We start from the raw sequence: 115,343 nt of genomic DNA on the forward strand, positions 1-115,343 counted from the left end.
TTTCGCGAGCGTTATCGCGTGCCGACGCAATCCTGCGTGCTGACCCACGTCACCAACACCATCGCGGCGATCGAGAAAGGCGCGCCCGTCGACCTGGTGTTCCAGTCGATCGCGGGCACCGAGCAGGCCAACGCGAGCTTCGGCATCTCGCTGGCGCTGCTCGACGAGGCGCACCAGGCGGCGCGCTCGCTCAAGCGCGGCACCGTCGGCGACAACCTGATGTACTTCGAGACCGGCCAGGGCAGCGCGCTGTCGGCCAACGCGCATCACGGCGTCGACCAGCAGACCTGCGAGGTGCGCGCCTACGCGGTGGCGCGCAAGTTCCGGCCGTTCCTGGTCAACACGGTGGTGGGCTTCATCGGCCCCGAATACCTGTACGACGGCAAGCAGATCATTCGCGCCGGGCTGGAGGATCACTTCTGCGGCAAGCTGCTCGGCGTGCCGATGGGCTGCGACATCTGCTACACGAACCACGCCGAAGCCGACCAGGACGATATGGATACCTTATTGACGCTGCTCGGCGCGGCCGGCATCAATTTCATCATGGGCATTCCGGGCGCGGACGACGTGATGCTGAACTACCAGAGCACCTCGTTCCACGATGCGTTGTACGTGCGCGAGGTGCTGGGCCTGCGCCGCGCGCCCGAGTTCGAGGAATGGCTGGAGACGATGGAGATCGCCGATGCGAAGGGCGTGCTGTTGCCGGCTTCGACACGCACGCCGCTGCTGACGGGCGCGGATGACTGGATGGGGATCGGCGCATGAGCGACGCCGTCGAGAAGAACCCGTGGGGCGGGCTCAAGTCGTTTACGAACGCGCGCATCGCGCTCGGCCGCGCGGGCAGCAGCCTGCCGACCGAGCCGCTGCTGGCCTTCAACCTGTCGCACGCACAGGCGCGCGACGCCGTGCATCAGCCGCTCGATGCCGACGCGCTGCGCGGCGAGTTGGAGGCGGCCGGTTACGCGACGCTCGCGGCCGACAGCGCCGCGCCCGATCGTCAGCACTACTTGCGGCGTCCCGATCTCGGCAGGCGGCTGTCCGACGCGAGCCGCGAGGCGCTGGCGGCGGCGGGCCGCGAGGTGGCGGCCGCGCCCGACCTGGTGTTCGTGATCGGCGACGGCCTGTCGGCGCTCGCGGCCGCGAAACAGGCGCTGCCGCTGATCGAGGCGGTGCGCGGCCGGCTCGATGCCGACGGCTGGTCGCTCGGCCCGGTGGTGGTGGCGCGCCAGGCGCGCGTCGCGCTCGGCGACGAGATCGGTGAATTGTTGCGCGCGCAACTGGTGGCGATGCTGATCGGCGAGCGGCCCGGCCTCAGTTCGCCGGACAGCCTCGGCGTGTATCTCACCTATGCGCCGAAGGTCGGTTGCCACGACGCGCAGCGCAACTGCATCTCGAACGTGCGGCCCGAAGGGCTGCCGCACGCGGCCGCTGCGCACAAGCTGCACTATCTGCTGACGCACGCGCGCCGGCTGCAACTGACCGGCGTGGGCCTCAAGGACGACAGCGACGCGTTGCTGCCCGGCAATGCTTCGGATGCCGAACGTCTTGGCGGCCAACCCGCCGACGCGCCATGAAAAAACCGCCGGCGATCGCTCGCCGGCGGTGCTCGCATGCAGCACGGAAAACTCAGAAGAACCCGAGCGGCTTCTCGCTATAGCTGACCAGCAGGTTCTTGGTCTGCTGATAGTGGTCGAGCATCATCTTGTGCGTTTCGCGGCCGATGCCCGATTGCTTGTAGCCGCCGAACGCCGCATGCGCCGGGTAGGCGTGATAGCAGTTGGTCCACACGCGGCCGGCCTGGATCGCGCGGCCGAAGCGGTAGGCGCGCGTGCCGTCGCGGGTCCACACGCCGGCGCCGAGGCCGTACAACGTGTCGTTGGCGATCTCCAGCGCTTCCTCCTCGTTCTTGAACGTGGTGACCGACAGCACCGGCCCGAAGATCTCCTCCTGGAAGATCCGCATCTTGTTGTGGCCGCGGAACACCGTCGGCTTGACGTAGTAGCCGCTCGCCAGCTCGCCCGTCAGCGTGTTGCGCTCGCCGCCCGTCAGGCACTCGGCGCCCTCCTGGCGGCCGATGTCGATGTAGGACAGGATCTTTTCCATCTGCTCGGCCGAGGCCTGCGCGCCGATCATCGTCTGCGCGTCGAGCGGGTGGCCCTGGCGGATCTTCTCGACGCGCTTCACGGCGCGCTCGATGAAGCGCTCGTACACGCTTTCCTCGACCAGTGCGCGCGACGGGCAGGTGCACACCTCGCCCTGGTTCAGCGCGAACATCGCGAAGCCTTCGAGCGCCTTGTCGAAGTAGCCGTCGTCGCGGTCCATCACGTCGGCGAAGAAGATGTTCGGGCTCTTGCCGCCCAGCTCCAGCGTGACCGGAATCAGATTCGCACTCGCGTACTGCATGATCAGGCGGCCCGTGGTGGTCTCGCCGGTGAACGCGATCTTGGCGATGCGCTTGCTCGACGCCAGCGGCTTGCCGGCCTCCAGCCCGAAGCCGTTGACGATGTTGAGCACGCCCGGCGGCAGCAGGTCCTGCACGAGTTCGGCCCACACCAGGATCGAGGCGGGCGTCTGCTCGGCCGGCTTGAGCACCACGCAGTTGCCGGCCGCCAGCGCCGGCGCGAGCTTCCAGGCGGCCATCAGGATCGGGAAGTTCCACGGGATGATCTGGCCGACCACGCCGAGCGGCTCGTGGAAGTGGTACGCGACCAGGTCGCCGCCGATATCGGCGATCGAGCCTTCCTGCGCGCGCAGGCAGCCCGCGAAATAGCGGAAGTGGTCGATCGCCAGCGGGATGTCGGCGGCCGTGGTTTCGCGCAGCGGCTTGCCGTTGTCGATCGTCTCGGCCACCGCCAGCCGCGCCAGGTTCTGCTCCATGCGATCGGCGATGCGCAGCAGCACGGCGGCGCGGTCCGCCGCGGGCGTCGCGCCCCAGCCGGCCTTGGCCGCGTGGGCGGCGTCGAGCGCCAATTCGATATCGGCTTCCTGCGAGCGCGGGATGGCCGTGAACGGCTGGCCGGTGACGGGCGAGATGTTGTCGAAATACTGGCCTGCGACGGGGGGCACCCATTCGCCGCCGATGAAGTTTCCATACTGCTTGCGATACGGAAATTCGATGTTCAGATGCTGCATCTCGGCGTGGTTCATCTGTCGCTCCTCGCATGTCGGAATTAGGAAACGTCGCCGCGCACGTGCGGCGGGGCCTGTGAAATACGCCAAAAGCGTGCCAGTGCGCCGCGCGGCGGTGCGTGCCGGGCGCGTCGCGGTGCGAGGCGCGGCCAGCCGGGGCGCGGCGGCGGGCCGGTCCGCGTGTGCGGTGCTCGGGCAATGGCAGGTGCGCAGAACTGGCACGCCGCCGCGTGGCGCGCTGTGCCTTCGTGGCACAGCCGCGCGCGAGGCCGGGCAACGCGGGCCTGACGGACTTTCGGCACGGGATTTGCATATTTGTCGTGTCGATGAAAGCCGGGACCGAAAAAGGGGCAGGGACGATGAATGCTCGGGGCGGGATCGAAACCGTGAAGGACGCCGAAGTTTTGGCCGGTGACAGGGCGGCCGCCGACGCGCGGGCCGAGGCCACCGCGGAAGACACACGCCGCAGCGCGGCCGGCACGGAAGCGCCGGCGGGCCGCGCCGTGGTCAGCGTCGCGCACGACGCCGACGAGCAGGCGCGCAACCTGATCGGCTGGCGCCAGACCTACGACCAGCTCGCGGCCGGGCGCTTCGCCGGCACGCTGACCGAGCTGCCGCTCGACACCATGAAGCTGTTTAGCGAAACCACCAGCCACGCGCTTCGGCAGGGTTGCGAGGTGCGCGGCGACGCGTACTGGTTCGGCATTCCGGCCAGGCCCGACGGCAGCGCGCGGATCGACGCGCGGCCGATCGCGGCCGACGGTTTCGCCTGCCGGCCCGGCAACGTCGAATTCGAACTGCTGACGCCGGCCGCGTTCTCGATCTACGGCGTGGTGGTGCGCGGCGAGGTGCTGCGCCGTTACGCCGAGCATGTCGAGCACGTCGGCCTCGACGCGCGGCTGCGGCAGCCGGTGGTGCAGCCCGGCGAGGCGCGGCTCGCACGGCTGCGTGCGCTGCTGGCCGCGCGTTTCGACGATGCGGTCGCGCCGCGCGCGGTGTTGTCCGAGTGCGAGCGTCACGATTTGCAGGCGGCGGTGCTGGCGGCCTTGTTCGACGTGTGCGCGGGGCCGGACGCCGACGACGAGGCCGATGGCCTGCATCCGCAGCGCCGCCGCCGCATCGTCGCGCTGGCGCGCGACTACATGCTCGCGCATCGCAGCCGGCCGATCGGCGTGCCCGAACTGTGCGAGCAGCTTCATGTGAGCCGCCGCACCTTGCAGAACTGCTTCCAGGATGTGCTCGGCATGGCGCCTGCCACGTACCTGCGCGCGCTGCGCCTGAACGGCGCGCGGCGCGACTTGTGCGGCCGCGCTGCCGGCTCGGTGCAGGACGTGGCCGCCGCGTGGGGTTTTTGGCATTTGAGCCAGTTCGCGACCGATTACCGTCGCATGTTCGGGATGCGGCCGTCGGAGGCGTTGAAGGAGGCGTTCGGGGTTGCCGTGGCGGAAGCGGTGAACTGACCTGAGCCAGTTCGCGACCGATTACCGTCGCATGTTCGGGATGCGGCCGTCGGAGGCGCTGAGAAATACGTCGGTGAACTGACTAAGCATTGCCGTCACGCGCCAACGGCCAAGCCAGCGCATCCCAATCGAGCGAGCGATAGGCGTCATCCACCGCGGCAATATCGTCCGCATCGTCGCTCGCATGCCGGTCGTGCAGCGCGGGCGGCACCGGCACCACCACCGGCCGGCAATGCGGATAGTCGCGCACGCGCAATTCGGGCGCGATGCTCGTGAAGCAGGCCAGCGTCGGCACGTCGAAGCCGTCGGCCACGTGGATCGCCGACGAATCGGCGCCGATCAGCACCGCCGCGCCGCGCACCCACGCCAGATAGGCGGCGGTATCGGGCGACAGCGCGCGCACGTCCACATACGCCCGATGATCGACCGGCCCGAAGCCGAGTACTGGCAGCCCGTAACGCTGCGCGATGCGTTCGACGAGCGCCGCGCGCCGCGCGGGCGGGATGCTGCGCAGCGGCGTGCTGGCGTCGGCGCAGAACAGCGCGTAGCGGCGCGTGTGCCATGGCGTGGGCAGCGCGGGCAAGGCGAGCCGCGCGAGCCAGCGGTTGCGCTTGGCTTCCGCCGGGATTGCTGCTGGTTCGGCGCCGAGCGCATCGAGGAAGTAGTCGATCATCGGCAGCGCCGCGAACGCTGGCCGGTAGAGCTGGTTGCCGACGTCGATCCTTGTGTCGGCGATCGGCAGCGCGTCGAGCGCAACCGGCAGCGTGCGGATCTCGGCCACGGCGTCGCCATGCGAGGCGGGGCGGCCAGCCAGCGCGTCGAGTTGCGCGACATGGGCCGCGAGCCGCGCGGGCCGGTACAGCACGAAGCGCAGCGCCGGATGCGCGCCGCGCAGGGCGTCGAGCGCCGTGAGGCCGATGATCGAATCGCCGAGCGCGACGCCCATCCCGTTGATCACGCGCACTGTCTTGCAGCGCGCGTAGTCGAGCCGGAACGGCTGCTCGGCCGCGTTGAGGATGCCCGCGCCGGCCGCGCTCGCCGTGGCCGCGATCACGCCCGCTGGCACCGCACCGGCCATCTCGAGATCGTACGGGGCGACGAGCATGCGCTCCGGCGTCAGCAGCGTACCCGGGTGCCGCAAGGCCGCATGCGCATCGAGGGCATCGAGGCCGGTGGGGCCGTCGCTCTCCACGCCTTGTATCGCAGCCCCGGTTGCCGGAGGCAGGGCCACGCTCACGCTGAATTACCCGGCTCGCCGCGCAGCTTGCGGCCCTGTTCGCGCACCTGCGCGAGCGTCGCAGACGGCGTGCTCGCCTCCTGCGGCACGCGGATCTCGATCAGCGCCGGCAAGTTCGCGGCCAGCGCACGTTCGAGCGCCGGTGCGAATTCCGCCGTGGCGAGCACCGTTTCGCCATGCGCGCCGAACGCGCGTGCATAGGCGGCGAAATCGGGGTTGGTCAGGCCGGTGCCGTGCACGCGCCCCGGGTAATGGCGTTCCTGATGCATGCGGATCGTGCCGAAATGCTGGTTGTTGACCACGATCACCACCACGTTCAGGCCGTACTGCATGGCCGTGGCGAGTTCGTGGCCGGCCATCATGAAGCAGCCGTCGCCGGCCAGCGCCACGGCAACCCGTTGCGGATACAAGGATTTCGCCGCCAGCGCGGCCGGCACGCCGTAACCCATCGCGCCGTTGGTCGGCGCCAGTTGCGAGCGGAACGCGCGATACGGGTAATGACGATGCAGCCAGGTGGCGTAGTTGCCCGCCCCGTTGCTGACGATCGCGTCGTGCGGCAACCGCTCGCGCAACTGCTGCATGATCTCGCCCAACTGCACGTCGCCCGGCATCGGCAGCGGCGCGCGCCACGCGTCGTAGGCCGCGTGCGCGTCGGCCGCGCTGCCGGCCCACGGCAGCACCTCGGGCGGCGCGAGCGCGGCCAGCCGCGCGGCGATTTCGGGCATCCCCGAGACGATCGGCAGATCCGCCGCATATACCCGGCCCAGTTCCTCCGCGCCCTGATGCACGTGGATCAGCGCCTGCCGGGTCTTGGGGATGTCGAGCAGCGTGTAGCCGCCGGTGGTGGCCTCGCCGAGCCGCGGGCCGATCGCGAGCAGCAGGTCCGCCTCGCGAATGCGCCTGCCGAGCGCCGGATTGATGCCGAGCCCGACGTCGCCCGCGTAGAGCGGATGCGCGTTGTCGAACGTGTCTTGATAGCGGAACGCGCAGGCTACCGGCAGTTGCCAGGCTTCGGCGAAGCGGCGCAGGTCGGCGCAGGCGTCGCGCGTCCAGCCGCTGCCGCCGACGATCGCGAGCGGCCGTTCGGCGCGCGCGAGCCGCTCGCGCAACTCCGCCACCTGCGCATCGGACGGCGACGCCGCGATCCGCTTCGCGGCCGGCAGCACCGGCTGCGGCGCGCACGGATCGGACAGCAGATCCTCCGGCAGCGCGAGCACCACCGGGCCGGGCCGCCCCGCGGTGGCGACATGGAACGCCTGGCTCAGGTATTCGGGGATGCGGCGCGCGTCGTCGATCTGCGCGACCCACTTCGCCATCTCGCCGAACATGCGGCGGTAATCGATTTCCTGGAACGCCTCGCGATCGAGATGCTCGCGCGCGCACTGGCCGACGAACAGGATCATCGGCGTGGAATCCTGGAACGCGGTGTGCACGCCGATCGACGCATGCGCCGCGCCCGGGCCGCGCGTGACGAACGCGATGCCGGGCCGGCCCGTGAGCTTGCCGGTGGCCTCGGCCATGTTCGCGGCGGCGGCTTCGTGGCGGCAGACGAGGGTGGCGATGCGGGCGGTTTCGTCGCCGAGTGCGTCGAGCACGGCGAGGAAGCTTTCGCCGGGCACGCAGAACACGCGCTCGACATGGTTGGCCAGCAAGGCGTCGACGAGCAGTCGCGCGCCGTTGACGCTGGCCGGGGCGGCGGAATCCGGGGTGGACGGCATGGGCTGCGGGCTCCCTCTCGGTGGCGAGGGGGATAGCTTACGCCGGATAGGAACCACGCGGGAGTAACGAAAAACGCGGGCGCGGCGGCGGTGCGCCGCGCCGTCACGGCTCACGGCCGGCTCAACACTCGACGATATTGACCGCCAGCCCGCCGCGCGAGGTTTCCTTGTACTTGGTCTTCATGTCGGCGCCGGTTTCGCGCATCGTCTTGATCACCGAATCGAGCGACACGTAATGGCTGCCGTCGCCGCGCAGCGCCATGCGCGCTGCGTTGACGGCCTTCACCGACGCCATCGCGTTGCGCTCGATGCACGGAATCTGCACCATCCCGCCGACCGGGTCGCAGGTCAGCCCGAGGTTGTGCTCCATGCCGATCTCGGCGGCGTTCTCGACCTGGCGCGGCGTGCCGCCCATCACGGCGGCCAGCGCGCCGGCCGCCATCGAGCAGGCCACGCCCACTTCGCCCTGGCAGCCCACCTCGGCGCCCGAGATCGACGCGTTGAGCTTGTAGAGGATGCCGATCGCGGCGGCCGTCATCAGGAAGTCGATCACGCCCTGTTCGCTCGCGCCAGGCACGAAGCGCGCGTAGTAGTGCAGCACCGCCGGGATGATGCCGGCCGCGCCGTTGGTGGGCGCGGTGACTACGCGCCCGCCGGCGGCGTTCTCCTCGTTGACGGCGATCGCGTAGAGGTTGATCCAGTCGACCATCGACAGCGGATCGCGCAGCGCCTGCTCGGGGTTGCCGCTCAGCGTGCGATAGAGCTGCGGCGCGCGGCGCTTGACCTGGAACGGCCCCGGCAGCGTGCCCTCGGCATCGGGGTTGCCGATCCCGCAGCCGCGCGACACGCACGACTGCATCACGTCCCAGATCTTCAACAGGCCGCTGCGGGTGGTGGCCTCGTCGTTCCAGGCGCGTTCGTTGTCCCACATCAGTTGCGCGATCGACTTGCCGGTGGAGGCGGTCAGCGCCAGCAGCTCGGCGCCGGAGCTGAACGGGTAGGGCATCTGGTCGGCCGCGTTCAGCACCTTGGTGTTCGCCGCGCCGGCCGTCACCACGAAGCCGCCGCCGACCGACAGGTAGGTGGTTTCGCGCAGCGCCTCGCCGGCCGCGTCGCGCGCGCGCAGCGTCATCGCGTTCGGATGCTCGGGCAGCGCCTGGCGGTAGAAGCCGATCTGCTCCTTGATCGAGAACGGCACCGGATGGCGGCCCAGCAGCGACAGCGATTTGCTGTCGCGCACGGCGGCCAGCCGCGCATCGATGGTGTCGGGATCGACCGTGTCGGGCGCGTCGCCCATCAGGCCGAGCATCACGCCGCGATCGGTGCCGTGGCCCTTGCCGGTCGCGCCGAGCGAGCCGTACAGGTCGACGCGCACGGTGGCCGTGCGTTCGAGCAGCGCGTCGCGCTCCAGCCCCTGGACGAACATCAGCGCGGCGCGCATCGGTCCGACCGTATGCGAGCTGGACGGGCCTATCCCGATTTTGAAGAGATCGAACACGCTGACTGCCATTTGGGGAGTTCCTGTATGCGGAGCGGGTGAATTAACGCGCCGGCAACGGCAGGCACGCGGCCAGCCACGCGGGCGGCTGCGGCGACAGCGATTGCGCGACGCTGTTGTAGCGGCCGTCGAGACGGGCCGCGAGGTGGAACAGTTCGGTGGCGTTCTTCGGCGCCCACGGCCCCGAGTAGCCGGGCAGGCCGGCTTCGCGGCGCTTGGCGTCGAACGGCACGGTGGAGTTGACGAATTCTTCGTGGGTCTTCTCGCCGCGCGCGTACGGCACCAACCAGTCGAGCGCGGCCTTCAGCGTCGCGCCGTTCGCGCCGCGCTCGCCGAGCCAGTTGCGGTTGAAGCGGCGCGCGGCCAGCGCGGCCGTGACGAGCGGCTGCAGGTCGTAGACGGTGTAGTGGAGCGCGTCGCGCTCCTCGAAATCGATGGTGGTGCCGTCGGGCTTGATGTTGTCGGCCAGATGCTCGACGAACAGGCGCTGCGCGGCGTTCATCATCTTGCGGTCGCCGAGCGTGAACGCGGCCAGCGCGATCAGCTTGATCCGGTGGCTCTGCCAGTTGTTGCGCCACACGCCCGTGAGCGGGCGCGGCTGCGCCTCGACCTGCGCGACGTAGCCGGCGCCGAGCTTGGCGATGAAGGCCGAGGCGGCGTTGCGCGTTTTCACGGGCAGCGTGCTCGCCGTCATGTCGTACGCAATGATCAGGCTTTCGAAACGGGTTTCGTCGATCGGATTGAAATCCGGCTCGTAGGTGGTGACCCAGGCGAGCAGGAAACGGTTCACGAACGCGAGGTAGGCCGGCTTGTTGGTGACGCGCCAGGCCAGCGCCGCGTCGCGCATGCGCTCCATGTCGTCGAGCGCGGCCTCGCTTTGATCGCGGATGCCTTCATGCGGCAGCAGCCCCTCGGTATGGAGGTGCTGCATCGCGTTCGGCGCGTCGTTCAGGTGCGCGTCGACGCCGCGGACGAGCGCCTGGATGCCGGGTTCGGCGGAAGTCGATTCGTTGCTCTGCAGCGCGGGCGCGGCGCAGAAATTCATGGCCGCCCGAGCGGGCGACGCGCCGACCGAAGCGGCGAACGCGACGCAGGCCGCGACGGCCGGTGCGAACGCCCGCCAGCGAGGCCGCGCGGCGGCGGCCCTCACGCGATTGACGGCCGTGTTGTCCGGTAACACCTTGCGCACCATGCGGAACTCCTCGTTTGGCTGGATGGCGGTGTGTGATGGTAGCCGGACTTGGTAACGAACGCGACGGCGCGCCGCTGCGCCCGCCGGCCCGAGGGCGGTGGCAGGTGCGGCGGCGCGGCGCATGGCGGGCGGCGAGAGAAGCGTCAGGCGTTGGCTCGTTCGCTCAGGCGTAGTCGGACATCGGCACGCAGGCGCAGAACAGGTTCCGGTCGCCGTAGACGTTGTCGGCGCGGCCGACCGGCGGCCAGTACTTGCTGCCGGCGGCCAGCGACGCCACCGGGAACGCGGCCTGTTCGCGCGAATAGGCGTGGTTCCACTCGTTCGCGGTGACCACCGCGGCGGTGTGCGGCGCGTGGCGCAGCGGGTTGTCCTCGCGATCGGCGCGGCCTTCCTCGACGGCGCGGATTTCCTCGCGGATCGCCACCATCGCGTCGATGAAGCGGTCGAGTTCCTCCTGCGATTCCGATTCGGTCGGCTCGACCATCAGCGTGCCCGGCACCGGGAAGCTCATGGTCGGCGCGTGGAAGCCGTAGTCCATCAGGCGCTTGGCCACGTCGTCCACCGTGATGCCGCTCGATTCCTTGATCGGGCGCAAATCGAGAATGCATTCGTGCGCGACCAGGCCGCCGGGGCCCGAATACAGCACCGGGTAATGCGGCGCGAGGCGGCGCGCGATGTAGTTCGCGTTGAGGATCGCCACCTCGGTGGCGGCCGTCAGGTTGCGTGCGCCCATCATCGCGATGTACATCCACGAGATCGGCAGGATCGAGGCCGAGCCATACGGCGCAGCCGACACCGCGCCGATGCCGTCGGCGTCGCGCGTGTAGCCGGTCGAACGCTGGTTCGGCAGGAACTTCGCGAGGTGCGCGCCGACCGCCACCGGGCCGACGCCCGGGCCGCCGCCGCCGTGCGGGATGCAGAACGTCTTGTGCAGGTTCAGGTGCGACACGTCGCCGCCGAACTGGCCCGGCGCGGTCAGGCCGACCATCGCGTTCATGTTGGCGCCGTCCACGTACACCTGGCCGCCGTGCGCGTGCACGATCTCGCAGATCTCGCGCACGTTCTGCTCGAACACGCCGTGGGTGGACGGGTAGGTGATCATGATCGCGGCCAGGTTGGCGGAGTGCTGATCCGCCTTGGCCTTCAGGTCGGCGATGTCGACGTTGCCCTGCTCGTCGCAGGCCACCACCACCACCTTCATGCCGGCCATGTGCGCCGAGGCCGGGTTGGTGCCGTGCGCCGACGCCGGGATCAGGCAGACGTCGCGATGGCCTTCGCCGCGCGAGGCGTGATACGCGTCGATGATCAGCAGGCCCGCGTATTCGCCCTGCGAGCCGGCGTTCGGCTGCAGCGACACGGCTGCGTAGCCGGTGGCCGCCACCAGCATCTGTTCGAGCTGGGCGATCATGGTGCGATAGCCCACCGTTTGATCTTCCGGCGCGAACGGGTGGATCTGGCCGAATTCGGGCCAGGTGACCGGCAGCATTTCCGAGGTGGCGTTCAGCTTCATCGTGCACGAGCCGAGCGGGATCATCGAGCGGTCGAGCGCGAGATCCTTGTCCGACAGGCTGCGCAGGTAGCGCAGCATTTCCGTTTCCGAATGATGGCGGTTGAACACCGGGTGCGTCAGGTAGGCGCTGCTGCGTTCGAGGTCGGCCGGCAGCACCGGCGCGCCCGGCAGCGCGGCGTCGAGTTCCTCGACCGACGGCGCGGCGGCGCCCGCCACCGTGGCGAACACGGCCAGCAGGTCGGCCAGGTCGGCGCGCGTGGTGGTTTCGTCGATCGACACGCCGACGCGCGTTTCGCCGGCGCGGCGCAGGTTGATGCGCTTGGCGCGCGCGGCGTCGTGCAGCGCTGCGGCCTGCGTGCCGGCTTCGATCGTCAGCGTGTCGAAGAACGTGTCGTTGACGAGCGCGAAGCCGAGCTGCCCGAGGCCTGCGGCCAGCAGGCCGGCGATGCGGTTCACGCGCAGCGCGATGGTCTTGAGGCCGCGCGGGCCGTGATAGACGGCGTACGAGCTGGCCATGATGGCGAGCAGCGCCTGCGCCGTGCACACGTTGGAGGTGGCCTTCTCGCGGCGGATGTGCTGCTCGCGCGTTTGCAGCGCGAGGCGCATCGCCGGCTTGCCTTGCGCATCGACGGTCACGCCGACCAGCCGGCCCGGCATCTGCCGCTTGAATTCGTCGCGCACCGCGAGGTACGCGGCGTGCGGGCCGCCGAAGCCGACCGGCACGCCGAAGCGCTGGGTGTTGCCGATGGCGACATCCGCGCCCCATTCGCCCGGCGGCGTCAGCACCGTCAGCGCGAGCAGGTCGGCCGCCACCACCACGTGGCCGCCGGCTGCGTGCACGGCTTCGGTCAGCGCGCGGTAGTCGCGCACGTCGCCGTCCACGCCCGGGTATTGCAGCAGCACGCCGAACGCGTTGGCCTCGGCGGCTTGCGCGGCCGGGCCGGTGACGATTTCGATGCCGACCGGCACGGCGCGCGTGCGGATCACTTCGAGCGTTTGCGGCAGCACGTCGTCGGCCACGAAGAAGCGGTTCGACTTCGGCTTGCCGTTGCGTTGCAGCAGCGTCATCGCCTCGGCGGCGGCGGTGGCCTCGTCGAGCAGCGAGGCATTCGAGATGGCGAGGCCGGTGAGGTCGGTCACCATTTGCTGGAAGTTCAGCAGCGCCTCCAGGCGGCCTTGCGAGATTTCGGGCTGGTACGGCGTGTAGGCCGTGTACCAGGCCGGATTTTCGAGCACGTTACGCAGGATCACGGCCGGCGTATGCGCGTTGTAATAGCCCTGGCCGATGAAGGTCCGGAACACCTGGTTCTGATTCGCCAGCTCGCGCAGCGCGGCGAGCGCTTCCGCCTCGCTTTTCGGCTGCGTGAACGGGCCGAGCGGCAGCGTTTCGTCGCGGCGGATCGCGGCGGGAATCACCGCATCCATCAGCGCCGCGCGCGACGCGAAGCCGAGCGTGTCGAGCATCGCCTGCTGGCTGGCGGCGTCGGGGCCGATATGGCGTTCGGCGAACGCGTCGTGCGTTTCGAGCGCGGCGAGCGAGAGGGGCGTGCGGTTCATCAGGTGATCCGGATGGTCGAGCTTCATGGCATGTCCTGCGGGGTGGCGGCGCGCACCGGAGCCGGGCGCGCCGCGCGGGTCGTAAAACGCTTAGTCGATCAGCTTGGTGTACGCGGCTGCGTCGATCAGCTTGTCGGTGCTGGCGCCGGGGGCGAGCTTGATCTTGAAGAGCCAGGCTTCGTAGGCGTCTTCGTTGACCGATTCCGGCGTGTCGACCACGTCGGCGTTGACGGCGAGGATCTCGCCCGATACCGGCGAGTAGATGTCGGAAGCGGCCTTGACCGATTCGACGACGCCGACTGCCTCGCCTTCCTTGAACTGCTTGCCGACTTCCGGGAGTTCGAGGAAGACGATGTCGCCGAGCGTGCTCTGCGCGTGATCGGTGATGCCGACCGTCAGCGTGCCGTCAGCTTCGGTGCGGATCCATTCGTGTTCGTCGGTGTATTTCAGATCGGCCGGGACGTTGCTCATCGGATGCTCCTGATTGGGGTTGTGCGTTGAAGTTCGCCGTGCGCGCGGGAGGGGGCCGTCAGACGGCCAGCACCTTGCCGTTGCGCACGAACGGGAGTTTTACCACGCGCGCGGGAAGGTTTTTGTCCCGGATTTGCACCTGCACCGCATCGCCTGCCGATACGCCGGCCGGCACGCGCGCGAACGCGATCGATTCCTGCATGGTGGGCGAGAAGGTGCCGCTCGTGATCTCGCCTTCGCCGTGCGCGGTGACGACCTTCTGGTGGGCGCGCAGCACGCCGCCGGCCTTGCCGTTTTCCTTCAGCAGGATCAGGCCGACGAAGGCGGCGCGCTGGCCGTTGGCTTCGAGCGCGGCGCGGCCGACGAAATCGCGCGGGGCGGCGAGGTCGACCGTCCAGGCCAGGCCCGCGTCGAGCGGCGAGACGGTGTCGTCCATGTCCTGGCCGTAGAGGTTCATGCCGGCTTCGAGGCGCAGCGTGTCGCGCGCGCCGAGCCCGGCCGGGCGCACGCCCTGGGCGATCAATGCGTTCCACAGCGCTTCGACGTGGCTGGCCGGCACGATGATCTCGAAGCCGTCCTCGCCCGTGTAGCCGGTGCGGGCAACGGTGAGGTCGCCGAACGGCGTGCCGGCGACCTGAGCGGCGTTGAACGGCTTCAGTTCGCTGGTGGCGGCGCGGGCGGCGGGAATCGTGTCCCAGGCCTTGGCGCGCGCGTTCGGGCCTTGCACGGCGACGATCGCCAGCTCGCGGCGCGGCGTGATCTCGAGGCCGAAGCCGCCGTCGGCGTTCAGGCGCGTGAACCAGTCGAGATCTTTCTCGGCGGTGCCGGCATTGACCACCACGCGGAAGAAGTTTTCGGTGAAGTAATAGACGATCAGGTCGTCGATCACGCCGCCTTCCGGGTTCAGCAGGCACGAGTAGAGCGCCTTGCCCGGGGTTTGCAGCTTGCCGACGTGATTGGCGATGGCGTGCTCGAAGAACGCGCGCACGCGCTCGCCGCGGAAATCGACGACGCACATGTGCGACACGTCGAACATGCCCGCATCGGTGCGCACGGCACGGTGCTCGTCGAGCTGGGAGCCGTAGTTCACGGGCATGTCCCAGCCGCCGAAATCGACCATGCGGGCATTGAGCGCCGTATGCGCGGCGTGAAGCGGGGTGTGTTTGAGTGCGGTCATCGGGGCCTCGGGGTTCCGTCCGCGCGGGTGCGCGAGCGTGACAACGATCTGGCAATTCGCGGGATGCACGGGCGGATTGACGCCAGTGAATCCTTGCCAAGCCCCTCTGTCCTTGGTACCTGAGAGATTGCGCGGCCGTGACCGGCCTGCGCGCGCCCCTTCGGTGGGCAGCTTGCCGGTGCGTTCGCACGGGCTACTGCCGCTCTCCAGAGTTCGAAACGCGCGACGCGCCGCATTGGCGGCGCGCACGGTGTTTCGACGCGGTCGGTCCTTTTGCCTGAGAGTTTGCGGGTGTGCCCCTTCGGCGGCGCGGCGAGCCGATGTGCTGGCTGCTGCGCGCTCTCCCGACGCGTGCCGGCGAATGTACGCGAGGCCCAACGGCTTGTCAATTTGCGCAAATTCATGTCGCCTGGCGGCAGGCGGATGTCGCACGCTTGCGTGGCGAGGCTGGGGATAAACCGGTGGACAAGGTGTGGAATAGCGGGGGGTAACCGGCTGTTCGGCTGTGGAAAATCGTGTGGATGACTACTTGGACAATCGTGGGATTAGCGGGGGGTAAGCGGTGGGCAACGGGTGGATAAGCGGGGGCGAATCGTGGGATAAGGCGGTGGATAACTAGGTGGAAAAGCGCTGAAAAAGTTGTGGAAAGGGGGCTGGAAAACCGTGGGATAAGCGGTGGGCAACTACCCGCTTGCGGTGGACAAACCTTGGGATAACCGGTGGGTGAGCGGTGAACAAGTCTCGCGGAGCGGGCTCGGGGAGCGCCGCGCCATGGCGGCTTGCAGGATGAAACGGAGAGGGAGAAAGCCGGGCGCGGAACCGACGACGCACCGCGCGAGGCCGCGCCATGGCGGCTTGCGGGATAAAGCGAAGAGGGCGAAAGCCGGGCCCGGAGCCGCGGCGCGCCGCGCGAGGCCACGCCACGGAGGCTTGCGGGATGAAATGAGGAGGGAGAAAGCCGGGCGCGGAGCCGACGGCGCACCGCGAGCGGCCGCGCCATGGCGGCTCGCCAGATGAAACGGGGAAGGAGAAAGAACGGCGCGGAACCGGCGGCGCACGTCGCGCCCACCCGCCCACGCCAACCGCTTACACGCCGATCGCGCGCGCGGCCGTATCGAGTTCCTGGTTCAGCACGCGCTGTTCGTCGGCGGTCAGGCCGCCGCCGTGCTGGGCGCTCATGTCGTTCGCTTCCTGGCGGATCACGTCGAGCCGGCGATGCAGCGCGCGGCCTTGCGGGGGCGGATAGGCGCCGCTCGTCACGCGCGAATCGATGCGGCCGCCGAGGCTGTCGATCCGGCCGAGGATGTCGTTCATGCGCTCGACGCCCACCGGCGGCGGCGCCGGTTGCGGCGGGGGCGGCAGCGTCGGCTGGACGGGGGCCGGTTGAACGGGGCGCGGACGCGGCGTCCATCGCTTCGGCGGCGGCGTGACCACGCACGCGGCCAGCGAGGCGACGAGGGCGGCGCCGAGGGCCGTACGGATCAACCGTTGCATGAATCGTTCTCCTTGTGGCGGATCGGTGAGGCGCGAATGCGGGTGCGGCGTGCCGAAAACGAAGCCGGCCCTCTCGGGGCCGGCCGTTTGAAGCACGATTGAGACCATGCCTAAGTCAGTTCGGGTTCCCGAGACTTTTGTAACGGTTTGTACCGGCGAGCGCGTACGCCGGTGTCAGAACGATTCGCGCACGAACGGCAGGCGGCGGCCTTCGCGCTCGCTGCGATCGGCCAGCTCGATGATCGCCATCACGTCGACGGCATCCTGCGCCGCCACCGGGAACGGCGCGCGATCGTGGATCGAGGCGGCCAGCGCACGGTAGAACTCGGCGTACTGGCCGTCGAGCGTGGGCACCGGGCGTTCCGTCTCGACGTCGCCGTCGAGCAGATGCAGCACGCCGGGGTGGTTGCCGCCGCCGAATTCGACGTCGTCGGGTGTCAGGCCCGCCTTGAGTTGATCTTCCTGGGTGTCCAGCCCGAACTTCTGATAGCCGCCGCGCGTGCCGAGCACGGTGAAGCGCGCCGGCTCGATCGCCGCGAGCGCGCTCGCGTGCAGCGCCACTTCCTTGTCCGGATAGCCGAGCACCAGGTGGATCAGGTCGGCGGCCTCCGAGCCGTCGCGGCGCGCGCGCACCGTCGCGTTGACCGTGTCCGGCGCGCCGAACAGCGCCAGCGCCTGGTCGATCAGGTGCGGTCCGAGGTCGAACAGCAGGCCGCCGCCGCGCGTCGCGTCCTCGCGCCAGCGCTGGCGGATCTGCGGGCGGAAGCGGTCGAAGTGCGATTCGAACCAGGTGATGCGGCCCAGTTCGCCGCTCGCGACGAGCTGGCGAACGGTGAGGAAATCGCCGTCCCAGCGGCGGTTGTGGAACGGCGCGAACACCAGCCCGCGGTCCGCCGCGAGCCGCGCCAGCGTGCGCGCCTCGGCCGAACTCAGCGTGACCGGCTTGTCGACCACCACGTGCTTGCCCGCTTCCAGCGTGCGGCGGGCCAGATCGAAGTGGGTGTCGTTCGGCGTGGCGATCACCACGCATTCGACGTCGGCGTGCGCCAGCAGCGCCTCGAAATCGGCCACCACGGCCGCCTGCGGGTAGGCGGCGCGCGCCTTCTCGGGCTGCCCGGTGGCGATCGCCGCGACCGTGGTGCGGCCGCTGTGCGCGATCACGGGCGCGTGGAACGTCGCGCCGGCGAAACCGAAACCCATCAGACCTACTTTCAGCAAAGAAGCCATAAGCGAATCCTGTCAGCGAGCGAGATCAAACGAGCGGCTATTGTGGCACGGCGAAGCGGGGCGCGAACACGGCTGCGCGTCGGGCGAGGGGCCGCCCGATTGGTTGTCCGGCCCCATTTTGGCGTCACGATCGGCACGCAGGCGGCGTGTTAACATGCGGCCTCCCGCGTCCGTCGTATTCCGATCCGCGCAGCCTCCGGCGGCGCGCACCGCGCCCTGTTCGAAGGCGCGGCGGCGGCGCCGCCATCCGCATCTCCAGTCCGCCAGTCACCATGTCCGCAGGTCTCAATGCCGCTCAAAACGAAGCGGTGCGCTATCTCGACGGCCCCTGTCTCGTGCTCGCCGGCGCCGGCAGCGGCAAGACGCGGGTGATCACCCAGAAGATCGCCCATCTGATCGAGAACAAGGGGTTCGAGCCGCGCCATATCGCGGCCGTCACGTTCACCAACAAGGCCGCCGCCGAAATGCGCGAGCGCGTCGGCAAGCTGCTCGAAGGCAAGACGCTGACCACGCCCGGCAAGGAAGGCCGCAAGGTGCCCGTGAATCAGCTCACGGTGTGCACGTTCCACTCGCTCGGCGTGCAGATCCTGCGCCAGGAGGCCGAGCACGTGGGCCTCAAGCCGCAGTTCTCGATCATGGATTCGGACGACTGCTTCGGCATGGTGCAGGAGCAGCTCGGCACCACCGACAAGGGCCTGATCCGCAAGATCCAGAACACCATCTCGTTGTGGAAGAACGGCCTCGTCACGCCCGAGCAGGCGCTCGCGATCGCCGCCAACGAGGACGAGCAGCAGGCCGCGCTGGTGTTCCGCAATTACGTGGCCACGCTGCACGCGTACCAGGCGGTCGATTTCGACGATCTGATCCGCTTGCCGGCCGAGCTGTTCGACCGCAACGAGCAGGTGCGCGACCGCTGGCAGAACAAGCTGCGCTACCTGCTGATCGACGAATACCAGGACACCAACACCTGCCAGTACACGCTGCTCAAGCTGCTGGCCGGCCCGCGCGCCGCGTTCACGGCGGTGGGCGACGACGATCAGGCGATCTACGGCTGGCGCGGCGCGACGCTGGAGAACCTGGCGCAGCTCGGCAAGGATTTCCCGAAGCTGCACCTCGTGAAGCTGGAGCAGAACTACCGTTCGACGGTGCGGATCCTGACCGCCGCGAACAACGTGATCGCCAACAACCCGAAGCTGTTCGAGAAGAAGCTGTGGTCCGAGCACGGCATGGGCGACACGATCACCGTCACGCCGTGCAACGACGAGGAGCACGAAGCCGAATCGGTGGTGTTCCGGCTGTCGGCGCACAAGTTCGAGCGGCGCACGCAGTTCCGCGACTACGCGATCCTGTATCGCGGCAACTTCCAGGCGCGGATCTTCGAGCAGGTGCTCCGCCGCGAGCGGATTCCGTACGTGCTGTCGGGCGGCCAGTCGTTCTTCGACAAGGCCGAGATCAAGGACTTGTGCGCCTATCTGCGCCTGATCGCCAACGCCGACGACGATCCGGCGTTCATCCGCGCCGTCACCACGCCGCGCCGCGGCATCGGCAACACCACGCTGGAGGCGCTCGGCTCGTTCGCGGGGCAGGCCAAGGTGTCGCTGTTCGAGGCGGTGTACATGGGCGGCATCGAGGCGCGGCTTTCGGCGCGGCAGGTCGAGCCGCTGCGCATGTTCTGCGACTTCATCCAGCGCCTGACCGAGCGTGCCGATACCGATCCGGCCACCACCGTGCTCGACGACATGATGGAGGCGATCCACTACGAGGCGTATCTGTACGACGCGTTCGACGAGCGCCAGGCGCAATCGAAGTGGCAGAACGTGCTCGAATTCCTCGAATGGCTCAAGCGCAAGGGCACCAAGCCCGAAACCGAGGCCGTCGATGGCGAATCCGAGGGCTTCCATAATGCCGACGGGCTCGCCGACACCGGCAAGAACCTGCTCGGCCTGATCCAGACCGTCGCGCTGATGTCGATGCTCGAAGGCAAGGAGGACGACCCCGACGCGGTGCGGCTGTCCACCGTGCATGCGTCGAAGGGGCTGGAGTATCCGCACGTGTTCCTGGTCGGGGTGGAGGAAGGCGTGATGCCGCATCGCGGCAACTCGGAGGACGAAGCCGTCGACGACGCGCGCATCGAGGAAGAGCGCCGGCTCATGTACGTGGCGATCACGCGTGCGCAGCGCAGCCTGCATCTGAACTGGTGCAAGAAGCGCAAGCGGGCGCGCGAGACGGTGGTGTGCGAGCAGTCGCGCTTCATCGTCGAAATGGGGCTCGACGAAGCGCCGCCGCCCACGCCCGAGGAAGCGCCGATGACGCCGAAGGATCGGCTGGCGAGCCTGAAGGCGTTGCTGCAGAAGTAAGCCTGGCGGCGCGTTTCGATGAGAATGGCCCGTGCCGCGGATTGCGGACACGGGCCATTTTTTTGCGCGGGCGTCTGGCGGGCTGCGCGGTCTGGCTTACTTCGCCGCGCCCACCATGTAGTCGACGGCCGCCTTGACGTCCGCGTCGGACGCGTTCGAACCGCCCTTCGGCGGCATCGAGCCCTTGCCGTGCAGCGCGTAGTTGTAGACCGTGTCCATCGGGTCCTTCAGGCGCGGCGCCCAGTCTGCCTTGTTGCCGAACTTCGGCGCGCCGAGCACGCCGGCCGCGTGGCAGGCCATGCACACCGATTCGTAGAGCGCCTTGCCTGCGCCCGCGCCGCCGGCCGGCGCCGCGCCCGGCTTCGGCAGCGCCGCGATCGCGGCCATGGCGGCGGCGGCCTGCGCGTTCGCGGCGGCGGCTGCGTCGGGGATGGCCGATGCGTCGGTTGCGCCCGAGGCCGCCGTTGCACCCGAGGCCGCGCCCGGCGCGCCTGTCGCGTTCGGTGCCGCGTTCGGTGTCGCATTGGCTGCCGGCTCGGCCGGTTCGGGGAAGGTCGCGCCGCCCTTGTTCGCCATGTAGACGACTGCGCGCGCGATCTCGAAATCGCTGACGTCGTCGGGGTTCGTGCCGCCGCGTGCGGGCATCGCGCCCTTGCCGGCCAGTGCGGTGTGCAGCAGCGTGTCGTAGCCCTGGGCGATGCGCGGCGCCCAGTCGCCCGCGTTGCCGAACTTCGGCGCGCCGGCCGCGCCCGCCGCGTGGCAGGCCGCGCAGACCGCCGTGTAGATCGCTTCGCCGGTCTTGTAGGTGCGGGGTGCGTTGGCGTCCTTGACGTCCACCTGGGCGAGCGGCGCGATGCGCGCGGCCACGGCGGCGTCCGACAGGCCGTCGGTGCCGGCGCCCACGCGGAACGCGTGATCGACGTAGGTGGCGAGCAGGATGATGATCACGATCGGAATCGCGAACGACGCGACGATGACGGCGATCAGTTGCCCGGGCGTCTTGATGGGCGCTTCGTGATGGGGCTGATGGGGCGCTTCGCTCATGCTGGCCTCGTCTCCGTGAATAGGAATTAGGTCGGGTCCGGCTGCGGCAGAATGGCTGTTGACGGAAGCTCGAATGATTATAGACGGCTCTTTTTCACCCGGAAGGGGGCAGCGCGGCGGGCGTTTACCCGCAAGCCGGAAGCCGCGCGGGAGGCGGCCGGCGCGCGGTGGACGCTGTCATGGAAACAAGGTATGCTCTCGCTCTTGCCGGCGTTGCACCCAGGTTTTACGGGGTCGTGACGCGGTTTCTCGAAGCGCCCGTAGCTCAATGGATAGAGTACTGCCCTCCGAAGGCAGGGGTTGCTGGTTCGATCCCAGCCGGGCGCACCAAGCCTAGTCAGGCATTCAGCGGTTTCGCCGCTTCAGTGTTTTCTCCCACTTCAGTGAAATGACAGCCAGCCGGCAGCGATGTTCAGCGCGGTGGCCTGTGTGTGCGACTGCGCCCACTGCAAGGGTGCGTTCAACCGCTCGTGCGTCGGTACGCTGGTCGAACGTAAACGCCGTTCGTTGTGCTCTGTCGAATGGACGGATGCACGGCGCAGGACGCCCCGAAGGGTTCACGCATCAGATCTACGCTTGCGGAATGGAGATGGCCTGTCATGTCGAACAAGCCGAGCGACTGAATCTGGACGCCTTGGACATCGAGCTGGCCGCTGCCAAATTGACTCGACGTTGCACTTGATTCTTGATGCCGCGCTGCATGCATCAAACGCTGGTTTGTGTGCCGAGGTATTGGAGAATACGCAGCTCCAAGGTGCATCCAAGAATGGACGGATAAACCCGGGTTGCAACAATCAAAAGCGTTCACATCAATTCGATTCGAAGATGCGCGATGGCGATGAAAATATTCACGCTACCCAGTCCTCAACGCGTAGACCGGCTACCCGGTCAAATTCCCGAAGATTATTCGTTACCAGAATCAGGCCCCGAGATCGTGCGTGACCGGCAATCATTTGGTCGTAGGGGCCGATCGATTTGCCCGTCTTGGCGAGTTCGGCTCTGAGTTGGCCGCTATGAGCGGCAGCCTCATAGTTGTAATCCAGCACATCCAGACGGGCCGCAAAGCCCTCGACCACACCCAGATTTTTCTCCGGGGAAGCAGACTTCTCCGCCCCATAGATCAATTCCATCAACGTCACCGTGCTGATGCAGAGTTGGCCATGGCAGCGGTTGAAGGCCTCACGAACTTCGTGGGGTTTGTTCTTGATGGTAAAGATGCAGATGTTCGTATCGAGCATGTACTTGAGCATCAAAACCCCTCACGTTCTTGATCGGCGGGTTGGCCGCGGGTAGACATGAAATCGGGGCTGACGCCCTCGCCATCGAACCAGCTATCCCAGGATTCGCCGGCAGGGGTCAGGATACGAACGCGGCCGATCGCCACCACGTCGACCCGCTTCACGTCGTCAGGAAGCGCCACGGATTTCGGCAGACGCACCGCTTGGCTGCGGTTGCTTTTGAAGATGGCACCTTGTTCCACGATGGACTCCTTGGGATATGTTGCGCGTATATCCGATTGTAGTGACGCTGAAGGATATGTCAACGGGATATACCTATCGCACTGTGAGGGCCGTCGGAAGAGACATGGCGTTTCGGAAAGGCTGAAAAAACTGGGAAATGCAGTTCGAGAAATGCAGGCAGTCCCGGAGGCCTTCTCTCGGAATCGGTCGAGGTGCAGATCTCCGGCACCCCCCCAACCCTCAAAAATTCTCCCCTCCCTGCCCCAAAACCATGCAAAAAGTTGCGCCCGCAACCATTTAGGATCGGTTTTCAACAACAAAGAAAAGCATTTGTCCCCCTTTAGCCGACTTCCCCGAAAAGTCGAAAATCCCTAAGGGTTTCCACTTAGTCAACCTTTCCCGACCCGGGCCGTTATCTCCTCCAGTGCAGAGCGAGGGTCATCCCCTATTTCGCGTGTAAAACGTTTGCGTCCGATCGGTCAAACGTTTGCGACCCGTCATGAACGGGCACGAGGCTGACAAACAAGTAAGAAATCGAAGCGCGGGAACGTCGGGCCGGACAGGCCGTCGCGTCACCCGTGTGGCAGGCATTGGGGGACGCCCGCAGGGGGCGGCCGTGTCCGTAGCGACAGACGCATTACGTGGATCACCGGGATAACCAACATGCGCAATAGTGTTAGGCAAACAGCCTGGCAGGGTGGAGGGTGGCTGCTCCTTTTATGGGGGCTGCTCCTGCTCTCCATCGTGCACGCGCGAGCAGCGGTACCGCTGCCGCCCAGCAATCACATCGTGATCAACCTGGGGGCGACCCCATGGAAATACCTCAAGGACAGTGACGATCCGAGCTACTCGAATCCCGCCTTCGACGATTCGAAGTGGCAATCGATCGGCGTGCCGCAAACGCCCGCCGACAACGACACGTTCATCAATATCGAGTCGGGCGGCGGCCAAGGCCAACTGACCGGCAACACGAACTGGTATCGCAAGCACTTCAAGCTCGATCCGTCGTTCGGCCCCGATCAGCTCGCCCGCAAGGTGCTGGTGCTGTTCGAAGGCGCGCACACGGGCGTGCAGGTGTACATCAACGGCCAGTTCATCAAGGGCAACAGCCAGGTGGCGGCGAACGCGCAGGCCACCCACGTGATCGGCTTCCTGCCGTTCGTGGTGGACCTCACGCCCTACGTGAAATTCAAGGACGCCAACGGCCAGCCGGCCGACAACGTGCTGGCGGTGAAGGTGTCGCGCGGCGACAAGTTCTTCGAGTCGCCGAGCTTCTCGGGTGCGTTCCGCTTCGGCCAGGACGACACGGGCATCTTCCGTCCGGTGTGGATGCACATCACGGACCGCGTCCATATTCCCGAGAACGTCTACTCGGTGCTCAACACGTGGGGCACCTACGTGGCGACGGTCACGGCGAACGACGCGGTGGCGACGATTCGCGTGCAGACCAACGTCCTCAACGAATACTCGAACGACCAGCCGGTCACGCTGACGACGCAGATCGTCGATGCGGGCGGCAACGTGGTCGCCACGGCGCAGGACACCAAGACGCTCGCGGCCAACACCGCGACCGTGCTGCCCGCGCCGCAATCGACGTTCGATCAGATCCTGACGGTCAACAACCCGACGCTCTGGTATCCGAACAACAGCGTCTACGGCCGTCCGTACCTGTACCACGTGATCCATTCGGTCAGCGTGAACGGCGTGGTGGTCGATACCAAGCAAAGCCCGCTGGGCATCCGCACCATCACCTGGGATCACAACTTCCCGATCATCAACGGCCACCCGCACTACCTGTTCGGTGCATCGGGCCGCTACGACTATCCGGCGCTCGGCTCGGCCGTGCCGGAAGACCTGCAATGGCAGGATCTCTCGCTGCTCGCGCAGGCCGGCGGCAGCTCGTATCGCCCGGGCCATTCGAGCCAGGGCCGCGAGTGGCTCGACGGCGCGGACGAGTACGGGATCATGATGCTGCAGCCCAGCGGCGACGGCGAGAACGGCTTCCCCGCGCCCTGCACGGCGACCACCACCACCGGCTGCGTGACGCAGGACAACATCACGCTGAAGTCGGAACTGCACCGCGACATGATCATTCATGACCGCAACCATCCGTCGGTGCTCGCCTGGGAGGCGAACAACGGCACGATGGACCCGGGCATTGCGGCGAACCTGAAGCAAATTTCGCGTGTGTACGACTTCATCAACACGCGCGCGCAGGCGGACCGCACGCCGAACCCGGCCAACGGCGACATCCTCGGCTGCTCGGGCCAGGGCTGCGACGTCAACGTCAAGACCACGTACCCGGCCACGCCCGCCTACGGCTCCGAATACTGGGGCGACGGCGTGGGCCGCTGGAAGTACGACTTCGAGATCCAGTTCGCGGCGTCGTACCTGCGCGACTGGGTGCACAGCATGCTCGGTAAGTCGTTCGGCATGGCGCACTGGTATCTGGCCGACACGCCGGGCGAAATCAACACGCAGACAGACGGCGTGCTGAACAGCGAAGTGCGGTCGAACGGCGCGTCGATGATGGACTGGAACCGCCTGCCGCGCCTGATTTACTACATCTACAAGTCGGTCTGGACGCCGTACAAGGGCTTCAACGGCACGCTCCAGCCGGTGGTCAAGCTGGCCAACACCTGGAACCGCACGGGCCTGGTGCGCGTGAACGCGTTCAGCAACTGCCCGTCGGTGCGTCTGCGCCTGAACGGCCAGATCGTCGGCGGCGCGCAAACGCCGAACCCGACCAGCTCCGACCCGTCGGCCGACCTCTCGGAAAACACCACGCTGCTGCCGGGCCAGGTGCACTGGGACAACATCCCGTTCCAGCCGGGCACGCTGGTGGCCGAGTGTCTGAACGACGACCTGCAAGTCGCCGCCACCGACACGCTGACCACCGCCGGCGCGGCCGATCACCTGCTGCTCACGGTCGATCCGCAGATCGTCAAGCCGGACGGCGACAGCTTCGTGCTGACCGCCAACGGCACCGACGCGGCCACGCTGACGGCGAAGGTCGTCGACGCGGCGGGCAACCTCGTGCCGGACGCGAGCCAGACGCTGACGTTCGCCGTCAGCGGCCCGGGCACCTATCGCGGCGGCTCGGACCACTACGTCAACGACGCGCAGCCGCAAGGCTGGCACGCGCCGGGCGACCCGAACCTGTCCGCCGAAGGCGGCATGGCGAAGATCGCGGTGCGCACGCAGTTCCAGCCGGGCACGGTCAACGTCACGGTGTCGTCGCCGACCCTCGGCAGCGCAACCGCGTCGTTCGCGGTGCAGCCGGCCGTCAACGCCCAAGCGTTCGACGGCACCGACATGGTGGTCGGCCAGCAGCCGCAAACGGCGCCGCAGATCCTGACCCAGCCGGCCAGCCAGGTCGTCACGCTGGGCCAGAGCGGCACGTTCACGGTGCTGACCGCCGGCGCCACGCCGATCGGCTATCAGTGGTTCAAGAACGGCCAGCTGATCCCGGGCGCGAACAGCTACACGTACACCACGCCGGCCCTGCAACAGGCCGATAACGGCGCGAACTTCAGCGTCGAAGTCAGCAACCTGATCGGCAAGGTGCCGTCGAACAGCGCGACGGTCACGCTGGTGCAGCCGGCCGTGCCGACCATCGTCACGGCACCGCTTGCGCGCAACATCACGGCGGGCCAGAGCGCCGAGTTCCTGGTGGTGGCGTCGGGTTCGCCGGTGCTCAGTTATCAATGGCTGCGCAACGGCACGCCGATCACCGGCGCCAACGCGCCGGTGTACGACACGCCGGTGATGCAGGTGACCGACAGCGGCGCGCTCTACAGCGTGCTGGTGAAGAACAGCGCGGGCCAGATCACCTCCGATCCGGTCGGCCTGACCGTCAACGTGGCGGTGGCGCCGACCATCCCGTCGGCCACCGACCTGATCGACCAGAGCGTGCCGGTCGGCCAGGCCGTGACGTTCAGCGTGACCGCGTCCGGCTCGAACCCGCTGAGCTACCAGTGGTTCCACGGCAACCAGCCGGTGGGCGACAACTCCGACAGCCTGCTGATCCCGTCGGCGCAATCCACCGACGCGGGCAGCTACAAGGTCACGGTGAGCAACAGCGCGGGCAGCGTCGACAGCCGTACCGCGACGCTGACCGTGAGCGGCACCGACGCGTCGAACCTCGCGCTCGGCGCGACGGCGAAGTCGAGCAGCGATCAGAACGGCGGCCTGGTGGCGGCCAACGCGATCGACGGCTCGGTCGCCACGCGCTGGTCGTCGGCGCCCGACATCGATCCGTCGTGGCTCGAAGTCGATCTCGGCTCGGTTAAGACCTTCGACAAGGTCGTGCTGAACTGGGAAAACGCCTACGCCTCGGAGTACGACATCCAGGTGTCGAACGACGAGAAGGTGTGGAACACCGTGTTCCCGAACGGCCAGCCCGACGGCGCCGGCGGCACCACCGCGCCGGTGGTGGGCGGCGGCAACGTCGAGACGCAGAACTTCGCGAGCACCTCGGCCCGCTACGTGCGGATGCTGGGCGTGAAGCGCGCCACGCAATACGGCTACTCGCTGTTCGAGTTCCAGGTGCTCGACGCTCCGCAGTGCGGCGGAGAAACCGAGCGCTACACGCCGCTGGCGCCGCAACCGGGCATCTGGCAGTCGACGATTCCCGGCCTGCCGAACGGCCCGTTCGTGCCGAACGTGAAGGACAACCAGAGCGGCCTGACGTGGCAGCAGACGTACACCACGTTCGCGGCCGACGGCGCGCAGTTCACGCAGGACGTCGCGATCAAGTACTGCAACGCGGTGGGCATGCGCGTGCCGACGCTCAACGAAGCCGAGACGGTGGCACGCTCGAACTACGCGTCGTGCGCGTTCCCGTCGCCGTGGCGCACCTGGACCACGACGGTGGTGCCGAACCTGCCGACCAATGCCTGGCTGGTCGATTCGTCGGGCCGTCAGTCGCAGGGCATCATCAACAACGCCCCGGCATGGGTCATGTGCGTGTCGGGCAACACCTCGCCGGCACCGGTGATCACGGCGCAACCGGCGGCGCTCACGGCCAGTGAAGGCCAGAGCGCGAAGTTCACGGTGGCCGTCACGGGCACCGGCCCGCTCGACTATCAGTGGAAGCGCAACGGCACGCTGGTGGCGATCACGACGATCCCGTCGTACACCACGCCGCCCGTCACGGTCGCGGCCGACAACGGCACGATCTACACGGTCGACATCAGCAACGCGGGCGGCACGGTCACGACCGCGCCGGCCACGCTGACGGTGGTGGCCGCCACGACCGGCGGCACCGGCAATACCGGTGGCACGGGCAACGGCAATGGCAACGGTAACGGCAACACGGGCGACCCGGGCAACACCGGCAACGGTGGCGGCACGACCACCCCGCCGCCGCCGACCGTGCCGAGCGCGAACCTCGCGTACGGCAAGCCGGCGACCTCCAGCGGCAACGAGAACGACGGCGACGGCCCGGGCAACGCCACCGACGGCAGCCTCAACTCGCGCTGGTCGTCGGCGTTCGCCGATCCGCAGTGGATCGCGGTGGACCTCGGCTCGGTGCAGACGGTCGATCGCGTGGTGCTGCGCTGGCAGGATGCGTACGGGGTGGATTACAAGATCCAGACCTCGACCGACAACAGCCAGTGGAACGACGCGGTGACCAAGACGGGCGACACCGGCGGCACCGAGGACCTGCGCTTCCCGGCGCCGGTGCAGGCGCGCTACGTGCGGATGTACGGCACCAAGCGTGCGACGCAGTACGGCTACTCGCTGTTCGAGTTCGAGGTGTACAACAGCGCGAACACGCCGAGCTATCCGGTCACGGCCACCAGCAACGGCAACGGCGGCGGCAGCATCACGCCGGCCGGCAGCACGCAGGTGCTGCAGGGCGGCGTGCAGAACTACCAGTTCGCACCGGCGGCAGGCAGCGCGGTGACGGGCGTGCAGGTCGACGGCGCGGATGTCGGCATCGTCGATCACTACACGTTCAACGAAGTGCTGGCGCCGCACACGGTCAATGTCACGTTCGGCTCCGCGGCAGCGGCGGTGAACCTGGCGCTGGGCACCAAGGCCAGCGCGAGCGGCCTGGAAAACGACGGCTATCCGGCGTCGAACGCGGTGGACAACAACCTGAACACGCGCTGGTCGTCGAACTTTGACGACAAGGCGTGGATCACGCTCGATCTCGGCAAGGAAACCACGTTCAACCGGGTGGTCCTGAACTGGGAGAACGCCTACGGCAAGCAGTACCTGATCCAGGCCTCGCACGACAACGTCGACTGGTCGAACACCGTCTACACCCAGAACAACGGGCGCGGCGGCGTGGAGGATCTGCCGTTGAACGCCACCACCACGGCGCGCTATATCCGCCTGCAAGGGGTACAGCGCGCGAGCGGCTACGGCTACTCGCTGTTCGAGTTCGCCGTGTACAACGATCCGGCGCTCGCCGGTTCGGGCAGCACGACGCCGCCGCAACAACCGGCCAGCCCGTTCGTCGAGCAGCCGGCCGACCAGGCGGTGCCGGTGGGCCAGAGCGGCCACTTCGCCGTGCTGATGTCGGGCACGGGGCCGTACACGTACCAGTGGCAGCTCGGCGGCAAGCCGATCGCCGGTGCGACCAACCGCACCTACGACACGCCGCTGGCCGTGGCCGGCGACACCGGCAAGGTGTACAGCGTGGCGGTGACGGGGCCGGACGGCACCGTCACCGGCTCGGGCAACGCGACGTTGACGGTGGACACCGCGGTGCCGGCCTACACGGTCAAGCCGGGCCTGATCGGCGTGGACCTGCAGAACAACACGCAGGGCGCCTATACCGACGACCAGGTGTACGTGGCCGTCATCGCGCGCGATCCGGCCACCGGCCAGTTCGCGTGGCTCAAGCCGGACGGCACGATCGTGGCGTCCAGCGCGGCCGACAACGACGCGCCGAACCACCTGACCGCGCCGAACGGGCAGAACTACAGCAACTACTTCTTCACGCTCGCGCAGAGCAAGACGCTGCAGTTGCCGCCGATGTTCTCCGGCCGGATCTTCGTGTCGCTCGGCAGCCCGCTGTACATCAAGATCAACACGGACGCCAACGGCAACATCGGTTTCGCGCCGCCCGATCCGAACAACGGCACGGACCCGAGCCTCGGCATCCCGTTCGACTGGTACGAGTTCGCGTACGGCAGCAACGGCCTGTGGATCAACACCACGCAGGTCGACGAGTTCGGCTTCCCGCTCTCGCAGGACGTCTACTCGGCCAACGGCACCGTGCATCAGCGCACCGGCATCACGCAACGCCGCGCCGATCTGTACCAGGCGTATGCCCGCGAAGTGTCGGCGCCGTTCCAGCCGTCCACGCCGTCGAACTTCCGCATCATGGCGCCGGCCCACGACTCGTTCGCCGCGGGCAAGCCCAACGGCACGTATTTCGACGGCTACGTCAACGACATGTGGACGTACTACGCGTCGAACGATCTGCCGGTGGTGGCGGGCGCGCGCGCGTTCGTCGGCCGCGCCTCGGGCACGCAACTGGTGTTCAAGGAAGTCGATCAGCACAACGGCCAGTTTGCCGGCGCGACCTACACGGTCAACAAGCCGAACACGCAGGCGGTGCTGTTGTGCAATGACGTGTTCCTGGATGGCGACGGCACGCAGCAGCAGATCGAGGCGCAGCTGTGCGCCGCGATCAACCGCCACGTGATGGGCGACACGACCAAGTGGAACGTGCCGTCGGCGTACTACGCGGCCTCGCCGTTCAACGAGTACGCGCGCTTCTGGCACGACCACGGCATCAGCGGTCTGGCCTACGGCTACGCGTTCGACGACGTCAACAACCAGAGCTCGACGATTCAGGTGCCGGTACCGGAGCACATCGTGCTCGGCATCGGTTACTGAGGTCGAACCGGCGGGCGCGCCCAAGCGGCGCGCCCGCGTTTTTCCCGATGGGTGATCGAAGATGAACGGGACGACTGTCCGAACCGCCGGCGCACACCGGCTCGCGCACACGCCGCGCCGTCATACGCGCGGCTTCACGCTGCTCGAACTGCTGGTGGTGCTGGTGATCATCGGCATGCTGGCGGCGATCGTCGGGCCGCGCTATTTCGCGCAGCTCGGCAAGTCGCAGGTGACGGTGGCGCGCGCGCAGATCGACGTGCTGACCAAGGCGATCGACAACTACCGGATCGACGTGGGGCGTTTCCCGACCACCGAGGAAGGCTTGCAGTCGCTGGTGGTCAAGCCGGCCGGCGCGGACAAGTGGAACGGCCCGTACTTGAAGAAGGACGTGCCGCTCGATCCTTGGGGTCATCCGTACGTTTATCAGGTGCCCGGCACCAAGGGCGATTACGCGGTGATCTCGTACGGCCGCGACGGGCAACCGGGCGGCTCGGGCGAGGACGCCGATCTCAGCAGCGAGTGACATCGCCGCGCCATGCATCGGGTTCGCGCAAGCGGACCCGGCATGGCGGTGCGCCCGGGCCGTTCCTGCCACGCAGGATGGACCACGGACGCACCGCCATGCCACGGCAGACGCTCGGCTCAGCAAAGGAACACGCGGCATCATGCAATTCGAAGTCAGAGCGCTTTCGCCGGATAACCGGATCACGGCCTTGGTCGTCGACGCCCAGGACGAGGCCGGCGCGCGCGCGCACGTCGAGGCGCGCGGCCTGCACGCCATGCGCGTCGCGCCGGTGCGCACGCTGCGCGGGCCGGCGGCCGTGCGCGGGCGGATCTCGCTGGTGCTGTTCAGCCAGGAGCTGCTGGCGCTGCTGAAGGCTGGCCTGTCGATCGTCGAGGGGCTGGAGGCGCTGCTCGAACGCGAGGCCGGCGCGCGCCTGCGCGGCGTGCTGCAGCGGATCCTGGCGGGCCTGCGCGAGGGCAAGCGCTTCTCGGCCCTGCTCGGCGAGCAGCCCGACGTGTTCCCGCCGCTCTACGTCGGCATCGTGCGCGCGGCCGAAGGCACCAGCGACCTGCCGCGCGCGCTGGCGCGCTATGTGGATTATCAGGCGCGCATCGACACGGTGCGCAACAAGCTCGTCAGTTCGGCGATCTATCCGTGCATCCTGCTGGTGGTGGGCGGCGGCGTGTCGACGTTCCTGATCACCTATGTGGTGCCGCGCTTCGCGACCATCTACGAAGGCACCGGCCGCGCGCTGCCGTGGATGTCGCAGATGCTGCTCGACTGGGGCCGTTTCGCGTCGGCGCATGGCCCGACGCTGGTGCTGGCGGCCGGCGGCACGGCGGCGGCGCTGTTCTTCGGGGTGCGTGCGGTGGTGGCGCGCATCGGCCTGGTCACGCTGCTCGGGCGGATTCCGCTGCTCGGCCCGCACCTGCGCATCTACCAGCTTTCGCGTTTGTACCTGACGCTCGGCATGCTGCTCGAAGGCGGCATCCCGGTGGTCACGGCGATGCAGACGGCCAGCGGCACCGTGTCGCCGTCGATGCGCGAGGCGCTGCAACTGGCGCGCACGGCGGTGCAATCGGGCGAATCGCTGTCGGTCGCGTTCCAGGCGCAGCGGCTGACCACGCCGATCTCGCTGCGCATGCTGCGGGTAGGCGAGCGCTCGGGCGAACTCGGCGCGATGCTGACCCAGTCGGCCGCGTTCTACGACGGCGAGATCACCCGCTGGATCGACCGCTTCACGCGCATGTTCGAGCCGCTGCTGATGTCGGCGATCGGCGTGGTGGTCGGCACCATCGTCGTGCTGCTGTACATGCCCATCTTCGATCTGGCGGGGAGCCTGTCATGACGACCCTCGACGCGCCGGTGGCGCGCTTCGACGCCGAGCAGCTGATGCACGCGCGCACGGCCGCCGCAGCTACCCGGCGGCATCTGGTGGACGAGTTGCAGGCGCTGACCGGCGCCGAGCCGATCGAGCTGCTGCGCGCGCTCGCCGCGCAGACGGCGATGACCGTGATCGAGACGGCCGGCATGCTGGCGCTCGCACCGGCGTTCGACCGCGTGCCGCTGTCGCTCGCGATGCAGCGTAGCTGCGCGCTGCTGCGCGAGAAGGCCGACGCCGGCGAACCGGGTGCCCCGGGCGGCGCGCTGATCGGCGTGGTCACCAGCCCGTTCGATCTCGATTTGCAGACCTGGCTCGACGCGCAGGCGGGCGGCGGGCTCGAGATGCGGCTCGCGCTGCCGGGCGACCTGCTCGCCTATCACGCGCGCCTGGAGGAATCGGCGCGCGCGGTGGACAACCTCGTGGGCGCCGCCGACGGCAGCCAGGCCGATGGCCGCACCACCCAGGTGCTGTCGTTCCAGAGCGTCAGCGAGGCGGCCAGCCCGGCCGTCAAGCTCGTCAATTCGACGCTGTACGACGCGCTGAAGGCCGGCGCGTCCGACGTCCACCTCGAAAGCACGGCCACCGGGCTCGCGCTCAAGTACCGCGTGGACGGCGTGCTCGACGCGGCCGCCACGATCCAGGGCGTGGAGACCGCCGAGCAGGTGATCTCGCGCCTGAAGGTGCTGGCCGAACTCGACATCGCCGAGCGGCGCGTGCCGCAGGACGGCAGCTTCCGGGTGGCGGCGGGCGGGCGCGACATCGACCTGCGCGTGTCGATCATGCCGAGCATCCACGGCGAGGACGCCGTGATCCGGATTCTCGACAAGCGCGCCATGATCGAGGCCTACGGCGCGCTGACGCTGGAGGCGCTCGGCTACGACGCCGATTCGCTGGTCGCGCTGCGCGCGCTGGCCGAGGAGCCGTACGGCATGCTGCTGGTGACCGGCCCGACCGGCTCGGGCAAGACCACCACGCTGTACGCCGCGCTGACCGAGATCCACAACGGCCGCGACAAGATCATCACGATCGAGGATCCGGTCGAATATCAACTGCCCGGCATCCTGCAGATTCCCGTCAACGAGAAGAAGGGGCTGACGTTCGCGCGCGGGCTGCGCTCGATCCTGCGTCACGACCCCGACAAGATCATGGTGGGCGAGATCCGCGATCGCGAAACGGCCGAGATCGCCGTGCAATCCGCGCTGACCGGCCACCTCGTGCTGACCACCGTGCACGCCAACAACGTGTTCGACGTGTTCGGCCGCTTCGGCCACATGGGCATCGATCCGTATGCGTTCGTGTCGGCGCTCAACGGCATCTGGGCGCAGCGCCTGCTGCGCGTGAACTGCCCGCGCTGCGCCGTGCCGTATCAGCCGAGCGACGCCGAGCTGGCGAGGCTCGGCCTGACGCGCGAGGCCACCGCCGGCTACGACTTCCGCCAGGGCACCGGCTGCGGCGATTGTCGCGGCACCGGCTATCGCGGCCGGCGCGCGATCGCCGAGATCCTGATCCTCGACGACGAGATCCGCGATCTGGTGGTCGAGAAGCAGCCGATCCGCGTGATCAAGGAAGCGGCGCGCCGCAACGGCACGCGGCAATTGCGCGAGGTCGCGCTCGGCTTGGTGAAGCGCGGCGAAACCACGCTGGCCGAAGTGAAACGGGTGACCCTCAATGCTTGATCGCTGGCTGAAGCGGCTCGCGCCGCGCGGGGAATGCCGCCTCACGGTGTCGCGCGAGGCGGTGACGGTGCGCCGCACGGGCGCGTCGCGTCATGCGGCGGCGCAGTTCGTCGAGCGGCCGCTGATGGGCGCCGGCTTTGCCGGCGACGCCGCGCCCGGTGCGCTGGCCGCGGCATTGGCCGCTGCGATCGACGAATCGGGCGGGCGCGGGCTGCCCGTGCATGTGTGTTTCGCCGATGCGCTCGCCCGCTATTTCATGGTCACGCCGGCCGAGAACGCGCGCCGCCTGTCGGATTTGCGCGCGGCGGCCGAGGTGCGGTTTCGCATGCTGTATGGCCAGGACCCGGCCGGCTGGCAGATCCAGGCCGACTGGCAGGCCGCCGAGCCGTTTCTCGCCTGCGCGGTGCCGCGCTACTGGGCCGGCGCGCTGCACGAGGCGGTGGCGGCCGGGCGCGGTTGCGTGGTGTCGGCGCAGCCCGAATTCGTGGCGGCCTGGAACGAGACGCGCCGAGAGCTTGGCGCGCACACGTGGCTCGCCACGCGTGGCGAACGCGCGCTGACGCTCGGCCTGATCGCGGCTGCGCCGCGTGCGCGGGTGGTGGCGGTGCGCACGCTCGCCGTGCCCGAGCCGGTGCCGTCGCTCGGCTGGCTGCGCGAGCAGGTGACGCGCGCGGCGCTGCTCGACAATCTGCCTGCACCGTCGGCGCTGGTGCTGCACGGCCCGCGCTGCGAGGTGTGGATGCCGGGCGCAACCGATTTCACCGATCCGGGCCTGGCGGTGCGCTGGGCCGGGGTGGCCGAGCGCGCGAACGCGTTGCCGGCCGGGGCCGTGGCCGAATCGGCCGCGCCGCTTGCCTGGAGCGCACCGACGCAATGAGAAGTCTGTCGATCGATCTCGCGCCGTTCAGCGTACGGCGCGAGTGGCACCGGATTCGGCCGTTCGCGCGCGTGCTCGCGCTGGTCGGCCTGCTGCTGTGCGGCGTGGCCGCGTGGCGTGCGCAGACGCTGCTGGTGCGGCTGCAGGCGCTCGACGCGCAAACCGCGCGCATCGTCGAGCGCAACGACCGGATCGTGCGGGCCGCGCAGCGCGTGAGCCGCGAGCCGCTCGACGCGAAGCAGGCCGCCGCCGTCAACCTGGCCATCGCGCGCCTGAATCTGCCGTGGGACGCGTTGCTCGATGCGATCGAGGCGGCCACGCCCAGCCAGATCGCGCTGATGTCGATCACCCCCGAGCCGGCCGGCGCGCTGCTGCGCATCGAGGCCGAATGCGAGGACCCGCAGGACATGCTCGCTTACCTGGCCGCGCTCGGCCGGCAGCCGATGCTCGGACGCGTGACGCTGACGCGGCACGAGCGCGTGAAGGACGGCATGGATACGGTGCTGCGTTTCCAGATCGAAGTGCAATGGCGCGGGGGCGGCGCATGACGATCTCGTTGCCCGTGCGCAGCCTGCTGCGGCTGCGTCTGGCCTTGACGCGTTTCGGCGCGGGGCCGCTGGTGGCCGGCGCCGCGCTGCTCGGCGCGGTGCTGTTGTGGCTCGGGCTGCTGCCCGGCATGGCCGCGCAGGTCGACGACGCCACGCGCGCGGCCGCGCGGCTCGCCGCCGCGCCGCCGCCCAAACCCGCGATTCCGCCTGCGGCGCTGGCGGCCGACCGGCTGGCCGGTTTCTATCGCGGGCTCGGCGATTCGACGCATACCGGCGAGATCGTCCAGCATCTGTTCGAGGCTGCTGCTGCGGCCGGCGTGACGCTCGACAAGGCCGAATACAAGCCGGGGCACGACGGCTTCGGCCGCTTCGATACCTACACCGTCGTGTTGCCGGTGAAGGGCGATTACGCGCGGCTGCGGCGATTCGGCGAGACGGTGCTGGCGGCCGTGCCGTACGCCGCGCTCGACGACATGCGCTTCAAGCGCAGCTCGGCCGAGGATGCCGGCGTGGAGGCCAACCTGCGCTTCACGGCGTTCTTGCGGCCGGTGGCGATCGCGCCGTTGAGCGCGTCGGAGGCGGCGGCGATCGAGGCGGGGGCGGCGGCAGCCGACGGTGCTTCGGCGGTTGCGGGGGCTTCGTCGGCTTCGGTGGTTTCGGCGGTTTCGGTGGTTTCCGGGGCGTCGGCTGTCGATACGACCGGGCGTGTGCTGGCCTCGGGCGACGGCTTCGTGCCATTGCCGGTGTCGGATGCGGCTGTGGGGGCAGTGGGGCATCCGGCGACGGTCGTGTCGGTCAACGCGCAACCGCGTGCCGATGCCGCGTTGGCGAAGGGGCCGGTGACGTTGCCGGGGCTGGCGGTGATTCGGCCGGTGGAGACGCGTTCGGCGCAGGCGAAGGGAGCAGGAACGGTTGCGCCGGTGGCGCGTGCTGTCGAGGCTCGCGATGCAGCGGCGCAGTCGCCGGAGGTGCGTGCGGGTGGGGCGCATGAAGGGAAGACATCGTTGCCGGTTGCGGGTGCTGTCGAGGCGCATGAAGGCAAGATGCCGTCGCCGGTTGCGCGTGCGGCTGAAACGCATGAAGGCAAGACCTCGTCACCGGTGGCGCGTGCCGTCGAAACGCGCGAGCCAAAACCGGTGTCACCGGCTGTACGTTCGGCCGCCACGCGCGAAGCAGAAATCGCATCGCCGGTCGCACGCGCCAACGCAACGCATGAGGCAAAGCTCCCGTCGCCGGATACGCATTCGGCAGCAACATCCGAAGCCCGCACCGCCAATGCGGCGAACGCGCCCGGTGCGGCTGGCGTAGCGATGCCGGTCGCGGTGCCGCCACTGGCCGCTACGGCCAGGCACGATGCGACGCGACTGCCCGCATCGGCACCGGCCGCGCTCGTCCGCTCGGCGGTTCCATCGACAGAACCGGCAGCCCCCCATCCCGCCTTGGGCGGCTCGGCCCGCATGGCGAACCTCGCTGCGCAAGCCGCCGTGGTTCGCCTGTACGCGCCGACGCCTGCATCGTCCGGCGCGGCTCGCTCGTTCGCGCCGACGCCCGCATCGTCCGGCGCGGCCCACCCGACCGCCGCATCGTCCACATCGCCAGCATCATCGTCATCCGCGAACGCCGTGCACGTCATCGATCTGCACGCCCAATCCGGCGGGTCCACGCGCACTTTCGCAAGCGGCGCGGTAGTCACGCCGGCCGCGCTCGCGGCAGCCGCCGCCGCGTCGGCTTCCGATCCCGCCTCGGTCTCCGATCCCGTCGATACCACCGCCTCCCCCCCAGGAGGCACGCCATGAAAAAGCCGCAACCGAAGCACATCGCGATGGCCGTGGCGTTCGTCGCGTGCGCGCTGGTGCTGGTGTTCACGCACCACGATGCCGACGACGGCCTGGTCGAAGCCGCCCCGCACGCGGCTCGGCCCGGCGGTGCGTCCGACACCGCGCCGGCCACCGCGCGCGCCGCCGACCCGCGCGCGCCGGGCGCCGTCGAGATCGCCGCGATCCGTCCGCGCACCGTGCGCGGCGATGCCGGCGCGCATGCACTGTTCGGCACCGTGATGCTGGCCCCGCCGCTGCCGTCGGCCGCGCCGGCGCAGGCCGATATCCCGCCGCTGCCGAACACGCCGGCGATGCCGTTCGCGTATCTCGGCAAACAGAAATCGGCCGGACATTGGGAGGTGTATCTCGCGCGCGGCGACGACACGCTGATCGTGCACGACCAGATGGTCATCGACGGCGCCTACAAGATCGATTCGATCACGCCGCCCACCATGACGCTTGTCTATCTGCCCCAGAAACTAGTTCAGACGATGGATATCGGCAGTGCCGACTGATCCGCGCGCCATGAGGAACGAACCGTTGCGCAAGCTTTCTTCGAATCGAATCCGCCCGCGCGCGCCGCACGCCGTCGCGATCGCGCTGCGGCGCGGCGTGCTGGTGGTCGCGCTGTCGGTCCTGCTCGGTGCGTGTGCCGCCCAGCAGGCCTTTCACGACGGTCAGAAGCTGACCGCGTCCGGCAAGGTGGACGCCGGCATCGCCAAGTACAAGGAAGCGTCCAAGGCCGAGCCCGAGGACGCCGAATACCGCAAGACCTGGCTGGCCGAGCGCGAGAAGGCCGTCGACGATCTGGTGGCGGCCGGCGACCGGCTCGCGGCGGCCGGCTCGCGCGAGGACGCGCGCAAGTCGTACCAGCACGCGCTGGCGCTGAACGCCGGCAACGAGCGCGCGGCGGACGGCATCGCGCGGCTCGACGCCGACGCGCGCCTCAACATCGCGTTGAGCCGCGCCGAGGCGCTGTTCCTGCGTCACCAGCCCGACGACGCGCGCCGCTTGCTCGATGCGGTGCTGAGCGAGGCGCCCACCAACCCGCGTGCGCTCGACCTGCAACGCCGGCTGGCCGGCGAAACCGGCTCGGCGCGCGTCGAGGCCGCGCTTGCGGCGGCCTATCGCAAGCCGATCCAGATCGACTTCCGCGATGCGCCGCTCAAGCAGATCTTCGACGTGATCTCGCACAGCTCGGGCATGAACTTCCTGTTCGACCGCGACGTGAAGACCGACCAGCGCACCACCATCTTCCTGAAGAACAGCACGATCGACGCGACCGTGCGCTACGTGCTGGCCACCAACGGCCTCGCGCAGCAGGTGCTCGACGAGAACACCGTGCTGATCTATCCGAACACGGCGGCCAAGATCAAGGATTACCAGGAGCTGGCGGTCCGCACGTTCTTCCTGTCGAACACCGAGGCGAAGACCATCGCCAACACGCTGAAGACGATCCTGAAGATCCACGACGTGGTGGCCGACGAGAAGCTCAACATGGTGATCGTGCGCGACACGCCCGACGCGATCCGCATGGCCGAACGGCTGGTGTCGCTGGAGGACGTGCCCGAGCCGGAAGTGATGCTCGAAGTGGAGGTGCTCGAAGTCCAGCACAACAACGAGCTGAACCTCGGCGTGGCCTGGCCCGGCTCGGTGAACGTCACGCCGCTGCCGCTCGGCAGCGTGATCGCGCCGGTCACGGGGCAGACCTCCACCACCACCACGGCGCTGAACCCGTTCGGCATCGGCAGCAGCGTGGTGGGCAGCGGTTCCGGCGTCAATTCGCCGGCACTGACCATGAACGACCTGCTGCACCAGACGGTGCGCACGCTCGGCCTGTCGTCGCTGCAGGCCACCGCCAACGCGAACGTGCAGGACTCCACCGTCAAGCTGCTGACCAACCCGCGCATTCGCGTGCGCAACCACGAGAAGGCCAAGATCCTGATCGGCGAGCGCGTGCCGAACTTCACGTCGACGGCGACCTCCACCGGCTTCCTGTCGTCGTCGGTCAACTATCTCGACATCGGCCTGACGCTGAACGTCGAGCCGACCGTCTATCTCGACGACACCGTCGGCATCAAGCTCGCGCTGGAGGTCAGCAGCCTCGGCAACTCGATCCAGAGCAGCACCGGCACGTCCGCGTTCCAGATCGGCACGCGCACCGCGAGCACCGTGCTGCAACTGAAGAACGGCGAAACCGACGTGCTCGCCGGCCTGATCGACAACGAAGAGCGCACCTCGGGCAACAAGGTGCCCGGCCTCGGCCAGTTGCCGATCCTCGGGCGGCTGTTCGGCGCGACCGACGATCAGGCCAAGAACACCGAGATCGTGCTGGCGATTACCCCGCACCTGATCCGCAACATCCGCCGCCCCGATGCCGACCTGGCGTATTTCACGTCGGGCACCGAAACGAATCTGCGCAGTATGATCCAGTCGAACGGGCTGGCGCAGCCGGCGGTCAGTTCGGGCGGCGCGGCGGCAGGCGCTGCGGCTTCGCGCTTCGGCGCGGGCGGTGCGGGCAACACCGGGGCATCGGCCGGCGCGGCCGGAGCGGGCAGCGCCTACGGCGCGAGCGCGGGCAGCAGCGGCTACGGCGGCGGCTATGGCACGGGGGCGCTGGGCGACGGGCTGGCCGCACCCGGCGTCGGGCCGACGGTCGGCACCGCGCAGATGACGGTGGACGGGCCGCCGCTCGTCAAGACCGGCGATTCGGTCACCGTGTCGCTGACGCTGTCGGCCGATCAGCCGGTGGCGAGCGCGTCGACGACGGTGGGCTTCGACGCCGCCAAGCTGCAGTTCGTCGGCGTCAGCGAGGGCGATTTCATGAAGCAGGGCGGCACGCCGACCACCTTCTCCAGCCGCGTGGGCACGGGCCAGGTGCAATTGTCGGACGCCGTGCAGGGCGGCTTGGGCGCGGCCTCGACCGGCACCTACGCGGTGCTGACGTTCAAGGCGCTCGCACCGGTCTCGCAGACCTCGATCAAGGTCCAGCCCGGCGCGTTCGTGGGCCTGACCGGCGGGCCGATCACGCTGGCCACGCCGTCGGCCTACACGCTCGGCATCGATCCGAGGCCATGATGGGGGCTGTGACTTTGCGGTTGGTCGGGTCTTGGCTGTGGCGGCTGGTTTTGTCGCAGGCGCGGCCTTCGTCGCAGCGGCAGGCTTTGTTGCCGGCGTGGCCTTGGCCGCAGTCGCGGGCGTCATCGCAGTTGCAGCCTTCGTCGCAGCGGCAGGCGTTTTCGCCGGCGCGGCCTTCGTCGCAGCGGCAGGCTCTGTCGCAGGCGCAGGCTTCACCACAGCGGCAGGCCCCGTCGCAGTCGCTGCCCTCATCGCAGTCGCCGTTGCCGGCGCGGCTTTCGCAGCCACCGCGCATGTCCCGCTGGTTCGCGACGGCGCGCCGCGCGCACGGCGAGTGCGCAGCCATGCGCCGGTCCACCACGCGCCGGGCCGCCGGCTTCACGCTGATCGAGTTGCTCGTCACGCTGGCCATCCTCGGCGTGCTGGCCAGCATGACCGTGCCGGTCGCGCAGGTGATGCGCCAGCGCGAGCGCGAGCAGGAACTGCGCGACGCGCTCCATCAGATCCGCACCGCGCTCGACGCCTACAAGACGGCCGGCAAGGACGGCCGGATTCCCGTCGAGAGCGGCAGCTCGGGCTATCCGGCGAAGCTGTCGGTGCTGGTGGAGGGCGTGAAGGACCAGACCGATCTCAAGGGCCGCAAGCTCTATTTCCTGCGCCGCCTGCCGCGCGATCCGATGAACCGCGATGCCGCGCTCGACGCCGCCGACACCTGGGGCAAGCGCGCCTATTCGAGCGAACCCGACGATCCTCAGGAAGGCGACGACGTCTACGACGTCTATTCGCTGTCCAAGGGCGTCGGCCTGAACGGCATTCCCTACCGCAATTGGTGACGGCGATGACACTTCCTCCGATCGGCCGCGCGGGTGCGCCGCGCCGCCGCCGCGGTTTCACGCTGATCGAGCTGCTGCTGGTGCTGTCGATCATCGCGCTGATGCTGACGATCGCGCTGCCGCAGTATTTCCATTCGATCGATTCGTCGAAGGAGAAGATCCTCGCCGAGAACCTGCACGCGACGCGCGACGCGATCGATGCGTTCTACGGCGACGCGGGGCGCTACCCGGATTCGCTGCAGGAACTCGTCGACAAGCACTACCTGCGCGCGCTGCCGTTCGATCCGGTGGCCGACAGCGCGACCACCTGGCAGATCATCGCGCCCGAGGAGCAGTTCCCGGGCAAAGTCTACGACCTCAAGAGCGGCGCGCAGGGCGCCACGCAGGACGGGCGGCCGTTCGATTCGTTATGACGGCGACCGGACGCCGCCGCGCACTCTCCCGCATTCGCCGCCGCGTTCCATGCGCCGGGCAGCGCGGCTTTGCGTTTATCGCGTTGCTGATCGGCATCGCGATCATCGCCGTGGCGGCTGCCGCCACGATCCAGATCGGCGCGCTGTATCAGCGGCGCATGGCCGAACGCGCGCTGCTCGACGTCGGCGACGCGTTCCAGCGCGCGCTGCTCAGTTACGCCGACAGCACGCCGGCCGGCCTGCCGCGCGCGCCGAGCACGCTGGAGGATCTGCTGCACGACCCGCGCTTTCCGAACCCCACGCGGCACCTGCGCCGCATCTACGCCGATCCGCTGACGGGCAAGGCCGACTGGGTGCTGATCCGCTCGCCGGACGGGCAGGGCATCGTCGGCATCCACAGCGCGTCGCGCGCGCGGCCGATCCAGATCAAGCAGTTTCCGAAGGAGTTCGCCGGCTTCGAGAATCAGCGCCGCTATACGCGGTGGGTGTTCGTCGCGAATTCGCCGGAACGGGCGAACCTGCCGGCCGGCACGTTGGGCGGGGCGGTGGGGCCGGGAGGCGGGGCCGTGCCGGTGCCGGTTGGCGGAGGCGTGACGGTGAACGGGCAGCCCGCGTCGAGCCTGGTGGGGAAGGACGCGGACGATCCGTTCGGCGACGACGATGGCGGTATCGCCAACGGTGCGGGATTTGCGGGCGGCGGCGGGTTCTCGAACGGCAGTGGGTTTTCTGGCGGCGGCGGGTTCTCGAACGATGGCGGTTTTTCTGGCGGCGGCGGGTTTTCGAGCAACGGCGGTTTTTCTGGCGGCAGTGGCTTTTCCAACAACGGTGGTTTTTCGAGCGGCAGCGGATTTTCGAGCAGCGGTGGTTTTTCGAGCGGCAGCGGGTTTTCGAGCAACAGTGGCTTTTCGAGCGGCAGCGGCTTTTCGAGCAACGGCGGTTTTTCCAACGGCAGCAGCATGTCCGGCGAAAGCGGCTCCGTGAATGGCGGATTTTCGTCCGGCGACGGTTCGGTCGGCCGCTGATTGCTCAAACGCCGCTCACTCACCTCTTCAGCCGCCGATCACTCGTTCTTCACCCGCCGCTCACCACCCCCAACCTCGCCAATCGATCCGGCCGCGCCACCGCTTCTCCGGCCAGCCAGGCTCGCGCCTGCTTCGCCTCATCGACACCCGCCGCCACCCCGCCGCCCAGCGCCGCGCTCGGCACGAACACCGGCGTTTCGCCGTCGCGCCATGCCGAGGCCGACGCCAGCGCCTCGATCGCCACCGGGCTCGCCGCGCGCCGCGCCCCCGCGTCATCGGCTCCACCGGCCCGCGCGAACGGCGTCAACGCACCGCCCGCCACCATGAACAGCAGGTTCTGCCGCAACTCGCCCGCATTTCGCGTGGCCCCGCCGCCGAGCCGCGCGACGATCTGCCCGATCGGCATCGCGCCGTGCGCCATCAGCGCCCGCAGATCCTCGACGAAATCGGGCTGAAAACTCAGCGCCCCGCGCGGAATCGTCACGCGCGCCTCGATCCGCGCCGGATCGCCGACGCAGCCCACCGGCAACGCATCGAGTTGCCGCAGCGCGTCGCCGGGCGCCTGCGCGGTGCGCGCGCCGCGCACGAACACGTCGCGCCGGAAGCGCCGGTTGACCGCGAAATCCTCGGCCAGATGGCGCAGCCGCGCGTTAGGCAGCGCGCCGATCGCGTCGGCGGCCGGGCGGTCCATCAGCAGCATCGGGTAGTTGTCGGCGAGCGTCGCGCTGCCCGCGTAGGCCAGGCCCGCCGTCGCGAACTCGTCGGCCACGTCGACCGAGTAGTGCACCTGCCAGCTCCGGTTCAGGAATTCGTGCGCGAGGTAATCGTGCGGATCGTTCGCGAGCGCGGCCAGCGCCTCGGCGGCCGACGGGTTGTCGCGGAAGTAGCGCAGCGCGGGCTGGCCGAGCCGCTGCAGGTCGACCACGGCGCGGCCGGTGCGCGCGGCGGTGTCGCCGTCGGCGGCCTGCGCGAGTTCCAGCATCAGCTTGCGCAGCGGCGCCTCGGCGGCCCAGCCGGGCTGGCAGTTGTAGCTCAGATACACGCGCCCGTTCTCCGCCAGATGCCGCGCCACCAGTTGCCGCACCGTCTCGCGCACGTCGGCGCCGACCCAGCTGTACACGCCATGCATCGCGATGAAGTCGAACGGCGGCAGCCCCGCATCGAGCAGCGCCGCGAAGCTCGTCTCGTGGAACACCAGGTTGTGGACCCCGAGCCGCTCGGCGCGGCGGCGCGCCATCTCGATATGGGCCGGATTGATGTCGCAGACGTGGAATTCGGCGTGCGGGAACGCGGCGGCGTGGATCGTGCTGGCGTAGGCGAAGCCGCAGCCGAGATCGAGGTAGCGGAACGGGCGATCCAGCGGGACCGGGCGAAAGCCGCCCGGCACGCTCGCGTAATTGAGCCAGGCGGGCGACAGCTCGCGGTGAAAACGGTCAGGAAACGTGATGTCGCTGACGTAGCCGGAATAGGGATCGGATGCGTGCATGAGTCTCGTCGACACGGCGCGGAAGGGCCGCGGTGGCGGCTGGCCGCGCGAGCTTACCACGCAGGCTGCGCGCCGAATTCGTTTCGCCGTTGCCGACGCGGCGGCCGTCCGGCGTTACTATCGCCGGGCTGTGCCGTGTCATGATGCCGCATGTCGGCGGGCAGACGATGCGTAGGGCGAAGCCGTCCCCGCCCCGAATCCGACGAGGAGGATGACGACGTGACCGATCCGAAAACGAACCCCGGCCGCAAGCCGGCCGACCCCGCTGCTGCCGATGACGGTGGCCGCGAAGCCAACGCCGCCGCGAACTCGGCCAACTCGGCCCACCGCCCCGCCGGCACGCCCGACCCCGACCGCCGCCGCGCGCTCGGCGGTATCGCCGCGTTCGGCGCGAGCCTCGCGCTGGCCGGCTGCACGACGCGTTCGCAAGACAGCGCCGCCGCCGCGCCCGCGCCGCGCACCGAGGCCGAACTGCGCGTGGACAGCGCGCTGCGCGAACAGGTGCGCCACATCGTGGTGATCTACGCCGAGAACCGCAGCTTCGCGAACCTGTACGGCGATTTCCCCGGCGTCGAGACGCCGCTGTCGTCGGTCGCGGCGGCGCGCGCCACCCAGCTCGACCGCGACGGCAAGACGCCGATGCCCACGCTGCCCGCGATCTGGGGCGGGCTGGTGCCGCAGGCGCAGGAGGTGAACGGCACGCGCTACATGATCGCCGAGCGCGACATTCAGGGCCTGAAGAACGCGCCGTTCCGGATTCCCGACGCGCACGGCAAGCCGCTGCCGAACGGCGTGATCACGCGCGACCTCTGGCACCGCTTCTATCAGAACCAGATGCAGATCAACGCGGGCAGGAACAACCAGTTCGCGGCCTGGGCCGATTCGGGCGGCCTCGTGATGGGGCATTACCGCAATTCGGCCGACACGCTGAAGCTCTGGCAGCTCGCGCGCGACTACACCCTGTGCGACAACTTCTTCATGGCGGCGTTCGGCGGCTCCTGGCTGAACCACATGTTCCTGATTTCGGCGCAGGCGCCGTTCTATCCCGACATCGCCACCAGCCCGGCCAAGCATCTGGCCTCGGTGGTGGAGGGCGACGATCCCACCGGCACGCGCCTGAAGCAGGCTGGCGATTCGCCGGCCTCGGCGCTCGACGGCCCGCCGAAGTTCGTCAACGACGGGCTGTTCACGCCCGACGGCTACGCGGTCAACACGATGGCGCCGCCGTATCAGCCGAGCAACGTGCGCCCGCCGGAAGACGGCAATCCGGCCTATGCCGACCCGTCGAACCCGCGCGTGCTGCCGCCGCAGCGCTACGCGACGATCGGCGATCGTTTGTCGGAGAAGGGTGTCGACTGGGCCTGGTACAGCGGCGCGTGGCAATACGCGATCGATCACCGCGACACGGGCATGGTGCCGGACTTCCAGCATCACCATCAGCCGTTCAACTATTTCGTGAACTACGCGCCCGGCACCGAGGCGCGCCGCCGCCATCTGCGCGATGCGGGCCTCGGCGACGATCCGTCCACCAACCGCCTGCTGGCCGACATCGACGCCGGCAAGCTGCCGGCCGTCACGTTCTACAAGCCGCAGGGCAACCTGAACATGCATGCGGGCTATGCCGACGTCGAGTCGGGCGATCGGCATATCTCGACCGTCATCGACCACATCCGCCGCGGCCCGCAATGGGCCAACACCGTGATCGTGATGACGCACGACGAGAACGGCGGCTGGTGGGACCCGGTCGCGCCGCCGCAGGGCGATCGCTGGGGGCCGGGCTCGCGCATTCCGGCGCTGGTGATTTCGCCGTTCGCCAGGCGTGGCCATGTCGATCACACGCTCTACGACACCAATTCGATCCTGCGTTTCATCAGCCGCGTGCATGGCCTCGCGCCGCTCGACGGCGTGACGCACCGCGACCGCGCGTTCGCCGCGCGCGGGGCCACGCCGCCGGGGGATCTGGTCAATGCGTTGACGATTGGGGACGCGGCCGCGTGATGCGCGGGTGAGCGCATCGCGCTGAAACGCGCGCTGCAACGACAACGGGCAGCCGCGATGGCTGCCCGTTGTCGTTTGAAGCACGGCAAGCCGCGTCGTTCGTTCAGCGATGCGACAGTCGCAACGTCGGCGCGCCCGCTCCGTCTGGCGCACGGCAAGCCGCGCCGTTCGTTCAGTGATGCGACAGCCGCAACGTCAGCGCGCCCGCGCCGATCAGCACCGCGCCGCCGCCGTAACCGAAACGGCGCTGCGCATCCGCGCCGGTCAGCCGCGAGGCCGCGTAGCGCGCGAGCCGCGCATAGCAGGCGGCATTCAGCGCGGCCAGGCAGACGAAGGTCGGCAGCAGCAGCGCGCATTGCGACGCGAAGCTCTGATGCGGCGAGACGAACTGCGGCACGAACGCGACGAAGAACACGATGCTTTTCGGGTTCAGCGCGGTCACCGCATAGGCGGCCAGGAAGCGGCGGCCGGCCGATTTCGGTTCGACCGGCACGCTCTGGCGGCCGGCCGCGCGCGCCTGCAGGATCGAGCGCACGCCGAGATAGATCAGATACGCGCCGCCGGCCAGCTTCAGCACCGTGAACGCGGTCGCGGAGACGGCCAGCAGCGCGCCCGCGCCGGCCAGCGAGACGGCCATCGCGGTGGTGTCGCCGGACGCGACGCCGGCCACCGTGCTCCACGACGAGCGGTTGCGGTTGGCCAGCGAATCGCCGATCACGAGCAGGATGGTCGAGCCGGGGATCAGCAGCAGCAGGATGCTCGCGCCGGCGAACGCGAGCCAGGTTTCGAGGCTCATCGGGAGGTTCCGGGAAAGAGAAGAGGCCTCAGTGATCCACGGCGGGAGCGGGGCTGTCAAGCGGCCGAGGCCGCCGCCGTCACGGCCACCGGCGCACCGGGCCGCAGCGCCGCATCGAACGCGCGGCACGACGCGCGGAAATGGTCGATCTTCGCCTCGGTATCGGCCGGGAACGCGAGCGGCGCCATCTGCCACGCGTCGCGCGGCATCCGTTGGCAGATCGCGTGATCCTCGTCGAACACCTGGCGGTTCAGCCGCGCCGTGGAGGCGAGGAACGGCTCGACGATCGCATCGGCCGACGCGCCCGTGGTGGGCACCGCATAGAGCCGGCTCGTGAAGCGCGTGAAGTTCGCGTCGCCGCCGGGCGGCAGGAAGTGCTGGAGCGAATACGAGTAGCCGTAGGTCGACGAAATCATCGTGAACGGGAACAGGTACAGGCTCAGGTAGCCCTCGTACTGAAAATCGATCGCGAACAGCCGGCGCAGCTTGGCGAGCTGGTTGCGCTGGCGCGAGGCGCCGAGCGGCGCGTACCAGGCCGAATTCGCGCCGTCGTAGCGGTTCTCGCCATCTTCGAGCGCGAGCGTGCCGAGCGAGCCCGGATGCACCGCGCCGATGTGATACGGCTCCAGCGCGTTTTCCACCGCCAGCGGCCAATAGCACTGGAAATCGTAGCGGTTCAGGTCCACGCGGCGGTCGATGTTGAACGAGATGTCGGCCACCAGCGCCTCGAACTCGCCGAGCTGGGTGCTCAGGTCGGTGGCCGGGCGAATCCCGACGAACAGGAAATCGCCGCACCAGTCGAGCGCGTAGCGACGCAGTTGCGCGCGCTCGACCTGGCAGTGCCGGAAGCGCTCGCGCTCGGGCACGATCAACTGCCCGTGACGGTAGGTCCAGCCGTGATAGGCGCAACTGGCCGGCTGGTTGCCGCCGTCGTCGAGGTACATGCGTGCGCCGCGATGCGGGCAGCGGTTGTCGAACGCGACGTAATCGCCGCCGTCGTTGAACACCACGATTTCGCCGGCCGCGCAGTCGAAGCGCACGAAATCGCCGTCGGCCGGCAGCTCGCGCCGATGCGCCACCAGGTGCCAGTGCCGCGCGACGAGTTCGAGATCGAAATCCATCTCAGAGCTTCTTGGCCGGGGCCGCGTACAGGGTCGCGCCGTCGGGCACCTTGCGCATCACCACCGCGCCCGCGCCGATCCGCGCGTCGTGGCCCACCGTCACGCGCGGTAGCACGCGCGCGCCCGAGCCGAAGAACACGCGCTCGCCCACCACCACGTGGCCGGTCAGATCGACGTGCGCGCTGAGCGTGGAGTAGGCGCCGAGCACGACGTCGTGGCCGACGCTCGACAGGATGTTGATGGCGGCGAAATCGCCCACCCGGCAATCGGCCGACAGCACCGCGTGCGGGCAGATCACCACGCCGATGCCGAGCGTGGCGCGGCGCGCCACCACGGCGCTCGGATGGCGCAGCGAGGCGAAGCGCGCGCCGCGCGCGGCCAGCCGTGCGACCACGCTGGCCTTGCCCTGCGGATCACCGATCCCGATCAGCACGGCGTCGCCGTCGGCGGGCTGGTAGGCGTCGATGTCGCCGAGCCAGGGCAGGTCGTAGCCGAAATTGGCCAGCGCATCGGCGCTGGCGTCGAGAAAGCCGGCCACGCGGGGGCCGAGCCCGGCGTCGGCCACGTCGTCGGCCCAGTTGATCAGTTCGCGCGCGAACGCGCCGCCACCGGCCACGATCAGGCGGGTGGCGTCGGGCGCGGCGGCCTGCGCGGCGGTGAGCGATGCATTCATCGGTTCGCCCTCACTCAGCGCACGCGGTAGCCGCCGTCGACGGCGAGCGCGGTGCCGGTGATCCAGCGGCTCGCCTCCGACAGCAGGAACAGCGCGGCCTGCGCCACGTCGTCCGGTTCGCCGAAGCCGAGCAGATGGCTGGCCTCGTAGGCGGCCACGGCCTCGTCGGGGCTGCCGCGCGTGAGGCGCTCGTGCATCGCGGTGCGCACCGCGCCCGCGGCGATCGCGTTGACGCGAATCCGGCGCGGCGCCAGCTCGCAAGCGAGCGAGCGCACCAGGCCCTCGATGCCGGCCTTGGCCGCCGAATAGGCGGTCATGCCGACCTGCCCCGTCGAGGCGGCCACCGACGACATCAGCACCAGCGAGCCGCCGTCGGCCAGCACGCCCTTCTTGGCGGCGGCGCGGGCGATGCCGAACGCGGCGAACAGGCTGCCGCCGAAGGTCTCGTCGAGCTGCGCCTGCTTCGTCATGCGTGCCGGGCGGATCAGTTCGGTGCCGGCCGCGTGGAACACGCCGGTCAGGCCGCCGTGCTGCTCGGCCAGTTGCGCGACCCAGTCGGCGGTGGCGTCGGCGTCGTCGAGCGCGCGCGCGTCGGCCGCGTGGCCGTCGCCGGCCAAGGCGGCGAGCGTGGCGGCGAGCCGTTCGGCGTCGCGTCCGCCGGCGATCACGCGGCCGCCCGCGGCGGCGATCGCGACGGCCGTGGCGCGGCCCAGGCCCGACGACGCGCCGGTGACGAGATAGGTGCCGCCGGCCAGGCAGCGATCGGAGAAGGCAGTCATAGTTCGATGGTGTCGACGACGGCGAGCGGCCCCGTCACGAGCGAGGCCGAGGCCCACGAGTAGCCGACGCCGAAGCCGAACATCGCCAGCCGCATCGCGCGCGTGGCGAGCGCCTCGCGCAGGTCGGTGGTCATCAGCAGCGGGATCGAGGCGCAGCTCGTGTTGCCGTAGGCGTTCAGGTTGAGGGGCACGCGATCGGCCGGCAGCCCGGCCTTCTTCGCGAGGTGCTTCAGCATGAACAGGTTCGCCTGGTGGAACAGGAAGGCGTCGTGGCCGTCCACGCCGTGGCCCGAGAGTTCGAGCGTGCGCGCCACCAGCGGCGGAATTCGCTTGAGCGTGAAATTGAAGATCTCGCCGCCGTCCATGTACAGGTGCGCGAGCGAGCGGCCCGCCAGGCGCGCGTCGTCAGCCGGCGCGGGGCGGCAGCCGCCGGCCGGCACGATCAGGTTCGGCACGCCGCCGCCGTCCGAGCCGATCACGAAGTGCGCGTCGGGGGCGGTGTCGTCGGCTTCGAGCGCGGTGACGGTGCCCGCGTCGCCGAACAGCAGCGCGGTGGCACGGTCCTCGGGATCGACCAGCTTGCTGATGGTGTCGCCCACCGCCAGCAGCACGCGGCGCGCCGCGCCGCTGCGGATCAGGTTCATGCCGAGCCACAGCGCCTGCGGATAGGCCGAGCAGCCGAGGTTGATGTCGAGCGCGATGGACGCGGCCGGCAGCCCCAGCGCGGCCTGCAGCACGAAGGCGGTGCCGGGCAGGCGGTAGTCGGGTGTCTGCGAGACGAACAGCACCGCGTCGACGTCCTCGCCGCGCCAGCCCAGCCCCTGCAACAGATGCGCGCCGGCCGCCCGGCACAGGTCGCCGGCGGTCTGGTGCTCGGCCGCGCGGCGGCGGCTTTCGACGCCGATCATCTTGACCACGTCGCGCACCGCCGCCTCGCCGAAGCGCTCGACGAACACCGTGTTCGGCACTTCCTGCGCGGGCAGGCACGACACCACGCCGGCCAGGCGGACGCCGCCTGCGCGCAGTTCCCGGCCGATCGGGGCGAGCGGCGCGTTCAAGTTCAGCCCTTTTGCGCGGCGACGAGCGCGTCGATGTCGGCGACCGTCTTGCACTCGCCGAGCGCCTGGCCGCTCAACAGCACGCCGAAGCAATCGTCGGCCAGCGCGATGGTCGAGACGATCGCGAGCGAATCCCAGTTGTGTTCGGCGAGCACCAGGGCGGGCGACACCTCGGCGGTGTCGATTTCGAAGACTTCCGCGAGTCCTTCGTAGAATGCGTTCATTGCGTTTCCTGCTAACAGTTCAACAGACAGCCGGCCCACGAGTAGCCGACGCCGAATCCGAGCAGCATCGCACGCGTGCCGCGCGCGAGCCTGCCGTCGGCGCGCAATTGCTCGAGGGCGAGCGGCAGCGTCGACGACACCGTGTTGCCGGTGTGCTCGACGAGGATCGGGAAGCGATCCTCGGGAATCTTCATCTTCTTGCGCAGCGCTTCGAGCATGAACCGGTTCGCCTGGTGCAGCACGAAGCAGCCGATCTCGTCGCGCACGAGGCCGGCGCGCTCCAGCAGCCGGTCGGCCGCGCGCGGCACCTCGGCGAGCGAGAACGCCATGACCTCGGCGCCGTTCATGTACAAGTGCTCGTCGGTGCGCACGTTGCCCGAGGCATCCTCGCGCTCGACCGCGCTCGCCGCGCTGCGCGGCTCGCGGAACAGGCCCGCGCGCACGATCAGGTTCTCGGCGCCGCGCCCGTCGGTGCCGAACACGAACGGGCCGATCGGCTCGGCGCCGGTGGCGTCAGCGTGCTCGTCGGCGCCGATCGCGGTGGCGGTGGCGCCGTCGCCGAACAGCGTGCGCACGCTCTTGTCGAGCGGGTGCAGGTATTTCGAATAGGTATCGGCCGTCAGCAGCAGCACGCAGCGCGCCGCGCCGGTTTCCACCAGGCCCTTGGCTAGCGACAGCCCGTACACGTAGCCCGAACAGCCGAGGTTCACGTCGAACGCGCCGGCGTGGGTCGGGATGCCGAGCCGGTGCTGCAGGATACAGGCCGAGGCGGGCAGGATGTAGTCGGGCGCCTGCGTGCAGAGGATCACGAAATCGATTTGCGATGCGCTTACCGTGCCCTTCGCGAACAGCCGCTGCGCGGCCGCGAACGCGAGGTCGGAGGCGGTTTCGCCGTCCGCGGCGATGCGCCGCTCGCGAATCCCGGTCTTCGCGAGGATCTTCTCGGCCGGCCACTCGGGATAGAGCGCCGCGAGCGTGTCGTTGCCGAGCACGCCGTCGGGAAGATGGCTCGCGATATCGAGGATCGCGGCGCGCGGATTCATCGGCCGGCCCCGGCGATCAGCGACACCACGCGCTCGATGTTCGCATCGGTGAGCGCCGGATAGATCGGCAGGCACAGCACGCGCCGCGACACGTCGCGCGCGACCGGCAGGTTGTCCGGATGCGCCGACGGCAGCCCGCGATAGTTCGGGAAATCCGAGATCAGCGGATAGAAGTAGCGGCGGCTGTAGATCTCGTGCTCGCGCAGGTGCTGATAGAGCGCGTCGCGCGCGAGCGGATAGTCGTCGTCCACCAGGATCGGGAAGTACGAGTGATTGACCACCTTCGCATCCACCGTCGGCACGCAGCGGATGCCGGGCACCTCGGCCAGCAGCTCGCGATAGCGCGCGTCGATCTCGGCGCGCCGTGCGAGCGCGGCATCGACGTGTTCCAGTTGCAGCAGCCCGAACGCGGCGTTGATCTCGCTCATCTTGGCGTTGATGCCCGGCGCCACCACCGTCACCTCGTCGACGAAGCCGAAGTTCTTCAGGTGATCGATGTGCTGCTTGGTCTTCGCGTCCGGGCAGATGATCGCGCCGCCTTCGAAGGTGTTGAACACCTTGGTGGCGTGGAAGCTCAGGATCGACAGGTCGCCGTGCTCCAGCACGCTGCTGTCGTGCATCTGCACGCCGAACGCGTGCGCGGCGTCGTAGATCACCTTCAGGTTGTAGTTGTCGGCGATGCGGCGGATCGCTTCCACGTCGCACGGCCGGCCGTAGCAGTGCACCGGCATGATGGCGGCCGTCTGCGGCGTGATGGCCGCCTCAATCTTCTTCGGATCGAGGTTCAGCGTGTGCGGATCGATGTCGACGAACACCGGCTTGATGCCGTTCCACAACAGCGAATGCGCGGTGGCGACGAACGAATACGGCGTGGTGATCACCTCGCCCGTGATGCGCAGCGCCTGCAAGGCCGTGACCAGCGCCAGTGTGCCGTTGGTGAACAGCGCCAGATGCTTGACGCCGAGATATTCGCAGAGCGCCTTCTCGAGCTTCTGGTGGAACGGGCCGGCGTTGGTGAGCACCTTGCTGTCCCAGATCTGCTCCAGATACGGCAGGAATTCGGCCAGCGGCGGCAGGTGCGGCTGCGTGACATAGATGCGCTCGTCGGCAACCGGTTCGACAACCGATTCGACGGCGCGCAGCGGCAGGGCGTTCATCGTGCTTCTCCGGTGAGAGCGGCGGATTCCTCCGCCACGACGGCGGATTCGGCGGTGCGTTCGGGCACCGTGAACGGCGCGGCCGGTTCGTCGGCGCACCAGCGCCGCCAGGCCATGCGCATCGCGTCGGCCACGCCCTGCGCGACGCGCGCGGGCTGGAAGCTGGTCACATTGCGGCAACGCGCGCGCATGCTGCCGCGCAGGGCGGCCAACTCTTGCGGGTCGTTCGCGAAGGCCACTGCCTTGGCCACGAAATCGTCGGCGTCGCGCGCCACGAACTGTTCGAGGCCGACCGTCGACATCCATACCGCACCGGCGCTGCCCGCGAGCGTGGCGCCGCGGATCGTCACGGTCGGCACGCCCATCCAGAGCGCGTTGAGCGCGGTGGTCGAGCCGGTGTACGGGAACGTGTCGAGGCAGAGGTCGACGTGGTGGTGCTGTTGCAGGTACACGGCGATCGGCGCGCGCGGCTGCAGGTCGAGCCGGTCGTGCGCGATGCCTTCGGCCGTGAACCAGTCGAGCAGCATCGCGGTGCCGCCGTCCTGCGGGATCGCGCCGATCCGCATCCGCGAGCCGGGCACCGCGTGCAGCACGCGCGCCCACACCGCGATCACGTCGTGGCGCAGCTTGTTCAGGCGGTTGAAGCTGGCGAACGTCACATGCCCGTTGTGCAGCGCCGGCAGCAGGTTGACCGGCGGCGCGTTGTCGGCCGGCTTGAACGCGCTGTTGGCCGGCATGTGGATGATCTTTTCGGTGAACTGGCGTTCCATCTCGCCGAACGGGATCGCATGGCGGTCGGCCAGGTAGTAATCCATCGCCTCCAGGCCGGTGGTGCCCGGGTAGCCGATCCAGGTGATCTGCACCGGCGCCGGCTTGCGCGCGAACACCGGCAGCCGGTTGCGGCCGGTGTGGCTCGACAGGTCGAGCAGGATGTCGATCCGGTCGGCGCGGATGCGCTCGACCAGGCGGTCGTCGGTGAAGCCGGCCACCGTCGTCCAGTGCTGCACGCAGGCGCGCAGCCGCACCGTGATCTGATCCTCGAGCGTGTGGTTGTGATAGACATGCAGCGAGAACGTCGGATCGTCCTTCAGCGTCTCGAGGATCGGCAGGGCGTACGAGGCCACCGCGTGGTTGAACATGTCGCCCGACACGATGCCCACGCGCAGCTTGCGCTCCGGTTCGCGCTTGTTGGCGTGGCGCGGCCAGCGCGCAAGGTACGGCGCCTCGTGGATCTTCGCGAACTGGCGGTGTTCGTCGAACAGCGTGGCGGCGTCGAGGCCCGGGTGGTGGGTGCGGCAGAACAACAGGTTGCTGTGCATCGCGGCGTCGCGCGGCGACAGTTCGTGTGCGCGGCCGAAGCTGGCCTCGGCTTCGGTGGTGGCGCCCAGTTCGCTGAGCGCGACGGCCAGCGAGCCATGCATCTGCACCGAATTCGGCGCCAGCTCGACCGAGCGGCGGCCCGCCTCGATCGCCTCGACGGTCCGGCCCGCGGCCGTCAGCGTCGCATTCAGCACGCGCCACATTTCGGCGTTGTCCGGATCGAGCGCGAGCACGCGGCGGATCTCGCGTTCCGAATCGGCAAGGCGGTTGCCGAGGCGAAACACGTCGGCCAGCAGCAGGCCCATCGCGACGTCGCTCGGATCGAGCGTGGTGGCGCGGATGAGCGGTTCGGTCGCTTCCAGGTATTGGCCGTCCTTGTGCATCGCGTTGCACAGTGAACGCCAGGCCACGCTGCTCGACGGGTAGCGTTGCGTCAGCGTGTGCGCGAGCTTGATGGCCTCGCCGTAGCGCTTCTTGTTGTAGAGCGCGTTGAAGCGGCTCGTGTCCTGAGCCGTCGGGTGGCGCACCACACCGCGCGTTTCCGCGGCCGGCGCGGGCGCCGGGGCTGCGGCCACGCGGGCCGGCGCGGCGCTGGCTGCGTTCGCGGCGGCCGTGAACACCGTGGCCGCCTTGCCCTCCGCCGACAGCGCCAGGCGCTGGATCAACCCATCGACCGCCGGCCCCTTGAAGCCGCGCTGCTGGCACATGCCGAGCGCCGTCCAGGCCGCCGAGACCTGGCCCGCCTCGATCAGCGCGTTGACATAGCTGACCCAGTGCTGGCCGTTGTTCGGATCGATGCCGAGCGCTGCCTCGAAGTGCGGCAGCGCGCCGTGGGCGTCGCCGCTCTGCACTTTCAGCACGGCGAGGTTGTAGTTGGCGTCGACCTGATCGGGCTTCGCGCCGAGGATCGCCTCGTAAAGCGCCTGCGCATCGGCGAGCTCGCCGCGATGATGATGGGCGATTGCGTTCTTGAGCACGAACGCGATGTCCGCGTCGAACTGCTGTTGCTGTTCAGGCGAGAGGCCGGCGGACATCGTATCGGACATGGGAAAACCGGACGGAAGAAGCGAATGGTGAGAATTATCCGGCTGGCCTCGGCCCGGCGAAGCGTGGAACTGACCGGTAAACGGGCGTCAATTTCATCGATGTGAATGCGGGCGGGGAAACGGGGCGGGAACGCAGGCGGGAGCGTGATGCGCGGCGCGCTGGCGGCCGCACAGAAAAACGGCCCGCGCAAGGCGGGCCGTGAGTTGAACGAGCGCGCGCTCGTGCGCGCGAATTGTTATTCGGGCAGGCCGCTCAGAAGCGCAGTGCGGCCTGGTTGTACTGTTTGGCCGCGTTCAGGCGTTCCGAGGCGGTCCGGTATTCGTGTTGCAGTTCCTCGCTGGCGCGTGCCGTTTCGGCCGTGATGCCGGCGTCGAGCGCCTGGATTTCTCGGATCATCAGCAGATCTTCCGGCGTTTGGGCCGCGTCGAGCGATTGCAGGTAGGGCGCGCGCGCGCCGATCAGGCGCTCGGCGCCTTCCCAGTCGGCAAGCCGCACCGCGCGGTCGATCTCGTGCGTCATCGACAGCAGTTGCGAGACGAGAATGTGCTGGTCCATGTCCGGTTCTCCAGGAGGCGGGCGTGGCTCAGGACGACTTGTTGGTCGCCAGCGCGCCGGCGCTGTTGGTGCCGCCGAACAGCGCGGTCAAGTAGTTCTGCTGCTGGTTCATGTTGGCCAGCACGGTGTTCAACTGCGTGAACTGCGCGTTGTACTGCGTGGTCAGCGTCGCCGCGTAGGCCGACAGCGTGGTCTGCTGCGCCGTCAGGCTCTTCAGGTCGGTCTGCACCGCATTGGCGCTGAGGGTCAGAATGCCGCTTTTGGGGTCCGTGTACGACGTGATCGCCGCGTTGATCTGCTCGCCGAGGCCGTTGGTGCTGTTGAACAGCGTCGAGGCCGCGGTGGGGTTGTTGGTCAGCGCGTTGGTCAGGGCCGTCTGGTCGACGATCAGCGTGCCGGCCGGCTGCCCCGCGGTGGTGCCGTCGGCCACCGTGATGCCGAGCTGCTGCAGTGTCGCACCCACGCCGTTGCTGTTGACGGCGCTGCCGAGGATCGACTGCATCTGGGTGCTGATCGTGTTCAGCGTCGAATCGCCGAACAGCGGGCCGGTGACGGGGGCGGTCGGGTTGGTGTTGTCGAACGAGCCGACCGTGGCGATCGCCTGCACCAGCGTGTTGTAGTTGCTGACGAACGTCGTGACCGCCGAGGCCTGCTTGGTCGTATCGGCCGCGATCGTCAGCGTTTGCGTGGTCGCCGGGTTGGTCACGGCGGCTTGCGTGAGGTTCAGCGTGACGCCGTTGATCACGTTGGTGACGGCGTTGGTCGGGCTCAGGTTGGTCACGCCGTTGACCGTGACCGAGGCGTCCTGCGCGCCCGACGACTGCGCCCATTTGGTCGCCGTGGTGGTGCCGGTGGTGATCGTCGACTGGCCGCCCGTAGTGTTCGGCGTCGAGGTGACCGCCAGATTCGACAGGCCGTTGTCGGTGGTGGCGTTGACGGCCACCGAGATGGTGTTGGCCGCGCCGCTGTTGTTCGCGCGCAGCACCAGGTGGGCGCCGTCGCTGCCGGTCACGATGCTGGCCGTCACGCCGGGGTTGTCGCTCGCGTTGTTGATCGCGGAGGCGATGCCCGACAGGGTGTTGTTGGTGGAATCGAGCGAGATCGTCGACGATTTGCCGTTGACCGTCAGCGTCATCGAGCCGGTGCCGAGCGCGGCGGTGGAATCGAAGGCCGGCGAGGTCAGCGATTGCGATTGCGCGATCTGGTTGACGGTCACGCCATAGGAGGCGGCCACGGCGCCGGTGGCGGTGGTCGCGGTCAGGCCCGTGCCGCCCGAGGTGGTCGCGGTGAAGGTTTGCGCGAACGAGCCGTCGGTCAGCGTGGAAAGCGAGCTTTGCAGGTTCTGCAGCGCAGTCTGCAGGCTGGTGTACGCAGCGGCCTTGTTGTTGTCGGTGAGGACAGCGGTCGACAGGATCGCCGTTTGGCCGGCGGTCTTGGAGTTGACCAGCGCGGTCACGAGCGAATTGACGTCGAGGTTGGCATTGCCCGTCGTGCCGTTGATGATCGACTGTGCGGCTTGCTGCAACGCGGAACTGCTGCTGATCGCGTTGTTGGACGTGGATGACGTAATCGTGGACATCGCGGGGCTCCGTGGCGCCGTCGGTGGCGCTGACAAGTCGGTTTGACCGTGCGGATACTGCTGGAAACCGGAGAAAAACGGAAGACTTCAAAAGCAAAAAACGCGCGGCAGCCACGAGGAAGACTGCACCGCCGCGCGAACAGGCCGCCCATGAGGGCGCGGCCCGGTTTTCAAAGCACCTGCCTGATGCCTTACTGCAGGAGCTTCAGAACTTGCTGCGGCAGCGAGTTCGCTTGAGCCAGCACCGAGATGCCAGCTTGTTGCAGCACTTGCGCCTTGCTCAGGTTCGCGGTTTCCTGCGCGAAGTCCGCGCTCTGGATTTGCGACTGGGCCGACGACAGGTTCGTCGAGTTTTGTTGCTGCGTTTGCGCGATGGCGGTCAAACGGTTTTGCGTCGCGCCCAGCGTTGCCTGCAGGTTGTTCACCGTCGACAGCGCGTTTTCGATCGCGACCAGGGCCTGATTGGCGCCCGTGGTGTTGCTGATGTTGATGTTCGCCACGGTCGGCGGAGCGTTGACCGAGTTGATCTGCGTGATCATGTTGGCGGCCGCGCTGGCTTGCGCCGTCGTCATGCCGCTCGTGGCGCCCGTCGACAGCGTCAGGTTCGTGACGGCCGTACCCGTGCCGGCTGCCGTACCCGTCGTGAAGATCGCGCCGACTGCCGTCGTGCTCAGCGCTTGACCGTTCTGGTCCGTGAACGTGAAGCCGCCCTTGCCGTCCGACAGAACGTTGACCGACGTGATCGCCGGGTTGGTTGCCGTCGTGGCCGCGCCGTTGGTGTCGAGGTGCAGGTTCGAGATCGTGCCGACCGTTTCACCTTGTGCCACCAGACCGCCGCCGATCTTGGCAGCCGACAGGCTTTGGCTCAGGTCCAGGCTGACCGTCTGGCCGACGTTCGCGCCGACCTGGAACGTCGTGATGCCGGCGGAACCGTCGAGCAGGTTCTTGCCGTTGAAGTTCGTTTGCGAAGCAATACGATTCACTTCCGAGATCTGCGCGGCAACTTCTTGCTCGGCAGCAGCCTGGTCGCTGGTCGACAGCGTGCCCGTTGCGGCCTGGTTGGCCAGCGTCCGGATACGTTGCAGGCTGGTCGTCAGTGCTGACAGGGCGCTCGACGAGCTCTGGATCAGCGAGACGGCGTCGTTCGTGTTCGACACGCCTTGGTTCAGGCCGTTGATGGCCGTTTGCATGCGGGTCGAGATTGCCAGACCGGCTGCATCGTCTGCTGCGCTGTTGATGCGGTTGCCCGACGACAGACGCGTGATGGCTTGCGACAGTGCGCTTTGCGAGCCGTTCAGGTTTTGCTGAGCGACCAGCGAGTTGATATTGCTTGTAATTCCGAGCATGGTAAATCTCCTAAAAGCCGATAAGCCTTTGACAAGCCAACGTGGGCATCGGCGGACGCACTCGTTCTTTGCTGGCCGCCTCAAAGCAGGATTTCGGCGCTCCCAAAAAAAACTTGAGGGGGAAGATTGCGATCACTTGCAATTTCTTCCGATTTTTTGTCGGAGGCGCACTTGCCGGGGATGTTTCGCTCGAATCCCGCAGTGGTGCTGCGTTGCGGGATGCCGAGCGGGGGTGTTGCAGCCCCGTCCCTGATTGTTAACGGTTTTCTCGCGATTCTCTTGAGCCGCCGTGTGCTCGAAATTTGTCTGCCGGGTGCGGTAAACCGCTGGCTCTGCGAATGTTTACCTGCTAGCATGGCGGGCTGAATTGAGATTTCTGTCAAGCCCTTGCCGTTTCGGCATGTCAAAGCTGGCAGTCAAACGCGGCGCCGGTTGCAGCTTGCCGAGCGTTTCGCGGCGCATTCCGCCTCTCTTTTCCGGCCTCCCAGGCCACAAAACCCGCTCGTTTCGCCTGTTGTGGGAACGCCCGGAAGGCCGGTGCGTGGCGCTTGGCCGCTACGTTTTTGACCGTATCAAGCAATTTAGGAACGACATGACGACGATTCTTCTGAAAGAAAACGAGCCGTTCGAAGTAGCGATCCGCCGCTTCCGCCGCGCGATCGAAAAGAACGGCCTGATCGCTGAGCTGCGCGAGCGCCAGTCCTACGAAAAGCCGACCGCCGTGCGCAAGCGCAAGAAGGCGGCAGCTGTGAAGCGCCTGCACAAGCGCCTGCGCAGCCAAATGCTGCCCAAGAAGCTCCACTAAGGCTTCCCCGGTTCGCATTGAAGCGGCGGTGTCCCTCGAAAGAGGGGCACCGCCGTTTTGCTTTGGGGCGGTGCTTTCTCGCTTACGGCGGTGTTGCGTTCAGGCCACGCCGGTTTTTCCGGCCCGCTTGGCCGTGTTTTTCTCCGCTGCCTTGGCGCCGGGCTGGCCCAGCGCCGCGCAGGCGTCGCGGCATGGGCAGTCGAATTCGTGATCGTTGACCATCCCGGTGGCCTGCATCAGCGCATAGCAGATCGTCGAACCGACGAACTTGAGCCCGTAGCCCTTGAGCGCCTTGCTCATGGCGTCCGAGACGGCGGTGGAGGCCGGCGCGTCGCGGTACGACTTCCAGTCGTTCTGGATCGGCACGCCGCCGACGAACGACCACAGGAAGGCATCGAGCGAGCCGTGTTCGGCGCGAATGCGCTGCACGGCGCGCGCATTGCCGATCGTCGATTCGATCTTGGCGCGGTGGCGCACGATGCCGGGGTTCTGCATCAAGGTGTCGACCTGGGCGGCCGTGAAGCGCGCCACGGCGTCGGCGTCGAAATTCGCGAATGCGGCGCGGTAGCCTTCGCGTTTGTTGAGGATCGTCGACCACGACAGCCCGGCCTGCGCGCCTTCCAGGATCAACATCTCGAACAGGTAGCGTTCGTCGTGGGCCGGACGGCCCCATTCGGTGTCGTGATAAAGCGCATCGGCATCCGTGCGGACCCAGTTGCAGCGTTCACTCATCGATTCCTCGCGCCTCGGGTGGGTGCCGGCGCTCATGCCGGCACGGAAGGCGCCCAGCATAGCGCAATGCCCGTGCCGCGCAAGCCGGCCATCCGGCCAATGGGCGGGGCGCGCCGATGCGGTTAAGCTCTCGGCTCGACTGATCGGCAATTCCGGAGTGTTTCACCATGACAGAGCCCACCTACCTGATCGGCATCGACGGCGGCGGCACCGGCACGCGCGCGGTGCTGGCCGATGCCCACGGGCGCGAACTCGCGCGCGGCAGCGGCGGCCCGTCGGGGCTGGCGCTCGGCATCGAGGGGGCATGGCGCTCGATCGAGGCGGCCTGCGCGCAGGCGTTCGAGCAGGCCGGCCTGTCGCTGGACTGGGCGCGCTGCACGATGGGCTGCGGCCTGGCCGGCAGCAATCACGCGGCGTGGCTCGAGGCGTTCCTGGCCAGCGCGCCGGTACCGGCGCTGGCGGTGGAGAACGATGCCTACACCACCGTGCTCGGCGCGCACGGCGGGGCGGCGGGCGTGATCGTCGCGCTCGGCACCGGCAGCGTGGCGGCCGCGATCGATGCGCAGGGCGCGTGCCGAATTTCGGGTGGCTACGGTTTCCCGTCGGGCGACGAAGCCAGCGGCGCCTGGTTCGGGCTGCGTGCGCTCGCGCATGCGCAGCAGGCGCTCGACGGCCGCGCGTCGCGCGATGCGTTGGCCGAGTCGCTGATTGGCCTCACTGGCGCGACCGACCGCGACAGCCTCGTGGTGTGGTCCTGCGCCGCCAACCAGACGGCCTACGCCACGCTCGCGCCGGCCGTATTCGCGCATCGCGCGCATCCGCTTGCCGAACGCCTGATTGCCGAGGCCGGCGAGGCGATCGGCCGCATGATCGATGTGCTTGATCCTGATCAATCTTTGCCAGTTGCGCTGTGCGGTGGCCTGGCCGGTCAACTCGAAGCGGCCGTGCCGGCGGCGCACCGGGCCCGATTGCGCGCGCCGCTGGCCGATTCCGCGCACGGCGCGTTGCAACTGGCGCAACGCGAAGCCGCGCGCCGCGCCGGGGGGCGCTGAAGTGGGCGATGACCAGCCCGGCCGGCAGGCTGCGGCGGCGCTGATGCAGCGCGACGTGTAGGCGCGGCAGCGTAAAATGCCAGCTTTCCGCGCCCAGCCCACTCCCGCCATGTACAAAGTCATCTGCACCGATCTCGACGGCACGCTGCTCAACCGCGACCACCAGCTCGATCCGTACACGGTCGAGACGGTTCAGCGGCTGGCGTTCGACGGCGTGCCGTTCATCATCGCGACGGGGCGCCATCATGCCGACGTGGCCGGCATTCGCGACGTGCTCGGCATCCGGCCGTACCTGATCACGTCGAACGGCGCGCGCGTGCACGCACCCGACGACACGCCGCTCCACGCGCGCGACATCGCGCCGGAAATGGTGCGTGAGCTGGTGCGTCCCGAAGTGGTCGGCCAGCACGGCCGCGTAATCGTGAACCTGTTTACCGACAAAAGCTGGCTGATCGATCGCGAAGCACCGGATCTGCTCGAGTTCCATCAGGATTCGGGCTTCGTCTACCGTGTCACCGATTTGCTTGCGCACGACGGCACCGATGTCGCCAAGGTGCTCTATATCGGCGAGCCGCAGGATCTGGCGGCAGTGGCCGCCAATCTGAAGAACCGCTTCGGCGAGACGCTGTACGTCACCTATTCGCTGCCCGATTGCCTGGAGGTGATGACGGCCGGCGTCTCGAAGGGCCGCGCGCTGCGTGTCGTGCTGGAGCGGCTCGGCCTCGATCGCGCGCACTGCGTGGCGTTCGGCGACAACATGAACGACATCGATCTGCTGGAAACGGCCGGCTTCCCGTTCATGATGAACAACGCCAATCCGGACCTCATGCTGCGCCTGCCCGAGGTGCCGCGCATCGGCAGCAACGCCGAAGCCGGGGTGGCCCGGCATCTGCGCAGCCTGTTCGAACTCGACGCCGGGGCCGGCATCGCGCGCTGAGGCGGCGCCGGCCCGCAAACCGTCGGCCGCCATTCACACTCGGGCGCCATCGTGTTCACTGATAAAACAATGCGCCGGAGTACCGGTTCGAGAAAATAGGCCGAATGGCGTTTCTGATTCGGCAGTGCCTGTGCCGGGCGTTTCTCCATTGCCGTGCATGCGCCATTCGGTTGGCCGCCAGCCTTTTGCCGGCGTGGCTTGGCGCGATTGCGCAACACCTTCCGCACGTTTAACTTTCCGACACCTTTTCGTCACGATTCGAGTCAGAAAGGGCGTTAATTTTGTCACCGTGATGGGGCGTAACGCGATGCAATTGACGCATCCCGTTTCGTTAAGGATTATGGGGAAAGCCAGCGCGCGTCGAAGCGTCAAGGATTGTTAAATCCGAGATGGATCGGGTACGAATTTCTTTAGAATTAACTCGGTGTCCAAATAGAGTGGGTCCGCTATAAATTCTTTTCGTAAGAATTCGTTTTGATTGAATTCCGGTGCAGTGCCGATTGCGAAAAGCGGGAATAGTGATTAGGCTCCGATGGCCTGGCGAATCGTGAATAGGGAGTAAACATGTCTCAATACGCAAAACTCAAGGCGCAGATCGCTGACCTTCAAGCGCAAGCCGATGACGTTCGCCGTCAGGAAGTGGAGGCCGTGATAGCCGATGTGCAACGCAAGATCGCCGAATATGGCCTGACCGCGCAGGATCTCGGTTTTGCCGAGAAAGCCCGGCGCGGCCGTCCGCCGAAAAAGGCACCGCTGCCGCCCAAGTATCGGGATCCGAAGTCGGGTGCCAGTTGGAGCGGCCGGGGCAAGCCGCCGAATTGGATCGTCGGTAAAAATCGCGAGCGCTTTCTCGTCGAGTAAGCCGCGCGTTGTGTTACCGGAAATAAAAAAGCCGCATCGTCGATGCGGCTTTCTTTTTTGATTCGAATTTCGGGCCGCTCGGCCCGAATGCCGATCAGCTTGCGGCCAGTCGCGTCAAATGCGGTTGACTGGCGGTGGCGCCCAGCTTTTCGTAAATCTCCACGTATTGGCGCGCCATTGTCTTCGAGCTGAAGCGGGTTTCGAAACGTTCGCGAATCGCGGTGCGCGAGAGCGTATCGATTTTCTGCAGTGCGCCCACCGCGCTGTGTTCATCCTCGACGATGAAGCCGGTCAGGCCGTCTTCGATCACTTCCGGCACCGAGCCGCGGTTGAACGCGATCACCGGCGTGCCGCACGCCATCGATTCGATCATCACCAGGCCGAACGGCTCCGGCCAGTCGATCGGGAACAGCAGCGCCTTGGCGCCCGACAGGAACGCCGGCTTCTGCGCTTCGTTGATCTCGCCGATGAATTCGACATCGGCCGATGCCAGCAGCGGCTCGATCTCGGTCTTGAAGTATTCCTCGTCGACCTTGTCGACCTTGGCCGCGATCTTCAGCGGCAGGCCGCTCTTGGCCGCGATGCGGATTGCCGTATCGACGCGCTTTTCCGGGCAGATACGGCCCAGGAAGGCCAGATATTCGGGCTTGCGGTCGGTGTGCGGCGTGAGCAGCGTGTCGGGCAGGCCGTGATAGACCGTGCCGGCCCAGCCGGCCTGCGGCAGCGGCACGCGCTGCGAGTTCGAGATCGACACCACCGGCGCATTCGGGAACGCGTTGAACACCGGCTGCAGTTCGGGCAGGTCGAGACGGCCGTGCAGCGTGGTCACGTAAGGCACGTCGAGGCGCGAGAGCAGCGGGAACGGCAGATAGTCGAGGTGCAGGTGAAGCACGTCGAAATCCTGGGCGACGCGAGCGATCTGCTCGAGCAGGCGCATGTGCGGCGCCATCGAATCGCGGATCGACGGGTCGAGACGCAGCGCGCGCGGCCACGACGCTTCGAGCTTCGCCGACGTGACGGAATCGCCGCTTGCAAACAGCGTGACGTCATGGCCGAGTTCGACCAGCGCTTCCGTGAGGTAAGACACGACACGTTCGGTGCCGCCGTAAAGTTTCGGCGGGACGGCTTCGTAGAGCGGGGCAACTTGTGCGATGCGCATGAGTGGTTCTCCTGGGCGTAGGGTGGCCGGGCCTGCCGGAAGGTCGCGCCCATGCAGGGCGTCGCCGGCGGCAGACGATGGGGCGGCGCTGACGAAAATCTTTTGACCGCCGGCCGACCGTTCGACTCTATTATCGGGATGGCTCGCGGCGAATCGAGCGAATTTTCAAACGCTTAACCCTTGTTACAGGCTGAAATAGGGAGTTTACCGGGTTGCCGCCACGGCGACCTCGCCGCGCTCGGAAGGTTCTTTCCTACCCTTACCTACCGATTGTTACAGCCGTAGAAATAGTTCTATAATTTGCCAAAAAAACTCTGATCGGTCTCCCTATATCCCTTGCTGATCAACGGTTTACGCGATTTTTTCATCTCCGGTAATTCTCTGACACTGTCGGAAAAATTCCTACACGGTTTACAGAGAAATCCTGCGTTGTAGATTCGTCTTCGCTGATACCGGCGCAAAATCCGATTGGCCACAATGCCGTAAGAATATAAACGCCGGTTGCCGACCCATGGAGGGCGAGCGATCGAGGCAAACGTTTTCAAAGCAGATGGCCAAGATTTCTTACGGGGGAATCATGAGCGCGACCAGTGAAATGCTCGCCGAGATCAAGGAAGTGAACCTGTCGTACCTGTTGCTGGCGCAGCGTCTGCTGCGTGAGGACAAGGCTATGGGCATGTTCCGCATGGGTATCTCGGAAGATCTCGCGGAAGTCCTCGCGAACCTGACACTCGCACAAACGGTCAAGCTGGCCGCATCGAACCAGATGCTTTGCCGCTTCCGTTTCGACGATCATGCGTTGCTGTCCTCGCTTGCCGACAAGGGCCGAAGCACGGCCGTCGCGCAGGCACACACGGCCATCCTGATGGCCGGCCAGCCCGTCGAAAGCCTCCGATAATTTTTTTCCAGAACACTGGCAGCCGTGGCCCGGTGCGCGTTCGCGCGTCCGGTGAGCGCGAGCGCCGACTCATTCCCGGAAAATCCGGAGGCTAGCAATGGCGACGAAGAGCGTGGTGCTCGAGGTCAAGGAAATCACCTTGGCGATCGAGCTGATCGAGCTGGGTGCACGACTGCAACTGCTCGAGGCCGAAACCAACCTGTCTCGCGACCGGTTGATCAAGCTGTACAAGGAACTGAAGGGCGTCTCCCCGCCGAAGGGCATGCTGCCGTTCTCGACCGACTGGTTCATGACCTGGCAGCCGAATATCCATTCGTCGCTGTTCTATAACATCTACCGTTTCATGCAGGCACACGGCGGCTGCGATTCGATCCAGTCGATCGTCAAGAGCTACCGGCTCTACCTGGAACACGTCGGGCTGTCCGACGACGAAGCGGCGCTGAGCCTCACGCGCGCCTGGACGCTGGTGCGTTTCTTCGATTCGGGGATGCTCCAGATGACGCCTTGCACCCGCTGCGGCGGTCAATTCGTCGCCCATGCCCACGATCCGCAGCACGGCTTCGTGTGCGGCCTGTGCCAGCCGCCGTCGCGCGCCGGCAAGACCCGCAAGGCCGCGGCGAAAGCCGAGACACGCCTGGCCGAGCTGCCGGTGCCGGCCGCCGCCTGAGCAACTGACCGGGCAGCCGCCCGGTGCGCTCGCACGGCCGGTTCGGCACGAAATTCCCGGCGCGAGCCGATCGATCGACACGACCCCATGACAGCCGGCGCCGCATCGCGGTGGCCGGCGACGGGCGCCTGGCGGCCCGCCGCGCGGCCGTCCGGCAGCCGGCTCGCCGGCCGGCGCCGATATCGGGTTAGCCCCCGCCCGGGACGGTGAAAGTTTTCGCCCCATCTGCCGTAAACCACTTAACGGCGGCCTTCCCGCCGGCCACTCGTGAGGGACAGGCTGTGCTGATTATCGTGGGAACTCTCGTGACGTTGTTGTCCGTGTTCGGCGGCTACGCGCTCGCGGGCGGCCACCTGGGCGCCCTGGTTCAGCCGCTCGAAATCCTGATGATCGTGGGCGCCGGCGTGGGCGCGTTCATCCTCGGCAACGGCGTGAAGATGATCAAGTCGACGCTGCGCGCGTTGCCGAGCCTGTTCAAGGGCTCGAAGTACACCAAAGAGCTGTACATGGAATTGATGGGGCTGCTCTACGTGCTGCTCGCCAAGGCGCGCAAGGAAGGCACGCTGACGCTCGAGGCCGACATCGACGACCCCGAGAAGAGCCCGATCTTCACCCAATACCCGAAGATCCTCGCCGACAAGCACATGGTCGAGTTCCTGACCGACTACCTGCGCCTGATGGTCGGCGGCAACATGAACGCGTTCGAGATCGAAAGCCTGATGGACGAGGAAATCGAGACGCACCACGTGGAAGTGGAAGGCCCCGCGCATGCGCTGAACCGCGTCGGCGACGCGATGCCGGCGTTCGGGATCGTGGCGGCCGTGATGGGCGTGGTGCACACCATGGCCTCGGCCGACAAGCCGCCCGCGGTGCTCGGCGCGATGATCGCGCAGGCGCTGGTCGGCACGTTCCTCGGGATTCTGCTGTCGTACGGCCTGATCGGCCCGCTCGCGAGTCTGGCCGAGCAACGCGCGGCCGAATCCACCAAGCTGTTCCAGTGCATCAAGGTGACGATCCTCGCGAGCCTGAACGGCTATGCGCCGGCGATCGCCGTGGAATTTGGCCGCAAGGTGCTCTTCTCGACCGAACGCCCGTCGTTCGCCGAGCTGGAAGAGCACGTGCGCCGTGTGAAGGCGAAATAAGCGGAGCGGCCGGGCGATGAGCAAGGGCAAGGATCGAGCGATCGTCGTCAAGCGGGTCGCGCCGGCGAAGAAGGGCCACCACGGTGGCGCCTGGAAGCTCGCCTATGCGGACTTCATGACCGCGATGATGGCGTTCTTCCTGCTGATGTGGTTGCTGTCGGCGGCCACGCCGGTGCAGCTCAAGGGCATCGCCGACTATTTCAATACCCCGCTGAAGGCCGCGATTTTCGGCTCCGGCGATCGCAGCTCGCAGGATTCGAGCATCGTCAACGGCGGCGGCGCGGACATCACGCGCAGCGACTCTGGCACCACGCGCCGCACCGACGGCACCTCGGCGCTGGCCAACCGGCTCGCGCAGAGCGGCCGCGAGGACGAGCACAACACCGAACAGACCGCCGGCGCGCAGGACCGTCTCGAACAAGTGCGCCTGCACGACCTGCAGATCAAGCTGATGGCCGCGATCGAGGCCAACCCGGTGCTGCGCCAGTTCAAGCAGCAGATCCGCATCGATTCGACCATGACGGGCTTGCGCATCGAGATCGTCGATACCCAGAAGCGGCCGATGTTCGCGCTGTCGAGCGATGCCGTCGAACCGTACATGCGCGACATCCTGCGCGAGATCGGCAAGACGCTGAACGACGTGCCGAACCGCATCGTGATGCAGGGCCACACCGACGCCATTCCGTATTCGGGCGGCGAGAAGGGCTACAGCAACTGGGAACTGTCGGCCGACCGCGCGAACGCGTCGCGCCGCGAGCTGGTGTCGGGCGGGATGGACGAGGCGAAGGTGCTGCGCGTGACCGGCCTGGCCTCCACGCAGAACCTCAACAAGGCCGATCCGCTCGATCCGGAGAACCGCCGGATCAGCATCCTGGTGCTGAACCACAAGTCGGAAATGGCACTGATGCGCGACGACTCGACCGCCACCACGCTGTCGAACGACGCCGCGGGCTCGCAGGCGCTGGCCCAGCAGATCGCGGGCGGTGCCGGCAAGCCGGCCACGGCGGCGCCGGGCACGGCCGTGGCGCCGGTGGCCGGCAAGCCGGCGGTTGCCCCGGCGGCGCCGATCGCGCCGCTGGCCCCGGCGACCGGCAGCGCCCACTAATGTGAACCGGAACCGAACGACATGATCCGCTCCATTCTCGCCATCGACGACTCCGCGACCATGCGCGCGCTGCTCCAGGCGACGCTCGCCGACGCGGGCTACGACGTGCACGTGGCCGCCGACGGCGAGATCGCGCTCGAACTCGCGGCGGCGATCGCCTTCGACCTGGTCGTGACCGATCACCATATGCCGGGCAAGAACGGCCTCGATGTGATTCGCACGCTGCGCGCGCGCGGCACCTACGCGGACACGCCGATCCTGGTGCTGACGACCGAAAGCAGCGACGAATTCAAGTCGTCGGTGCGCGAGGCGGGGGCGACCGGCTGGATCGAAAAGCCGCTGGACCCCGACACCCTGCTGGACCTGGTGGCCGCGTTGGCGGCGCCGAGCCACCCGTAGTCGCGCGAGCGCACCGCGACCGAACCCCATAAGACGCCAACCGACGACACCGACGTGGATCCGGCATGACTCTCGATATCACCCAGTTCTATCAGACGTTTTTCGACGAGGCCGACGAGCTGCTCGCGCAGATGGAGCAATTGCTGCTCGGTCTCGACGCAGGCTCGCCGGACCCCGAGGATCTGGCCGCGATCTTCCGCGCCGCGCATTCGATCAAGGGGGGTGCGGCCACCTTCGGTTTCGCGGCGCTGACCGACACCACCCACATCCTCGAATCGCTGCTCGACCGCGCGCGTAATCACGAGATCACGCTGACGATGCCGATGATCGACGCGTTCCTCGAAACCAAGGACGTGCTGTCGGATCAGCTGGCCGACTATCGCGCGAGCGCCGAGCCCGATGCGGCCGCGGCCGCGGCGATCTGCGCCAAGCTCGAAACGCTGCAACGGGAAGCGCTCGGCCAGGCTGCGGCTCCGGCTCCGGCTGCTGCTGCCAAGGCTGCACCGGCCGCCGCCGCACCGGCTGCCGAAGAAGACGAATCCGAAGCCGATCTCGAACTCGCGTTCGCGGCGGCCGCTGCCGAATTCAGCGCGACGTCCGGCAACGGCGCGCCCGATCACGTCATCGCGCAGGCGGTGGAAGCGGCCCATCCGGGTAGCGCCCCGGCTGCCGCCGGCGAAACCGGCCCGCATCTGCGCATCACGCTGCGCGGCGTCGGCGCCAAGGATCGCGACCTGCTGGTCGAGGAACTCGGCAACCTGGGCCGCATCGTCGGCCGCAGCGAAGCGGGCGAGGACGTCACGCTCTGGCTCGACAGCGACGTGCCGTCCGACGACATCGTCGCCGTGCTGTGCTTCGTGATCGACGACAGCCAGATCTCGATCGGCCACGGCACCGCGCCGGGCGACGGCGCGGCGAGTGCGCCGGCCACGCTCGAAGCGGCTCCGGCGCCCGCGCCTGCCGCACCGGTGGCTGCCGCGCCGGCCGCCGCGCCCGCACCGGCTCCGGCCGCCGCACCCGTTGCCGCTGCGCCTGCGCCGGTCGCCCCCGCGCCGGCCGCAGCCGCACCGGCCGCCGCCCCGGCCGACGGCGACGCCAAGGCCGCGCACGGCGAGGACCGCCGCGCCCGTTCGCACGCGCCGGCGAACGCCGAAGGCAGCTCGATTCGCGTCGGCGTCGAAAAGGTCGACCAACTGATCAACCTGGTCGGCGAGCTCGTGATCACGCAGGCGATGCTGGCCGAAACCACCAGCGCGTTCGATCCGGCCCTGCACGACCGCCTCTACAACGGCATGGCGCAACTCGAACGCAACGCGCGCGACCTGCAGGAAGCGGTGATGTCGATCCGCATGATGCCGATGGATTATGTGTTCAGCCGCTTCCCGCGCCTGGTGCGCGACCTGGCCACCAAGCTCGGCAAGGAAGTGGAACTGGTCACGTTCGGCCAGGCCACCGAACTCGACAAGAGCCTGATCGAACGGATCATCGATCCGCTGACCCACCTGGTGCGCAACAGCCTCGACCACGGCATCGAAACGGTCGAGAAGCGCCGCGCGTCGGGCAAGGATGCGGTCGGCCAACTGGTGCTGTCGGCCGCGCATCACGGCGGCAACATCGTGATCGAGGTCAGCGACGACGGCGCCGGCCTGAACCGCGAACGGATTCTCGCCAAGGCGGCCCAGCAGGGCATTCCGGTGGCGGACAACATCAGCGACGACGAAGTCTGGAACCTGATCTTCGCGCCGGGCTTCTCGACCGCCGAGACGATCACCGACGTGTCGGGCCGCGGCGTCGGCATGGACGTGGTCAAGCGCAACATCCAGTCGATGGGCGGCCACGTCGAGATCCAGTCGTTCGCGGGCCGCGGCACCACCACCCGGATCGTGCTGCCGCTGACGCTGGCGATCCTCGACGGCATGTCGGTGAAGGTCGGCAACGAGATCTTCATCCTGCCGCTGAACTTCGTGATGGAGTCGCTGCAACCGGCCGCCGCCGACATCTACACGGTCGGCAACGGCGAACGCGTGGTGCGCGTGCGCGGCGAATACCTGCCGCTGGTCGCGCTGCACGAGGTGTTCTCGGTGGAGGATGCGCGCACCGATCCGACCCAGGGCATCGTCACGATCATGGAAACCGAGGGCCGCCGCTTCGCGATGCTGATCGACGAACTGGTGGGCCAGCAGCAGGTGGTCGTGAAGAACCTCGAAACGAATTACCGCAAGGTTCATGGCATTTCGGCCGCAACGATCCTCGGCGACGGCAGCGTCGCCCTGATCGTGGACGTGGCCGCCCTCAACCGCGATGCCCGCGCCGCGCATGGCGCGGGGGCGCTCGCGACTTTCTAACCGCTACGCGGCTTGCCCGCACTGGAGGACAACGTGTCCGAAGTCCAATCGATCCAACAGGCGGCCGCGCTCGCGGGCGCCAACCGGCGCGACGCCGCGCATGCCGACGCAGCCGGCCAGGAATTCCTGGTATTCACGCTCGGCGACGAGGAATACGGCATCGACATCCTGAAGGTTCAGGAAATTCGCGGCTACGACAGCGTCACGCGCATCGCGAACGCGCCCGAGTTCATCAAGGGCGTGATCAACCTGCGCGGCATCATCGTGCCGATCGTCGACATGCGCATCAAGTTCCATCTCGGCCGCATCGACTACGACCATCAGACGGTGGTGATCATCCTGAACGTCGCGCATCGCGTGGTCGGGATGGTGGTGGACGGCGTGTCCGACGTGCTGACGCTGACGTCCGACCAGATCATGCCGGCGCCGGAATTCGGCGCGACGCTGACCACCGAGTACCTGACGGGCCTCGGCAGCGTGGACGGCCGGATGCTGATCCTGATGGATATCGAAAAGTTGATGACCAGCCGCGAAATGGCCCTCATCGACCAATTCGGCGTGTAATCGCCAACCCGACTTCTCACGGGGAGAGTCACGATGTTGCACAACTGGTCGATCCGCACGACGCTAACCGCGATCGGATTGTCGTTCGTATTGCTTACCGCCGTGGTCGGCGGCCTGGGCCTCGTGGCGCTGAACCAGACGGGCAGCGCGCTCGACGAAATCGTCGGTGGCGATATCCCCGCCATCCGGGCGCTGACCAACGGCTCGTCGTATCTGCTGCGCACGCGCGTCTCGCTCGACCGGGTCCGCTCGCTGACCGAATCGGGCAAGACCGAAGACGCGCAAAGCGCCATCGCCCGCACCCAGCAGCTCTACGATCTGGCCGTGCAGAACTGGCAGTCGTTCCAGGCGCTGCCGAAAACCGGCGTCGACAGCGCGCAGCTCGATGAAGTGTCGGCGCGCCGCGATACGCTCAAGACGGCGCTCGACGCCGAGATCGCCGCGGTCAAGGGCGGCGACATGGCCGCCTACCACGCGATCGCGGATACGCAGATCAGCCCGATGTTCGTGGCCTACGACAACGCGGCCACGGCCGTGGTGGCCGCGCTCGACAAGCGCGTCGCCGCGCATCACGATCGCACCGAAGCGCAGATCTCGCTGATGCTGACCTGCATCGCGGTGGGCATCGGCCTGTCGGTGCTGCTGATCGTGCTGGTGCGCTTCATGCTGCGCGGCCTGATCGTCGGCCCGCTCGAAGAAGCCATCGGCAAGTTCGAGAAGATCGCCGCGGGCGATCTGTCCGAGCGCGTGCAGCGTCAGGGCAGCAACGAGATCGGGCGCCTGTTCGGCGGCATCGGCCACATGCAGGAAGCGATGACGTCGATGGTGAAATCCGTGCATCGCGGCACCGAGTCGATCGATGTCGGCGCGCACGAGATCGCCAGCGGCAACGTCGATCTGTCGCAGCGCACCGAGCAGCAGGCCGCCTCGTTGCAGGAAACCGCATCGAGCATGGAGCAACTGACGGGCACCGTGCGCCAGAACGCCGAGAACGCGCGCCAGGCGAGCCAGTTGGCCGTCAACGCGTCGGACATCGCGACGCGCGGCGGCGAGGTGGTCAGCGAGGTGGTGTCCACCATGCAGGCGATCTCGGTCAGCTCGAACAAGGTGGTCGACATCATCGGCACCATCGAAGGCATCGCGTTCCAGACCAACATCCTGGCGCTGAACGCAGCCGTGGAAGCGGCGCGGGCCGGCGAGCAGGGCCGCGGCTTCGCGGTGGTGGCCGGCGAAGTGCGCTCGCTCGCGCAGCGCAGCGCCACGGCCGCGCGCGAAATCAAGCAACTGATCGGCGATTCGGCCGACAACGTGCGCAACGGCTCTGAGCTGGTCGAGCGCGCGGGCGCGACGATGGCCGAGATCGTGCAGGCGGTGCGCCGCGTGACCGACATCATCGGCGAGATCAGCGCCGCGTCGCACGAGCAATCGACCGGCATCGAGCAGATCAACCGCGCGGTCGGCCAGATGGACGCCGTCACGCAGCAGAATGCCGCGCTGGTCGAGCAGGCCGCCGCGGCTGCCGCTTCGCTTGAAGATCAGACCCGCCAGTTGAAGGCGGTCGTGTCGGGCTGGCGCGTGGAGGGCGGCGTCGCGGCACTGACGCTGGCCGTGGCCGAACCGGCGCGCCGTCCGAAAACGGCGGCGCTGCCCGCGCCGAAGCCGGCGGCCAAGCCGGCCGCGCTGCCGTCGCCCGCGGCCGAACCGGCCAAGGAACACGCCAGCGCGGCACCGGCGCCGGCATCGTCGGCCGCCAAGCCGCCGCGCCGTCCGGCTGCCGCCGTGGCCACGCCGCGCGCCGGCAGCGCCTCGGCCGCGCCGGCCGCCGCCAAGGCGGGTTATGCACCGCGCGTCGCGAAAGCGGCCGCAACCGAGAACGGCGGTGCGCTCAAGCGCCCGGCGTTGTCGGGCGAGTCGAAGCCGGCCGCCGTGGCAGCCGGTTCCGACGACGATTGGGAAACCTTCTGATCCCGGCCCAGCCATGAACGCCCGCCCTGCGTCCCGTCTCGATCTGCCTGCCGCGCTGCCGCCACGCGTGTCGGAGGCCGGCCGCGATTTCGCCTTCACCAGCGAGGATTTCGCGCGGATTCGCGCGCTGATCCATCGCCGGGCCGGCATTTCGCTGTCCGAGCACAAGCGCGACATGGCCTACAGCCGCCTGGCGCGCCGCTTGCGCGCGCTCGGCCTCGACAGTTTTCGCGATTACCTCGACCAGCTTGAACGCAACAACGATCCGGCCGAGTGGGAAGCGTTCACCAATTCGCTGACCACCAACCTGACCGCGTTCTTCCGCGAGGCGCATCACTTCCCGATCCTGGCCGAGTTCGCCAAGACGCGGCAGTCGCCCGTCACCGTCTGGTGCTCCGCCGCCTCGACCGGCGAGGAGCCGTATTCGCTGGCGATCACGCTGCTCGAAGCGCTCGGCCCGTCGGCCTCGCGCTCGGCCACGATCCTGGCGACCGATCTGGATACCCAGGTGCTCGAAAAGGCGCGCGCGGGCATCTACACGTTCGACCAGGTCAAGCACCTGTCGCAGGAACGGCTGCGGCGCTTCTTCCTGAAGGGCACCGGCCCGCAGGCGGGGCGCGTGAAGGTGCGGCCCGAGCTGAAGCAGATGATCCGCTTCGAGCCGCTGAACCTGACCGACGCCGATTACGGCATCGGCCAGACGTTCGACGCGATCTTCTGCCGCAACGTGATGATCTACTTCGACAAGCCGACGCAGGGGCAGGTGCTGACCCGCTTCGAGCCGCTGCTGAAGCCGGGCGGCCTGCTGTTCGCCGGCCATTCGGAGAACTTCTCGTACGTGACGCAGGCGTTCCGGCTGCGCGGCCAGACTGTGTACGAGCGCACCCGCGACGCGTCGCCGGGCGCCGCGCCGCGCGCGCGGCCCAAGGCGGCCGGCGCGTCGGCCGGGGCCGGCGTGCCGAGCCTGGCCGGGGAGGACGCATGAGCGGCCTGCCGATCGCCACCAATCACTATCAGGACACGCATTTCGGCAAGCCCGGCGTGAAGCTGCTGCCGAACGAGTTCTTCACGACGCGCGACGACATGGTGCTGGTGACCGTGCTCGGCTCGTGCGTGGCCGCCTGCCTGCACGATCCGTTCATGGGGCTGGGCGGGATGAACCATTTCATGCTGCCCGACGACGGCGCCGACGTGCGCGCCACGGCGTCCGACGCGATGCGCTACGGCGCCTACGCGATGGAAGTGCTGATCAACGAACTGATCAAGGCGGGCGGCAAGCGCGAGCGCTTCGAGGCGAAGGTGTTCGGCGGCGCGGCCGTGCTGGCCGGCATGACCACCATCAATATCGGCGATCGCAACGCCGATTTCGTGCGTCGCTACCTGGCGCTCGAGAAGATCCGCATCGTCGCCGAGGATTTGCAGGGCGTGCATCCGCGCAAGGTCGCGTTCATGCCGCGCACCGGGCAGGCGATGGTCAAGAAATTGCGGCTGGCGGTGCCGGGCGTCGCGGAGCGCGAAGCCGCGCTTGCGCGCTCCGCCGCCGACGCCCGCGCCGCCCGCGCGCAGCGGGCACGCGCCCACGTCGAGCTGTTCGCCGCGCCGGCATCGCCGAAGCCGCGCATCGAGCTGTTCGGCTCGACCGCCCCGAGCGGAACAAAAAAGCAGGAGGCCTGAGCACCGTGCAGAAAATCAAGGTATTGTGCGTCGACGATTCGGCGCTGATCCGCAGCCTGATGACCGAAATCATCAACAGCCAGCCCGACATGTCGGTCTGTGCCACGGCGCCGGATCCGCTCGTCGCGCGCGATCTGATCAAGCAACACAACCCCGACGTGCTGACGCTCGACGTCGAAATGCCGCGCATGGACGGCCTCGATTTCCTCGAGCGCCTGATGCGGCTTCGTCCGATGCCGGTGGTGATGGTATCGTCGCTGACCGAGCGCGGCTCCGAAATCACGCTGCGTGCACTCGAACTGGGCGCGGTGGATTTCGTCACCAAGCCGCGCGTCGGGATTCGCGACGGCATGCTCGATTACGCGGAGAAGCTGGCGGACAAGATCCGCGCCGCGGCGCGCGCCCGTGTGCGCCAGGCGGCGCCTGCCCGGCCGGCGGCAGCGGCGGGGCAGGCGAACGCGCCGTTGATGAACAACCCGCTGGTCAGTACGGAAAAGCTGCTGATCGTCGGCGCGTCCACCGGCGGCACCGAGGCGATTCGCGAGCTGCTGGTGCCGCTGCCGCCCGATGCGCCGGCGGTGCTGATCGCGCAACACATGCCGCCCGGCTTCACGAAGTCGTTCGCGCAGCGCCTGAACACGCTGTGCCGGATCGCCGTCAAGGAAGCCGAGCATGGCGAGCGGGTGCTGCCAGGCCACGCGTATATCGCGCCGGGCCACGCACACTTGTTGCTCGCACGCAGTGGGGCGAACTATATTGCACACCTGTCGGACGAGCCGCCGGTCAACCGGCATCGTCCGTCGGTCGACGTGCTGTTCCGCTCGGCGGCGACGCACGCCGGCAAGAATGCGATCGGCGTGATCCTGACCGGCATGGGCCGCGACGGCGCGGCCGGTCTGCTGGAAATGAAACGCGCGGGCGCGCGCACCTTCGCGCAGGACGAGGCGAGCTGCGTGGTGTTCGGCATGCCGCGCGAGGCGATCGCGCTGGGTGGGGCCGACGAGGTGGTGCCGCTCTCGGAAATGAGCCGCCGCGTGCTGTCCGCAATGGGTGAGCGTACGCAACGTGTCTGACGTTGCGGCGAGAATACGGAATTTTGCAGAGGAACTGTGATGGACAAGAACATGAAGATTCTGGTGGTGGACGATTTTCCGACGATGCGTCGGATCGTTCGCAACCTGCTCAAGGAACTCGGCTATTCGAACGTCGATGAAGCCGAAGACGGCGCGGCCGGGCTGGCGCGCCTGAAGAGCGGCGGCTTCGATTTCGTGATTTCCGACTGGAACATGCCGAATCTCGACGGCCTGGCGATGCTGAAGGCGATCCGCGCCGACGCCGCGCTCACGCACCTGCCGGTGCTGATGGTGACGGCCGAGTCGAAGAAGGAAAACATCATCGCCGCGGCCCAGGCCGGCGCGAGCGGTTATGTCGTGAAGCCGTTCACGGCCGCCACGCTCGACGAGAAGCTGAACAAGATTCTCGAAAAAATGGCGAAGGCCGGGAGCTGAGATGGACGAGCCGATTCATGCAGCGAAGGCCGGCGCCGATTTCCCCGACGACGATTCGGCGGACGGCGCGGATTTCACGAGCGACCGGATCCTGGCGCGGATCGGCCAACTGACGCGCACGCTGCGCGATTCGATGCGCGAACTCGGCCTCGACAAGCATGTCGAGCAGGCCGCGCAAGCCGTGCCCGATGCGCGTGATCGGCTGCGTTACGTCGCCAACATGACCGAGCAGGCCGCCGAGCGCGTGCTGACCGCGATCGAGATCGCCAAGCCGGTGCAGGAGCGGCTGCAATCCGAGGCCGAGGCGCTCGACGCCCGCTGGGAGACCTGGTACCGCGCGCCGATCGAGCGGACCGAAGTGCGCGAGTTGATGGACGACACGCGCGCGTTCCTCGGCACGCTGCCCGAGGCGACCTCCGCCACGCGCACGCAATTGCTCGAAATCATGCTCGCGCAGGATTTCCAGGATCTGACCGGCCAGGTGATCAAGAAGATCATGGATATGGTCTACCTGATCGAGCAGCAATTGCTCGCGGTGCTGGTGGACAACATCGCGCCCGAACGGCGCGAGCAGTTCGCCGCGAACGCCGCCGCGCTGGCCGCGGTGATGGCCGACGAGGCCTCGCCCGAATCGTTGATGAACGGCCCGCAAATCTCGCCGGAAGGCCGCACCGACGTGGTTCAGGATCAGGCTCAGGTCGACGACCTGCTGGCCAGCCTGGGCTTCTGAGCGACGCGGGTTCGGCCCGCCTTCGCCGCTGTTTCGGGATGCCCGCGCGCCCGCCCCCGGTAAGCCGGCGGCGGGCGCGCGCACGTTGACGCCGGGCCGGCCGGCACCGCGTGCGGCGAATTGTTACTTCCGCTTACGCCCGGGCGATCCCGGTTGGTTTTTGCCATCTCTCACAGGCATACTGTCGAGCGACAGCGACCGGGCCGCCGCCAGACGGCCCGGCGGTTTGCGCTGAGAGCACTTGTGGCGTCGGCGGCGCGCGTCCTGCGCGCTGCGGTGCCTGCCAACGAGGGGTGACAGGGTGAATTCGAAACGCATGCGCGGCCTGGCCGCGAAATGGGCCGCTGCCGCGCTGGCGGCGGGAACCGCCACCGGCGCGTTCGCCGCGCTGGGCGGGGCGCCGTCGGCGCCGCCGGCCGACGATACCGGGGCCGTGGTGCGCACATTGTCGCCGTCGGCGGCCGCCAGCTCGAAGCTGGCGGCGAGCACCGTCGCTGGCACCGGCACGACGCAATCGGCCGCCTACACGGTGCGCGAAACCACGCTCGGTTCCGGCACCGTGATCCGCGAATACGTGGGCACCAACGGCGCCGTGTTCGGGGTCGCGTGGCAAGGTCCGACCAAGCCCGATTTCGCCACGATCTTCGGCGACTATTTCTCCAGCTACACCAGCGGCGTCGAAGCCTCGCACGCGGCCCACGGCCTGCGTGCGCCGGTCGCGATCGATTCCGGTTCGCTCGTGGTGCGTTCGGGCGGCCACATGGGCGCCTTCACCGGCTCGGCCTGGTTGCCCCAGGCGCTGCCCGCCGGCATGTCCGGCGCCGACATCCAGTGACCATCGGGAGTCCGACCTTGCGAATTCCATCGAATCCTTTCCGCGCACTCGCCGCACTGGGCCTGGTTGCGTTGACGGTCGCGCTCGTCGCCTGCGGCGGCGGTGGCGACAATAACAGCAGCAACGCCGGTTCCTCGGGCGGCAGCGCCAACGGCCAAGCGGGCAACGGCAGCGCGGTGGGCACCGGCAATACGGTGCCGATCGTCGTCAACGCGGGCGTGGCCAACGTGGTGAACATGCCGACCGTGTCGGTCACCGTCTGCGCGCCCGGCTCCTCGAACTGCCAGGTGATCGGCAACGTGCTGCTCGACACCGCCTCGTACGGCCTGCGGCTCGTCAGCTCGGCCGCCGCCAGCGTGCTCGGCAGCCTGCCGACGGCCACTGCCTCGAACGGCGGCGCGCTGACCGAATGCGGCCAGTTCGTGTCCAGCTACACCTGGGGCACGGTGCGCAGCGCCGACATCAAGCTGGCCGGCCTCACCGCCAGCTCGGTGCCGCTGCAGATCATCGGCGACCTCGGCACCTCGAACGTGCCGACCAGCTGCTCGAACGGCGGCACCTCGGCCAATACGGTCAGCGCGCTCGGCGCGAACGGCATCCTCGGCGTCGGGCCGGCGCCGCTCGATTGCGGCTCGGGCTGCGTGAGCTCGACGGCGAACAGCAACTACTACTCGTGCCCGTCGAACGGCACCTGCACGCGCACCACGGTCGCGCTGGCCAACCAGGTGGCGAACCCGGTGTCGCGCTTCCCGAGCAACAACGACGGCGTGATCGTCCAGCTCAACGCACCGAGCAACGGCACGGCCACCGGCACGCTGACGCTCGGCGTGGGCAGCTTGCCGAGCGGCGTCACCAAGCTCGCGACCACCACGGCCGGCAACCTGACCGGCACGTTCCAGGGCCGCGCCATCTCGTCGGCGTTCATCGACAGCGGCTCGAACGCGTACTTCTTCGACACCAGCGACAGCGCGACGCTGCCGACCTGCAGCCAGAACCCCTCGTTCTACTGCCCGTCGACCACGGTCAGCCTGACGGCCACGCTGACCGCCTCGGGCGGCGCAACCAGCCTCGCGGTGCCGTTCTCGGTGGTCAACGCGCAGAACCTGTTCAACTCGGGCGGTTTCGCGCTGGCGAATCTGGGCGGGCCGTTCGGCCAGAGCAGCACGCTCGATCTGGGCCTGCCGCACTTCTACGGCCGCAGCATCTACTTCGGCATCGACCAGCGCTTGATCGGCGGTACGCAGACGCCTTACGTGGCGCTGTAAGCCACCTGAACGGCCTGAGCCGGCCGAACCGCCGGCTTTGCACGGGTTCGAAGGGCGCGACCTCGCGCACCGCTCCGGCAGGGGCGGTCGCGACGGTCGCGCCCTTTTTCGTTTTTTGCGGGTGATGGCGCCGGCGGCCTATCATCGAAAACCGGCCGGGAGTGCCCGACGCGCGCGCGGCTTCAACGAAGCTCGCCGAATCCCGCCGGAAACCGCCGGGAACCGCCGGGAACCGCCGGAATCCGCGCCGACGCGCACCGGCCGGCCTCGGCGAGACGATCCGGAGACAGGCCATGACCTCGACCCCTGCGACGGCGCGGCCGTCGATCCAGCGCATCACGCCGTTCCTGTGGTTCGAGCACGACGCCGAGGCGGCGGTGCATTTCTACGTGTCGGTGTTCGACGATTCGCGCATCACGCGCGTGGCCCGCTACGGCAAGGAGGGCGCGCGCGCCGCCGGCCAGCCCGAGGGCACGGTCATGACGGTCGGTTTCGAGCTGGCCGGCCAGGCGTTCTCGGCGATCAACGGCGGGCCGGTGTTCCGGATCACGCCGGCCGTGTCGTTCGTCGTCAATTGCGAGAACCAGGCCGAGATCGATCGCTATTGGGCCGCGCTGGCCGACGGTGGCGATGCGGCGGCGCAACAATGCGGCTGGCTCAAGGACCGTTTCGGCGTGTCGTGGCAGATCGTGCCGGTGCAGTTGCCGGCGCTGCTCGGCGACGCCGACGCGGCGCAGTCCGGCCGTGTGATGGCCGCGTTGATGGCGATGAAGAAGCTCGATCTGGCGGGGTTGGAGCGCGCGGCGGCGGGTTGAGGCAGGCCGGCACGGACGGCGCGGGGCGATCGGATCGGCCGCGTTCCGATCGCCGCCGCCATGTCGGCTCGCCGAGCCGCGCCCGGGCCGATGGGCGGTGTCGTTCGTGCCGGTCGCCGGTCGCAGTTTCCTCGTTCGCCGGCCGTTTCCGTTTTGTTGCCGTCGCCGTCGCCCCCGCCGAGCCGGGCCGTCGTCTCGCCGCCCCGGTCATGTCTGGCCGCGTTCCCGCCGAACTGCCCATCCCCAAGCCACCCTCCATCCTCCGCCACCCCCGTCCGTTCCTGTCGTTTTTACCGCCCACCTGACTCCATCGCCGGAAATACCCCGGTTTCCCTGCTTTCCTCGACCGATCGCCGCTCGACACGTCCATCAATAATCGATGCACTGGAAACGGCATCCCGCTGTTTCCCCCGGAGGCTGCAGTGGCAGAGGACAGCGATCTCGAGAAAACCGAAGAAGCCACCCCCCGGCGCCGTGAAAAGGCGCGGGAGGAGGGGCAGGTCGCGCGCTCGCGCGAACTGTCGTCGTTCGCGTTGCTCGCGGCCGGCTTCTACGGCGCCTGGCTGCTGTCCGGCCCGATCGGCCTGCATCTGCGCACCATGCTCGAAGGCGCGCTGCGCTTCGACCACGCCAGCGCGTTCGATACCAATGCCATGCTGACCGGCGCCGGCCGCGCCGGCATGGAAGGCCTGAGCGCGGTGGCCCCGGTGCTCGCGCTGACCGGCCTGGCCGCGCTCGCCGCGCCGCTGGCGCTGGGCGGCTGGCTGCTCTCGTCCAAGGCGATCGGCGTCAAGTTCGATCGCCTCAATCCGATTACCGGCCTGGGCCGCGTGTTCTCGCCGAAAGGCGTGATCCAGCTCGGCATGGCGCTGGTCAAGACGCTGGTGGTGGGCGGCATCGGCGGCGTCGCGATCTGGCGCAGCCGCGACGACCTGCTCGCGCTCGCCACGCTGCCGCTGCACGAAGCGCTGGCCGATGCGATGCACCTGATCGCCGTGTGCTGCGGCATGACGGTCGCCGGCACGCTGGTGGTGGCGGCCCTCGATGTGCCGTACCAGATGTGGCAGCACAACAAGAAGCTGCGCATGACGAAGGAAGAAGTGAAGCGCGAGCACCGCGAAAACGAAGGCGATCCGCACGTGAAGGGCCGGATCCGCCAGCAGCAGCGCGCGATGGCGCGCCGCCGCATGATGTCCAACGTGCCGAAGGCCGACGTGGTCGTCACCAACCCGACCCACTTCGCGGTTGCACTGCGCTACGCCGACGGCGAAATGCGCGCGCCGAAGGTGGTCGCCAAGGGCGTGAACCTGGTCGCCGCCCGCATTCGCGAACTTGCCGAGGAACATCGCGTGCCGATTCTCGAAGCGCCGCCGCTCGCGCGTGCGCTGTATCACAACGTCGATCTCGAACGCGAGATCCCCGGCCCGCTGTACGGCGCCGTGGCCGAAGTGCTGGCGTGGGTCTACCAGCTCAAGCGTTTCCGCAGCGAAGGCGGCGCGTTCCCGGCCGAGCCGACCGGCCTCGACGTGCCGGCCGAACTCGACAAGGGCAGCGAGATTGCCGACGAAGACGAAGCCGAGGAAGCCGACGAAGCGCTCGGCGGCCGCACCGGAGGCGCCGCATGAGCACGCCGACCTCGCTTCCGGGCGCCAAGCGCGCCGGCCGCCTCGACGTGGCGAACCTGCGCGCGCTGGCCGGCCCGGTGCTGATCGTCATGATCCTCGGCATGATGATCCTGCCGTTGCCGCCGTTCCTGCTGGATCTGCTGTTCACGTTCAACATCGCGCTGGCGGTGATGGTGCTGCTGGTCAGCATGTACACCATGAAGCCGCTCGATTTCGCGGCATTCCCGAGCGTGCTGCTGTTCTCGACGCTGCTGCGTCTGTCGCTGAACGTCGCCTCCACGCGCGTGGTGCTGCTCGAAGGCCATACCGGCCCCGACGCGGCCGGCCAGGTGATCGAGGCGTTCGGTCACTTCCTGGTGGGCGGCAACTTCGCGGTCGGCATCGTGGTGTTCGTGATCCTGATGATCATCAACTTCACGGTGATCACGAAGGGCGCGGGGCGGATCGCCGAAGTGTCGGCGCGCTTCACGCTCGACGCGATGCCCGGCAAGCAGATGGCGATCGACGCCGACCTGAACGCGGGCCTGATCAACGAGGACCAGGCCCGCAAGCGCCGGGTCGCGGTGGCGCAGGAAGCCGAGTTCTACGGCTCGATGGACGGCGCCTCGAAGTTCGTGCGCGGCGACGCGATCGCCGGCCTGATCATCATGGTGATCAACGTGCTGGGCGGCCTGATCGTCGGCATCGTGCAGCACGACATGAGCTTTGCCGCCGCGGGCAAGAACTACACGCTGCTGACGATCGGCGATGGCCTGGTCGCGCAGATCCCGTCGCTGGTGATCTCGACCGCGGCCGGCGTGATCGTCTCGCGCGTGGCGACCGACGAGGACATCGGCACCCAGATCACCGGCCAGTTGTTCGCCAACCCGCGCGTGCTGCTCATTACCGGCGTGATCATCGCGGTGATGGGCCTGATCCCGAACATGCCGCACTTCGCCTTCCTGCTGCTGGGCGGCGGGCTGATCTGGCTGGCGCGCTCGATGAGCCGCCGCGAGGCCGCCAAGCGCGCCTCCGGCGACGTGACCGAGATCGCGCCGCCCGCCGCGCTGCCGGCCGACAGCCACGAAGCCACCTGGGAAGACGTCACGCTGATCGATCCGCTGGGCCTCGAAGTGGGCTACCGGCTGATCTCGCTGGTCGACAACAGCGGCGATGGCGAACTGCTCAAGCGCATCAAGAGCATCCGCAAGAAGTTCGCGCAGGAAATCGGTTTTCTGCCGCCGGTGATCCATATCCGCGACAACCTGGAGCTGCGCCCGAACGGCTATCGCATCGCGCTGAAGGGCGTCGAGGTGGGCACCGGCGAAGCGTTTCCGGGCCAGTGGCTGGCGATCAACCCGGGCCAGGTCACGGCCGCGCTGCCCGGCGCGCAGACGCGCGACCCGGCGTTCGGCCTGCCGGCGGTGTGGATCGACGTGTCGCAGCGCGAACAGGCGCAGGTGTACGGCTACACCGTGGTGGACGCCAGCACCGTGATCGCCACCCACCTGAACCATCTGGTGGTGCAGCACGCCGCCGAGCTGCTCGGCCGCCAGGAAGTGCAGGCGCTGCTGGAGCGCACCGGCCGCGATGCGCCGTCGCTGATCGAGGATCTGGTGCCGAAGACGGTGTCGCTGACCACGCTGCAACGCGTGCTGCAGAACCTGCTCGAGGAAGGCGTGCCGATCCGCGACATGCGCACCATCATCGAAGCCGTGTCGGAGCAGTCGGGCCGCATCACCGATCCGTACGAGCTGACCGCCGTGGTGCGGCTCGCGCTGGGACGCGCGATCACGCAGCAGTGGTATCCGGGCACCGGCGAAATGCAGGTGATGGGTATCGACGCAAATTTGGAGCGGGTGCTGTCGCAAGCGCTCGCCACGGGCGCGAACCCCGGTCTCGAACCGGGTCTCGCGCACACGCTGCTGATCGGCACGCAAGAAGCGATGCTGCGGCAGCAGAACATGGGGCTGCCGCCCGTGCTGCTGGTGCAGCACGCGCTGCGCGCGATGCTCGCGCGTTTCCTGCGCCGCAGCCTGCCGCAATTGAAAGTGCTGTCCTATGCCGAAGTGCCGGAAACACGCACGATCAAAGTCACGAACGTCATCGGGGGTAACGCTTGAACATCCGCAAATTCACTGGCGCAACGAGCCGCGACGCACTGCGTCTGGTGCGTGAAGCGCTTGGCGGCGATGCCGTCGTGCTGTCGAACCGCACGCTCGACGACGGTTCGGTCGAAATCGTCGCGCTCGCCGACGCCGAGCTGGCCGCGCTGGCGCCGAAATCGCCGGCCGCAGCGCCCGCGCAGGCCCGCGCGCTGCCGCCCGCCGCCCGCCCGGCGCCGGCCGCCAACGCTGCCGCCGCGCCCGCCGCGCCGCGCATGCCGGCCAATCCGTACGCCTCGGGCGACGTGTTCTCGTCGATGTTCGGCGCGAGCGCCGAAACCACGGAACCGGCCTCGGCTGCCTCCCGCTACGACCTGGGCGACGACGACCAGCACGACGCCGCCCCGGCCGCCGCCGCACCCGCCTACGAACCGGCTCCGGCCGTCGCGCCGTCCACGCCGGCCCCGTGGCTCGTCGAGCACGCGCGCCGCCTGACGCGCCAGCACGATGCGATGCAGACCCCGGCCGCACGCGGCGAGCCGGTCACGGCCGCCGAGTTGAATGCGGCGCTCGACGACGGCGCGACGCCCGAATGGGCGCGCGACATCGTGCGCAACGTCGCTGCCCGCGTGGAGCCGCCGCAACGCCCGGCTGCCCCGGCCGCTGCGGCTGCCCCGGCGATCTCGCCGGCCGTCGCCAAGCTCGCCGAGCGCGTGGTGCGCGGCACCCAGACGCCGGCCGCCTCGATCGCCGACGAAGTCAATTCGCGCATCGAGCGAATCGTCAACGAGACGGTGATGAACGAGCTGTCGGCGATGCGCGGCATGATGGAAGAGCAGTTCGCCGGCCTCGTATGGGGCGACCGCCAGCGCCGCAGCCCGCTGCATGGCGCGCTGACCAAGCGCCTGTTCTCGGCCGGCTTCTCGGCGCAACTGGTGCGCACCCTGGTCGACAACCTGCCGGCCGACGTGTCGGCGGGCAGCTTCGAAGGCGCCTGCGAATGGGCCGAAACGGTGCTGGCCGGCAACCTGCCGGTGCTCGACAGCGAGGATGCGCTGATGGAGCGCGGCGGCGTGTTCGCGCTGATGGGGCCGACCGGCGTGGGCAAGACCACCACCACCGCCAAGCTGGCCGCGCGCTGCGTGATGCGCTTCGGCGCCAGCAAGGTCGCGCTGCTGACCACCGACAGCTACCGGATCGGCGGCCACGAACAACTGCGCATCTTCGGCCGGATTCTCGGCGTGCCGGTGCATGCGGTGAAGGACGGCGGCGATCTGCAACTGGCGCTCTCGGAGCTGCGCAACAAGCACATCGTGCTGATCGACACGATCGGCATGAGCCAGCGCGACCGCACCGTGTCCGACCAGATCGCGATGCTGCAAGGCGCCGATTCGCGCGTGCAGCGGCTGCTGCTGATGTCGGCTACCAGCCACGGCGATACGCTCAACGAAGTGGTGCAGGCCTATCGCGGCGCGGGTCAGACCGATCTCGCCGGCTGCATCCTGACCAAGCTCGACGAGGCCACCAACCTCGGCAGCGTGCTCGACACGGTGATCCGCTACCAACTGCCGGTGCACTACGTGTCGACCGGCCAGAAGGTGCCGGAGAACCTGTACGTCGCCACCCGCAAGTTCCTGCTCAAGAGCGCGTTCTGCGTGCCGCGCGACGGCTCGCCGTTCGTGCCGCACGAAGACGAACTGCCCGGCATGCTGTCGGCTCTGGCCGGCCGCCCGGGCGCCGGACAACACGAGGTCTACTTTGGATAAGCGCACTACCGATCAGGCCGAAGGATTGCGGCGCTTGCTGGCCGGCCGCGCCACCCGGATCGTTGCGGTCACCGGCGGCCCGTCGGGCGTCGGCTGCACCTCGGCGGTCGTCAATCTGGCCGCCGCGCTGGCCGCGCTCGGCAAGGACGTGCTGGTGGTCGACGAGCGTTCGGACGTGGAATCCGCCACCGCAACGCTGGCCGGCGCCTGGTTGCGCACCGGCACCACGGTGCGTCACGAGGCCGGCTTCTCGCTGTGCGTGGCGGCCGACCTGGCGCGCGACGGCTACGACGACGAACGCCTGGCCGCCTATCTCGACGGCGCGGCGGACATCGTGCTGGTGGACGCCCAGCGCGACGCCAACGGTGCGCTGTCGGCGCTCGCGCGCGCCGCGCACGACGTGCTGATCGTCACGCGGGTGGCCGGCGCGGCGATCACCGAAGCCTATGCCTGCATGAAGCGCCTGCACTACGCGCACGCGCTCGCGCAGTTCCGCGTGCTGATCAACCACGTGCAGAGCGAAGCCGATGCGCGCGCCGCCTACGAGAATCTGGCCGGCGTGGCGGGACGCTACCTGACGGTCGCGCTGGAAGAAGGCGGCTACGTCAGCGCCGATCCGCTCGTCGCGCGCGCCCGCGAACTGGTGCACACGGTGGTGGACGCATTTCCGTCGGCCGCCGCCGCGCGCGACTACCGGCAGATCGCGTCGGACCTGCTGTACTGGCCGATGCGCTCGGCGCCGGTCGCCGGCCGGGCGTTCGCCGCTACGCCGGCCGTCGAACGGGGTGCGGCGCAAGCCGCCTGACCCAAAGGGCTATCAGGAGAGAGCCGATGTACAACGCTCAAGGAAAACTGTCCACGTCGGCGATGGCCGAGGCCGGGATGGGGCAAGCCGAGGTGCTCGCGAAATATGCGCCGCTGGTGCGTCGTCTGGGCCTGCAACTGGTCGCGAAGATGCCGGCCAGCGTCGATCTCGACGACCTGATCCAGGCCGGCATGATCGGCCTGCTCGACGCGGCCGGCCGCTACAAGGAAGATCAGGGCGCGCAGTTCGAAACCTACGCGACGCAGCGCATTCGCGGCGCGATGCTCGACGAGCTGCGCAGCAACGATTGGCTGCCGCGCAGCCTGCGCAAGACCTCGCGCGAGGTGGAGCAGGCCGTGCACCGCGTCGAGCAGAAGCTCGGCCGCCCGGCCAACGAAACCGAGATCGCCACGCACCTGGAGATGCCGCTCGACGAGTACCAGTCGATGCTGCAGGATCTGCACGGCAGCCAGTTGATCTATTACGAGGATTTCGACCGCTCCGCCGACGACGAGCCGTTCCTCGACCGCTACCGCGTGGATCATTCGGACCCGCTGTCGGCGCTGCTCGACGATCACCTGCGCGCCGCGCTGGTGGAGGCGATCGATCGCCTGCCCGAGCGTGAGAAATTGCTGATGTCGCTGTATTACGAGCGCGGGCTGAATCTGCGCGAAATAGGCGCGGTGCTGGAGGTCAGCGAATCGCGCGTGTGTCAGTTGCACAGCCAGGCCGTGGCGCGTCTGCGCGCCCGCCTGCGCGAACAGGCCTGGGTCGGCGCCGAACACTGAGCGCCGCGTATCGGGTGCCGCAGTGCGCCACGGCGCGCCGCACGAGGCCCGCAGGCGAGTGCCCGCCTGCCGCCATCGTCGCGATCGATCGCGGGATTTCGGCCGTCGAATCCCGCGCCATGCGTGTGGGAATTGTTCACGACTGTTTGCTACAATCCGTGCTCGTTTCCGAGGAGCGTTGCGACGGGCGTCCTGCCCGCCAGGCTCGGAAATCTTCACCGCGCGGCCCGCACCGCCCGGCGGGTCCGTCCCCACGAACCCTCCGGCCAGCGAGCCGCTCCTTGAACGGCGCTCACGTCACCAATCTTTGATCCATCAAGAAAGGAGGGCGTGATGAACGCCGTTATCGATTCGAAAGCTTCCAACGATTACCTCGTCGCCGACCTGGCGCTGGCCGCCTGGGGCCGCAAGGAACTGAACATCGCCGAGACCGAAATGCCCGGCCTGATGCAGATCCGCGAGGAAAACAAGGCGTCGCAGCCGCTGAAGGGCGCGCGCATCGCCGGTTCGCTGCACATGACGATCCAGACGGGCGTGCTGATCGAGACGCTGAAGGCGCTCGGCGCCGACGTGCGCTGGGCCTCGTGCAACATCTTCTCGACGCAGGATCACGCGGCCGCGGCCATCGTCGAAGCCGGCGTGCCGGTGTTCGCGTTCAAGGGCGAATCGCTCGACGAATACTGGGAGTTCTCGCACCGCATCTTCGAATGGCCGAACGGCGAATTCGCCAACATGATCCTCGACGACGGCGGCGACGCCACGTTGCTGCTGATTCTCGGCGCGAAGGCCGAGAAGGATCGCTCGGTGATCGCCAAGCCGACCAACGAGGAAGAAGTCGCGCTGTACAAGTCGATCGCCGCGCACCTCGACGCCGATCCGACCTGGTACTCGACGCGCCTCGCGCACATCAAGGGCGTGACGGAAGAAACCACCACCGGCGTGCACCGTCTGTACCAGATGGAAAAGGACGGCCGCCTGCCGTTCCCGGCGTTCAACGTCAACGATTCGGTCACCAAGTCGAAGTTCGACAACCTGTACGGCTGCCGCGAATCGCTGGTGGACGGCATCAAGCGCGCGACCGACGTGATGATCGCGGGCAAGATCGCGGTGGTGGCCGGCTACGGCGACGTGGGCAAGGGCTGCGCGCAATCGCTGCGTGGCCTCGGCGCGACCGTGTGGGTCACGGAAATCGATCCGATCTGCGCGCTGCAGGCGGCGATGGAAGGCTACCGCGTCGTGACGATGGAATACGCCGCCGACAAGGCCGACATCTTCGTGACGGCCACCGGCAACTTCCACGTGATCGGCCATGACCACATGAAGGCGATGCGTCACAACGCGATCGTCTGCAACATCGGCCACTTCGATTCCGAAATCGACATCGCGTCGACCCGCCAGTACCAGTGGGACAACATCAAGCCGCAGGTCGACCACATCATCTTCCCGGACGGCAAGCGCGTGATCCTGCTGGCCGAAGGCCGCCTGGTCAACCTCGGCTGCGCGACCGGCCACCCGTCGTTCGTGATGTCGAACTCGTTCGCCAACCAGACGCTCGCGCAGATCGAACTGTTCGTGCGTGGCGAGCAGTACGAGAACAAGGTGTACGTGCTGCCGAAGCATCTGGACGAGAAGGTCGCGCGCCTGCATCTGGAGCGCATCGGTGCGAACCTGACGGTGCTGTCGCCGGAGCAGGCGTCGTACATCGGCGTGTCGCAGGAAGGCCCGTTCAAGCCGAACCACTACCGTTATTGATCGCCAGCCCGGCCCGCGGGCCGGGTCAGGGCGTGGCGCGCGGTGCTCCTTGCGGGGCGGCGCGCCACGCAGCGTCGGCCGCAAGCGCGGCCCAGCCGGGCCGTGTCGAACGGCCCGGTTTGTGTTTGTACTAGGAGCCTCTCATGTCCGTCATCCTGACCTGGATCATCAACGCGCTGGCGCTGCTGATCATCACGTACCTGGTGCCCTCGATTCATATCAAGAGCTTCGGGACGGCGCTGATCGTCGCGGTGGTGCTCGGCCTGATCAACACGATCCTGCGGCCGGTGCTGATCCTGTTGACGCTGCCCGTCACGATCCTCACGCTCGGCATCTTCATCCTGGTCGTCAATGCGCTCTGCTTCTGGTTCGCGTCGTCGCTGCTGAAGGGCTTCGAGGTGTCGGGGTTCTGGTCGGCGTTCTTCGGATCGATCCTGTACAGCATCGTGTCGTGGCTCCTGTCCGCCCTGATCTTCGGCCAGCGCAACCTGGGTTGAGCAGATTCCCCGAATCATGAAACCGATCGAACTTTCCCTCGAATTCTTTCCGCCCAAGACGGCGGAAGGCGTCGACAAGCTGCGCGCCACGCGTGCGCAGCTCCTGCCGCTCAAGCCGAAGTTCGTCTCCGTGACGTTCGGCGCCGGCGGCTCGACGCAGCAAGGCACGCTCGACACCGTGCTCGACATGCAGAAGGACGGCCTGGAGGCCGCCCCGCACCTGTCGTGCATCGGTTCGTCGAAGGACAGCCTGCGCGCGATCCTCGAGCAATATCGCTCGCACGGCATCCGCCACATCGTCGCGCTGCGCGGCGATTTGCCGTCCGGCATGGGCGAGGTGGGCGAGCTGCGTTATGCGTCCGAGCTCGTCAGCTTCATTCGCGCCGAACACGGCGACTGGTTCTGGCTCGAAGTGGCCGCGTACCCGGAATACCATCCGCAATCGCGTTCGCCGAAGCTCGACCTGCAGCACTTCGCCGACAAGGTGAAGGCCGGCGCGAACTCGGCCATCACGCAGTACTTCTTCAACGCGGACGCGTATTTCCGTTTCGTCGACGATGCCGTGCGGCTCGGCGTGGACGTGCCGATCGTGCCCGGCATCATGCCGATCACGAACTACACGCAGTTGATGCGCTTCTCGGAGATGTGCGGCGCGGAAGTGCCGCGCTGGATCGCGCGCCGGCTCGAAAGCTATCACGACGATCGCGAGTCGATCCGCGCGTTCGGCGCCGACGTGATCACCGCGATGTGCGAGCGGCTGATCAAGGCCGGCGTGCCGGGGCTGCATTTCTACACGCTGAACCTGGCCTCGCCGACGCGGGTGATCTGCGAGCGGCTCGGGTTTTGAGCGGCGCGTAGCCGGATGCCGGTGCGGGATGCCGAGTGAAAAAACGGACCTTTCGGGGTCCGTTTTTTTCGGCTTGCGTGGCTCAACGCACGGCGCTTGGCGTGATGCTCTTGCGCCGGACCGGCACCAGCCCGACCTGCAGGCCGAACAATTTCGCGATGCTGTTCAGCGATTCGACGGTCGGGTTGCCGGTGCCGCGCTCGATGTCCTGGATGACACGGCGGCTGACGCCGCGATGCGCGGCGAATTCGGCTTGCGTCAGGCCGGTCATCTTGCGCATCGCCTTCATGGCTTCGGGCAGCGTCAGGGCGCCTTGGCCGATCTGTTCGTAGAAGGCCAGGCGCAGGGCGTTCTGCTCGTCTCGGCTGGGGCGGGTCAGGCGCGGCATGAAAGGGCTCCGGGGTTCAAAGGGCTTGCAGTTGCCGGACCTGCGTGTCGATCGACGGCTTGAGGAATTCGGTGATGTCGGCATCGACGCGCTGCGCAGTCATGATTTCGGGGAGCTGTTCGAGTTGCCGCCCGAAGCGGCCGAGTTGCTCGCGCAGCGCGATGCGCTCGGGCTCCGGCACGGCCAGTGCGTCGAGAATCCTTCGCCAATCGGTCAGCTCGGCCCGGGTGTCGGGCGCGTACCAGCGCAGCGTGCGCGAGATCGCTTCGGGGTCGAGGTACATCGGCGCGAAATCGAACAGGGGCGTCAACTGCACCGTGCCGTCGACGATCTGCACGGCCGTGTTGCGCGCGTGATTGTCGGTGTTGCGCATCGCCAGGTTGAGCACGTCGCGCTTGATGAATTCGAGTGTTTCGGCGGCCGGATCGGTGACGACCTGGCGGATGCCGGCCACCACGTCGAAGAGGCTCGGACGACCATCGAAGCCGGCAAGCCCGAGCAGCGACGCGATGCTTTCCTGGTGAAGCCGGTCGACCTTGCCGTCGCGCACTCGCCGGTCGAAACGCGGGATGAACAGCACGTCGCCATGCAGGGCCGGCAGCTCGGCATGCGTGCGAATGCCGAGCGCTGCGGCCACGCGCATGTAGGCCGCCTCGTTGTGCAGCACCTTGCGGTCGGCCGCGCTGCTGCTTCGTGCGAGCTTGACGATGAAGTGATGGCGCGCATCGGCGTCGGCCAGGACGGCGTCACCATGCAGCAAGCCGGCCTCGTCGCGCGTCAGCAGATATTTCGGCGCGGCGCCCTGAATGCCTGTCGTACCGGAGCCGAGCATGCCGTGCAGGAACATCCTTTCCTTGAATTCCTCGCCGCGGGCGGCCACGTCGTCGATCGTCAGGCCCGGCAAGCCGCGCGTGGCCGGGTGCCGCGCGACGTGCGCGTCGAAGTACGCAACGGCTTCGGCCACGCGAATCCGACCGATCGGATTGAAGGCGCCCGCGCGTAACAGCGGAAAGTCGGCGACCGGGCCATCGGCGAGCGCCAGTTCACTGAGCAGGAAGCGACGGCCCGCGCCTTGCGGCACCACGTCGTAGAGGAATGCGGGCAGGGTTGGATTCGAGTGGATATCGAGCTCGACGGGAGCGGCCAGCGAAATCGGCGCATGCATGTGCTCGATCGCATAGCCGACGTCGTAGTTCCATTGGCAAAGGCCGCCGTCGAATTCGATTTCCGCGCAATCGACCCAATCACCAGCCAGGCATATCTGTAGTGTGCAATCCATTGATCGACTCCTTATGCTTCATAAATGTAGCATGAAACGTCAATGGCGGCCTATCTGGCATCTTATAAGATGCTTTATCCGCAATGAACGCGAAACCTGAATCCCCCGGTTTCGCACTCACGTAAAAAAGCCCGAGGCAACGTGCCTCGGGCTTCTCGTCATCCGGCCGACGCTCCGGCCAGGACGCCTTATGTTTACAGATGCTCGGCCAGGAACTGCAGCGTGCGCCCATGCGCCAGGGCGGCCGCGCGCTGGTTGTACGCCGCGCGCACATTGCAGTTGAAGCCGTGGTCGGCACCGGGGTACAGATGGAAATCGGCATGCGGCCGGCCCGCGAACGCGGCCTGCACCTGCGAGACGTGTTCCGGCGTAATGCCGTGATCGAGGCCGGCGTAGTGGAACAGGATCGGCTGCGTCACGTGGTTGGCCACGTCGAGGTGATTCTGGATGCCGCCGCCGTAATACGCCACGGCCACGTCGAACGCACCCGAGGCGGCGGCCAGGTAGGCGAGCCGGCCGCCGAAGCAGTAGCCGATGCCGGCCACATTGCCGTCCACTTCAGGCCGTGCGCGCAGCGCGGCGGCGGCAGCGGTGATGTCGGCCGCGGCCTGATGCACGTCGGTCTTTTGCAGCAGTTCGATGCCCTTGTCGCGATCGGCGCCTTCGTAGCCGAGCTCGACGCGCGGCTGGGTGCGCCAGAACACGTCCGGCGCGAGCGCCACGTAGCCGGCCGCGGCATATTGATCGGCCACCGAGCGGATATGGCTGTTGACGCCGAAGATCTCCTGAATGATCACGACGGCCGGGCCCTTGCCCCCCTTCGGCAGTGCGAGGTAGCCGCCGAACGTTTCGTTACCGGTGGGAATGTCGATCCATTGCGAGGTCATGCTGGTCTCCAGACAAGGGACGCGCGCGGAAGGTGGCGCGCCCGCGATGAAAAAGGGCGGCGTCAGTGTGCCATCGTTCAGGCTTCGTTGCAGCGCGTCGGCGCAAGGTAAACAACGGCGTGCGACGGGCGCATCCGGCGTGCCCGCATGACATCGATGCGAAGCGATCGCGTGCTATGCGAAGCGGCGCGCCGGAGGGCATGCGGTTGAATTGTTTTCGCCGGAAGTCATTGATCCTCCACATTATCCGAGGTGTTGAACAGGTGAATAAATCAACCGTTCGTGGTCCGGAATGAATTAGCGGAAACCCTTAACCATCAAGGCTTTTCACGAAGGCATACAGGCTGTCGCGGGCATCCGACATCGGTAGAGTTCCCACTACTTCAAAAAGATCCCACAATTTAATTTGATCACCTACACTTGCGCGCAAGTACTGCGGTGCGGCCGTTAAAAGCGTCCACCTCGCGTGCTTGCAGCCACGTGCATGACAGATGCGGCCGGCGACACTCCAATGGTGGATACACCGGGGATGGAGCGGGGAACCGGCGATGGCATTTTTTGGATCGAAACTGGAGACTTCCATGACTATCAAGATGCAAAAGCTGTTGCCGATCAGCGCGGCGGCGATGGTGTTTGCGGCGTTCGCGACGAACGCATCGGCTGACCAGGTCGTCAAGATCGGCCACGTCGCACCGTTGACGGGCGGCATCGCCCACCTCGGCAAGGACAACGAAAACGGCGCCCGCCTCGCGGTTGAAGAAATCAACGCGAAGGGCCTCACGGTCGGCGGCCAGAAGATCACCCTCCAGCTCGATGCACAGGATGACGCGGCCGACCCGCGTACCGCCACGCAGGTTGCGCAGAAGCTCGTCGACGACAAGGTCGTCGCGGTCGTCGGCCACCTGAACTCGGGCACCACGATCCCCGCGTCGAAGATCTACAGCGATGCAGGCATCGTCCAGATCTCGCCGTCGGCAACCAACCCGGCCTACACGCAGCAAGGCTTCAAGACGGCGTACCGCGTCGTCGCGACCGATGCGCAACAAGGTCCGGCACTGGCGAACTACGCACAGTCGAAGGGCTTCAAGTCGGTGGCCGTGGTCGACGATTCGACCGCCTACGGTCAGGGTCTGGCCAACGAGTTCGAGAAGAAGGCCAAGTCGCTCGGCCTGAAGGTTCTCTCGCACGACGCAACCAACGACAAGGCTGTCGACTTCCGCGCAATTCTGACCAAGATCAAGGGTGAGAATCCGGACGCGATCATGTACGGCGGCATGGACGCCACCGGCGGCCCGTTCGCCAAGCAAGCGAAGCAGCTCGGCCTGCGCGCGAAGATCCTGGCCGGCGACGGCGTGTGTACGGAACAGCTGTCGGATCTGGCTGGCGATGCAGCGGTGAACGTGGTCTGCTCGCAAGCTGGCGCAGCACTCGAAAAGATGCCGGGCGGCGCGGAATTCCAAGCCAAGTACCAAAAGCGTTTCGGCCAGCCGATCCAGATCTACTCGCCGTTCACGTATGACGCCGTGTACATCATCGTCGACGCGATGAAGCGTGCGAACTCGACGGATGCCGCGAAGATCCTCGCGCAAATGCCGACGACGGACTACAAGGGCGTGATCGGTGAAACCGTGTTCGACTCGAAGGGCGACCTGAAGCACGGCGTGATCTCGCTGTACGACTACAAGGGCGGCAAGAAGACGTTCCTCGACCAAGTCAAGATGTAAGCTGCGGTCACAGGGGGTAAAGGGCGCCCGTCGCAAGACGGGCGCCCTTTTTATTTGGCGCGGAAGACACCGCGACATGCCGCGCGGCTCTGATCGGCTGCGTCAGACGTTGAGCTTGCGCATCACCTTCGGCGCGGTCACGGCGACGATCGCCGCGCAGAGCGCCACGATCCACAGGCCGACCGTGAGGCCGGCCGCCTGAGCGACACCGCCGATCACCACCGGCCCGAACATCAGCCCGAAATACGCGAGGCTCGCGACGTGGGCCAGGCCCTCGGCCGGCGAGATGCCGGCGACGCGCGCGGCGGCGGCGAACAGCAGCGGCATCATGTTGGCGAGGCCGAGGCCCATCACCATGAAGCCGATCAGCGCGGGCGCGGGATACGGCAGCAGCAGCGCGCCGACCATCCCCGCGCAGGCCAGGCTCGCGCTCGCGAACACCAGTTGCGGCGAGCCGAAGCGCGCGCGCACCACGTCGCCGGCGAAGCGCCCGGTGGCCATGCCGCCCGAGAACGCCGCGTAGGCCGCGCTGGCGAACGCCGGCGTGGCGGCCACCACGTCGCGCATGTATACGGTGGCCCAGTCGTACATCGCGCCTTCGGCGATCAGCGACACCAGCGCGATCGCGCCGAGCATCCAGAGCGCCGACGAGCGCCAGCGGTTCGCCGATTTGCCGTGCGCGGCTTCCTCGTGCGGCACGTGCGGCAGCACGGCCGGGCAGGCGATCACCAGCACCACCGCGCACACGGCCGAGGCCAGCGCCAGATGCACGGCCGGCGTCATGCCGGCCGACAGCGCCGCGCCGCCGAGCAACGCGCCCGCCATCCCGCCGATGCTGAACATGCCGTGCAGCATCGAAATGATCGGCCGGCCGAACGCGATTTCGACGGCGCTCGCCTCGGCGTTCATCGCCACGTCGAGCGTGGCCATCGAAAAGCCGAACAGCATCAGCACCAGCACCAGCAGCGGATAGCTCGGCGCGAGCAGGATCAGCGCGCCGAACACGCACATGCCGATCCCGCCCGCCAGGCAGGCGCTGCGCGTGCCGACGCGCGCGATCCATTTCGCGTTGGTCGTCATCGCGACGATCGAGCCGATCGCCACGGCGAGCAGCGCCAGCGACAGCAGCGCCGGGCTCAGGGCGAAGCGGTCGCGCACGGTCGGCACGTGCACCCCCCACGACGCGTACATCATGCCGGCGATGAAGAACAGCGCCATGGTGGCCGCGCGCGCTCGGCGGCGGGCGGAATCGGACAGCTCGCGATGGGCGGCGGGCAGCGGGGGAAGCCGGGAGGAATGGTCGGACACGGTGAGCTCGGCAACGTGCGATGCGGCGCAGGGCGGCCGGCTCGCACGGATGGTTGTTTTGAATGGCGCGGATGCGCCCGGCGAGGGCGATGGGCGACAATGCGCGCAAGCGTCTGATTCTAGCGGAGCGTCGTGGCGGTTGCGCGGCCTCGCGCGGCGCGTCCGGCCAAGGGAGCTGCATGAATATTTCCGTCGAATTGCCGATTCATCTGCTGCATCGCCGGCAGATCGCCACGCTCGCGACGCAGGCGCGCGAGCCGGCCGGCTTTCCGTATCCGACCGCCGTGCCCTACGCGACCGATGCGCGGCATCGCCCGGTGGTACTGATCAGCGCGCTGGCCGAGCACACCCGCAACCTCGTCGACGATGCCCGCGCGGGCTTGCTGGTGGCCGACGCTGCCGACGCCGCGGTGCTCGAAGCCGAGCGCATGACGCTGGTGGGGCGCTGCGCACGCGTCGACGGTGATCCGCATCTCGCCGCGCGCTATGTGCGTTATCACCCCGATGCGGCGCGTTATCTCGATCTCGGCGATTTTTCATTTTGGGCACTCGATTGCGAGCGCCTGCGTTTCATTGGCGGCTTTGGCCGGATGGGCTGGCTCGACGGCCGGCAACTCGACGCGTTGCCGCCATTGTCGTTTGATGAGGAACAGGCCGCCTGGGCGTTATATCCGAATAAAGTCGGCGAATTCGAATTGGCCGGCGTGGATCGGTATGGCGCCGACTGGCGAATCGCGGGCGGCTTGGAGCGCACGCCGTTTGCCGATGCGGCCACCGATTTCGACCAATTGGCGGCTTCTCTGCATGCTGCGGCGGCCGGATTGAGCTTGTCCTGAAAGCGAATTGCGACATTTCCGAAAAATGCGGACGTATCTTTTTGTGTGGCGTTAGCGGGGGCAAAGTAAGTATTCAGCAAGCTTTCGCACTTTTTCGGTGCATTCAATGCTGCGTGGTTTTTAGCTAAACCTCTCGCTCGATGACAACTTTCAAACGAGAAAGTCGTGCCCGTTGCGTGGCCTGAAAGTATGAATATATGAACCATTCCCGCCTAATCGATTGTGTCAATCATTTAAGCGGTAATTGAATTGCCGAGCAGGCGGTTGGCGCGTTCGCGATTAATCACAATCTTGCACACATATTTGCGTACCCGGCGATTCCCACGTTTGATTTTTGTGCTAACCTCTGGCTCCATAATCCGAGGCATCAATACATGAAAATGGGTTAGCCGGCACAGACCGGCTCCGTTTAGTCAGAGAAAAGGAAATATATGTCTTCTTACAAGGACCTTCTCGCGCAGCGAGAAAAGCTGGAGAAGCAGATCGAGGAAGCCAAGGCGAGCGAATATACCGAGGTCCTCAATGATGTGAAGCAGAAGATCTCCGATTACGGTTTCTCGCTGGCCGAGCTGGGCCTCAGCCGCACCAAGGCAGTCAAGGCTGGCCGCGTGCGCGCCGGTGTTGCAGCGAAATACCGCGATCCCGAATCGGGTTCGACCTGGTCGGGTCGCGGTAAGCCGCCGCGTTGGATCGCCGGTAAGGATCGCGAACAATTCGCGATCTGAGTGTCGATGCAGCAGGTTAAGACGGCTTAAGTCTGTCTTAAGAAAAGCAAGGGCCATTCACTCCGTCAAAGGAGTGCATGGCCTTTTTGTTGCGCTATTGAAAAAAATGGGGATGTATCATGACTAGCCAATTGGCTGCATGATCGCGGGGCTAATCGCACGGTGTGGCGCATCGCTCTTTCGAGTCGATCCATAAGCACCTGATTTGCCGGGTTTTTCCTAAGTGCGTCAGCAGACGGACACGGCCTGCTTGATGAAATCTAAGAATTACTGATTGTATTGGTAATCATGGCCATATTTACCGCTGAAGTGCCCGATGACGAAAAGCATGCGGTGGCGCGCAAGAGCACCGGCGTCAGCATTGCGCTCAACGTGGTGCTGGCCGCATTGCAGATCGCGGTCGGGGTTATCGGCCATTCGCAGGCCTTGATTGCCGACGGCGTGCATTCCCTGTCCGACCTGATCTCGGATTTCATCGTGTTGTTCGCCAATCGGCATAGCGGCGCCAAGCCCGACGCCGATCACAATTACGGCCACAGCCGATACGAAACCGTCGCGTCCTTATTACTCGGCGGCATTCTGATTGCCGTCGGTATCGGCATGCTGTTGCGTGCCGGCGAGCGCCTGGTGAATCTCGATGCGATTCCGCCCGTGCATGCGGTGGCGCTCGCGGTCGCCGCATTGGTGGTGGTGTCGAAGGAAGCGCTGTTTCGCTACATGCTGCGCGAGGCGCGGCGCGTGCGTTCGGCGCTGCTGGTCGCGAATGCGTGGCATGCGCGCTCCGACGCGGCGTCGTCGCTGGTGGTGGCGATCGGCATCGTCGGCAGCCTGGCCGGCGTCAGACTGCTCGACCCGATTGCGGCGGCCATCGTCGGCTTCATGGTTGCGCGCATGGGCTGGACGTTCGGCTGGGACGCCTTGCAGGACCTCTCGGATCGCGCGCTCGACGCCAAGGCCGCCGACGAGATTCGCGCGCTGCTGGTGGCGACGCCCGGCGTGCGCGACGTCCATGAGTTGCGCACCCGCAAGATGGGCGATGCGGCGCTGGTGGATGCGCACATCCTGGTCGACCCGATGATTTCGGTGTCGGAAGGGCATTGGATCGCGGAGACGGCGCGCGCTCGCGTGCTCGACGACCCGCGCGTGCTCGATGCGCTGATTCACGTCGACCCGGAGAACGATACGGTCTGGCGCCGGCCGGCGCTGGCCTTGCCGGCGCGCGCCGAGGTGGAAGCGCGGATTCATGCCGCGCTACGCGAACTCGGCGTGCATGCGACGTCGATGCAACTGCATTACCTGAGCACCGGCCTCGAGATCGACCTGACGGTAGCGAGCGATCCGGCATCGATCGATGCCGCCGCGTTGCGCGAGCGGCTCGGCGCGCGGCGGCTCGACATTGCGCGGGTGCTGGCCGGCGACCCACGCCGCGCCTGAACGCGACGGAGGAGGCCGCGTTCCGTGTGCGATCGGCTATCTCGGCCCGATCGCCGTCAAAGCGGCAGTTGCGTATCGAATTTGATTTCGCGCAGCACGACGCTCGTGCGGACCTGTGAAACGGCCGGGATCTTGAAGATCCGTTCGTGCAGGAAGACGTCGTAGGCCTTGATGTCGGGCGCGACGATCTTGAGGATGTAGTCGGCCTCGCCGGTGGTGCTGTAGCACTCGGTCACTTCGGGGCAGGTGGCGATCTCGCGCTCGAACTGCTCGACGCCGCCCTCGTTATGGCGCGTCAGGTGCACATGCGCGAGCGCGCACACGTGCAGGCCGAGCTTCTCGCGATCGAGCAGCGCCGTGTAGCGCTGGATCACCCCCGCCTGCTCCATGTCCTTGATGCGGCGCCAGCACGGTGTGCTCGACAGGCCCACTTGATCCGAGATTTCCTGCACCGAACGCCGCGCGTCGAGCTGCAACAGGCGAAGGATTTTTTGCGAAAACGAATCGAGTATCACCTGCGTCTCCCGGCGGGCGGCTTGAACGCCTCATGGTAGTGGTGCAAGAAAACCCGTGCAATGGATGTCGCGGATGCGAGGGAATTTTGCTTCGCGATGCCGGCGGAACGGGTGATTTCTACCGCTCCGCCGCATCGGATCGCGCGTGGCGCGCGTTTTATTTGGCGGCCGGGCCGGTCGAGGCAGCCGGGGCATTCGTGCCGGCGCCCGCGGCCTGGTCGAATGCCGCTTGCCGCACGCGCAGGTCGGCCAGCATGTTGCAGAACAGCGCGCCCTGTTCGATCGCATCGTCGAGTGCGACGTGCGTGTGCGGGTGATCGTCGAACCAGTGCTTCGGGAAGCGCGGCTTGATCGCCTTGCGATAGGGCAGGCCGGTCAGCGCGAAGGCCAGCGTCTTGATGTCGAGCGCGGACCACGAGAACGGGCAGCGCCCCGCAAACCGCATCATGTACCAGAACATGTACGTGAAATCGAAGCCGGCCGGCATCGCCACGAACACCGGCTTGCCGGGCAGTGCCTCGACCCATTCGACATAGGCGATCAGCGCCGCCTCGGGCGCCTGCAAATCCTTCCGGCAGGCGGCCCAGGCTTCGGGCTGGGTTTTCCACCAGGCTTCCTGCACCGGATGCGCGGTCGCGCCGGGCAGCGTGTCGAGGTTCGCCGAGAACGTGGCGATCAACTGCTTGTCTTCGGTGAAGGCCGCCGAGGCGAAGCTCAGCATCGAGTGCGGGCCGGGGATCGGGCCATCGGCCTCGACGTCGGTGCTGACGTAGATCTCGCCGCTCATCCGAACCTCCGGTCCGACACGAACGGATTGGTTTCGCGCTCCTGGCCGAACGTCGACACCGGGCCATGGCCCGGCACGAACGTGACGTCGTCGCCGAGCGGCCAGAGCTTTTCGCGGATCGAGCGCAGCAGATCTTCATGATTGCCGCGCGGGAAATCGGTGCGGCCGATCGAGCCGGCGAACAGCACGTCGCCGACGATCGCCAGCCGGTGTTCGCGGCTGAAGAACACCACGTGGCCCGGCGTGTGGCCGGGGCAGTGATAGACCTCGAGCGTTTCCTCGCCGACCGTGAGGGTATCGCCGTCGACCAGCCAGCGGTTCGGCTCGAACACCTGGGCATCGCCGCTGAAGCCGAAGCGCTGCCCTTGCGCGGGCAACTGCTCGATCCAGAAGCGCTCGTCTTCCTGCGGGCCTTCGATCGGCACGCCGTAATGCTCGGCGAGCGCCTTCGCGCCCGCGCAGTGATCGATATGGCCGTGCGTGACGAGCACCTTCTCGACCTGGGCGTTCTGCCGCTCGACCTCGCCGCGGATCACGTCGAGATCGCCGCCCGGATCGACGACGGCGGCGCGGCCCGTCTTTTCGCAGACGATCAGCGAGCAGTTCTGCTGGAACGGCGTGACCGGTATCAACGTGACTTTCATGGGGTTGGTACGTAAGGCGGGAAAGGCTCGATTGTACTGGCTCGTCCGCCCTCGCGTGCCGTGCGCTGGCCGAACGGACAAGGCCGAACAGGCGCAGCGGGCCGCCACGGCGGATGTGTCCGGGATTGCATCATAGTGAGAATCAATCAAGGGGCCAGGCCGATTTCCGGGTGACTAATTTCATTTATGTATAATGCGGTCCATTGTGCGTGGTTCATCCACGTGTTCAAGCAGGCGTCAAGGCACCGCAAAACGGGCCGTCGCGCCGTCAATGCACTAGCCGCCGGCTGTTTCGGCGGCGCATCTCAGTACCGATCAATCGGTGCTCACGTCTTGTCCGGCCGGGTGTTACGAATACCCGCCGCGGCCATGCTGTCGCATGCCGGATGAGGCCTATGCCGCCGTTCCTGCGCGTTGGGTTTTCTGCGACGCGTGCGAACTGCCTGTCATGTTCGATGGCGGCATTTGGGGTCTGGCCAGGCTGCCGGGGATAGGCTGCGCCAGACGTGAAAGCTAATCAGGACGGTCGCGGCAAGTACGACAGCCGCACCAGTGCAAGCCGCTTGCTCGCAAGGAGCAGGCGCGTGCGCGCATATCCGTCCGGGCCGCCTCATCAGCAGTTGCGCGGCCCGCACCCATAGGCGACACGTCGATGAAATTTCGATTGCCGAGGCAACTCGGTTCAGTAGTGATGGTGGCAGCGCTCACCGGGTGTGCCATGCCGCCGACCGCCGATCAGGCGTCCAGCAACGGCAACCCGAAGGATGCGCTGCGCACGGCTTCCGCAGCAGCAGCCGACGACGACAACAAGCAGGCGAATTTCGATTCGGCGCTGGCCACCATGCCGGCCACCGACACCGACGACGCCAAGCGCGCATCGCTGGCCGATGCGAAGCCGATCGACGCCGCCGATGCCTCCGACTTCCGTCAGACGGGCCGCGCCTCGTGGTATGGCCGCGCCTTCCACGGCAAGCGCACCGCGAACGGCGAGCGCTTCGACATGAACGAATTGACCGCGGCGCATCGCACGCTGCCGCTGTCGTCGTACGTGAAGGTCATCAACCAGTCGAACGGCAAATCGGTGGTCGTGAAGATCAACGATCGCGGCCCGTTCGCGCGCGGCCGCGTGCTCGATCTGTCGTATGCGGCAGCCAAGGTGATCGGGGTGGTGAAGGCCGGCACGGCGCGCGTAAAGATCGTCGGCTTGTCGCCGGAACAGGCGCGCGTCGCGCGTGACGAGATGGTGGCGTCGAACACCAGCACGCACTGAGCGTCAGGCGAGCCGTTTTCCCGGCGCCGCTTGGCCCGTGCATTCCAGGCAGTTTCCAGATGCGGCGTGACATCGGTCACGCCGAGAGATGTGATGCGCCGCGCGTTCGCGCTGCGTCCGGTTTCCCTCAGTCTTCCTTCAGTTCCAGCGCCCGCGCATAAAGCGTGTTGCGCGATGCGCCCGTCATCGCGGCCGCCAGCTTTGCCGCACTTTTCACCGGCACTTCCGACAGCAGCAGCTTGAGCAGCGCATCGTGCGCGTGCGGATCGTCGTCGTCCGTCTGCACGGGCGCGCCCTGCACGACCAGCACGAATTCGCCGCGCTGGCGATTCGCATCGGCGGACAGCCACGCTGGCCCTTCGGCCAGGGTGCCGACGAACACGTCCTCATGTAACTTGGTCAGCTCGCGGCCGATCAACAGCCGGCGCTCGCCGCCGAACGCCTGCGCCAGCGCCTCGACCGTTTCGACGATGCGGTGCGGCGCTTCGTAGAACACCAGCGCGTAGGGGTGCGCCTTCAGCGGTTCGAGCGCGGTGGCGCGCTGCTTCGGCTTGGGCGGCAGGAAGCCCGCGAAGGTGAACGGGCCGGCCCAATCGCCGGCGATGCTGACGGCGGCGGCCGCTGCGTTCGCTCCGGGCAGCGGCACCACCGGCAGCGCGGCGGCGCGCACCGCGTCCACCAGCTTCGCGCCCGGGTCGGAAATGCCGGGCGTGCCGGCGTCCGATACGTAGGCGATGCGCTCGCCCGCGCGCAGCAGTTCGACCACGCGGCCGGCGGCCTCGCGCTCGTTGTGCTGGTGCACGGCCAGGAGCGGCTTCGAGATGTCGTAGCGCGCGAGCAACTGGCCGGTGTTGCGCGTGTCCTCGGCCGCGATGCGATCCACGAGCCCGAGCACATGCAGCGCGCGCACGGTGATGTCGGCGGTATTGCCGATCGGCGTCGCGACCACGTAGAGCGCACCGGTCGGGAAGTGCTGCGATTGGGCGAGATCGAGGAGGGAAGTCATGGCGGAACGGATGCGCAAACGCGCGGCGGGCGGGACAAGCCACGCATTGTGCCACGCGGGCGCGGCGCGGCCGCGCGTGGATTCGGGCGAGGCGGGGAATGCGAGGGGCGGCAGGCTGAAGGTCGGCGAAACGGTTGAGGATTTTGGCGAGGTGGCGAATGCGAAGGTCGGCAGGCCGAAGGTCGGCGAAATGGCTAATGGTCCGGACGAGGTGGCGTATGCGGAGGGCGGCATACCGAAGGCCGGCGCAATGGCTGACAACGTGATCGACGCGGTGGCCGAGGACACATCCGGACGCCCCGGCTCGAAGCGCGTCGGCGCCCGGTTCGAATGGCAGGCGCGGCGCTTTCTCGAACGTCGGCAATTGGTTTTCGTCGCGGCGAACCTGGTGGTGCGCGGCGGCGAACTCGATCTCGTGATGCGCGAGCGCGACGGCACGCTGGTGTTCGTCGAGGTACGCGCGCGCCGTCATGGCCGGCATGGCGGCGCGCTCGCCAGCATCGGGCCGCACAAGCGGCGGCGTCTCGTGGCGGCGGCGCGCGCGGTGTGGGCGCGCTTCGGAGGAAGCAGCGCGTGCCGCTTCGACGTGGTGGCGTTCGAGGCCGGGCAACTGATCTGGCTGCGCGACGCGTTTCGCGCCGACGACACCTAGCCGGCCGCGCGCTCTGCGTGTTTCGTGCCCGGTTCTTGTGTCGAGTTGTAAAGGACGCGGCGGTGGCGGCCCTGGAGTGCGGTAAACTCGCCGCACCCACGCTACCGCGCGGCTTGCCGCGCGCTTCTTCCCGGGTTTCACGCTACACGCGATAGGACGATGTCAGTCGAACGTATTCAGCAACATATCCGCGACAACGCGGCGCTCGCGCTCGAGGTGCTCGATGCGCTGTCGCTGCCGATCGCAGCCGCCGTCGACGCGATGTTCATGGCGCTCGCGAACGGCAACAAGATTCTCGTCTGCGGCGACGGCCCCTCGGCCGCTGCGGCGGAACGGCTTGCCAACGCGCTGGTCGGCGGCTTCGAGCGCGAACGTCCCAGCCTGCCGGGCCTCGCGCTTGCCACGGATGCGAGCCGCGCCGGCCCGTTCACGAGCGGTGAGGCTGCCGACCAGATCTTCGCGCAGCAGGTGCGCGCGCTCGGCCAGACGGGCGACGTGCTGGTGGTCATCGATCCGGCCGGCGATTCGCCGCGCATTCTTGCCGCCGCCGCCGAGGCGGGCGAACGCGAAATCACCGTGATCGCGCTGGCCGGCCGCGACGGCGCGCTGGCCGCCGCGCTGTCCGACACGGATATCTATATCGGCGTGCCGTCCGACCGGGCGCTGCGCATCCAGGAAGTCCATCTGCTGACCATCCACTGCCTGTGCGACGGCATCGACGCGATGCTGCTGGGCGAAGACTGATTCGAAGGAGAGCTTGTCGATGATTACCCGCCGCGTTGGACAGACGCTTGTGAGAACCACGTTGATGATCGCGTTGTCGGCCGGCCTGGCCGTTTCGCTGCAGGGGTGCGTGCTGGCCGTGGTGGGCGCCGCAGCCAGCGGCGGTGCGTTGATCGCGACCGACCGCCGCACGCTCGGCACGCAGACGGAAGATCGCGAGATCCAGCTCAAGGCGGCCTCGCAGTTGCGCAGCGGCCTGCCCGACGACGCGCACGTCGCCGTGACGGTGTTCAACCGCCGCGTGCTGCTGACCGGCGAGGTGTCGAACAATGCGTCGAAGCAGCGCGCCGAGGAAATCGTCCGCGCCATCAACAACGTCAACGCGATCGTCAACGAGCTGGCGCTGCAACCGGCCACGTCACTGTCCGACCGCACCAACGATTCGTATCTCGAAGGCCGCGTGAAGTCGGCGCTGGTGGGCGAGAAGGGCATTTCGGCGAACAACTTCAAGGTGGTGTGCGAGCGCGGCAACGTCTACCTGATGGGCCTCGTGACCGTCGACGAAGGCAACATCGGCGCCGACGCGGCCAGCCGCGTGCCGGGCGTCCTGCAGGTGGTGAAGGTGTTCCAGTACATCAAGCCGGCCGACTCGCCGGCCCTGAGCTCGTCGAGCGCACCCGCCAGCGACCCTGGCGTGACGCAGATCCCGCCGGCCGCTGTCGATGTCGGCCCGACCGTGGGCGCGGTGCCCGATTCGAGCGTCAGCGCCACGCCGCTGCAGTCGCAGGCGCCCGCGCCGGTGACGAGCTCGCCGAACGTGCATCCGGGCAACGCGAAGGCGGTGAAGCAATGAGCGTTCGCCGCACCGTTCGCCGCGCGGCGGCATTGGCCGTCACCTCGCTCGCGCTGGGCGCGGGCCTGTTGGCCGCGCCCGCCGCGCAGGCTGCCGACGATGGCCTGCGCGTGGCGCGCGGCAACGCCTGCATGGGCTGCCACGCGGTCGATCGCAAGCTCGTCGGGCCGTCGTTCAAGGACATCGCCGCGCGCTACAAGAACGATCCGGCCGCGTCGGCCAAGCTCGAGAAGAAGGTGCGCGACGGCGGCTCCGGCGTGTGGGGCGTGATCCCGATGCCCGCGCATCCCGGCATGAGCGATGCGGACGTCAAGGCCGTCGTCAAATGGGTGCTGGCCGGCGCGCCGTCGAACTGATCGAAACGGTTCGCGGCGGGCTTGCCATCCCCGGATCGGCTTGTGTATGATCGATCGAATGTTGGGGGGGTAGCTCAGCTGGGAGAGCGTCGCGTTCGCAATGCGAAGGTCGGGAGTTCGATCCTCCTCCTCTCCACCAACGAATGTGCAGAAAGCCGGCCTTGCGCCGGCTTTCTGCTTTTTGGCCGCCGCTTCGTCCGTCTGGAGCGCCAGCTCGTGCCCCGGCATCAAATCCACTGATCATTCGCCACCGTGCGCTCGCTGCGCGCCCCATCCCCGGTATTCACCACCCCACGCGGCTCGACCAGCAGCAGCTTCACCTCGCCGAGCGCGTGCGGACGGTGCTCGACGCCCTTCGGCACGACCGCCATCTGGCCGGCCCGCAGCACGATGGCGTGCTCGCCGGCCGGGCCGCCGCGCATCTCGATCTGCAGTTCGCCTTCGAGGACGATGAAGGTTTCGTCGGTGTCGTCGTGGGTGTGCCAGACGAATTCGCCGTCGAGCCGCGCGACCTTGAACTGGTAGTCGTTCATTTCGGCGACGACGCGCTGCTGCCAGTAGCCTTCGACGCGCGCGAGCTTGTCGGCCAGATCGATGCTCTGGCACTGGCCGCGCAATGCCGGGGTGGGGGTGGTCATGGTGTGCTCCGTCCGCAGGGAAAGGTGAGGGAGCCGCGAGCTTACGAAGCCGCTTGCGCGGCGTATTGAACGATCGTGGGCGCGTGACGGCGTGACGGCGCAGCCCGGTCAGCCGCCCGGCCGGGCGGCGCTCATCTGCCGCCAGCGGCCCGGCGTGATGCCGAACGCCTGGGCGAACTGGCGCGTCATGTGGGCCTGATCGGCGAACCCGGCGTCGATGGCGGCGCTCGCCAGCGTCTCGCCGGCCATCAGCAGGCGGCGCGCCACGTCGAGCCGGCGCATGGTCAGGTAGCGGTAGGGGCTGGTGCCGTAGAACGTACGGAAATCGTGCGACAGGCTCCAGCGATCGCGCCCGGTGGCCGCTTCCACTTCCTCGAGCCTGAGCGCGCGCGTGCAGTTCTCGCGCAGATACTCGCGGGCGCGCCGGGCGGCGGCGTAATCGGCCTTGCCGCGCGCGTCGGGCAGGCCGGCCACGGCGGCCAGCGCATGGGCCAGCTCGGCGATCGCGCCGGCCTGTTCGAGCGGATCGAGCGCCTGGCCGACCGATTGCAGCAGCGTGCCGGTGGCGGCCGCCAGCCGCGGGTCGGTCGTCACGCCGCCTTCGACGAACGGCAGCGCACGGCCGCCGAGCACCTCCTGGAACAGCGACGGCTCGACATAGACGATCCGATAACGAAAGCCCTCGTCCGTGCCGGCCTGGCCGTCGTGCGCCTCGTCGGGATGCAACACCAGCGTGTTGCCGGGCAGGCTGTCGCGGCGGCTGCGCCGGTATTGAAAGCTCTGCACGCCGGCGAGTGTGCGGCCGATCGCATAGGTGTCGTGCCGATGCATGCCGTAGGCCTTGCCCTGAAACCACGCCTCGACGCGCTCGATCCCGTGCGCGGGACTCGCGCGCAGCATCCAGTCTGACGAGGGGGAAGGCGATTTCGGGGGCACGATCGAAGACGTTGCGGAAAGATGGCGCGACGATTGTCGCATGCACCTGTCGCGCCGTCCCACTCATCTCAATCTTTCAAATGCAAATAGTAATGATTCGCGTTTACGATACAATCGGCCGCACTCGTCACCCGACATCCACCGGGCCGCCGATCGAAAAACCACTCATACGGGGAGTAGCAGATGCAGTTCAAACGTCGTTTCGTCCGGATCGTCGTGCCGGCGATGCTCGCGAAGACCTGCGCCGTCGCGATGGCGGACACGCCCGCGACCGAGCGCCCGGCCGTATCGGCGCCGCAACCGGAAGCCGCCAATGGCGCACCGTCGGTGCTGCGCCGCGAGCAGGAACTGAAGGCCGTGTCGGTCACGGCCAACCGCGTGGGGACCACCCGCCTGAATCGCACGGCCGCGTCGGTGTCGGTCATCACGAGCGACGATATCGACGACAACAACGCGCGCGACATCAAGGACGCGCTCAAGTACGAGCCGGGCGTCGAGGTGCGCCGTCAGGCGTATCGCCCGTCGGGCATCAGCGGTGCGGCGGGCCGTGGCGGCAACGAGGGCATCAATATTCGCGGGCTCGAGGGCAACCGCGTGCTGATGCTGGAAGACGGCGTGCCGTTGCCGCAGTCGTTCGCGTTCGGCTCGGGTGCGACGGGGCGCGGCGATTACCTGAATACGGACCTGTACGAACGCATCGAAGTGCTGCGCGGGCCGACCTCGGTGCTGTACGGCAGCGACGGCCTGACGGGCGCGGTCAACTTCGTGACGAAAGACCCGAAGGATCTGCTGGCGATCTACGGCAAGCCGACCTATTTCTCGCTGAAGGGCGGCTACGATTCGACCGACCGCAGCTGGGGCTCGACGGCCACCGCCGCATTCGGCGGCGAGCGCGTGCAGGGCATGCTGGTATTGAGCGGCCGCCACGGCCACGACACCGACAGCCAGGGCGGCACGGGCGGCCTCGGTGCGCAGCGCTCGAAGCCGGACCCGCTGACCTACAACAACCGCAACGCGCTCGGCAAGGTGGTGTTCAAGCTGACCCACGCCGACACGCTGAAGCTCACGGCCGAAACGCTGAACAACACGAACCTGAGCGATGGTTTGTCCCAGTTGGGCGGCGCCTATCGCTGGACCGGCGGCACGCGCAGCTACACGGCGAACCGCTACGTCACGGGCAACGACGTGCAGAGCAACCGCGTGCAGCTCGACTACGATCATCGCGACGAATCGAACCCGTATTTTCAGCAGCTTCATGCTTCGGTGTACTACCGAAATGCGCAGACCCACCAGACGCTCGACATCGGCGGTGTGAGCGCCACGGGCGCGACGGCCGGCCGCTCGCGCATCAACGATTACCGCGACAACATCGTCGGCGGCAACGTGGTGGCCGACAGCAAGTTCGTCACCGGCGTGCTCAAGCATCAATTGACCTACGGCTTCGACGTGAGCGTGTCGCACTACAGCACGTCGAGCTCGGCGGCGGGCGAGTGGGTGCCGGGCGGCGACGGCTATCCGGAAGTGTTCCCGAAGACCACCCAGACGACGTTCGGCGCCTACCTGCAGGACGACATGCGCTGGGATCGCCTGAGCATCGTGCCGGGTGTGCGCTTCGACTGGTTCCGCATGACGCCGCACGCCGACGCCACCTACACCACGGCGGCGGCCACCTCGACCAAGCCGACCACCGGCCTGACCGACAACGCCGTCTCGCCGCGCCTCGCGTTGCTCTACGAGATCACGCCGGCGTTCGTGCCCTACGTGCAATACGCACGCGGTTTCCGCGCGCCGTCGGCGTATCAGGTCAACAGCTACTACAACCCGGCCGGCGCCTACGGCCTGTTCTATCAGCAGGTCGGCAACCCGAACCTGAAGCCCGAAACCAGCAACACGTTCGAGCTGGGCATGCGCGGCAAGTTCGGCGCGGGCACGGGCCAGGTCAACTACAGCGTCGCGGGCTTCACGGGCCGCTACAAAGATTTCATCGACACCAAGGTGGTGGGCGGCAGCGTCACGTCGGCGAGCAACCCGTACACGGTGCAGTACGTGAACTACTCGCAGGCGTCGATCCACGGCATCGAGGCGAAGGCCGACTGGCTCGTCAACGACAACCTGGAACTGAAGGGCGGCTTCGCCTGGATTCGCGGCACCGAAACCAAGGACGGCGTGACCACCGGGCTCGATACCGTGCCGCCGCTCGCGGTGGTGCTCGGCCTGCGTTATACGGGCGGCGAGCGCTGGTTCGCCGGCGCGGACGTGACCTACAACTCGCGCAAGAGCAAGTCGTCGATGTCGGACCCGACGTTCTATTCGACGCCGTCGTTCACGATCGTCGATCTGCACGCGGGCTACCGCTTCACGAAGCACGTCAGCGTGACGGCCGGCATCGGCAACCTGTTCGACCGCAAGTATTGGATCTGGAACGACGTGCGCGGGCTGAAGGACAGCGACGGCGACGCGAAGATCGCGGCGCTGACGGCCCCGGGACGCAATTTCAACGTCGGCATGAAGATCGATTTCTGATCGGCCGGCATGCACCGAACTCAACCGAACCCAACGAGGCACATCAGATGACGGCTCCTTCCATCGCTTCATCCATCGACACGGCGCGCGCTTCGCCAGCGCCGTACACGCAGGACGCGGCCTCGCTGGCCGCACTGCGCCGCGATTTCACCGCGTTGCGCACCGAGCGCCGGCTTCGCCACCGCGATGCGGCGGCCACGCTCGGCATCAGCGAGGGCGAGGCGCTGGCCGCGTTCGTCGGCGAGCACGTGAGGCGGCTCGATGCGCGGTTTATCGAGTTGTACGAAGCGATGCCGCTGCTCGGCAACGTGATGACGCTCACGCGCAACGAGGCCGCGGTGCACGAGAAGATCGGCGCGTTCGAGAAGATCAGCCACGACGGCCTGGTCGGGCTGGCGCTCGGCAGCGCGATCGACCTGCGGATCTTTTACTCGAAATGGGCCTCGGCGTTCGCGGTGCGCGAGCCGGGCGAGGGTGGCGAACGCCACAGCCTGCAGTTCTTCGATGCGCAGGGCGTGGCGGTCACCAAGCTCTACCTGCGCGCCGACAGCGATCGCGCGGCGTACGACGCGCTCGTCGCGCGTCATGCGGCGAACCCGCAGGTGGCCGGGCTGACGGTGGCCGAGGCACCCGCACCCGCCGCGCCGCGCGCCGACGGCGAGATCGATGTGGCGGGCTTCCGCGCCGCGTGGGACGCGATGCAGGACACCCATGAATTCTTCGGCATGCTGCGCAAGTTCGGCGTGGGCCGCCTGCAGGCGCTGCGGCTGGCCGGCGGCGAGCGCGCCGCGCCGCTCGCGCACGGCGCGGTGGCCGCGCTGCTCGACGACGTTGCCGCGAGCGGGTTGCCGATCATGGTGTTCGTCGGCAATGCCGGCATGATCCAGATCCATACCGGCCCGGTGCGCAACATCGTGCCGATGGGGCCGTGGCTCAACGTGATGGACCCCGATTTCAACCTGCATTTGCGTACCGATCTGATCGACAGCGCGTGGCTCGTATGCAAGCCGACCCGAGATGGCGTGATCACCTCGGTCGAACTGTTCGACGCGCAGGGCGAGACGATCGCGATGCTGTTCGGCGCGCGCAAGCCGGGCGCGCCGGAGCTGGCCGGCTGGCGCGAGGCGGTGGCGCGGCTCGGGCAGGCCCGCGACGCGGTGCGGACATGAGCGGCGCGCTGCATGATGCGGGCCGCCGCCGCTGGCTGCGCCGCGCGGGCGGGCTGGCGCTCGGCGCGAGCGGTGCGGCTGCGGCTGCGGCGGCCGGCGCGTGGGGCGCCGTGGCGGGGCCGGGAGCAGCGCAAGACGCGAAGCAGGATGCCGGCGCGCCGGGCGGCCCGCGGCGCGTCGTGGTGATCGGCGGCGCGCTGGCCGAGATCGTCTACGCACTGGGCCGCGCGGATCGCCTGGTCGGCTCGGACACCACCTGCACGTTCCCGGCCCAGGCGCTCGCGCTGCCGAAGATCGGCTATCAGCGCGCGCTGTCGGCCGAAAGCCTGCTGGCGCTGCGGCCCGACCTGGTGCTGGCGTCGGCCGAGGCAGGGCCGGCCACCGCGCTCGATCAGGTGCGCCGCATCGGCATCGAGATCGACCTGTTCGCCGAGCGGCACGACGTGGCGTCGGTGCGCGAGAAGATTGCCGGCGTGGCGGCCGCGCTCGGCGCGCAGGACGCCGGGCGGGCGCGCCTCGCGCAGTTCGATCGCGGCTGGGCGCAGGCCGCGTCGGCGCCGAAGCCGGCGGCGCGGCGCGTGCTGTTCGTGATGGACCCGGCCGGACGTCAGCCGATGATCGCGGGGCAGCGCACCGCCGCCGACGCGATGCTGCGCTACGCGGGGTTCGCCAATGCGATCGAGGGCGTGGACGGCTACAAGGTGATGAATTCGGAGGCGCTGGTCGCGGCGCAGCCGGACGTGGTGCTGACCACCGACGACACGCTGCGCGCGGCCGGCGGCGCGCAGCGGCTGCTGGCCTCGGCCGGTTTCTCGTTGACGCCGGCCGGGCGCGCGTCGCGCGTGGCATCGCTCGATGCGCTGTTCCTGCTCGGTTTCGGGCCGCGCTTGCCGGAGGCGGTGGTGGCGCTGCGCCGCGCGGTGGCGGCAGCCTGAAGCGGAGAGGCGAGGCAAGCGGTGGCGGTGGCCCGGAATGATCGCCGGGTGACGCTCGGCATCACGCAGGAACGCGCTCACCCGGGCATCGACGCCCTCGCTTCAAGGCTGCCGCCCCCGTGGCGTTCAATCGCCGGTGGCGATCACCGCGCGATTGCGCCCGTCGCGCTTGGCCTGATAAAGCGCGGCGTCGGCGGCTTCGATCAGCGCCGTGATGCCGCTCAGTTGCGAGGCCACGGTGCAGGCGCCACCAACGCTGACGGTGACGATCCCGCCGTCGGCGCCGCCCGTGTGCGGCACCTTCAGCGCGGCCACTTCGAGGCGGATCTTTTCGGCCACCAGCCGCGCGCCGCTGGCCGGCGTGCCCGGCAGCACCACGGCGAATTCCTCGCCGCCGAAGCGCGCGGCCAGGTCGCCGGGGCGGCTCATGCAGCGTTGCAGCGTCGCGCCGACCTGGCGCAGCACATCGTCGCCGGCCACGTGGCCGTAGGTGTCGTTGTATTGCTTGAAGCGGTCGACGTCGATCATCAGCATCGACAGCTCGTTGCCTTCGCGCAGGCTCTTGCGCCACTCGCCGTCGAGGTAGGCGTCGAGATAACGGCGGTTCGGCAGCGAGGTCAGGCCGTCCGATTGCGACAGCCGCTCCAGCTCGCGATTGGCGGCCAGCAGCTCTTCCTGCGACTGGCGCAGCGCGCGGTAGGCGGTGTTCAACTGCAGCAGGTTGACGTAGGCGCGCGAGTGGTAGCGGATGCGCGCGACCAGTTCGACGCGATCCGGCAGCTTGATCAGGTAGTCGTTCGCGCCGGCCTCGAACGCGGCCTGCTTGATGCGCGGCTCTTCCTTGGCGGACAGCACGATGATCGGCACGTCGCGCAGCTCCGGCGTGCGCCGGTAATGCTGGACCAGCGTCAGGCCGTCCACCTCGGGCATCACCAGGTCCTGCAGGATCAGGGTGGGACGCGTCTGGCGCGCCACGTCCAGCGCCTGCGTGGCGTGCTGGCAGTAGCGCAGCTCGATGCCGGTCTCGCCGGCCAGCGCCTGGCGCACCGCTTCGCGCACGATCGGCTGATCGTCGACCAGCAGCACGATGGCAGTGCCGTCGGCCGACGAGGTCGCCGGGATCGCGCGCCGCGCGGCTTCGAGCGCGGCGTCCGCGCCGGCCGATTCCGGTGGAGCGGGCCGATGGGGCGGCACGCCGGCCGGTTCGAATTCCATGCGAGTTCCTTCCGATTTACGAGATAGGCTGCCGGCAATGCGGCCGGGGTTGCACGGATGCATTGCCGTCTGCGTGCGCCGCGTACGGGCGGGTTCGGGCGCTGCACCGGGTTGGCGGGCCGGTTGTCCGTGGCGGCACGACGCGCGCCGGCACTGGCGCTGCCGTGCTGCGATGGCCGGGTCAAAAACCGCTACCGCTTGGATTGCGCGGGACAAAGGCAGGTTGTCCACAGGCGCGCGTCGCAATTGTCAACCAACCTTACCTATATAAGCAAAGGCTTTTACGGCAGTTCCGCCGCGAATTGTAGGCCCGTTGCGGACGCAGCGCGCATCGGGCGGGGTGCCGCACAGCGGTCGTCCACAGCCGCCTGGGGAAAGGTGCTGTGCGCCCGCGCCCGATTCGTCAGACCGCGCAGCGCGCGATATGGAAGCGCAACGAGGCTTCGTCCGGCTCGCCGTCGCCGCTCGCGGGCGGATAGACGGCGATCGTGGTGCCGGCCGCCGCGTTCTGTTCGAGCGTGATGCGCCAGTCCTCGTCGGTCGAACGGGGGCCGACCAGCATCGTCGAGACGCGGCCCTGCCGTTCGACGCGCGAGCGCGACATCCGGCTCGACAGGCAGCGCTCGATCTGCGGGGCCTGCAGGCCGGACGACACGTAGATCATCGCGCCCGGCGGCGCGCCTACCGCGGCGGCCTGGGATTGGGCGAGCGGACGCGGCCCGCTGCTGCTGCCGCAGCCGGCCAGCGACAGCGCCGCGCCGGCGAGCAGCGCGCACGCCGCCATCTTCGCCATCTTGTTCTGTACTTTCATCGATTCGATCGTTCTCTCAAGCGGGGGAAGTCGGAGTATCGCCGGCCGATGGCACGCGCGGGCGCCGGCCGGCGATGTCGAGGCAGGCTAACAAGCGTGACGGGGCACGGGTGTTAAAAATTGTTTTTCGCGGCCGTCTCGCGTACGATGCGCGGCTTTTGTCGGCTGGCCGTAAGCTCCTGCGAGCGGCCCGGAGCGACGGCGGGGCCGGTGCAGCCAGGCAAGGCGGGCGGCGGCGGGGAGCGCGGCGGCGCGTCTTGACGAATTGTTCACATCTTTTACGTCTTGGCATTCCCTTATGCGTACTTATCTCATATTGCGCATGTGTTTCGTCGTGCCTATCGTTCGGTGTGGCAGAGCCGGATTCGGGGAAAATCATTCTGGACAACAGATTATATGAACCGGCGGTTCCTATGCCGCGATGGCTCCGGCGCGTGTTCAGCGCAGGCCACAACAAGATTTGCAACGGAGACAAGTCATCATGAGCAGTGTGATTGAGCCGGCTGGCCGCACGGGTGCCCCGTCGTTCATGTCGAAGGAGGCGACCATCGCTCGCCCCGGATTTTCGCGATGGATGGTGCCGCCCGCGGCACTCGCGGTCCACCTCTGTATCGGGCAGGCGTACGCCTTTTCCGTGTTCAACGGGCCGCTCACCAAGGTGATCGGCATCACGGCATCGGGTCCGGGCGACTGGACGCTGACCACCCTCGGCTGGATCTTCTCGCTGGCGATCGTGTTCCTCGGCCTGTCGGCGGCCTTCGCCGGCAAGTGGCTCGAGCGCGTCGGCCCGCGCCGCACCATGCTGACGGCGGCCTGCTGCTTCGGCGGCGGCTTCATCGTCTCGGCGATCGGCGTGTGGACCCACCAGATCTGGATGCTGTACCTCGGCTACGGCGTGATCGGCGGGATCGGCCTGGGCCTCGGCTACGTGTCGCCGGTGTCGACGCTGATCCGCTGGTTCCCGGACCGCCGCGGCATGGCGACCGGCATGGCGATCATGGGCTTCGGCGGCGGCGCGATGATCGCCGCGCCGCTGTCGGTGGCGCTGATGAACCACTTCAAGAGCGCGACGAGCATCGGCGTGGCCGAAACGTTCGTGGTGCTTGGCATCGCGTACTTCATCTCGATGACCATCGGCGCCTTCGCGATCCGCATTCCGCCGGCAGGCTGGAAGCCGGCCGGCTGGGAGCCGCCCGCGCAGTCGACCAACAAGATGATCACCACGCGTCACGTCCACATCGACCAGGCCCTGAAGACGCCGCAGTTCTACCTGATCTGGCTGGTGCTGTTCCTGAACGTGACGGCCGGCATCGGCATTCTCGGCCAGGCCTCGGTGATGATCCAGGAAAGCTTCAAGGACACCGTGACGGCCGCGGCTGCC

The 115,343-nt window shown here is 67.9% G+C and carries 99 protein-coding genes, 2 tRNA genes and 3 riboswitches (2 of these 104 running past the window's edge); of the genes, 60 read left to right on the forward strand and 41 right to left on the reverse strand.

Going from position 1 to position 115,343, the window contains the following annotated elements; genetic code table 11:
• On the forward strand, positions 1-765 hold the 3' portion of the coding sequence (locus AB4850_RS32825; RefSeq protein WP_414443550.1) for an ethanolamine ammonia-lyase subunit EutB. It extends 633 nt beyond the left edge of the window; only the last 765 of its 1,398 coding nucleotides appear in the window; its start codon lies off the left edge, out of view; it ends in the stop codon at positions 763-765.
• A complete protein-coding gene (eutC, locus tag AB4850_RS32830; protein WP_414443551.1) occupies positions 762-1,574 on the forward strand; it encodes an ethanolamine ammonia-lyase subunit EutC in 813 nt (270 codons plus the stop codon). The genes AB4850_RS32825 and eutC overlap by 4 nt, the downstream gene beginning before the upstream one ends.
• Positions 1,575-1,626: 52 nt before the next feature.
• Here eutC and adh read toward each other — a convergent pair whose 3' ends face one another.
• On the reverse strand, positions 1,627-3,147 hold the full coding sequence (gene adh / locus AB4850_RS32835; protein ID WP_206131744.1) for an aldehyde dehydrogenase: 1,521 nt from the start codon (positions 3,145-3,147) through the stop codon (positions 1,627-1,629).
• Positions 3,148-3,488: 341 nt separating this feature from the next.
• Between adh and AB4850_RS32840 the strand changes: the two genes are divergently transcribed.
• Complete coding sequence (locus AB4850_RS32840; protein WP_414443552.1) at positions 3,489-4,589, forward strand: helix-turn-helix domain-containing protein; 1,101 nt, start codon at positions 3,489-3,491, stop codon at positions 4,587-4,589.
• 82 nt (positions 4,590-4,671) lie between these two features.
• On the opposite strand, the gene AB4850_RS32845 is transcribed toward AB4850_RS32840, so the two are convergent.
• The 9 genes from AB4850_RS32845 to AB4850_RS32885 form a co-directional block, all read right to left on the reverse strand.
• Positions 4,672-5,781: an ADP-heptose--LPS heptosyltransferase gene (locus tag AB4850_RS32845; RefSeq protein WP_414443553.1), complete on the reverse strand. Its 1,110-nt coding sequence runs from the start codon at positions 5,779-5,781 to the stop codon at positions 4,672-4,674.
• Positions 5,782-5,822: 41 nt separating this feature from the next.
• A complete protein-coding gene (locus tag AB4850_RS32850) occupies positions 5,823-7,544 on the reverse strand; it encodes a thiamine pyrophosphate-binding protein (protein ID WP_414443554.1) in 1,722 nt (573 codons plus the stop codon).
• Positions 7,545-7,665: 121 nt separating this feature from the next.
• The gene (locus AB4850_RS32855; RefSeq protein ID WP_414443555.1) at positions 7,666-9,054 is read right to left on the reverse strand and encodes an L-serine ammonia-lyase; all 1,389 of its coding nucleotides are present in this window, start codon (positions 9,052-9,054) and stop codon (positions 7,666-7,668) included.
• Positions 9,055-9,085: 31 nt separating this feature from the next.
• Entirely contained in the window at positions 9,086-10,234 is a 1,149-nt protein-coding gene (locus tag AB4850_RS32860; protein WP_414443556.1) for an alginate lyase family protein, read from the reverse strand.
• A 163-nt stretch (positions 10,235-10,397) separates the two neighbouring features.
• Positions 10,398-13,328: an aminomethyl-transferring glycine dehydrogenase gene (gcvP, locus tag AB4850_RS32865; RefSeq protein WP_414443557.1), complete on the reverse strand. Its 2,931-nt coding sequence runs from the start codon at positions 13,326-13,328 to the stop codon at positions 10,398-10,400.
• 63 nt (positions 13,329-13,391) lie between these two features.
• Positions 13,392-13,772, reverse strand: coding sequence for a glycine cleavage system protein GcvH (gene gcvH / locus AB4850_RS32870; RefSeq protein WP_414443558.1), 381 nt, complete (start codon positions 13,770-13,772; stop codon positions 13,392-13,394).
• 58 nt (positions 13,773-13,830) lie between these two features.
• Entirely contained in the window at positions 13,831-14,949 is a 1,119-nt protein-coding gene (gene gcvT / locus AB4850_RS32875; protein WP_414443559.1) for a glycine cleavage system aminomethyltransferase GcvT, read from the reverse strand.
• A 96-nt stretch (positions 14,950-15,045) separates the two neighbouring features.
• Positions 15,046-15,169: riboswitch (glycine riboswitch) on the reverse strand.
• Between the two features lie 34 nt (positions 15,170-15,203).
• Positions 15,204-15,306: riboswitch (glycine riboswitch) on the reverse strand.
• Positions 15,307-16,035: 729 nt separating this feature from the next.
• Positions 16,036-16,443, reverse strand: a complete 408-nt coding sequence (locus AB4850_RS32880; protein WP_414443560.1) for a hypothetical protein — start codon at positions 16,441-16,443, stop codon at positions 16,036-16,038.
• A gap of 174 nt (positions 16,444-16,617) precedes the next feature.
• A complete protein-coding gene (locus tag AB4850_RS32885; RefSeq protein ID WP_414443561.1) occupies positions 16,618-17,670 on the reverse strand; it encodes an oxidoreductase in 1,053 nt (350 codons plus the stop codon).
• A 272-nt stretch (positions 17,671-17,942) separates the two neighbouring features.
• Here AB4850_RS32885 and AB4850_RS32890 point away from each other — a divergent pair, with 272 nt between their 5' ends.
• Complete coding sequence (locus AB4850_RS32890) at positions 17,943-20,027, forward strand: UvrD-helicase domain-containing protein (protein ID WP_414443562.1); 2,085 nt, start codon at positions 17,943-17,945, stop codon at positions 20,025-20,027.
• 96 nt (positions 20,028-20,123) lie between these two features.
• On the opposite strand, the gene AB4850_RS32895 is transcribed toward AB4850_RS32890, so the two are convergent.
• A complete protein-coding gene (locus tag AB4850_RS32895) occupies positions 20,124-21,071 on the reverse strand; it encodes a c-type cytochrome (RefSeq protein WP_414443563.1) in 948 nt (315 codons plus the stop codon).
• 254 nt (positions 21,072-21,325) lie between these two features.
• Here AB4850_RS32895 and AB4850_RS32900 point away from each other — a divergent pair.
• Positions 21,326-21,401, forward strand: a tRNA-Arg gene (locus AB4850_RS32900).
• A 518-nt stretch (positions 21,402-21,919) separates the two neighbouring features.
• Here AB4850_RS32900 and vapC read toward each other — a convergent pair.
• Both vapC and vapB read right to left on the reverse strand, forming a co-directional pair.
• Positions 21,920-22,321: a type II toxin-antitoxin system tRNA(fMet)-specific endonuclease VapC gene (vapC, locus tag AB4850_RS32905; protein ID WP_414443564.1), complete on the reverse strand. Its 402-nt coding sequence runs from the start codon at positions 22,319-22,321 to the stop codon at positions 21,920-21,922.
• Entirely contained in the window at positions 22,321-22,551 is a 231-nt protein-coding gene (vapB, locus tag AB4850_RS32910) for a type II toxin-antitoxin system VapB family antitoxin (RefSeq protein WP_414443565.1), read from the reverse strand. Before vapB ends, vapC begins: the two co-directional genes overlap by 1 nt.
• Positions 22,552-23,320: 769 nt before the next feature.
• Here vapB and AB4850_RS32915 point away from each other — a divergent pair.
• The 12 genes from AB4850_RS32915 to AB4850_RS32970 all read left to right on the forward strand — a co-directional run bounded on the left by AB4850_RS32915 (position 23,321) and on the right by AB4850_RS32970 (position 42,544).
• The gene (locus AB4850_RS32915; RefSeq protein WP_414443566.1) at positions 23,321-30,391 is read left to right on the forward strand and encodes a beta-1,3-glucanase family protein; all 7,071 of its coding nucleotides are present in this window, start codon (positions 23,321-23,323) and stop codon (positions 30,389-30,391) included.
• A 61-nt stretch (positions 30,392-30,452) separates the two neighbouring features.
• Positions 30,453-30,914 carry a type II secretion system major pseudopilin GspG gene (gene gspG / locus AB4850_RS32920; RefSeq protein WP_414443567.1) on the forward strand — a complete coding sequence of 154 codons (462 nt, stop codon included), beginning with the start codon at positions 30,453-30,455 and terminating at the stop codon, positions 30,912-30,914.
• A gap of 142 nt (positions 30,915-31,056) precedes the next feature.
• Positions 31,057-32,244, forward strand: a complete 1,188-nt coding sequence (locus AB4850_RS32925; protein ID WP_414443568.1) for a type II secretion system F family protein — start codon at positions 31,057-31,059, stop codon at positions 32,242-32,244.
• Positions 32,241-33,956 carry a GspE/PulE family protein gene (locus AB4850_RS32930; protein ID WP_414443569.1) on the forward strand — a complete coding sequence of 572 codons (1,716 nt, stop codon included), beginning with the start codon at positions 32,241-32,243 and terminating at the stop codon, positions 33,954-33,956. The genes AB4850_RS32925 and AB4850_RS32930 overlap by 4 nt, the downstream gene beginning before the upstream one ends.
• Positions 33,949-34,833 (forward strand): hypothetical protein, encoded by an 885-nt coding sequence (locus AB4850_RS32935; protein WP_414443570.1) that lies wholly within the window; start codon positions 33,949-33,951, stop codon positions 34,831-34,833. Before AB4850_RS32930 ends, AB4850_RS32935 begins: the two co-directional genes overlap by 8 nt.
• Entirely contained in the window at positions 34,830-35,381 is a 552-nt protein-coding gene (locus AB4850_RS32940; protein WP_414443571.1) for a PilN domain-containing protein, read from the forward strand. Before AB4850_RS32935 ends, AB4850_RS32940 begins: the two co-directional genes overlap by 4 nt.
• Complete coding sequence (locus AB4850_RS32945; RefSeq protein WP_414443572.1) at positions 35,378-37,177, forward strand: hypothetical protein; 1,800 nt, start codon at positions 35,378-35,380, stop codon at positions 37,175-37,177. The genes AB4850_RS32940 and AB4850_RS32945 overlap by 4 nt, the downstream gene beginning before the upstream one ends.
• Positions 37,174-37,713 (forward strand): hypothetical protein, encoded by a 540-nt coding sequence (locus AB4850_RS32950; protein WP_414443573.1) that lies wholly within the window; start codon positions 37,174-37,176, stop codon positions 37,711-37,713. Before AB4850_RS32945 ends, AB4850_RS32950 begins: the two co-directional genes overlap by 4 nt.
• 25 nt (positions 37,714-37,738) lie before the next feature.
• Entirely contained in the window at positions 37,739-40,276 is a 2,538-nt protein-coding gene (locus tag AB4850_RS32955) for a secretin N-terminal domain-containing protein (protein ID WP_414443574.1), read from the forward strand.
• A gap of 344 nt (positions 40,277-40,620) precedes the next feature.
• A complete protein-coding gene (locus AB4850_RS32960) occupies positions 40,621-41,109 on the forward strand; it encodes a type II secretion system protein (RefSeq protein ID WP_414445683.1) in 489 nt (162 codons plus the stop codon).
• A gap of 5 nt (positions 41,110-41,114) precedes the next feature.
• A complete protein-coding gene (locus tag AB4850_RS32965; RefSeq protein ID WP_414443575.1) occupies positions 41,115-41,522 on the forward strand; it encodes a type II secretion system protein in 408 nt (135 codons plus the stop codon).
• Positions 41,519-42,544 (forward strand): hypothetical protein, encoded by a 1,026-nt coding sequence (locus AB4850_RS32970; protein ID WP_414443576.1) that lies wholly within the window; start codon positions 41,519-41,521, stop codon positions 42,542-42,544. Before AB4850_RS32965 ends, AB4850_RS32970 begins: the two co-directional genes overlap by 4 nt.
• Before the next feature lie 49 nt (positions 42,545-42,593).
• On the opposite strand, the gene AB4850_RS32975 is transcribed toward AB4850_RS32970, so the two are convergent.
• The gene (locus tag AB4850_RS32975) at positions 42,594-44,030 is read right to left on the reverse strand and encodes a class I SAM-dependent methyltransferase (protein ID WP_414443577.1); all 1,437 of its coding nucleotides are present in this window, start codon (positions 44,028-44,030) and stop codon (positions 42,594-42,596) included.
• 219 nt (positions 44,031-44,249) lie between these two features.
• Between AB4850_RS32975 and AB4850_RS32980 the strand changes: the two genes are divergently transcribed.
• Positions 44,250-46,028, forward strand: coding sequence for an acid phosphatase (locus tag AB4850_RS32980; protein WP_414443578.1), 1,779 nt, complete (start codon positions 44,250-44,252; stop codon positions 46,026-46,028).
• A gap of 172 nt (positions 46,029-46,200) precedes the next feature.
• Here AB4850_RS32980 and AB4850_RS32985 read toward each other — a convergent pair whose 3' ends face one another.
• The 12 genes from AB4850_RS32985 to AB4850_RS33040 form a co-directional block, all read right to left on the reverse strand.
• Positions 46,201-46,824, reverse strand: a complete 624-nt coding sequence (locus AB4850_RS32985) for a LysE family translocator (RefSeq protein WP_414443579.1) — start codon at positions 46,822-46,824, stop codon at positions 46,201-46,203.
• A gap of 56 nt (positions 46,825-46,880) precedes the next feature.
• Entirely contained in the window at positions 46,881-47,945 is a 1,065-nt protein-coding gene (locus tag AB4850_RS32990) for an aromatic ring-hydroxylating oxygenase subunit alpha (RefSeq protein WP_414443580.1), read from the reverse strand.
• A gap of 1 nt (position 47,946) precedes the next feature.
• A complete protein-coding gene (locus tag AB4850_RS32995; protein WP_414443581.1) occupies positions 47,947-48,618 on the reverse strand; it encodes an acetyltransferase in 672 nt (223 codons plus the stop codon).
• 14 nt (positions 48,619-48,632) lie between these two features.
• Positions 48,633-49,397 carry an SDR family NAD(P)-dependent oxidoreductase gene (locus AB4850_RS33000; RefSeq protein ID WP_414443582.1) on the reverse strand — a complete coding sequence of 255 codons (765 nt, stop codon included), beginning with the start codon at positions 49,395-49,397 and terminating at the stop codon, positions 48,633-48,635.
• Entirely contained in the window at positions 49,394-50,455 is a 1,062-nt protein-coding gene (locus AB4850_RS33005) for a ketoacyl-ACP synthase III (protein WP_414443583.1), read from the reverse strand. The genes AB4850_RS33000 and AB4850_RS33005 overlap by 4 nt, the downstream gene beginning before the upstream one ends.
• Positions 50,456-50,457: 2 nt before the next feature.
• Positions 50,458-50,679: an acyl carrier protein gene (locus AB4850_RS33010; RefSeq protein WP_414443584.1), complete on the reverse strand. Its 222-nt coding sequence runs from the start codon at positions 50,677-50,679 to the stop codon at positions 50,458-50,460.
• Between the two features lie 11 nt (positions 50,680-50,690).
• On the reverse strand, positions 50,691-51,722 hold the full coding sequence (locus tag AB4850_RS33015; RefSeq protein ID WP_414443585.1) for a ketoacyl-ACP synthase III: 1,032 nt from the start codon (positions 51,720-51,722) through the stop codon (positions 50,691-50,693).
• A complete protein-coding gene (locus AB4850_RS33020) occupies positions 51,719-52,879 on the reverse strand; it encodes a DegT/DnrJ/EryC1/StrS family aminotransferase (RefSeq protein ID WP_414443586.1) in 1,161 nt (386 codons plus the stop codon). The genes AB4850_RS33015 and AB4850_RS33020 overlap by 4 nt, the downstream gene beginning before the upstream one ends.
• The gene (locus AB4850_RS33025; protein WP_414443587.1) at positions 52,876-55,245 is read right to left on the reverse strand and encodes a tetratricopeptide repeat protein; all 2,370 of its coding nucleotides are present in this window, start codon (positions 55,243-55,245) and stop codon (positions 52,876-52,878) included. The genes AB4850_RS33020 and AB4850_RS33025 overlap by 4 nt, the downstream gene beginning before the upstream one ends.
• A gap of 253 nt (positions 55,246-55,498) precedes the next feature.
• Positions 55,499-55,801 (reverse strand): flagellar protein FliT, encoded by a 303-nt coding sequence (locus AB4850_RS33030; protein WP_414443588.1) that lies wholly within the window; start codon positions 55,799-55,801, stop codon positions 55,499-55,501.
• A 28-nt stretch (positions 55,802-55,829) separates the two neighbouring features.
• Positions 55,830-57,380: a flagellar filament capping protein FliD gene (gene fliD, locus AB4850_RS33035; protein ID WP_414443589.1), complete on the reverse strand. Its 1,551-nt coding sequence runs from the start codon at positions 57,378-57,380 to the stop codon at positions 55,830-55,832.
• 191 nt (positions 57,381-57,571) lie between these two features.
• A complete protein-coding gene (locus tag AB4850_RS33040) occupies positions 57,572-58,726 on the reverse strand; it encodes a flagellin (protein WP_414443590.1) in 1,155 nt (384 codons plus the stop codon).
• 592 nt (positions 58,727-59,318) lie between these two features.
• Here AB4850_RS33040 and rpsU point away from each other — a divergent pair.
• The gene (gene rpsU / locus AB4850_RS33045; protein WP_006401410.1) at positions 59,319-59,531 is read left to right on the forward strand and encodes a 30S ribosomal protein S21; all 213 of its coding nucleotides are present in this window, start codon (positions 59,319-59,321) and stop codon (positions 59,529-59,531) included.
• 99 nt (positions 59,532-59,630) lie between these two features.
• On the opposite strand, the gene AB4850_RS33050 is transcribed toward rpsU, so the two are convergent.
• Positions 59,631-60,263, reverse strand: coding sequence for a DNA-3-methyladenine glycosylase I (locus tag AB4850_RS33050; RefSeq protein WP_414443591.1), 633 nt, complete (start codon positions 60,261-60,263; stop codon positions 59,631-59,633).
• 167 nt (positions 60,264-60,430) lie between these two features.
• Here AB4850_RS33050 and AB4850_RS33055 point away from each other — a divergent pair, with 167 nt between their 5' ends.
• The 3 genes from AB4850_RS33055 (at position 60,431) to AB4850_RS33065 (ending at position 63,113) form a co-directional block, all read left to right on the forward strand.
• Positions 60,431-61,315, forward strand: a complete 885-nt coding sequence (locus AB4850_RS33055; RefSeq protein WP_414443592.1) for a BadF/BadG/BcrA/BcrD ATPase family protein — start codon at positions 60,431-60,433, stop codon at positions 61,313-61,315.
• A 109-nt stretch (positions 61,316-61,424) separates the two neighbouring features.
• A complete protein-coding gene (locus AB4850_RS33060) occupies positions 61,425-62,252 on the forward strand; it encodes a Cof-type HAD-IIB family hydrolase (protein WP_414443593.1) in 828 nt (275 codons plus the stop codon).
• Between the two features lie 564 nt (positions 62,253-62,816).
• Positions 62,817-63,113, forward strand: coding sequence for an H-NS histone family protein (locus AB4850_RS33065; protein ID WP_414443594.1), 297 nt, complete (start codon positions 62,817-62,819; stop codon positions 63,111-63,113).
• 94 nt (positions 63,114-63,207) lie between these two features.
• On the opposite strand, the gene AB4850_RS33070 is transcribed toward AB4850_RS33065, so the two are convergent.
• Entirely contained in the window at positions 63,208-64,272 is a 1,065-nt protein-coding gene (locus tag AB4850_RS33070; RefSeq protein WP_414443595.1) for a glycosyltransferase family 4 protein, read from the reverse strand.
• Between the two features lie 577 nt (positions 64,273-64,849).
• Between AB4850_RS33070 and flhD the strand changes: the two genes are divergently transcribed.
• From flhD to metF, 24 genes are all read left to right on the forward strand, one after another.
• Positions 64,850-65,170 carry a flagellar transcriptional regulator FlhD gene (gene flhD, locus AB4850_RS33075; RefSeq protein WP_277396217.1) on the forward strand — a complete coding sequence of 107 codons (321 nt, stop codon included), beginning with the start codon at positions 64,850-64,852 and terminating at the stop codon, positions 65,168-65,170.
• Positions 65,171-65,267: 97 nt separating this feature from the next.
• Positions 65,268-65,837, forward strand: coding sequence for a flagellar transcriptional regulator FlhC (flhC, locus tag AB4850_RS33080; RefSeq protein WP_414443596.1), 570 nt, complete (start codon positions 65,268-65,270; stop codon positions 65,835-65,837).
• A 281-nt stretch (positions 65,838-66,118) separates the two neighbouring features.
• On the forward strand, positions 66,119-66,979 hold the full coding sequence (motA, locus tag AB4850_RS33085) for a flagellar motor stator protein MotA (protein ID WP_414443597.1): 861 nt from the start codon (positions 66,119-66,121) through the stop codon (positions 66,977-66,979).
• Positions 66,980-66,995: 16 nt separating this feature from the next.
• Entirely contained in the window at positions 66,996-68,084 is a 1,089-nt protein-coding gene (gene motB, locus AB4850_RS33090; RefSeq protein WP_414443598.1) for a flagellar motor protein MotB, read from the forward strand.
• 21 nt (positions 68,085-68,105) lie between these two features.
• Complete coding sequence (locus tag AB4850_RS33095) at positions 68,106-68,483, forward strand: response regulator (protein ID WP_414443599.1); 378 nt, start codon at positions 68,106-68,108, stop codon at positions 68,481-68,483.
• A 65-nt stretch (positions 68,484-68,548) separates the two neighbouring features.
• On the forward strand, positions 68,549-70,828 hold the full coding sequence (gene cheA, locus AB4850_RS33100) for a chemotaxis protein CheA (protein WP_414443600.1): 2,280 nt from the start codon (positions 68,549-68,551) through the stop codon (positions 70,826-70,828).
• 33 nt (positions 70,829-70,861) lie between these two features.
• Positions 70,862-71,392 (forward strand): chemotaxis protein CheW, encoded by a 531-nt coding sequence (gene cheW, locus AB4850_RS33105; protein ID WP_414443601.1) that lies wholly within the window; start codon positions 70,862-70,864, stop codon positions 71,390-71,392.
• A 33-nt stretch (positions 71,393-71,425) separates the two neighbouring features.
• The gene (locus AB4850_RS33110; RefSeq protein WP_414443602.1) at positions 71,426-73,357 is read left to right on the forward strand and encodes a methyl-accepting chemotaxis protein; all 1,932 of its coding nucleotides are present in this window, start codon (positions 71,426-71,428) and stop codon (positions 73,355-73,357) included.
• Positions 73,358-73,370: 13 nt separating this feature from the next.
• On the forward strand, positions 73,371-74,342 hold the full coding sequence (locus tag AB4850_RS33115) for a CheR family methyltransferase (RefSeq protein WP_414443603.1): 972 nt from the start codon (positions 73,371-73,373) through the stop codon (positions 74,340-74,342).
• Positions 74,339-75,031 carry a chemoreceptor glutamine deamidase CheD gene (cheD, locus tag AB4850_RS33120; RefSeq protein ID WP_414443604.1) on the forward strand — a complete coding sequence of 231 codons (693 nt, stop codon included), beginning with the start codon at positions 74,339-74,341 and terminating at the stop codon, positions 75,029-75,031. Before AB4850_RS33115 ends, cheD begins: the two co-directional genes overlap by 4 nt.
• A 5-nt stretch (positions 75,032-75,036) precedes the next feature.
• Positions 75,037-76,104, forward strand: a complete 1,068-nt coding sequence (locus AB4850_RS33125; RefSeq protein ID WP_414443605.1) for a protein-glutamate methylesterase/protein-glutamine glutaminase — start codon at positions 75,037-75,039, stop codon at positions 76,102-76,104.
• Positions 76,105-76,143: 39 nt separating this feature from the next.
• Entirely contained in the window at positions 76,144-76,539 is a 396-nt protein-coding gene (gene cheY / locus AB4850_RS33130; protein ID WP_414443606.1) for a chemotaxis response regulator CheY, read from the forward strand.
• 1 nt (position 76,540) lies between these two features.
• Entirely contained in the window at positions 76,541-77,269 is a 729-nt protein-coding gene (gene cheZ, locus AB4850_RS33135; RefSeq protein ID WP_414443607.1) for a protein phosphatase CheZ, read from the forward strand.
• 301 nt (positions 77,270-77,570) lie between these two features.
• A complete protein-coding gene (locus AB4850_RS33140; protein ID WP_414443608.1) occupies positions 77,571-78,104 on the forward strand; it encodes a DUF2844 domain-containing protein in 534 nt (177 codons plus the stop codon).
• A gap of 17 nt (positions 78,105-78,121) precedes the next feature.
• Positions 78,122-79,369, forward strand: a complete 1,248-nt coding sequence (locus tag AB4850_RS33145; protein WP_414443609.1) for a DUF3443 domain-containing protein — start codon at positions 78,122-78,124, stop codon at positions 79,367-79,369.
• 293 nt (positions 79,370-79,662) lie between these two features.
• The gene (locus AB4850_RS33150) at positions 79,663-80,184 is read left to right on the forward strand and encodes a VOC family protein (protein WP_414443610.1); all 522 of its coding nucleotides are present in this window, start codon (positions 79,663-79,665) and stop codon (positions 80,182-80,184) included.
• A 422-nt stretch (positions 80,185-80,606) separates the two neighbouring features.
• Positions 80,607-81,809 (forward strand): flagellar biosynthesis protein FlhB, encoded by a 1,203-nt coding sequence (gene flhB, locus AB4850_RS33155; protein ID WP_414443611.1) that lies wholly within the window; start codon positions 80,607-80,609, stop codon positions 81,807-81,809.
• A complete protein-coding gene (gene flhA, locus AB4850_RS33160; RefSeq protein WP_414443612.1) occupies positions 81,806-83,911 on the forward strand; it encodes a flagellar biosynthesis protein FlhA in 2,106 nt (701 codons plus the stop codon). Before flhB ends, flhA begins: the two co-directional genes overlap by 4 nt.
• Positions 83,908-85,659, forward strand: coding sequence for a flagellar biosynthesis protein FlhF (flhF, locus tag AB4850_RS33165; RefSeq protein ID WP_414443613.1), 1,752 nt, complete (start codon positions 83,908-83,910; stop codon positions 85,657-85,659). The genes flhA and flhF overlap by 4 nt, the downstream gene beginning before the upstream one ends.
• Entirely contained in the window at positions 85,652-86,464 is an 813-nt protein-coding gene (locus tag AB4850_RS33170) for a MinD/ParA family protein (RefSeq protein WP_414443614.1), read from the forward strand. The genes flhF and AB4850_RS33170 overlap by 8 nt, the downstream gene beginning before the upstream one ends.
• 26 nt (positions 86,465-86,490) lie before the next feature.
• Positions 86,491-87,252 carry an RNA polymerase sigma factor FliA gene (locus AB4850_RS33175; protein ID WP_414443615.1) on the forward strand — a complete coding sequence of 254 codons (762 nt, stop codon included), beginning with the start codon at positions 86,491-86,493 and terminating at the stop codon, positions 87,250-87,252.
• A 164-nt stretch (positions 87,253-87,416) separates the two neighbouring features.
• A riboswitch (S-adenosyl-L-homocysteine riboswitch) is annotated at positions 87,417-87,484 on the forward strand.
• 101 nt (positions 87,485-87,585) lie between these two features.
• The gene (ahcY, locus tag AB4850_RS33180; RefSeq protein ID WP_414443616.1) at positions 87,586-89,004 is read left to right on the forward strand and encodes an adenosylhomocysteinase; all 1,419 of its coding nucleotides are present in this window, start codon (positions 87,586-87,588) and stop codon (positions 89,002-89,004) included.
• A 143-nt stretch (positions 89,005-89,147) separates the two neighbouring features.
• On the forward strand, positions 89,148-89,501 hold the full coding sequence (locus tag AB4850_RS33185) for a phage holin family protein (RefSeq protein ID WP_206126279.1): 354 nt from the start codon (positions 89,148-89,150) through the stop codon (positions 89,499-89,501).
• Positions 89,502-89,517: 16 nt separating this feature from the next.
• Entirely contained in the window at positions 89,518-90,348 is an 831-nt protein-coding gene (gene metF, locus AB4850_RS33190; RefSeq protein WP_414443617.1) for a methylenetetrahydrofolate reductase [NAD(P)H], read from the forward strand.
• An 82-nt stretch (positions 90,349-90,430) separates the two neighbouring features.
• Here metF and AB4850_RS33195 read toward each other — a convergent pair whose 3' ends face one another.
• The 4 genes from AB4850_RS33195 to AB4850_RS33210 all read right to left on the reverse strand — a co-directional run bounded on the left by AB4850_RS33195 (position 90,431) and on the right by AB4850_RS33210 (position 93,485).
• Positions 90,431-90,736 carry a helix-turn-helix domain-containing protein gene (locus AB4850_RS33195; protein WP_414443618.1) on the reverse strand — a complete coding sequence of 102 codons (306 nt, stop codon included), beginning with the start codon at positions 90,734-90,736 and terminating at the stop codon, positions 90,431-90,433.
• 16 nt (positions 90,737-90,752) lie between these two features.
• Positions 90,753-92,015 (reverse strand): type II toxin-antitoxin system HipA family toxin, encoded by a 1,263-nt coding sequence (locus AB4850_RS33200; RefSeq protein WP_414443619.1) that lies wholly within the window; start codon positions 92,013-92,015, stop codon positions 90,753-90,755.
• A gap of 194 nt (positions 92,016-92,209) precedes the next feature.
• The gene (locus AB4850_RS33205; RefSeq protein WP_414443620.1) at positions 92,210-92,902 is read right to left on the reverse strand and encodes a dienelactone hydrolase family protein; all 693 of its coding nucleotides are present in this window, start codon (positions 92,900-92,902) and stop codon (positions 92,210-92,212) included.
• A 310-nt stretch (positions 92,903-93,212) separates the two neighbouring features.
• Entirely contained in the window at positions 93,213-93,485 is a 273-nt protein-coding gene (locus AB4850_RS33210) for a hypothetical protein (RefSeq protein ID WP_414443621.1), read from the reverse strand.
• Here AB4850_RS33210 and AB4850_RS33215 point away from each other — a divergent pair.
• On the forward strand, positions 93,484-94,626 hold the full coding sequence (locus AB4850_RS33215) for a branched-chain amino acid ABC transporter substrate-binding protein (RefSeq protein WP_414443622.1): 1,143 nt from the start codon (positions 93,484-93,486) through the stop codon (positions 94,624-94,626). The two genes, AB4850_RS33210 and AB4850_RS33215, sit on opposite strands and share 2 nt — an antisense overlap.
• Positions 94,627-94,728: 102 nt before the next feature.
• Here the strand turns inward: AB4850_RS33215 and AB4850_RS33220 are convergent, their stop codons facing one another.
• Positions 94,729-95,934 carry an MFS transporter gene (locus AB4850_RS33220; protein ID WP_414443623.1) on the reverse strand — a complete coding sequence of 402 codons (1,206 nt, stop codon included), beginning with the start codon at positions 95,932-95,934 and terminating at the stop codon, positions 94,729-94,731.
• 179 nt (positions 95,935-96,113) lie between these two features.
• Here AB4850_RS33220 and AB4850_RS33225 point away from each other — a divergent pair, with 179 nt between their 5' ends.
• The 3 genes from AB4850_RS33225 to AB4850_RS33235 all read left to right on the forward strand — a co-directional run bounded on the left by AB4850_RS33225 (position 96,114) and on the right by AB4850_RS33235 (position 98,929).
• The gene (locus tag AB4850_RS33225; RefSeq protein WP_414443624.1) at positions 96,114-96,770 is read left to right on the forward strand and encodes a HugZ family protein; all 657 of its coding nucleotides are present in this window, start codon (positions 96,114-96,116) and stop codon (positions 96,768-96,770) included.
• A gap of 431 nt (positions 96,771-97,201) precedes the next feature.
• Positions 97,202-97,495, forward strand: a complete 294-nt coding sequence (locus AB4850_RS33230; RefSeq protein WP_414443625.1) for an H-NS family nucleoid-associated regulatory protein — start codon at positions 97,202-97,204, stop codon at positions 97,493-97,495.
• 288 nt (positions 97,496-97,783) lie between these two features.
• Positions 97,784-98,929: a cation diffusion facilitator family transporter gene (locus AB4850_RS33235; protein ID WP_414443626.1), complete on the forward strand. Its 1,146-nt coding sequence runs from the start codon at positions 97,784-97,786 to the stop codon at positions 98,927-98,929.
• A 56-nt stretch (positions 98,930-98,985) separates the two neighbouring features.
• Here AB4850_RS33235 and AB4850_RS33240 read toward each other — a convergent pair whose 3' ends face one another.
• From AB4850_RS33240 to AB4850_RS33250, 3 genes are all read right to left on the reverse strand, one after another.
• Complete coding sequence (locus tag AB4850_RS33240; RefSeq protein ID WP_414443627.1) at positions 98,986-99,444, reverse strand: Lrp/AsnC family transcriptional regulator; 459 nt, start codon at positions 99,442-99,444, stop codon at positions 98,986-98,988.
• Positions 99,445-99,601: 157 nt separating this feature from the next.
• On the reverse strand, positions 99,602-100,231 hold the full coding sequence (locus AB4850_RS33245) for an exonuclease (protein ID WP_414443628.1): 630 nt from the start codon (positions 100,229-100,231) through the stop codon (positions 99,602-99,604).
• Positions 100,228-100,875, reverse strand: coding sequence for an MBL fold metallo-hydrolase (locus tag AB4850_RS33250; RefSeq protein WP_414443629.1), 648 nt, complete (start codon positions 100,873-100,875; stop codon positions 100,228-100,230). The genes AB4850_RS33245 and AB4850_RS33250 overlap by 4 nt, the downstream gene beginning before the upstream one ends.
• A 652-nt stretch (positions 100,876-101,527) precedes the next feature.
• Here AB4850_RS33250 and AB4850_RS33255 point away from each other — a divergent pair.
• On the forward strand, positions 101,528-102,145 hold the full coding sequence (locus AB4850_RS33255) for a septal ring lytic transglycosylase RlpA family protein (RefSeq protein WP_414443630.1): 618 nt from the start codon (positions 101,528-101,530) through the stop codon (positions 102,143-102,145).
• 127 nt (positions 102,146-102,272) lie between these two features.
• Here AB4850_RS33255 and rsmI read toward each other — a convergent pair whose 3' ends face one another.
• Complete coding sequence (rsmI, locus tag AB4850_RS33260) at positions 102,273-103,151, reverse strand: 16S rRNA (cytidine(1402)-2'-O)-methyltransferase (RefSeq protein ID WP_414443631.1); 879 nt, start codon at positions 103,149-103,151, stop codon at positions 102,273-102,275.
• Positions 103,152-103,401: 250 nt separating this feature from the next.
• Between rsmI and AB4850_RS33265 the strand changes: the two genes are divergently transcribed.
• The 5 genes from AB4850_RS33265 to AB4850_RS33285 all read left to right on the forward strand — a co-directional run bounded on the left by AB4850_RS33265 (position 103,402) and on the right by AB4850_RS33285 (position 105,874).
• Complete coding sequence (locus tag AB4850_RS33265) at positions 103,402-103,803, forward strand: YraN family protein (RefSeq protein ID WP_414445684.1); 402 nt, start codon at positions 103,402-103,404, stop codon at positions 103,801-103,803.
• A gap of 159 nt (positions 103,804-103,962) precedes the next feature.
• Complete coding sequence (locus tag AB4850_RS33270) at positions 103,963-104,547, forward strand: SIS domain-containing protein (RefSeq protein ID WP_414443632.1); 585 nt, start codon at positions 103,963-103,965, stop codon at positions 104,545-104,547.
• Between the two features lie 19 nt (positions 104,548-104,566).
• A complete protein-coding gene (locus AB4850_RS33275) occupies positions 104,567-105,379 on the forward strand; it encodes a BON domain-containing protein (protein ID WP_414443633.1) in 813 nt (270 codons plus the stop codon).
• Complete coding sequence (locus tag AB4850_RS33280; protein WP_414443634.1) at positions 105,376-105,735, forward strand: c-type cytochrome; 360 nt, start codon at positions 105,376-105,378, stop codon at positions 105,733-105,735. Before AB4850_RS33275 ends, AB4850_RS33280 begins: the two co-directional genes overlap by 4 nt.
• Before the next feature lie 63 nt (positions 105,736-105,798).
• Positions 105,799-105,874, forward strand: a tRNA-Ala gene (locus tag AB4850_RS33285).
• Between the two features lie 88 nt (positions 105,875-105,962).
• Here AB4850_RS33285 and AB4850_RS33290 read toward each other — a convergent pair.
• Positions 105,963-106,373, reverse strand: a complete 411-nt coding sequence (locus AB4850_RS33290) for a cupin domain-containing protein (RefSeq protein ID WP_414443635.1) — start codon at positions 106,371-106,373, stop codon at positions 105,963-105,965.
• Between the two features lie 108 nt (positions 106,374-106,481).
• Positions 106,482-107,273, reverse strand: coding sequence for an AraC family transcriptional regulator (locus AB4850_RS33295; RefSeq protein WP_414443636.1), 792 nt, complete (start codon positions 107,271-107,273; stop codon positions 106,482-106,484).
• A 219-nt stretch (positions 107,274-107,492) separates the two neighbouring features.
• Here AB4850_RS33295 and AB4850_RS33300 point away from each other — a divergent pair, with 219 nt between their 5' ends.
• From AB4850_RS33300 to AB4850_RS33310, 3 genes are read left to right on the forward strand one after another with little or no spacing between them, the layout of a single operon-like run.
• Positions 107,493-109,832, forward strand: coding sequence for a TonB-dependent hemoglobin/transferrin/lactoferrin family receptor (locus AB4850_RS33300; RefSeq protein WP_414443637.1), 2,340 nt, complete (start codon positions 107,493-107,495; stop codon positions 109,830-109,832).
• A 47-nt stretch (positions 109,833-109,879) separates the two neighbouring features.
• Positions 109,880-111,001 carry a hemin-degrading factor gene (locus tag AB4850_RS33305; RefSeq protein WP_414443638.1) on the forward strand — a complete coding sequence of 374 codons (1,122 nt, stop codon included), beginning with the start codon at positions 109,880-109,882 and terminating at the stop codon, positions 110,999-111,001.
• Complete coding sequence (locus AB4850_RS33310; protein ID WP_414443639.1) at positions 110,998-111,936, forward strand: heme/hemin ABC transporter substrate-binding protein; 939 nt, start codon at positions 110,998-111,000, stop codon at positions 111,934-111,936. Before AB4850_RS33305 ends, AB4850_RS33310 begins: the two co-directional genes overlap by 4 nt.
• Before the next feature lie 126 nt (positions 111,937-112,062).
• Here AB4850_RS33310 and AB4850_RS33315 read toward each other — a convergent pair whose 3' ends face one another.
• Both AB4850_RS33315 and AB4850_RS33320 read right to left on the reverse strand, forming a co-directional pair.
• Positions 112,063-113,151, reverse strand: a complete 1,089-nt coding sequence (locus tag AB4850_RS33315; protein WP_414443640.1) for a diguanylate cyclase domain-containing protein — start codon at positions 113,149-113,151, stop codon at positions 112,063-112,065.
• A 403-nt stretch (positions 113,152-113,554) separates the two neighbouring features.
• Positions 113,555-113,962: a hypothetical protein gene (locus AB4850_RS33320; RefSeq protein ID WP_414443641.1), complete on the reverse strand. Its 408-nt coding sequence runs from the start codon at positions 113,960-113,962 to the stop codon at positions 113,555-113,557.
• A 481-nt stretch (positions 113,963-114,443) separates the two neighbouring features.
• Between AB4850_RS33320 and AB4850_RS33325 the strand changes: the two genes are divergently transcribed.
• On the forward strand, positions 114,444-115,343 hold the 5' portion of the coding sequence (locus tag AB4850_RS33325; RefSeq protein ID WP_414443642.1) for an OFA family MFS transporter. Its footprint extends 504 nt past the window's final position; only the first 900 of its 1,404 coding nucleotides appear in the window; its start codon is at positions 114,444-114,446; its stop codon lies off the right edge, out of view.

The organism is Burkholderia sp. 22PA0106 (assembly GCF_047497155.1).
Classification (GTDB): domain Bacteria; phylum Pseudomonadota; class Gammaproteobacteria; order Burkholderiales; family Burkholderiaceae; genus Burkholderia.

Excerpts from the sequence above, each read along its gene's own strand:
- eutC (WP_414443551.1), top strand. The coding sequence starts at position 762 with ATGAGCGACGCCGTCGAGAAGAACCCGTGGGGCGGGCTCAAGTCGTTT.
- adh (WP_206131744.1), bottom strand. The coding sequence starts at position 3,147 with ATGAACCACGCCGAGATGCAGCATCTGAACATCGAATTTCCGTATCGC.
- AB4850_RS32840 (WP_414443552.1), top strand. The coding sequence starts at position 3,489 with ATGAATGCTCGGGGCGGGATCGAAACCGTGAAGGACGCCGAAGTTTTG.
- AB4850_RS32850 (WP_414443554.1), bottom strand. The coding sequence starts at position 7,544 with ATGCCGTCCACCCCGGATTCCGCCGCCCCGGCCAGCGTCAACGGCGCG.
- AB4850_RS32855 (WP_414443555.1), bottom strand. The coding sequence starts at position 9,054 with ATGGCAGTCAGCGTGTTCGATCTCTTCAAAATCGGGATAGGCCCGTCC.
- AB4850_RS32860 (WP_414443556.1), bottom strand. The coding sequence starts at position 10,234 with ATGGTGCGCAAGGTGTTACCGGACAACACGGCCGTCAATCGCGTGAGG.
- gcvP (WP_414443557.1), bottom strand. The coding sequence starts at position 13,328 with ATGAAGCTCGACCATCCGGATCACCTGATGAACCGCACGCCCCTCTCG.
- gcvH (WP_414443558.1), bottom strand. The coding sequence starts at position 13,772 with ATGAGCAACGTCCCGGCCGATCTGAAATACACCGACGAACACGAATGG.
- gcvT (WP_414443559.1), bottom strand. The coding sequence starts at position 14,949 with ATGACCGCACTCAAACACACCCCGCTTCACGCCGCGCATACGGCGCTC.
- AB4850_RS32880 (WP_414443560.1), bottom strand. The coding sequence starts at position 16,443 with ATGCAACGGTTGATCCGTACGGCCCTCGGCGCCGCCCTCGTCGCCTCG.
- AB4850_RS32885 (WP_414443561.1), bottom strand. The coding sequence starts at position 17,670 with ATGGCTTCTTTGCTGAAAGTAGGTCTGATGGGTTTCGGTTTCGCCGGC.
- AB4850_RS32890 (WP_414443562.1), top strand. The coding sequence starts at position 17,943 with ATGTCCGCAGGTCTCAATGCCGCTCAAAACGAAGCGGTGCGCTATCTC.
- AB4850_RS32895 (WP_414443563.1), bottom strand. The coding sequence starts at position 21,071 with ATGAGCGAAGCGCCCCATCAGCCCCATCACGAAGCGCCCATCAAGACG.
- vapC (WP_414443564.1), bottom strand. The coding sequence starts at position 22,321 with ATGCTCAAGTACATGCTCGATACGAACATCTGCATCTTTACCATCAAG.
- gspG (WP_414443567.1), top strand. The coding sequence starts at position 30,453 with ATGAACGGGACGACTGTCCGAACCGCCGGCGCACACCGGCTCGCGCAC.
- AB4850_RS32925 (WP_414443568.1), top strand. The coding sequence starts at position 31,057 with ATGCAATTCGAAGTCAGAGCGCTTTCGCCGGATAACCGGATCACGGCC.
- AB4850_RS32930 (WP_414443569.1), top strand. The coding sequence starts at position 32,241 with ATGACGACCCTCGACGCGCCGGTGGCGCGCTTCGACGCCGAGCAGCTG.
- AB4850_RS32935 (WP_414443570.1), top strand. The coding sequence starts at position 33,949 with ATGCTTGATCGCTGGCTGAAGCGGCTCGCGCCGCGCGGGGAATGCCGC.
- AB4850_RS32940 (WP_414443571.1), top strand. The coding sequence starts at position 34,830 with ATGAGAAGTCTGTCGATCGATCTCGCGCCGTTCAGCGTACGGCGCGAG.
- AB4850_RS32945 (WP_414443572.1), top strand. The coding sequence starts at position 35,378 with ATGACGATCTCGTTGCCCGTGCGCAGCCTGCTGCGGCTGCGTCTGGCC.
- AB4850_RS32950 (WP_414443573.1), top strand. The coding sequence starts at position 37,174 with ATGAAAAAGCCGCAACCGAAGCACATCGCGATGGCCGTGGCGTTCGTC.
- AB4850_RS32960 (WP_414445683.1), top strand. The coding sequence starts at position 40,621 with ATGCGCCGGTCCACCACGCGCCGGGCCGCCGGCTTCACGCTGATCGAG.
- AB4850_RS32965 (WP_414443575.1), top strand. The coding sequence starts at position 41,115 with ATGACACTTCCTCCGATCGGCCGCGCGGGTGCGCCGCGCCGCCGCCGC.
- AB4850_RS32970 (WP_414443576.1), top strand. The coding sequence starts at position 41,519 with ATGACGGCGACCGGACGCCGCCGCGCACTCTCCCGCATTCGCCGCCGC.
- AB4850_RS32975 (WP_414443577.1), bottom strand. The coding sequence starts at position 44,030 with ATGCACGCATCCGATCCCTATTCCGGCTACGTCAGCGACATCACGTTT.
- AB4850_RS32985 (WP_414443579.1), bottom strand. The coding sequence starts at position 46,824 with ATGAGCCTCGAAACCTGGCTCGCGTTCGCCGGCGCGAGCATCCTGCTG.
- AB4850_RS32990 (WP_414443580.1), bottom strand. The coding sequence starts at position 47,945 with ATGGATTTCGATCTCGAACTCGTCGCGCGGCACTGGCACCTGGTGGCG.
- AB4850_RS32995 (WP_414443581.1), bottom strand. The coding sequence starts at position 48,618 with ATGAATGCATCGCTCACCGCCGCGCAGGCCGCCGCGCCCGACGCCACC.
- AB4850_RS33000 (WP_414443582.1), bottom strand. The coding sequence starts at position 49,397 with ATGACTGCCTTCTCCGATCGCTGCCTGGCCGGCGGCACCTATCTCGTC.
- AB4850_RS33010 (WP_414443584.1), bottom strand. The coding sequence starts at position 50,679 with ATGAACGCATTCTACGAAGGACTCGCGGAAGTCTTCGAAATCGACACC.
- AB4850_RS33015 (WP_414443585.1), bottom strand. The coding sequence starts at position 51,722 with ATGAATCCGCGCGCCGCGATCCTCGATATCGCGAGCCATCTTCCCGAC.
- AB4850_RS33020 (WP_414443586.1), bottom strand. The coding sequence starts at position 52,879 with ATGAACGCCCTGCCGCTGCGCGCCGTCGAATCGGTTGTCGAACCGGTT.
- AB4850_RS33025 (WP_414443587.1), bottom strand. The coding sequence starts at position 55,245 with ATGTCCGATACGATGTCCGCCGGCCTCTCGCCTGAACAGCAACAGCAG.
- AB4850_RS33030 (WP_414443588.1), bottom strand. The coding sequence starts at position 55,801 with ATGGACCAGCACATTCTCGTCTCGCAACTGCTGTCGATGACGCACGAG.
- fliD (WP_414443589.1), bottom strand. The coding sequence starts at position 57,380 with ATGTCCACGATTACGTCATCCACGTCCAACAACGCGATCAGCAGCAGT.
- AB4850_RS33040 (WP_414443590.1), bottom strand. The coding sequence starts at position 58,726 with ATGCTCGGAATTACAAGCAATATCAACTCGCTGGTCGCTCAGCAAAAC.
- rpsU (WP_006401410.1), top strand. The coding sequence starts at position 59,319 with ATGACGACGATTCTTCTGAAAGAAAACGAGCCGTTCGAAGTAGCGATC.
- AB4850_RS33050 (WP_414443591.1), bottom strand. The coding sequence starts at position 60,263 with ATGAGTGAACGCTGCAACTGGGTCCGCACGGATGCCGATGCGCTTTAT.
- AB4850_RS33055 (WP_414443592.1), top strand. The coding sequence starts at position 60,431 with ATGACAGAGCCCACCTACCTGATCGGCATCGACGGCGGCGGCACCGGC.
- AB4850_RS33060 (WP_414443593.1), top strand. The coding sequence starts at position 61,425 with ATGTACAAAGTCATCTGCACCGATCTCGACGGCACGCTGCTCAACCGC.
- AB4850_RS33065 (WP_414443594.1), top strand. The coding sequence starts at position 62,817 with ATGTCTCAATACGCAAAACTCAAGGCGCAGATCGCTGACCTTCAAGCG.
- AB4850_RS33070 (WP_414443595.1), bottom strand. The coding sequence starts at position 64,272 with ATGCGCATCGCACAAGTTGCCCCGCTCTACGAAGCCGTCCCGCCGAAA.
- flhD (WP_277396217.1), top strand. The coding sequence starts at position 64,850 with ATGAGCGCGACCAGTGAAATGCTCGCCGAGATCAAGGAAGTGAACCTG.
- flhC (WP_414443596.1), top strand. The coding sequence starts at position 65,268 with ATGGCGACGAAGAGCGTGGTGCTCGAGGTCAAGGAAATCACCTTGGCG.
- motB (WP_414443598.1), top strand. The coding sequence starts at position 66,996 with ATGAGCAAGGGCAAGGATCGAGCGATCGTCGTCAAGCGGGTCGCGCCG.
- AB4850_RS33095 (WP_414443599.1), top strand. The coding sequence starts at position 68,106 with ATGATCCGCTCCATTCTCGCCATCGACGACTCCGCGACCATGCGCGCG.
- cheA (WP_414443600.1), top strand. The coding sequence starts at position 68,549 with ATGACTCTCGATATCACCCAGTTCTATCAGACGTTTTTCGACGAGGCC.
- AB4850_RS33110 (WP_414443602.1), top strand. The coding sequence starts at position 71,426 with ATGTTGCACAACTGGTCGATCCGCACGACGCTAACCGCGATCGGATTG.
- AB4850_RS33115 (WP_414443603.1), top strand. The coding sequence starts at position 73,371 with ATGAACGCCCGCCCTGCGTCCCGTCTCGATCTGCCTGCCGCGCTGCCG.
- cheD (WP_414443604.1), top strand. The coding sequence starts at position 74,339 with ATGAGCGGCCTGCCGATCGCCACCAATCACTATCAGGACACGCATTTC.
- cheY (WP_414443606.1), top strand. The coding sequence starts at position 76,144 with ATGGACAAGAACATGAAGATTCTGGTGGTGGACGATTTTCCGACGATG.
- cheZ (WP_414443607.1), top strand. The coding sequence starts at position 76,541 with ATGGACGAGCCGATTCATGCAGCGAAGGCCGGCGCCGATTTCCCCGAC.
- AB4850_RS33150 (WP_414443610.1), top strand. The coding sequence starts at position 79,663 with ATGACCTCGACCCCTGCGACGGCGCGGCCGTCGATCCAGCGCATCACG.
- flhA (WP_414443612.1), top strand. The coding sequence starts at position 81,806 with ATGAGCACGCCGACCTCGCTTCCGGGCGCCAAGCGCGCCGGCCGCCTC.
- AB4850_RS33175 (WP_414443615.1), top strand. The coding sequence starts at position 86,491 with ATGTACAACGCTCAAGGAAAACTGTCCACGTCGGCGATGGCCGAGGCC.
- ahcY (WP_414443616.1), top strand. The coding sequence starts at position 87,586 with ATGAACGCCGTTATCGATTCGAAAGCTTCCAACGATTACCTCGTCGCC.
- AB4850_RS33185 (WP_206126279.1), top strand. The coding sequence starts at position 89,148 with ATGTCCGTCATCCTGACCTGGATCATCAACGCGCTGGCGCTGCTGATC.
- metF (WP_414443617.1), top strand. The coding sequence starts at position 89,518 with ATGAAACCGATCGAACTTTCCCTCGAATTCTTTCCGCCCAAGACGGCG.
- AB4850_RS33195 (WP_414443618.1), bottom strand. The coding sequence starts at position 90,736 with ATGCCGCGCCTGACCCGCCCCAGCCGAGACGAGCAGAACGCCCTGCGC.
- AB4850_RS33200 (WP_414443619.1), bottom strand. The coding sequence starts at position 92,015 with ATGGATTGCACACTACAGATATGCCTGGCTGGTGATTGGGTCGATTGC.
- AB4850_RS33205 (WP_414443620.1), bottom strand. The coding sequence starts at position 92,902 with ATGACCTCGCAATGGATCGACATTCCCACCGGTAACGAAACGTTCGGC.
- AB4850_RS33215 (WP_414443622.1), top strand. The coding sequence starts at position 93,484 with ATGACTATCAAGATGCAAAAGCTGTTGCCGATCAGCGCGGCGGCGATG.
- AB4850_RS33210 (WP_414443621.1), bottom strand. The coding sequence starts at position 93,485 with ATGGAAGTCTCCAGTTTCGATCCAAAAAATGCCATCGCCGGTTCCCCG.
- AB4850_RS33225 (WP_414443624.1), top strand. The coding sequence starts at position 96,114 with ATGAATATTTCCGTCGAATTGCCGATTCATCTGCTGCATCGCCGGCAG.
- AB4850_RS33230 (WP_414443625.1), top strand. The coding sequence starts at position 97,202 with ATGTCTTCTTACAAGGACCTTCTCGCGCAGCGAGAAAAGCTGGAGAAG.
- AB4850_RS33235 (WP_414443626.1), top strand. The coding sequence starts at position 97,784 with ATGGCCATATTTACCGCTGAAGTGCCCGATGACGAAAAGCATGCGGTG.
- AB4850_RS33245 (WP_414443628.1), bottom strand. The coding sequence starts at position 100,231 with ATGAGCGGCGAGATCTACGTCAGCACCGACGTCGAGGCCGATGGCCCG.
- AB4850_RS33250 (WP_414443629.1), bottom strand. The coding sequence starts at position 100,875 with ATGAAAGTCACGTTGATACCGGTCACGCCGTTCCAGCAGAACTGCTCG.
- AB4850_RS33255 (WP_414443630.1), top strand. The coding sequence starts at position 101,528 with ATGAAATTTCGATTGCCGAGGCAACTCGGTTCAGTAGTGATGGTGGCA.
- rsmI (WP_414443631.1), bottom strand. The coding sequence starts at position 103,151 with ATGACTTCCCTCCTCGATCTCGCCCAATCGCAGCACTTCCCGACCGGT.
- AB4850_RS33265 (WP_414445684.1), top strand. The coding sequence starts at position 103,402 with ATGGCTGACAACGTGATCGACGCGGTGGCCGAGGACACATCCGGACGC.
- AB4850_RS33270 (WP_414443632.1), top strand. The coding sequence starts at position 103,963 with ATGTCAGTCGAACGTATTCAGCAACATATCCGCGACAACGCGGCGCTC.
- AB4850_RS33275 (WP_414443633.1), top strand. The coding sequence starts at position 104,567 with ATGATTACCCGCCGCGTTGGACAGACGCTTGTGAGAACCACGTTGATG.
- AB4850_RS33280 (WP_414443634.1), top strand. The coding sequence starts at position 105,376 with ATGAGCGTTCGCCGCACCGTTCGCCGCGCGGCGGCATTGGCCGTCACC.
- AB4850_RS33290 (WP_414443635.1), bottom strand. The coding sequence starts at position 106,373 with ATGACCACCCCCACCCCGGCATTGCGCGGCCAGTGCCAGAGCATCGAT.
- AB4850_RS33295 (WP_414443636.1), bottom strand. The coding sequence starts at position 107,273 with ATGCTGCGCGCGAGTCCCGCGCACGGGATCGAGCGCGTCGAGGCGTGG.
- AB4850_RS33300 (WP_414443637.1), top strand. The coding sequence starts at position 107,493 with ATGCAGTTCAAACGTCGTTTCGTCCGGATCGTCGTGCCGGCGATGCTC.
- AB4850_RS33305 (WP_414443638.1), top strand. The coding sequence starts at position 109,880 with ATGACGGCTCCTTCCATCGCTTCATCCATCGACACGGCGCGCGCTTCG.
- AB4850_RS33310 (WP_414443639.1), top strand. The coding sequence starts at position 110,998 with ATGAGCGGCGCGCTGCATGATGCGGGCCGCCGCCGCTGGCTGCGCCGC.
- AB4850_RS33315 (WP_414443640.1), bottom strand. The coding sequence starts at position 113,151 with ATGGAATTCGAACCGGCCGGCGTGCCGCCCCATCGGCCCGCTCCACCG.
- AB4850_RS33320 (WP_414443641.1), bottom strand. The coding sequence starts at position 113,962 with ATGAAAGTACAGAACAAGATGGCGAAGATGGCGGCGTGCGCGCTGCTC.